This is a genomic window from Halorubrum rarum (assembly GCF_048380895.1).
GTDB lineage: Archaea > Halobacteriota > Halobacteria > Halobacteriales > Haloferacaceae > Halorubrum.
The window spans coordinates 1-104,083 of sequence record NZ_JBLWMN010000011.1; the positions used below are offsets into that span (position 1 = coordinate 1).

Consider the following 104,083-nt stretch of genomic DNA (forward strand, 5'->3'; position numbering starts at 1 on the left):
TAAATAGTAACGACTGGGTCGTGGAATATCCAGCAGTGCCATCGAACGTGGGTAGTGGCAGAGTTGTCGGCTGTATCCCCGCCCTGAAGGGCGGGGTTTTAGCCTTGAAACTTCCATAAACTGTGCGACTCGGGTTGGTTTCATTCCGGATTTCTCGACGATCAGGTCCTGATAGTTCTCGATCTCGTCATGGACGAAGGCAGGTGTCAGCAGGTCGGGTTCGAGCGTGACGATGAGCTCCCGCGTTTTTGAATCAGCGATCAGTGCAGAGATGACGACGTTGGCGTCGATGACCAGCTTCATTCGTCGTGTCTACGCTGATTCCTCGTCAACGCGCTTGCGTCCGCCCTTGTTGATTTTGTCAGCGATGTCCTGCACATCGCTCTCGGTGAGTTCGCTTTCGCTGGTGAGTTCGTCCATCACTTCCAGTGTCTCAATCTTCTCTTGGATAGCCTGCCGGGTGACCTCACTCCAGTTGATTTCTGGGTGGTTTTCCATTCGCTCTTTGAGGTCGTCATCCACATTGACGGTGATACTAGGCATACAGGAGTCTATGTATACACAGGTTACTGTGTCTTTCGGTGTATCTCAGATCCCCCGAATTCGGACGCCTCACGCCTCAAAGGTCGATTCGTTCGACAGTCGAACCGGAGCCTGCAGCGCCCATATTTTCGCGGGGTGTAATCTCCTGGTAGCGGCGGGTCGATTGCTGAATCGAATACAGCGCTATTGCTTTCGTTCGATGGTCGAATGAGGGTGTGGTTTTCACAGGGATTCGCGTACATCCGAACTATTCGCAACGGGGAAAATCAATCACCGATTGAAGCGCTGGTAACTTACTCGTCTTCGAGGGCGTCGTAGACGTCCCGGTTCGCCTCCCGGTCCTGTGCCGCGACCCGCCGAACGAGTTCCCGACGAATGTCTTCCATCACTTCGTCGAGCTGATGGGTTGTTCCCGTCCCTTCCTCGGTAGCCATATTCGAATGCACGCTTCCAATGCGGTTAATCGTTCGGGTCCGCCGAATCGCCGGTCAACTGGTCTATTCCGTACTGAACGAGCTCGTTTCGCCACTCCTCAATCTCGCCTGCCAGATCCAGATCTTCGGTGTGGGATCGAAGATACTCGACGGCTTCTTCCTCATCGACGGCCGCTTCGTCTGTACCGAACTGTTTCAGGATTATCCTGATCTCGTCGTCGTATTCGAATCGATAGCCGTTGAGGAAGTAGAAGACAACCGACGTATTGAGTGCGGTACGTTTGTTCGCATCGACGAAGGAATGATTGGCGACGAGGAGCCGGAGGAGGTGATACGCCTTCTCATGGATGGTTTCCGGTGCCGTATCGAAGCTTCCCTCTTCGATGTAGTTCAGCGCGAACTCGACGTCACCGCGGTTCTGGACACCTGCGGGCGTATCGGGGTATTCCGAAACGATGTCGTCGTGGATGGCGATAACATCCTCGACGGACGGGCACCAAAACGAGTCAGCCATTCAGTCCAACCTCAATGCCGGACGAGTGTAGCTTTTACTATGGACCAGACGGGGGAACAAAGTCAGAATGGTCCGTTTTCAGACCCTCGAATTCAGCCGTCTCATGCCTGAAAGGTCGATTCGTTCGATACTCGAATAGGAGCCTGCAGCGCCCATAGATTTCTGGGGAGATAATCGATCAACAGCGCCGGGGTCGATGGTCGAACAGCTCCCCTTCATTGCTTTCGTTCAATGATCAAACGAGAGTCTGCACGCGCATTCGTCTAGAACTGAAAGAAGATACTCGATACAAGAACTCTCATCTCCTTCAGTCTCGATTTAACAGTGCTGTCACTCCTCAAATTCTATCCCAAACTGTTCCAGTATTGTAATCGCGATTCCACCAATAAAAAGGGCTATAACCGTTGCCAGCGCCATTTCTCCAACTGTTGTCCAGGGTTCACCGAACAGGAGGGCGACAAGGAACCACCCAACTGTTCCAACTGCACCAGCCATCACTCCGAAGAGAGCCATTATCAGCACAAGTCCTGTAAACGGAACGATGAGAATCCACAGGAGCACGTAGAGAAGGGGTAAGATATACGTCTTCTTTCCGGCGGACCAGAGGTACGATCCCAAGGTGGCGGTTGACAGCGGCGGCGGCATGACTGAAACTGAAACCGATTGGTTATTATTCTCGTCGGAAAACGAGACGTTCTTGTCAGTCACTTCCCCGTCGCCTCCTGTGACCGTTACGGTTGCATCGTTTACGTCCTCGGAGAAAATGAACTCCCTGTCGGCCGATCCATTTCGGTTCACCTCTTCGGTGACCGCACTGTAGGGATTCGTATGCTCGGACGGCCGTTCCGGCTTGACAGTAATCTCGGGTTCGAACGGTGAGAGCCAGCCGAGTATACCCTTGATGGAAGTTTCGATCGCCAGTCGTCGATTGTTGTATAACCCGTTTTCCGGGACGCGACCGCGCAACAGGAGTAACCTATTCAACTCCTCTATTGCTTGCTTCTCTTTCTCTACCGGGTGGAGGTCTTGGTCCGTGCTAAACTGCCGAGCGATCGATGGATCTGTTTCGTAGACCACCGGTGACTGGGCGGCGTAGTAGTTCTCTGTTACCTCTGTCTCCTCAGCAAGTTTCTTGAAGTCAACATCCACCCCGATCTCTTCTTCGAACGTCTCCTCGAAGGTTCCGTTTCGGTCGCGTCTAATGACCGCGATCTCGCTGACTGCATTCTCGGCGGGATATTTTGGTGCCGTCTTCCAGTTGCCGTTGAGATCGGTAACTGCTGGATGCAAAAGTGCATGACAGTCAACACAGAGGCCGACGAGATTGTTCAGGCTATTGCTGCCACCTTTTAAAAGTGGCTTGATATGATGAACGTGACCCCTCTTTTCCTGTCGGCGGCCACAGCGTCCGCATTCGTTATCCTGCAACCACCAGATCGCCTCTCGCCGCTGTGCCCAGTCCGGTGGGTATTTGCCGTCACCGAAGAACGAGGCCTGCTTTGGATAGCTATCCGGCGGATTGAATCGCTCGTCTGCGCCAAACTTCTCCAGAAGAGCAGATTCCTTCGTTATCTCCTTTTTTATCTGTTCCATATGTCGATCTGATCGCTTCAACTCAAAATCAGACGGTGTCAAAATAACCGTATGTAATTTATACTCTGCTCATTCGTTTATAGAATCAAATCCCTCCCTACTGCACAAACATTTACTATATTGTAATTTGTTACAGTCAGACATGACAGAGTTTGGCGGTTGGGAGTTTTTGATTCAGGCTAAAGTAAATAACGGCCAGATGATACGGCTTCCGGAGCAGGTTCAGCAAACGGTGGCAACGAACCATCTCACGAAGGGACCGTCGATATTCTGGAGTATCGAGAACGAGAACCGGTATATCGTGTTATCAGAATCACCACTTGAGAAGGATTCCTACACGAATATTGGCGTGTATAAGATATACGATATCGATGAGCTTGACGCCGAGGCTGGCCGCATCCGGCCACCGAAAGAAATCTCTTCCGTCTGGGCTGCAGATCCGCGACCCGGAGAGCGCGTCTTCTATCTCACACACAAACAGATGTTACGCGGGAAAAAATCCAGTGCGTATCTGCTTTCCGAATCACAGGTCCTCGATTTGCTACCGAGTAGAAACACCAAAAGCCGGACGGAGGGGATGACTGATTCGTTATTCGGCGTCCCTGGCTTCGACAGCTCCGAATAGCTCTTCTTGATTACGGAAGTGCGAGGAGAACGCCCCGTGCTTTAGCGCGGGGATGAACCCGACAACGCCCTACACCAACGACGCCAACGCTCTGCCCGGATGTTTTACATGAGTGGTCGTTGTACTAGCAATTAACCGAGGCGGCCTGCCCGCCCACGTAATCGGACAATATCGGGATTGCCCGATTCCACGCAGAAAGCATCCCTTTCTGTTGTGGAACTCGGGGTGCAGTCAGCAGAAGTATCTCCGAATCCCATGCCGGGATAGGAGTAACGGCTGGTTGGCGCAGCCAGTAGCCGCCTTTCGAGGCCGCTACAAACCGTAACCATCCCAACCCAGCGGTGCCGTGGGAATCCTCGCGCTTCAGCGCGGGGAGGATGTCAAAGCCAACGTAGTTTTATGAGCAATGCATCCGAAGCTACGACGCACGTTCCGAGCGCTCCGAGCGCTCCGAGCGCATCTACGGCACGTTCAGCTCTGTCTTTCGAACGGCGGCGTTTATGGCCGCGCCCACAAGTACGACGATACTAGCGAAGTACAACCACGTGACGAACAGCAGGGCAGCACCGATCACGCCGTACGCTGCATATTGGCCCGCGTTGGTCGCGTATATCCTGAACCCGATCTGAAGAAACACCCACCCGATGGCGGCGAACGCTGCGCCAGGCAACGCTTCTCGAAGCGTCACTTCGAGCGGCGGGAGTACGTAGTAGATCGGCAAGAACGCGGCCACCAAAACGATGAGCAATACGATGGTTCCAAAGAGGTTGACGAACGGCAACTCCACCGGTAGTACCGAGAGCACGATGCCACTAGCGACGACGAGTGCGATGGCGAGCGCGATTCCGATCACTACGATGAGGGCGTTCCGGATCTGTTCGAGCAGGGACGTTTCTACCGTGTCCATATACACCTCGTCGAACGCCTGATCGATGCCGCGAAAGAGTCGTAGGGAGCTCCACGTGAGGGTGAGAAATCCGACTACGGATGCAGCACCTCGTCCGGCAGTGTTGGCCAATGCCTCTCGTATGAGATCTTGTCCCGACGGCGAAAGCTGCTGGCTGAGCATGTTGACCACTCGATCGGCCATCGCTTCCCCGCCGACGAACGACGCGATCGCGACTGCGAGCAACATGAGCGGAATTATCGAGACGAACGCGTAGTACGCAATTCCCGCCGCCAGATACGTTAGATTTCGATCCTGTATGAGATCAACGACGGGGCGAACGATCGCTGCCGCCGATTGAAGTCGGTCGCGCATCGGTTAGGTGCGTTTGAGCGTTTCGCTCATACTCGATGTCGGTCGCATCAAGGATACGCCCACGGGAGGAAACTGCGGCGGGTTCGCACACGATATTGTGGAGCGTCCATCATAACCGGTCAGGCGACTCACGTACATCCGTTCTCTCATGTACGTACCCAGCCGCTCCCGGTGGTTAGTTATGTGATACGTATCAGTAGTTGAACGGCGAGTAGGCCATCGGTGGGATCCGGGTACAGCCAAATCGGCCGGCACGAGGGAGATCGATCACACGGTGAGTCAGCGTGTGTCGAACACGTCGATCGAACGGCGTACTCGCTCGCTTGGAGATCACTCTCCCTCGTAGGCGTCGAACCAGCCGGTGACGGTCCCCTGGAGCGCCCCAGTCGTGCTCCCGAGATTCAGCATCTGGTAGCCATTCGCCGCTTTCTCGTTGACATCGTCCATCCCGAATCCGAGACCGCCGACGGGAACACCTGCATCGACGGCGCTCGAACGAATGGTCTCGACGGCCGCCTGCACATCCGGATGGTCGATTTCGCCGGGACGGCCGAGCGATACGGAGAGATCGAGCGGGCCGATGAAGACGAATCCCAGTTCCGGAACGTCCAGGATCGCGTCGAGGTTCTCAACGGACGCCTCGGTTTCAATGGTCACGCCGACGATCGTCTCCCGGTCCTCGGTGGCGATGTAGTCGTCGGCGAGCCCCCAGCGTCGGGCCCGGGGCGACGCGAGCCCCCGGTCGCCCGGACTCCCGTCGTAGCTGAATCGAGCGGATTTGACTGCTTTACGGACCTCTGTCGCCGTTTCCACGCGTGGCAGAAAGACGTTCCTGGTCCCGAGATCGAGAGCTTTCCGGACCAGCGTCGGGTCCGTATCGGGGAGTCGGACGAGCAGTTCGAGGTCCGTCCGTTCGGCTGCGCGTAGGAGGTCCTCCATCAGATTTGCGTCCCACGGATCCGGCCCACCGTGTTCGAGATCGATCCAGACGAAATCCACGTCGAGTTCTCCGTAGAGCTCCACGAGTGTGGGACTGTACGTGTTGTCGAGCAGGCCGAGCGCAACGCCTCCGTTCTCCAACGTGGCTGCGAGGTCGTTCGTCGGTGGGTGATGGTCCATGGATGTGTCTTCGGGCGCAGACGGGAAACATCTACCGCGGAGGTAATTGGGACGACAGTTACGGAGAATCAAGGAGAAAGCCCGGTGCTTTAGCGCGGGGATGAATCCGATAATCTCCTTCAATAACCACGACCACCGCTCCGGTCGGATGTTTTAAGTAATCGATTGCGGTACTAATAGTTAGCCGAGGCGGCCTGCCCGCCCACCTAATCGGACAATATCGGGATTCCCCGATTCCACGCAGAAAGCACCCCTTTCTGTTGTGGAACTCGGGGTGCAGTCAGCAAAAGTATCTCCGAATCCCATGCCGGGATAGGAGTAACGGCTGGTTGGCACAGCCAGTAGCCGCCTTCCAAGGCCGCTACAAACCGTAACCATCCCAACCCAGCGGTACAGTGCCGTGGGAATCCTCGCGCTTCAGCGCGGGGAGGATGTCAAGGTTGGTAAGTCAACCACCCCACTGATCGTGTGAGCCAGCAACGAGTATCCGTCCGGATGTAGCGCTCCGTCCGATTACCCGCCGAGCCACCAGCCATAGAGCTGTTCCTGCTCGTCAGTGCTCGAACGCTTCATCGACTGGCCGTAGGTCTTCCCTTTGAGGAGCTGGCGCTCGACCGCGTTTGCGGCGAGTCGAATGGCGTGAGAGGCACCGTATCCCTCCCCATCGGCCGTGAAGTAGCCGCGGTCGGTGGTCAGTCGAATCCGTGCGAGCACCAGCGGCACACCACGACTCCGTTCTTTGTGCTCCTGTAGTTCGATGCTGGCCTTGATCACGCTCATCTCACCGTACTTCGAGGTCATGCTCTCGATCAGCGCGGAGACGGCGTCGTAGTCCATCCCCTCCAGCAGGTCGATCCCGAACACCTGCACGGCGTTCCGGTCGTCACGCTCCCAGGTGAGCGCCTCGATGACGTCCGTTTTCGTGATAATGCCGATCGGATCGGCCGTGTCGTCGGCCGTGACGACGAGCGAGGAGATCTCCTGCTCGAACATCGTCTCGACGACCTCGTCGAGCGGTGCGCTCCGTTCGATCGTCACGACTGCATCGGACAGCAGGTCCCGCACTGGCACGTCGAGCATTCGGTCGGAATCGCCCTCGCGCGCGCCGAACCCACCACGGTTCTGCCCACCACCGCCGCGGCTCCCGAAGTCACTCGATGAACCGCCCTGGCTCTTCGTGCCCCCCCGCGTCGTGAAATCGATGACGTCGTACAGGCTCAACATTCCCACGAGGTCGTCCCCGTCGACGATCGGGAGATGGGCGATCCTGGCTTCTCGAAGCAGATTGAGTGCTTTGCCGACCGTGGTTTCCGATGTCGCACTGATCAACTCCTCCGTGTAGACGTCCTCGACGGTCACCGCGTCGAGGAAGGGACGGACTGCTTCGAGGACGGCATCGCCGGTTACCACACCGACGACACGGTCGTCGTTGAGTACGGGGAGCGTTTTGGCGTCGCTGCCGATCATGAGTCGTGCGACCTCGCGGACGTCCTCGGTGCGCTCGACGGTCGGGACGTGCTGTACTTGTGAGCCGACCTTCGCGGACGGCTGGTTGGACGAGGACGCCAACTGCCGTCGACTCACGACTCCGCGATACTCGTCGCCGTCCGTCACGATGACGGCATCGAGTTCTTGGTTCTCGAACGCCCCGGCAACCTTCGAGAGCGGTGTGCCGATGTCGAACTCGGTGAACTTTGCGGAGAGGATCTCAGTGATGTCCATGCTATCATTCTACATGGTGGGGTGCTGGACGGTTATACTTGTTCCGCCCCTGATCGGTAGCGTCCGGATACGCTGCTTCCATACGAAAACGAACGGTCTCAGCCGCTCGTTTGCCGTTTCTGCGTCGGCGTTCAAAATGAAGCTGAACACTGAACTCCCTCGGATCAGTCTCTGCTGTAACATTTATCTGATTCCGACGAGTATCTAAATGCAGTTCCATGGTACCGACGGACACGAAAAACGGAGGACAGCAACGATGGCATTTGTAACCGAAACAATCGATCGAGAGCACGACTTCGTTCAGCTGCTCACAAAAGAGGCGGTGAAAGCGGGATTGGAATCACCATTACGTGACTCGATTCTCGAAGCCGTCGAAGAAGAGGCGAGCAGTGCCGTCGAGACGGCCAGCGAAGATGACACCTCGGAGACGAAGGAGAAAAGCCGCCTCATCAAAGTGATACAAGGAGGGACCGTCTTCATCGTGATGTTCGTCGTCCTATACGTTATGCTCCGGCGATTGACCAGTGATTAAGCGGACTACTGGATCGAGATCTTCGAGGGGTCCTCAGGTGAGAACCGTGGCAGGTGAGCAGGCGGTGTTCAGATGCGCGAGGGCGTGTTATAGAAGCGTTCGTCTCGTGCCCGTTGGTTTGAGCATGCCGGAAGTCAAGATTCACCCCCCACGCTCACGCACGGGGATTTCTCCGTGGGTCTCCGTGGGTCTCCGTGAGTCTCCGTAAACGAGAAGGGTCCCTCGACGACCGTCTTGGTTCCGCTTCCCGGACCTCGACGGGCAGGAGCTACCGTGCGAGCGGCATGTTGTAGCTCGTCTCCTCCGCCATGACGACGTCCCACGTCCGCTCACACTCGCAGGAGACCTGCTCGAACACGCTCGGGTCCTGTCGGAGGTCGAAATCTTTGATCGCGGTCTGAACCCGGTCGTCACACTCCCCACAGTTGTGCGCACCGCGATCGGAGCCGTGGCCGACCGGGTCGGAGACGACGATGGCGTCGACGTCGGCGGTCTCCGCCAGGACGTGCGCGACCGACCAGAGCCACGGTGGGCGGTAGCCGCCCCGGAAGAACAGCTCATCGACCATCGTGTACCGCTGGACGTTCGTGGGGTTCATCGAGACCGTGTGACAGCCGTCGACGTCAGCACAGCGCCGGATCGAGTCGATCATGTCCCGAACCGCTTCGGGCTCCGAGAGGAACGGCGGCTTCATCAGGAGATACGCCTTTACGCCGACGTCCGCGTCGAACGTCTCGTCCGCGGCGGCGGCCTCGGCGCAGGCGTCCTCGAAGTCCGTGAACTCGAAGTACTTGTTCACGCAGTCGTGTCGGACGCGATCGGTCGCGGTTTCGAGTCCGACCGCCACGTCCGTCGCGATGTCGTGCTCCGCGAACTCCCCGATCTTCTCGCGGTCGACGAAGTCCGGCAGCGATTCGACGACGATCCGGTCGCGGTCCGCGAACGTCTCGGCGATGGCCCGCCGGGTCTCCGCCGGCACCTCGCGCTCGTCGAGGAAGGAGCCCGACGTGTATATCTTGATCAGCTCCGCGGGACCGTCCGCGTTCTCGCGCTCGTGATCGAGACAGACGTCGATCTGGGCCATCAGGGCCTCGTGGCTCACGCTCCCGCCCTCGACGGACTCCGCGACGTAGCCGCACATCGTGCACCCGCCCGCGCGTGCCCAGCGGCAGCCGCCGGTGTTGAGGATGATGGTGAGGGAGTTCACGACGCCGTCGGGCGTGTTGTCCTCGTCGATCCAGACGCGGGTGGGCTCGGTTGGGTCGTACGTCTCGGTCCGCTCCGCGCGGATGTCGCGCATGACCGCGTTGTGGGCGTCCATCCCGCGCCCCTGCTCGTACGCGTCGGGGCTCGGCTCGCTCATTGTCGAGAGGAGTCGACCCGCGCGTAAAGCCGTGTCGTCATCCGAGCGGTCATCCCCGCTTATTCGTCGAGGTCGTCGACCAGCTCGTCCGCGACGCCCGTGTACGCCGCCGGCGTCAACGCCTTCAGCTCCGCGCGAACGTCCTCGTCGACGTCGAGGTCGTCGAACAGCGCGCGGAAGTTGTCGAGCGTCACCCGTTTGCCGCGGGAGAGGTCCTTGACGCGCTCGTAGGCGTCGGTGTCGCCCTCGCGCCGGAGGATCGTCTGGACGGCCTCGCCGATCACCACGGGAGTGTCCGCCAGCTCCTCGCGCATGACGGCCTCGTTGGGAACCACTTTCTCGAGCCCGTCGGTCGCCTTCGAGTAGCCGATCAGGCAGTGCGCCAGCGCCGCGCCGACGTTCCGTTTGACCGTCGAGTCCGACAGGTCGCGCTGGAGCCGAGAGGTCGTGACGTAGTCGCCGAGGAAGACGAGATCCGAGTTCGCCTTCGAGAGGTTTCCCTCGCTGTTCTCGAAGTCGATCGGGTTCACCTTGTGAGGCATCGTCGACGACCCCGTCTCGCCCGCGACCGTACGCTGTCCGAGGTAGCGGTCGGAGACGTAGAGCCACGCGTCGAGGTCCAGATCGAGCAGCACGTTGTTGACGCCGCGCAGCGCGTCGAACAGCGCCGCGAGGTCGTCACACGGGTTCACCTGTGTCGCGATCGGGGTGTGATCGAATCCGAGCCCGCGGACGAACGACGCCGAGAACGCCCGCCAGTCGACGTCGGGATAGGCGGCGACGTGGGCCGCGTAGCTCCCGGACGCGCCCGCGAGCTTCCCGGAGATCCCGGAGACGGCGTCGTCAACGCGACCGAGCGATCGACCGAGTCGGGCGGCGTAGACGGCCATCTCCTTGCCGAACGTCGTCGGCGTGGCGGGCTGTCCGTGCGTCCGTGCGAGCATGGGCGTGTCGCGGTGCTCTCGTGCGAGATCGGTGAGCGCGTTCCGAACCTCTCGGATCGCGGGGACGATGACTTCCGTGACCGCGGGCTTGACGAGCAGGCGGTGCGCGAGGTTGTTGACGTCCTCGCTGGTGAGCCCGAAGTGGATCCACGGGTACAGCGTCTCGGCGTCGTCGATGACGTCCGCCGAGGCGAGATCGTCCAGCCGGACGCGGAGGAAGTACTCGACCGCCTTCACGTCGTGGTTCGTGGCCGCATAGCCCTCCGCCCCCTCTCTCTCGAGCGCCTTTATCAGGCGTGCGTCGTCCGCCGCGAACGACTCGTACACGTCGCGAAGCGCGGCGACCGCGTCGTCGTCGATGGTGATCGGGGTCGCGTCGAGCTCGGCGAGCGCGATCAGATACGCCACTTCGACACGCGTTCGGGCGCGCATGAGCCCGGCCTCGCTCGCGTACGGGGCGAGCGGCGCGGTGCGGCCGGCGTACCGTCCGTCCAGCGGCGAGACGGCCGCGAGCGGATCCGACCGCGGCAGGTCCGGAAACGGGTCGTTCGTCATACCCGCGACTGCCGCCGGAACCCGCAAAAGCGTGTCGATGCTGTAACCACGGAAGTGTACATTCGAGGCGCACCGAGGCGACTTGACCACCCATTATATCCGTGAACGTGGATCCGTTCCCGCTGACGACCGCAATCGATTTAGGCGGTCGCTCGGACGATTCGTGTATGAAGATCGCCGGGCTAGCCAGCAATCGGGGGCGGAACCTGCTACACATCGACGACGTCGCGCCGAGCGGCGCGGAGCTGTCGGTCGTCCTGACGAACCGGGAGGGCGCACCCGTACTCGAGTCCGCGACGGAGCGCCGTATCCCCACCGAGGTCGTCGCTCGCAGGGACGGCGAGTCCCGCGAGCGCCACGAACGCCGGATCCTCGATCGTCTCGCCGACTACGACTTCGATCTCGTCTGTCTGGACGGGTACATGCGCGTGCTGACCGACGAGTTCCTCGAGGGGACGCCGACGACGCTCAACGTCCACCCGTCCCTGCTCCCCTCGTTTCCGGGAGCGGACGCACACGATCAGGTGCTCGATGCGGGCGTTCGGACGACCGGCTGTACCGTCCACGTGGTCACGGAGACGGTCGACGGCGGCCCGATCGTCACCCAGGAGCCCGTGCCCGTCTACGAGGACGACGATGCGTCGACGCTGAAAGCACGCGTGCTCCACGAGGCGGAGTTCACGGCGTATCCGCGGGCGGTTCGCTGGTTCGCCGAGGAACGTGTGTCCGTCGACCGCGATGCGGGGACGGTCGACGTCGAGGGCGACACCGGCGGCGCGTTCCCCCAGCGGCGGCTCGTCTCGGAGGACCGCGCCGCCGAGCTCCGCTACGGCGAGAATCCCCATCAGGACGCCGCGCTGTACGCCGACGACGCCTGCGAGGAGGCGAACGTCGTCGCCGCCGACCGGCTCAATCCCGGCGCGAAGGGGATGGGCTACAACAACTACAACGACGCCGACGCCGCCCTCGACCTCGTCAAGGAGTTCGACGACCCCGCCGTCGCCGTGATCAAACACGCGAACCCGGCCGGCTGTGCGACCGCCGACTCGCTCGCGGACGCGTACGACCGTGCGCTTCGGACGGACGCCAAGTCCGCGTTCGGCGGGATCGTCGCGCTGAATCGGACCTGTGACGCCGACACCGCCGACGCGATCACGGAGTCGTTCAAGGAGGTCGTCGTCGCGCCGGGCTACACCGACAGCGCGCTCGACGTGCTTCGAGAGAAGGAGAACCTTCGCCTGCTCGACGTCGGGCCGCTCGGCGAGGGAGACGCACGACACACGGAACCGCTCACCGAGAAGCCGATCGTGGGCGGTCGTCTCGTCCAGGAGCGGGACCTGCAGTCGCCGAGCGTCGAGGACCTGGAAGTCGTCACCGAGCGCGAGCCGACCGACGCACAGCTCGAGACGATGGTGTTCGCCTGGAAGACGCTCAAACACGTCAAGTCCAACGGCATCGTGTTCGCGACCGGCACGGAGACGGTCGGCGTCGGCATGGGACAGGTGTCCCGCGTCGACGCCGTCACGCTCGCGGCGATGAAAGCCGAGAAGGACGCCGAGGGGAAGTCCGCGGCGGGCGCGGTGATGGCCTCCGACGCGTTCTTCCCGTTCCCGGACGCGGTCGAGGAGGCCGCGACGGCCGGCATCGAGGCGGTGGTCCAGCCCGGCGGCTCCGTCAACGACGAGGACGTGATCGCCGCGGCCGACGAACACGACATGGCGATGGCGTTCACCGGGTCTCGGTGCTTCCGGCACGACTGAGTCCGTTCGTTGGTATATAAACTCGGAGCCGGCAGCAGACGTACTCCACTCACCCACCCCACTCACCCCGATCCGCCGCCCTTTTGGCCGCGCACCGGGTAACGAGGGTAACCGATGGCGACGTACCACATCGAGACGTACGGCTGTACCTCCAACCGGGGTGAGAGCCGGGAGATAGAACGAGCGCTGCGCGACGGCGGTCACCACCCGGCCGACGGGCCCGGTGACGCCGACGTCGCCATCCTCAACACCTGCACGGTCGTCGAGAAGACCGAGCGGAACATGCTCCGTCGGGCGGCGGAACTGGAGGCGGAGACCGCCGATCTCGTCGTCACCGGCTGTATGGCGCTCGCGCAGGGTGAGGAGTTTCGCGAGGCCGGACTCGACGCGGAGGTGCTCCACTGGGACGAGGTGCCGAGCCACGTGCTCAACGGCGAGTGCCCGACCGTCACGCCGGACACGGAGCCGGTTCTCGACGGCGTTGTCGGCATCCTCCCCATCGCGCGCGGCTGCATGAGCAACTGCTCGTACTGCATCACGAAGTTCGCGACCGGTCGCGTCGACTCCCCCTCGATCGAGGAGAACGTCGAGAAGGCGCGGGCGCTCGTTCACGCCGGCGCAAAGGAGGTCCGCGTCACCGGACAGGACACCGGCGTGTACGGCTGGGACACGGGCGATCGAAAGCTCCCCGAGCTGCTCGACCGGATCTGCGACATCGACGGCGAGTTCCGCGTCCGACTCGGCATGGCGAATCCCGGCGGGATCCACGGCATCCACGAGGAGCTGGCCGACGTGTTCGCCCGCAACGAGAAGCTCTACGACTTCATCCACGCGCCGGTCCAATCGGGCAGCGACGACGTCCTCGAGGACATGCGCCGCCAACACCGCGTCGGAAAGTTCCGCGAGGTCGTCGCGGCGTTCGACGACCGGCTGGACCACTGGACGCTGTCGACGGACTTCATCGTCGGGTTTCCGACCGAGACGGATGCGGACCACGAACGGTCCATGGACCTCCTCCGCGAGGTCCGACCGGAGAAGATCAACGTCACCCGCTTCTCGAAGCGACCGGGTACCGACGCCGCCGACATGAAGGGGCTCGGCGGGACGGTGAAAAAGGAGCGCTCGAAGGCGATGTCCGAACTGAAGATGGACGTCGTCGGCGAGGCGTACGAGTCGATGGTCGGCGAGGAGCGCGAGGTGCTCGTCGTCGAGGAGGGGACCGGCGAGTCGGTGAAATGTCGCGATCCGGCGTACCGTCAGGTGATAGTGCAGGAAGCCGACGACCACGGGGTCGAAGTCGGCGACTTCCTGACCGTCGAGGTGACCGGGCACAACACCGTGTACGCGTTCGGCGAACCGGTGTGAGCACGAGTCGACGTCGACACGGACGGAGACCGACCGAAAGGGCCATCATCCGGGTCGCCGTGTGTATCGTCGTTCGGTGATAGCTCTCAATGACTATCGTCTTCTGGGCCCTCGTGGCGTTCGCGACCGTGAGTGCGCTGTTCATGGCGTGGTCGTTGGGGGCGAACAGCAACTCGCCGCCGTTCGCGCCGGCGATCGGTGCCAACGCCGTCTCGACCATGCGTGCGGCGTTTCTCATCGGGATCCTGGCGGCTGCGGGCGCGCTCACGCAAGGTGGTGCCATCTCGGAGACGGTCGGCGCGGCCCTGATCGACGGCGTCACGATCACGCCGCTGGCGGCGACGAGCGGCCTGCTCGTGGCGGCGGCGTTCATGACGTTCGGCGTGTACAGCGGCTACCCGGTCCCCGCGGCGTTCGCGACGACAGGGGCGATGGTCGGCGTCGGGCTCTCGCTCGGCGGTGACCCCGCGTTCGATACGTACCGTCGGATCGGGACGTTCTGGCTGCTCGTCCCGCCGGTCTCCGGCGGTCTCGCGTACGTCACGGCGACGCTGCTTCGCCGTGACGACGTCCCCGACACGGTGGGCGTCCCGCTGCTCGCGGGCGTCGTCGCCGGCATCCTCGCACACGTTCGGCTCGGCGTGATCCCGCACCCGGTGCGCGATCAGGGCTCGGTCGCCGACGCGGTCGCCGTCGCCGTCGGTGGTCCCGCCGTCGGCGGCGTTTCCGTGGTTTCGGCGGTCGTGACGGTCCTGTTCGCCGCGATCGGCTTCTGGCTCATTCGCCGGCGCACGCAGGCATCCGTCGAAAACGGGATCCGGACGTTCCTGCTCGTCTTGGGGAGCGTCGTCGCCTTCTCCAGCGGCGGGAGTCAGGTCGGGCTCGCGACCGGTCCCCTCGAGAACCTCTACGGCGTCGAACTCGGGCTCCCGGGGATCGCTCTGCTGGGCGTCGGCGCGACCGGGATCCTCGCTGGCGCGTGGATGGGCGCGCCGCGACTCCTGCAGGCGACCTCCCGCGAGTACGCACAACTCGGGCTCCGCCGGTCGATCGCGGCGCTGGTTCCGGGGTTCATCATCGCGCAGGCCGCGATCACGCTCGGCATCCCGATCTCGTTCAACAACATCATCATCTCGGGCGTGATCGGCGGCGGACTCGCGGCGGGGTCCGCCGGCGTGTCGCGTCGCAAGATCGGCGTGACGCTCGGGTTCTGGCTGATCACGCTGGTGACGTCGATCGCGATCGGGTTCGGACTGTATCGGGCGATCTCGACCGTGCTCGGCATCGCGTGAGTCTCCGGACGGTCGCTCTCGACTGGTCCATCGTCACCGGATGACGGTGACGCTGACGGGTGCCTCCCCCACGACCTCGGTCGCGACGGTCCCGAGGAGCCGCCGCGCGATCCCGCTCCGTTCGCCGCCGTGACCGCCCATCACGACGTGGTCGACGTCTTGTGCCTCGACGTACGCGAGGATCGCGTCCGCCGGATCGCCGGTCTCGACCGCCGTCTCGATCGTGCGATCCTCGGTCGCCGCGCGCGATCTCGACCGCTCGACCAGCCGTTCCGCACGTTCACGCGCCTCGGTGAGACGTTCGTCGTCCGGCTCGAGGACACCCCCTTCGCTCATCCCTGTATCGATCGGTGCGACGACGTTCAGCACGGTCACTCGGCTCTCGAACACGGCGAGCGTGTGTGCCAACGCATCGTCGGCCAGCGGCGAGCCGTCGAGGGGAACGAGCACGTGCGAGGGTTCCATATCCGATCGCTCGGAGTGGAAACTGATAAACCCCGTCCGCCGAGGCGAGTCGAGACCTCGCCTCGTCCGCCGAGACGGCGCGGAGCGCCGGACGACCCCGATCGACGCGTCGACCTGGCGGCGGACGCCGACGCGCGATCGGCTCTCGCGCAAGCGAACGGTTTTTGACCGGACCGACGGACGGATACGTATGAGCGAGGACACCCACGAGGCTCGGACCCCGCCCGGTGGCGACCCGGTCACCGACGGCGGGGCGGAGCGTGCGGACGAACCGGCCGAGGACGTCGCGCTCGACCCGTGGGGTTCGGCGACGGTCGGGGACTACGCGGACCTGTTCGCGGAGTTCGGCATCGAGTCGTTCGACGACGTCGCCGACGGGGTTCCGGACCCGCACTACCTGATGCGTCGCGGCGTCATCTTCGGGCACCGAGAGTACGACGCGGTCGCGGAGGCGATGGCGAACGACGAGCCGTTCGCCGCGCTGTCGGGCTTTATGCCAACCGGCGACCCGCACATCGGCCACAAGCTCGTGTTCGACGAGCTGATCTGGCACCAGGAGCGTGGCGGGGACGTCTTCGGCCTGATCGCCGACCTCGAAGCGCACTCGGCGCGGGGGATGTCGTGGTCGGAGATCGACGAGCACGCCCGCGATTACCTCCTCTCGCTGCTCGCGCTGGGGTTCGATCCCGAGGAGGGCGAGCTGTACCGGCAGTCGGACAACCGCGAGGTACAGGACCTCGGGTTCGAGCTCGGATCGAAGGCGAACTTCTCCGAGTTCGAGGCGATCTACGGCTTCGACGGCGAGACGAACATCTCGCACATGCAGAGCGTCGTCACCCAGACCGCCGACATCCTCTACCCCCAACTCGTCGACGAGCCGAAGCCCACGGTGATCCCGGTCGGTCCCGACCAGGACCCACACGTCCGCCTGACACGCGATCTGGCCGTCCGGATGCGGTACTTCAAGGTGACCGAGGCGTTCGCGAGCTTCGAGCTCGACGACGACGAGCGGGCGCTCGTCCGTGCCGCCTACGACGCGCTCGCGGGCGGGAGCGACGACGGGCACGAAATCAACGACGCCGAGACCGACGTCCGATGTACGGACGCCGCCGAGTGGCTCGCCGACTACGAGCCCCCGGAAGCGGTGGCGGCGGCGAAGCCGGACGCCGTGGACACGCTCCGTGCCGGTGGGAAGGAACCCCTTCGTCCCCGCGTGCGGTTCTTCGACCGCAACGCGACCGACGAGGCGTTCGAGGCACTCATCGAGGCGGTCGACGGCGAGAAGCGCGTGTTCGGGGGCCACGTCGACGCGTTCGACCTCTCCCGCGAGGAGGCGGAGTCGATCGCTCGCGAGGTCGAGATCGACCACGACGGCTTCGGCTTCCGGCAGCCCTCCTCGATCTATCACCGGTTCATGTCCGGTCTCACCGGCGGGAAGATGTCCTCGTCGATCCCGGCGAGCCACATCTCGCTGCTCGACGACCCCGAGGACGGCTACGACAAGGTTCGCGCGGCGACGACCGGCGGGCGCGACACGGCCGACGAACAGCGCGAGCTCGGCGGCGAGGCGGACGAGTGCCCCGTCTACGAGCTGTATGCGTACCTGCTCGCCGGGGACGACGACGAGCTCACCAAGACCGTCTACTCCGAGTGCGTGAACGGGGAGCGCCTCTGTGGCGGCTGCAAGGAGCAGGCGGCGGAGCTCATGCGGGAGTTCCTCGCCGACCACCAGGAGAAGCGTGCGGACGTCGAGGACCTGCTCGACGATCTCGATATCGATCTCGACTCGGACCGCCGCGGGACGGGCGGTGAACACTGACTCTCGCCCGGCCTATCCCAACAGTCCGTCGTCGTCTTCGTCGTCTCCGCCGTCCTCGGAGTCCTCGTCGTCTCCGCCCTCCTCACCGCTCGTGTCGTCGGTATCGTCCTCGTCGTCGTCTCCGGAATCGCCGTCGCCCTCGCTGCCGTCGCCGTCGTCGGTACTCGCCTCGCCGCTTTCGGCCTCGGCCGCGTCGACGGCATCGACGTCGACGCCCTCCATCATCGCGATGGTGTGTTCTTCCTCCATCGATCGGAGCTGTCGCGGGTAGACGCCGACCGTGACCACGAGGTCCTCGTCGGTCGCGGCCGCCTCCGTGACGTGCAGGTCCACGTCGACGCTGGATCCGTCGAACGTCGCTTCGGCCTCGAACCGGGTGCGCGAGACGGTCTCGCCGAGCACCTCGACCTCGTCGTCCTCGTCGCGTTCGATCTCCGAGAGCCCCTCGTACCCGTCCTGAACGAGTTCGACGAGCTCCTCGGCGTCCATGTCGGCGACGGGATTGAACTCGCGGCCGAACACCGACACCTGCGGGGTCGAGAACGTCACGAAGACGCCGCCGCGCTGCTCTCCGAGCGGCCCCATGTCGAGCGTCTTCTCGTACTCGACGACGTGGTTGGTCGCGACGACCGTCTCCTCGAGGGGACCGATCCCGACCGGCTCCTCGATGACGACCCGATCGACGGAGCTCAGCTCGTAGCCCGCGTCCGACGCGGTCGATTCACTGACGCCGTACGCCCTCGACTCGTGTTCGGTGACGTCGTCGAGACAGCCGGTGATCCCGACGAGTCCGAGGGCTCCCGCCCCCGACAGCAGGTGACGTCTCGTCACGCCGGGACCGTCGGCGGCGGTTCCGTCCGCATCGGGCCGAGCAGGTCCGCGTCCGTCCGTCTCCATCCGATCGATCGCCCGTCGATCCGTCGTGTGCCCGGTCATTGACGCCACGTTGTGAGCCAGCACGGAAGAGAACACCGGTCATCACTGCCGGTTCTACCCGAATCTCGTCGGATATCGTCGAATATCGTCCGATCTCGTGGTGGGAGCGTCCGGACCGCTACACGACCCGGTTGACCATGTTCTCGCGGTCGCCGTCGCGGAACGGCTCGTAGTTCGTCTCGATGAGGGAACACCACCGCTCGGGTTTGTGTGGCGTCGATCCGGCCATATGCGGCGTGAGCACCGCGCTCGGCAGGTTCCACAGCGGTGAGTCGGCCGGGAGCGGCTCGGTCGCGAACGTGTCGAGGCCCGCACCGCGGATCCGGTCGTTCTGGAGCGCCCGAGTCAGCGCCGTCTCGTCACACAGCTCCCCGCGCCCGACGTTCACGAGGACGGTCTCCCCGCCCATGAGCCGGAGTTCGTCGTCACCGATCAGCCCCTCCGTCTCCCCGGTAAGCGGGCACGCGAGCACGACGTAGTCGCTCCGGCGGAGGAGCTCGTGGTACTCCTCGGCGGGGATCGCCTCGTCGACGACCGCGGGCATCGAGGTGAGGTCCCGTTTCGTTCCGAGCACCGTCGTTCCGAGCGCCGAACAGAGCTCCGCGATTCGGGTTCCGATGGCACCGACGCCAACGACGCCGACGGTCTTCCCCCGAAGTTCGCCGCCCTCGACGCGTCGCCATCGGTCGTGTTCGGCGTTCGCGATCGCCTGGTCGAGCCGCCGCTCGAACGTGAGCAGGTACCAGAGAACCTGCTCGGCGATCGGTTCTGCATGGATACCCGAGGAGTTGGTGACGACGACGCCCGCCTCGGCGAGGCGATCGAGATCGAGGTGGTCGACGCCGGCCGAGATGGCGTGTATCCACTCCAGTGCGGTCGCCCGCTCGAACAGCCGATCCGGGAACTCCCTCGTAACCACGATCCGGGCGTCACCGATCTCGGCGTCCGTCTCCGCCGGCGACCGCGCGACGCGGACCTCGCCCGCGATCGCGTTTTCGAGAAGGGGTGCAAGCGCCGCCGCTCGGTCGGTGCCGATGAGGTGCGTTAACAGGACGTCGGGCGCATCCATGCACTCACGTCCGCGGGAGATCGGTTAAAAACCCCTTGTCGCGTCGTCCCGACGGCGGGCGTCGACGTACTCGGTTCCGGTGGGATGGCGCTGTTGAAACCCTCAGCAAGTGGCACAGAGTGACCTGCGTACGGTCAGTACGGACACAGCGGCGATCGATGACGGGAGTGAGTATTGCAGTCCGCCGGTCGTGCTGCGGTATTTAAATGACCGTGATCGATGTCGATGGATACTATAAAGAACGCATGCGGCGGCGCGCGCCTCCGAGCGCCCAACGGGCGCGAGGAGCGCGTGCGAGGGAGTCAGGGGCGGTCGCCGAGCGGTTCCGGCGACCGCCCCTGACGAGGCTGGGGAGGCGTGAGGTGCGGTCGCGGTGCTGTGCGGGGTGGGACTCAAAGGGGCAGCCGCGAGGGCGAAGCCCGCCGCAGCAAGCACCGCAGCGAGGAAGCGACAGCGACTGAGCGAGGCGCGCAGCAAGGCGCGCGAGTCGTCGCGGCTGGGGCTTTGCAGGTGTTCACCGTCGATCCGAGTAAGACCGCTTATAAACATCCGCCAGCAACACCTCAGTTCCACGTATAAACACCCGCGCCACCGATCTGAGTCACGTACTCCCGAGATCGCTCGAATCTCCATCCGTTCGCGACGGGGTCGGGCGGGGCGACAAGCTCGGGTTCGACTGACGGGCGACGATCCATGTCGGCAGCGTCCGGGCTGTGGTTCCGAACCCCTCCGTTTTCGTCACGTATCGAGCGCAAACGTCCTGAGTAACGACGTGTTTTTGTGCGTTCAGCGTGCCTTACGACCGAAGAGTATGCCACGCGAACAGTACCAGACGAAACTGGAGAACCTTCGAGACGACGTCCTCTACATGAGCGAGCTCGTCGCCGAGCGACTGCGGATGGGCCTCGATGCCCTGAAACGGCACGACGGGGAGCTCGGCGAGGAGGTCATCACGGGCGACGCGGAGATAAACGAGCTGTATCTGGAGCTCGAGCGGGAGTGCACTGACCTCATCGCGCTCCAACAGCCCGTCGCAGGGGATCTCCGATTCATCGCGGCGTCGTTCAAGATCATCACCGATCTGGAGCGGATCGCCGACCTCGCGACTAATCTCGGAGCGTACGCCGGCGAGGCCGAGCGGGAGGTGTTCCCCGACGTCGACGCACAGCGTATCGGCGAGGAGACGCTGGCGATGCTCGACGTCGCGATGGCGGCCTACGAGCAGTCGGATCCGGACCGCTGCTACGAGGTCGCGGAGATGGACGACGAGGTCGACGCGCTGTGTGAGCGAGCGAGCGACCTCGTCGTCCGCGACCTCATCAAACGCGACGAGTTGGACGACGACGAGGCCGTCGAGGCGATGATGCGGAACGTCTCGCGTCTCCTCTTGACGATCCGTGACCTCGAACGGGTCGGCGATCACACCGTCAACATCGCCGCCCGGTCGCTATACATGATCGAGAACAACGACGAACTGTTGTACTGACGGCGCTATCTGTCGGATACGTCGTGTTCGTCCGTCGGCGTCGTGACGAGGAACGTTCTCCCGCCGCGCCGTTCGAGGTGGACCTCGCTGCCGGCGACGCGGTTGGCGCGAACGCGCCGGGAGACGTTACGGGCGGGACACTCGGTGACGTCGACGCGCGTCGGGGTGGCGTACCGCGGTGGTTCCGTGCTCGTGGAGCTCATACGTGAGCGATCGGCGGTAACGAACGTATAAGCGAGCCAAGTGCGGAGTGAAACTGAAAGTGGAATCGATGGGCAACGTCCGCGCGGTCACCTACCGGCGAAGGTCCGCTCCCTCGTCGCCCGCCACGAATCGAACGGTGAAGTAGTCGTACCCGCCGTAGGCGGCGTCGAGCGCACCCATCCACCAGTTCCATCGCTCGACGATCGTCGATCCGTCGGGCGCGTCCGAGAGGTGACGGACGACGTCGTCGACGGTCAACGCGTGTCCGCGGTCGCGAGCCGGTTTCTCCGCGTCGACCAGATCGCGTGCTGCCCGCACGACTGCTCGGCGATCGGCTCGCGTACCGCCGAACTCCTCGGACAGCGCGTCGTCGAGGCGCTTCGGATCCATGCTCAAACTACGTCCGGACGGTATTTGAGTCACACGGCCGGTGTTCACGCTCAACATGCCTCGTCGCCGCCGTGTCGTGAGAATCGCCGCGTTCCTCCGTCACACCGAGAGCACGGGCTGGCTCGCGTACAGGAGGACGTACTCGGCCGCCTTTTCGAGGACCTCGCCCGGATCGCCGGTGACGGGCTCTCTCGGAACGACGATGAAGTCCGATTCGAGCTCCTCGGCGGTGTCGAGAACGACGCTACCGGGGTGAACGGTCTTCACCCTCGTCGAGAAGCCGTACGCGATGGAGTTGCTGTGCGGGACGCCGGCCGCCTCCGCTCGTTGGATGACCGAGTCGGTGAACGATTCGGTGTCGTCGGCGACGTCTCCCTGATCGATCGCGCCCGTCTCGATCGCTCGGACCACGTCCTCGCCGAGCACGTAGAGCGCGTGAACGCTCGCGTCGTACTCGCTCGCAACGGCGATCGCGTAGTCGACTGCCTCGTGGGACTCCTCGCTGCCGTCGACCGGCACGAGCACGAGGTCGATGTCGAGGTCGCTCATACTCGTCCGCTCGGTCGGGAAGTTCAAAAACCCCGCTGTATACGGATCGTTCATGATCGGGATCGGCACCCGTATTTAAGCCGGCGAGCGGCGTAGGGCCGAGTCATGTCGCTACAGAGGGGATCCGGACGCATCGGCTTTTTCGACCGACTTCGGACCGGCTGGACGCTCACGAAAGACAGTATCGGTGTGGTCCGAGATCACCCGACGCTCCTGTTGTTCCCGCTGCTTGCGGGCGTCGCCAGCGCGGCGTTTTTCGTCGTGTTCTTCGTTCCGCTGCTCGTTGCGAACCTGATCGGGAGCGGACTGGAGTACGTCGCGTTGTTCGTCCTCTACTTTCTCACGACGTTTCTCAGTACGTACTTCGCTGCAGCACTCGTATACGCGGCCAACGAGACGTTTCACGGCCGGGAACCGGACGTCATCGACTGTCTGAAGGCGGTCAGCGATCGGGTCGGCCCGATCCTCGTCTGGTCGTTCGTCTCCGCGACGGTCAGCGTCGTTCTCAAGGCGATAGAGGACTCCGACAACCCGATCGCGGGAATCCTCTCGTCGCTGTTCGCCGTCGGCTGGTCGGTACTCACCTTCTTCATCGTTCCCGTGATCGTCTTCGAGGACGTGACCCCCACGTCGATGTTCTCTCGAAGCGGGAGCGCGTTCCGCGAGACGTGGGGCGAGTCGATCGGCGCGGGATTCGGGATCACGCTGATCGTCGGCCTCGTCGGCGTGGGACTTGCGCTCGGTGCGTTCGCGATCTCCGTCCCCATCGCCGCGTTCTTCCCCGGTCCCGGGATCCTTCTCACGGTCCTGCTTTTGGGTGGCGTGCTCGTCTTCACCTACCTGTTGAGCCAGACGATCTGGGGGATCGCCAAGGCCGCCCTGTACGTGTACGCGGTCGAGGGACGGCGACCTGCGGAGTTCGATACCTTCGATTTCGACACGCTGGGAGGCCGGTCCGATCGGTTCGGGTCTCCGGGCGCGGTCGGAACGCGGGACACGCTCGAACGCTGACGGCGGTCCACTCGTGACGTCTCCCAACGACGCGTCGACGGTGCCTCGCCCGCTCGTTCGGGAGCCCTCCGACCCGCTCAGATGTGGAGTCGCTCGACCGTCGTTCCGGCGACGGCGAGGTCGTCGTCGTCCGCCGCGGCGACGACGACGACCCCCGCGTCGGTCGCGGCGTCGAGGCTGACTGCGTACTCGTCGTCGTCCGGCTCGACCAGCCACGATCCGGCCGCGGTGTGGACGGCGACCTGCGCCCCGGTGGTCGTCCCGGAGACGACGAGGCTCTCGCCGGAGTAGTCGATCACGGCGCTGAGCTCGGGGCCCGCCGGCCGATCGGTCTCGACGTAGCGGTCGCGAACGACCGTCGGCGTCTCGACCGGCTCGCCGGCGTCGATCCCGTGCGCCAGCCGGATGAAACCGGCCATCGACCACGCGAGCGGTGTCGCCCCGCCGGTTCCCTCGCCGAACTCCCAGCCGTACTCGGTCGGGTGTTCACGGTCCCACACCTGCTCGGGAAGCATCCGGCCGGAGTTGCCGAAGCCGGCCATCGTCTCCAGCAGTTCGTCCGGCGACATGGTCGGCTCGTCCGTCCCGCCGAACGCGTCGTCGCCGCCGGCACGGGCGCGGAGCTCGTACTCGCCGCGCTCGCCCGTGAAGATCGGCCAGAGACGCCCCTTTCCGTTGCCGGTACCGGACCACGGTCCGCCGGGGTCGCCACGCTGGAGCTCGCCGTAGGCGTCGCCGACGTATCTGTACCACGCGGGACCGTACGGCGTCTCGACGCGGATCGACTCGTCGACGACCGAGACGGAGTTCCGAACGACCGGATCGTCGGCGGGCTTGATCCCGAGTCGAACGAGCTCGAGGAACCCGCCGTCGACGATCTCGCGCTCGTCGTACGTCGGCCCGTCGTTCGCGATGGTCCGCGGGCGACCGGACTCCGGGTCCCCGTTCGCGGTGATCCGGAGGTAGTACGGCGTCTCGGTGTGCCGTTCGCTCCCCGTCTCCGTCGCACACCACTCCTCGACGCGCTCGGTCCACTCGTCCGCGAGCGCGAGCCACGCGAGCGCGTCGGCCCGGAGGGATTCGGGGTCCGCATCGATGGCCTCGGCGTCCGCACCCCCGACGGTACCGGCGGAGACGGAGCCCGCACCGTCATCGATCCGGTCCGCCTCGGCGAGCGCGAGTGCGGCCGCGCACGTCAGCCCCGCGATCTCCGCGGCGATGCTCGACGGCGAGTAGCCGGCCTCCTCCTCCCACCGCTCCTGTGCGGTCTCCGGCCCGTGGGCGGCGACGTAGCCGATCGACCGTCGAACCTGGTCGTAGGAGTACTCCGCGTCCGAGACGGGGACGCCGAGCTCGTGGAGCTGCCACGCCATCACGGCGGGGTACGCGATGTTGTCCATCTGCTCGCCGCCCCATCGCGTGCGGCCGTCGATATACGTGTTCTGCGGGAGGAACCCGTTCTCGTCCTGCTGAGTGTTGTACAGGTACGCGAGCGCGTCGGCACCCCGATCGACCTCGTCGATCTCGACGAGCGCCGTGAACACCTGATACAGGTCGCGCGACCAGACGAAGTTGTAGCCGTAGCCGCGGTCCTCCGCGGCGTGTTCCGTCTCGCCCCACGGGACCGACGGACTCGCGATGCCGGCCCCGTCGTGATGTTTGTCCTCCACGGCCGCGAGCGTCATCAGCGCGAACCGGTACTGGGCCTCCACGTCGTCGTCACCGGTCACGGAGTCGGGGAGCTCCTTGTCGGCGAGCCAGTCGCGCCACGTCTCCGTGTACGACTCGGCCGCGGCGTCGAAGCCGCGTGAGAGCGCACCTTCCGCCTCGCCCAGCGCGGCGGCCGTGTCCGCGTTCTCGGCGAAGCCGAGCGCGAGCGTGTCCGACACGGACGGGCCGCTTCCGACGAGGCCCGTTAACACCACGTTTCCGGTGGATCTCTCGGAGCCGGAGCCGTGCTCGCCGGTCGCGAACAGGTCGTCGAGCTCGTCGCTCCCGGCGTCGGAGGCGCTCGCCCACGAGAATCGTCCGTCGCTCGCGAGCGCGAGCGCGACCTCGAACGGCTCCCCGTCGTCGTCGACGAGCTTTCCGGGATGGCGGTCCGTGTTCGCGTTCCGAGCGAGCAGGTGGTAGCCGTCGTCGCCGACGCGGATCCCGTGATCGTCGGTTCCGACGTTGGTGATCGTCGTGTCGACGACGGCGTACACGTCGTACTCCCGGCCGCCCTCGAACTCGACGTCCGCGAGGATCGCGTCGCCGTCCGTGTCGACCACGTAGTCGACGGTCAGCGTCCACTCGTGCCCGTGCCCGTCGCCCGTCTCACGGATCGTCTGCGTGTACGCGAGCGCGTCGTCGACGGTCGGCTCGGTCGTTCGCCGTATCGTCTCGGTCGTCGTTACGTGACTCGTCTCGTCGAACGTCCGGATCGTGTACTCGGTGTCCGGGTCCGCGACGAGGAAGTCGAACGTTCGGACGTTCATCACGTCGATGCGCGGGAATCGCGCCTCCGTTAGCGCGCCCTCGGTCAGGGTGAACCAGACCGGAACCGGCTCATCGCGGTCGTGATCGGCCGGCGTCCCAACGCCGAACTTCCGTCCGGTCGTCCACTGCGGCGCTTCCTCCGGTCCGCTCGGTCGCTCGTGCGGTATCGGTAGCGCGCCGTATCGCGCGAGCGTGACCGTCGTGGTGAGTCGGAGCGCGTGCGACCACCCGAGCGGCGTCGCGCTGTCCAGGTCTCCGTCGTCGAACGCCTGCTCGGCGAGGAGACCGACGTGGTTCGACAGCGCGCCGTCCGGACCACAGAGCGCGTACAGCTCCCGGGCATCCGAGAACAGGGACTCGCCGTCCTCGCCGCGGTTCTCGAGGAACCCGCCCAACTCCGCGGCGGCCTCGGCACCGAGAAGCGTCGCGACGGACCACACCTTCGCCGCCCCCTGTTCGGCGGTCCGCCAGTCGTCGCCAACGAAGCGAACGAGTCCCTCGATGCTGGCCGTCTCGCGTCTGAGTACGCGGATCGTGGTGCGGACGTGCGCCTCTATCTCCTCGACGAACACGTCGAGATCGACCGGATCCTCCGCGGACGGTGCCGTTCCTGAACCCTCTCGTTCCTCGACGAGGGCCGCGTACTCGATGACCGCGTTCACGAGCGCGAACGTGCTGGCGTCGCCTCGTTTGTCGACGTCGTCGCCGTCGGCACGCTGCGGGAACCGCTCGGCGTCGGGTATCCAACGGTTATGGATCCCGTCCGCCGCGTCTGCTGCGGCCGTCGCGGCGCGGTCACGGAGCTCCTCGTCGACCGGCGCGCGGGCGACCGCGGAGAACGCACGGAGGTACGTCGCCGCCGTGTGGGTGAACCGACCGATCGCGTTCTCCCAGCAGTTCTGACACCGCCGGGGGAGTCCGTCCGAGTCGGTCGTTTCGAGCAGGAACTCCACCGCGTCCGCGAGCGTTTCGTCGATCCGGTCGCGGCGATTGGCCGGCAGATCGGTCGTTCGGCGGAGGCGAGAGAGAAAGGTGACGACCGCCGCGGGCTGATCGAGCTGGTCGTCGGGGCCCGCCTCGGTGCGTGCGCCCTCGATCCGGGCGTTCGCCCAGCCGGGAGCGATCTCCCCGGAATCGGCCCACACGCGATGCGGCCAGCTGCCGTCCGTGTCCTGTGTGTGACAGAAGAACGCTGCCGCCGCGAGCAGTTCCTCGTCCGCCTGCAAGTCAAGCTCCTCGCTCGCGGAGAGGAGCGCGTTCGACACCTCGGCGTCGTCGCGGAACCACGTGTAGCCGTAGCCGCCGGACGTCGAGTAGAAGGGATCGAACTCCGGGCCGGCGATCCTCGCGCCCGATTCGGCGGTAAGCAGTTCGAGCGCCCGGAGATCGCTCGCGATCAGGTTTCGACGCGGCGCGTCCGCGGGAACCGCCGGTGCACGCTCGGCGGCCGCCTCGCGGAGGTCCTTCGCCTCGGCGTACGCGGTCGCGGTCCGGGATATCCGGGCGAGTCGCTCCGCTCGCTCACCCGCTTCCGATTCGGCGACGTCCGGAGCGTTCTCGCCGGGATCCCATGGCCCGCCTCCCTCGCCGGTTCGACCGTCTTCGTCCAGTACGGCCCGGTTCGCGAGCGTCACCCGCTCGATCCGTCCGTCGCGCTCGAACGGCGCTCGAACGACGACGTCCGCGGTGAGGTGTGAGTCCTCCCGGTCGTCGATCTCACCGCGGCGCGGGAACGCGTCGCCGTTCTCGCCGAGGATCTCCGCGATCGTGTCCTGTCGTCGACCGTGGGCGGCGGAGAGTCCGGTCGACGCGGTGAGATAGTCGTGTTCCCGCCGGTGAAACGCCTCGATCACGTCGCCGTCGTTCGGCCCGGCGGCCTCGTGGACGATGTTACCCACGCGCCCCTCGACCATGTCGGGTGCGAACCCGCAGACAGCAACGAGCTCCGCGTCCGCCGGCGGCGCACCGCGGAGTTCGACGTGGGTGAGGTGGGTGTCGCCGACGGTGAGATCGAACTGGTGGACGGTGTACCGTCCGGCGTCGTACTCAGTCTCGACGAGCGGCGTGTTCCCGTCGTAGTGCTGGCGAGTTCGGTTCAGTTCGTCGAACCACCGAACGCTGCCGCTTCCGGCGAGGCCGAGCCGAAGGCGATCGACCGCACCGACGCCCGAGAGCGGGTACGAGCAGTCGTGGACGGTTCCGTCCGTGCCGACGTACACGAGTCGGCCGTCGTCGCCGGCAAACGCCCCGCCGGTCGTCGGACGCTCCGCGGGGTATCGTTCCCCGCGTCTGCGTTCGTGTTCCGTGAGGGCGGTTCGCAGTCGCATGCTCGTTCTGCCGTTCCCTGTGATAAAAGCCTTGGCGGACTCGGCGAACTCCATCGATCGACCGTGATCCGTTCCGGACGCGGACCGGCCGTAATCCGTTCCGGACGCGGACCGGCCGTAATCCGTTCCGCACTCGCGCTCGACGGGCGTCGAAACGCCGACATCGAGAGCAACACCGAAGACCCCCGACGTTCATCGAGTAGTATGCATCACCCTGGACCTCCCCGGTTTCTGGCGACGGGGGAGACGGCACAGTTCGCCCCGCGGGATCCGGATCCCGAGGCGATCTACGAGTGGCGCGTCGTCGACGCGCCGCCCGGAAGCGAGGCGACGGTCGGCGACGACCCGGTCACGGAGTTCACGCCGGACGTTCCCGGCCGGTTCACGATCGGACTCTCCGCGCCCGACGGCGACCACCTCCTCACGCTCCGAGCGTTCTCCTCGTCGTATGAGGGCGTCGACGTCGAGGGCGGAAGCGGCACCGCGTTTCGCGACCGCGACGCCGACCACGCGGCGATCGACTACGCGGCGACGCGGTCACGGGACGGCGTCGGTCCGCCGCGGATCCGCCTGGACGCCTCGGTGGACGCCGACACGGAGGACGTGGTCGTCGCCGCGACGCCGACGCCGAACCCGGAATCGACGCTCGACCGCGAGGCGCTCGACGTGGCGTTCATCGTCGACGACCGCGACGTCGCCGCCGCCGTCGCTGAGGGGCGGACGAACCCGCGGGACGCGCTCGGCGTCTCCGAGACCGAATCCGGTGTCGAGCTTCGCGTTCCGACCGACGTCGTCGCCGATCGACTGCGCGTCCACGCCGTCTCCGTCGCGCACGAACCGGGCCAACAGCTCCGCTTCAGCGTCGCCGACGCCGTCTCCGTCGATCGCGTCGACGGAGGAGACGGGTCGCGGTCGACGACCGCTGCGACCGCCCCGACGGCCTCGACCCCACCGGTCGGTGACCGATTCGAAACGATCCGGTTGAATCAGCCGCCGAAGTGGACCGAGGAAGCGCGCGTGTACGAGGTGTACGTCCGGACGTTCGCCGACACCGACGCACCCGGCGAGACGTTCGACGCGATCGCCGAGCGGATCCCCGATCTCGCCGATCTCGGCGTCGACACGCTCTGGCTTACCCCCGTCTTACAGCACGACGGGAAGCCGCACGGCTACAACATCACCGACTTCTTCGACGTCGCGGACGACCTGGGGGACCGCGCCGACTACGAGGCGTTCGTCGACCTCGCGCACGACCACGGGATGCGGGTGTTGTTCGACTTCGTCGCCAACCACACCGCCCGCGACCACGAGTGGTTCGAGGACGCCTACCGGAATCCGGACTCCCCGTATCGGGACCGCTACGAATGGCAGGAGTCCGGCGAGCCGGGGACGTACTTCGACTGGGAGCTGATCGCGAACCTGAACCACGCGAACCTTCACGTGCGGCGGTTCCTGCTCGACGTGATAGACGAGTGGGCACCGATCGTCGACGGGTTCCGCTGCGACATGGCGTGGGCGGTCCCGGACTCCTTCTGGCGGGAACTCAGGGACCGGGTGAAAGCGATCGACCGTTCGTTCCTGCTGATGGACGAGACGATCCCGTACATCGCGGGGTTCCACGAGGGGATGTTCGACGTTCACTTCGATGCGACGTTGTACTTCCAACTCCGACAGGTCGGCCGCGGCGCGGAGCCCGCAGCGTCGGTGCTGGACGCGATCGACCAGCGTGCGACGGTCGGCTTCCCCGACGACGCCGGGTTCCTCCAGTACATCGAGAACCACGACGAGACGCGGTACCGCGTCGAGTGCGGTGACGCCGCCGCGGCCGCGGCCGGGGCGGCGACGGTCACCCTTCCGGGCGTTCCGATGGTGTACGCCGGCCAGGAGATCGGACAGCAGGGTCGACGGGACACGATCGCGTGGGACCACGCCCGCGAGGAGGTGAGGGAGCGCTACGATCGACTCCTCGCCACCCACGCGGAACACTCGGCGCTCGGTCCGTCCGGCGACCTCCGGCGCGTCGGCTATCACGTCGCCAGCGGTGACCTGACCGAGCGACCGATCGAGGCGGACGGTGAGACGGTCCACCCGGACGACGTGGTCGCGTTCGTCCGCGAGGACGACGCGGAGACGCTCGTCGTCGTCCTCAACTTCGCGCCCGCCGAGGCCGCGGTCGCGGTCGACACCGATCACGCCGATCGGAACGTCGTGACCGGCGCGGACTGCGTGGTGACGGACGGAGACGGGACAGACCGGATCCGCGTCGACGACGTCGCCGTCGTCCCCGTGGCGGAGCAGGGGTGACGTCCGCCGCTGCTCCGCCGACCCGACTGACGGGAGTTTCGCTAGGGCCGACCGTGGCTCCGGTCTGGCGTCGCCCCCGATACGGGCGAGGCGCTCGGGCACCGCGCCGGTGACGCTCGCGGACGCAAACGCGATCGTGTGACGTCGATCGGTGTCGCACGTACCCGACGAGGCCGTCTGGAACGGAATGCCGTTGACGATTACGCACAATACAACTATATACTCGTATGGCGTCGTTCCCCGTGAAATATTATGACAACGGAAAAAGATGAATTCGGACGTTCGACCGATCGAGACGAGCCGATCGACCGAGACGAGCCGATCGACCGAGACGAGTCGACTAGCCGAGACGAGCCGATCGCCGGCGAGTACGATGGACTTCTCGGAGAGATAGAACGGGCGATCAGGTATCCTGCCGAAAGCGACGACTTCGTGAAAACGATCGCCATCGGCGGGCTGCTCTCGTTGTTCTCCTTTCTGATCGTGCCGCTGTTCGTTCTCGCGGGATACGTCGTCCACGTGCTCGACCGCACCGCGGACGGCGACGACGTCCCACCGACGTTCGACGACTGGGGAGAGATGGCGGTCACCGGGATACAGGCGGTCGTTATCGGCTTCGCCTACACGCTCGTTCCGGCGATCGTGGGCGGGCTGATCGTCCTCGTCGGGATCGTCGGTATCGGTGTCGGGGGGGACGGGCCACTGGCCGGAGTCGGCGTCCTCGGCGTCATACTCGGCGGGCTCGTGTGGTTCGTCCTCGCGCTGCTGGTCGCCTACCTGCTCCCGGGAGCGGTAGCGAACTTCGCTCGGGAGCGGTCGATCGGGTCCGGGTTCGACGTCGGGAGACTGAAGCCGATCTGGCTCTCCCGGTCGTACGCCATCGCGTGGGGAACGATGGTCCTCGTGTTGGTGATCGGGGGATTCGTCGCTGCGCTCCTCAACGTCGTCCCGATTCTCGGAACGATCGTCGGAGCGTTCGTCGGCTTCCACTTCGGGGTCGCCGGCTACTCCGTCATCGGTCGCGCGTGGGACGAGTTCCCCGCTGACGGGCGGGCCGAGCACGAGACGACAGTCTCGACCGTGGCGGGCCGATAGGCCGGTCGCGGCTGCCGACGCCGAAAACCCGGAGGACCGGCCCGTCGGCGAACCGTACCGCTTCGTACCGGACGGGTCGACGAGACGTCCTACGACGGGTCGACGAGACGTCCTACGGCAGGTCGACGTCGACGTCGTGCTGCAGGCCCGCGGCCTTCACCGTGTTGTACAGGAGCATCGCACGAGTCATCGGGCCGACGCCGCCGGGGACGGGCGTGATCGCGCCCGCGACCTCACTGGCGGAGTCGTAGTCGACGTCGCCGACGAGTTCGTACCCCTTCTCGGTGTCGGCGTCAACCTTGTTGATCCCGACGTCGATCACCGTCGCGCCCTCCTTCAGCATCGAGCCGTCGACGAACCCCGGAATACCCGCGGCAGCGACGACGATATCTGCGCTGCCGACCTTCTCCTCGAGGTTCCGCGTCCGGGAGTGACAGACGGTCGTGGTCGCGTTGCCGCCGGGGGCCTTCTGGATCAGCAGATTCGCCATCGGTTTTCCGACGATGTCCGAGCGGCCGACGACGACCGCGTCCGCACCCTCCGTCTCGATGTCGTAGGCGTCGAGAAGTTTCTGGACGCCGTGTGGCGTACACGGTTTGAATCGGGCGTCACCGGCGACCAACCGACCGACGTTCTCCGGGTGGAACCCGTCGACGTCCTTTTCGGGGGCTACCCGTCGAAGCACGGTCCGTTTGTCGACGTGGTCCGGAACGGGTAGCTGGACCAGGATCCCGCTGACGTCCTCGCGGTCGTTGAGGTCGTCGATCGTGTCGTATAGCTCGGATGCGGGCGCGTCCGGATCGATCTCGACGTGGAACCCCTCGATGCCGACCTCCTCGCAGTCGCGCTGTTTCATCGAGACGTACGTCTCGCTCGCGGGATCGTCGCTCATCAACACGGTCGCCAGTCCCGGTCGTACGCCCGACGCCGTGAGCGTCTCGACGCAGTCGGAGACGCCCGACCGGATCGCCGCCGCGACCGCTTCGCCGTCGATGACTTCGGTCATGTCCGATCCTCCGGATCGTCCGGCTAAAAGGATTCGGGTCAGTCGGTGTCGATCACGGTCCGTCCCGCCTCCGCCAGCGGCTCCCCGTCGACGGGCACCTTCGGGTTGGCCTCGCGCGCCTGTGCGGAGAGCCCGAGCTGTGTGTCGACGCCGGCGTTCTCGTGGAGGTGGACGGTGCCACGGTGGACGGCGATCGCGTCCGCGAGGTGGAGCCGCACCGCCTCCAACAGCACCTCGGCCTCCAGCGGCTGCCCCCGTCGCTTGATATCCGAGACGCTTGCACCGGCGGGCACGTCGAACGCACGCTGGGTGATCACCGGCCCCTGATCGAGATCGGTCGTGACGTAGTGTGCGGTGACGCCCGCGATCCTGACGCCCGAGTCCTTCGCCTGTCGGTACGCCTCCGCGCCGGGGAACGCGGGAAGCAACGACGGGTGAACGTTGATGATCCGACCCTCGTAACGGAAGACGACGGACGGAGAGAGGATCCGCATGTAGCGGGCCAACGCGATCACGTCGATGTCATACTCCGCCAACAGGTCGAGCAGGCGGTCCTCGTCGGTGGTACCGTTGCCGTCACCGACGTCGTAGAAGGGTTTGCCGTACCGCTCCGCGAGCGACCGAAGGTCGCCACGATTACCGATCACGACCGGGATCTCGGCGTCGCCGTCGGCCGCGAGCTCGCCGGTCGCCTCCGCTTCGAGCATCGCCTCCGGCGCGTGCGTCTCCCGTGTGACCAGCAGCGCGATCCGGCGCGCCTCCCGATCGCTCGGGAACCGCACCTGGATGTCGACGTCGAGCTCCCGGCCGAGGTCCGCGAGCGCGCCGCGAAGTTCGTCACGAGCGGTGTCCATCTCCGAGGTGTCGACCCGGGCCGTCATCCGGAACACGCCCTTTCGGACCGCCTGGTCGAGATCCTCGATGTTGATCGACCGCTCGAACAGCAGCGAGGTGATCCGCGCGATAAGTCCCGTCTCGTCTCCTCCGACCACCGTGATCTCGGTCAGTTCGCGGGTCATGCGACGATCACCTCCTGGCGTTCGAACGGAAGCATACGCTCTTCGGTACGAGTGAACGGACATGGTCTTTTCGGTCCGTCGTACGTCTCCACCGAAAAGATATCCACACATATGTATATTACTGCAGTTCCAAAACGTCTTTTACCCATGACCCCGCACTCTCAAACGATGACGGCATTCACTGCGACCGTGACGGTCCGACTGAAGCGGGGCGTTCTCGATCCCGAGGCCGAGACGACCCAGCAGGCGCTCGAACGGCTCGGGTTCGAGCTTGAGGACCTCCGCTCGGCCGACCGCTTCGAGGTCGATCTGGAGGCGGCGGACGCCGACGAGGCGGCCGAGCGTGCCGACGAGATGGCCGAGCGCCTCCTCGCGAACCCGACGATCCACGACTACGAGGTCGCGGTCGCGGAGCGATGACGGTTTCCGTCGTTCAGTTCGGCGGATCGAACTGCGACCGCGACGCCGTCCGGGCACTCGAGTACCTCGGCGTCGACGCCGAACGCTGCTGGCACGAGGACGGCCTCCCCGATGACGCAGACGGGATCGTTCTTCCCGGCGGGTTCTCCTACGGCGACTACCTCCGTGCCGGCGCGATGGCCGCCCGTGCGCCCGTGATGGACGAGGTCCGAGCGGCGGCCGAACGGGGTGTTCCCGTCCTCGGCGTCTGCAACGGCGCACAGATCGGCTCGGAGTCCGGCCTCACCGCGGGCGCGTTCACGACGAACGCCTCCGCGCGGTTCCAGTGTGAACCCGTCCACCTCCGCATCGAACGCGCGGACACGCCGTGGACGGCCGCCTACGACGAGGGAGACGTCATCGAGGTGCCGATCGCCCACGGCGAGGGGCGTTTCGAGATCGGCGACGACGCCCTCGACGACCTGACCGACGACGACCGCGTACTGTTCCGGTACTGCGACGAGGAGGGCCGCGCCACGGCGGCCGCCAACCCGAACGGCTCCACCGACAACGTCGCCGGCATCCTCGGCGAGCGTGAGACGGTCGCCGTGTTGATGCCGCATCCCGAGCGCGCGGCACTGCCCGACGTCGCCGAGAGCACGGACGGCGTCGGGATCCTCGAGGCGTTCGCGTAGGGATCCTCGAGGCGTCGCGTCGGGACCCTCGAGGCGTCGCGTCGGAGCCGAACGTCTTCGTGTTTCTGCGACGACGGAGCAACCCTTGTCCGCTTGCGGCGATTTAAGAACCCTGGGTGACACTGGAACGTATGAGCAAACAGGAGCCACGATCCGACGACGGGAGCGATCCCGGCCGACGCCAGGGCGACGCCGACCGGTTCGCGGGCGAGAAGGACGCCGACCTCCCGAGCAGGGACGTCACGGAGGGTGCCGCGCGCGCGCCCCACCGGTCGATGTTCCGCGCGATGGGGTTCGATGACGAGGACCTCTCCTCGCCTATCGTCGGCGTCCCGAACCCCGCCGCCGACATCACGCCGTGTAACGTCCACCTCGACGACGTCGCCGACGCCGCGATCGGCGGGATCGATGACGCGGGCGGAATGCCGATCGAGTTCGGCACCGTCACCATCTCCGACGCCATCTCGATGGGGACCGAGGGGATGAAGGCCTCGCTCATCTCTCGTGAGGTGATCGCCGACTCCGTCGAACTCGTCTCCTTCGGCGAGCGCATGGACGCGTTGGTCACCGTCGCGGGCTGTGACAAGAATCTGCCCGGAATGATGATGGCCGCGATCCGGACGGACCTCCCGAGCGTGTTCCTCTACGGCGGCTCTATCATGCCCGGTCAACACGAGGGTCGCGACGTCACCATCGTACAGGTGTTCGAGGGCGTCGGCGCGTACGCCGAAGGCGACATGAGCGGCGAGGAGCTCGACGACCTCGAACGTCACGCCTGCCCCGGTGCGGGATCGTGTGGCGGAATGTTCACCGCGAACACGATGGCGTCGATCGCCGAGGCGCTCGGGCTGGCCCCGCTCGGCTCCGCGTCGGCACCCGCCGAGGACGAGGAGCGCTACGAGATCGCCGAGGAGGCCGGCGAGCTCGTCTTGGACTGTATCGAGAACGATCGCCGCCCCTCCGATATCCTCTCACGGAAGTCCTTCGAGAACGCGATCGCGCTCCAGACCGCGATGGGCGGGTCGACGAACGCGGTGCTCCACCTGATCGCGCTCGCCGCGGAGGCGGACGTCGACCTCACCATCGACGACTTCGACGAGATCTCCCGGCGGACGCCGAAGATCGCGAACCTCCAGCCGGGCGGGAGCCGCGTGATGAACGACCTCCACGAGGTCGGCGGCGTTCCGGTCGTGATCCGTCGACTGCTGGCGGCGGACCTGTTCCACGGCGATGCGATGACCGTGACCGGCCGGACGATCGCAGCGGAGATCGCCGAGCTGGAGGCGAGCGGTGATCTCCCGGACGACGACGGGATCGAGTCGGACTTCCTCTACTCCGTCGACGACCCCAAAGAGGCTGAGGGCGCGATCAAGATCCTCCACGGGAACCTCGCGCCCGACGGCGCGGTGCTCAAGGTGACCGGCGACGACGCCTTCTACCACGAGGGACCCGCACGCGTGTTCGAGAACGAGGAGGACGCGATGGAGTACGTCCAGTCGGGTGCGATCGAGTCGGGCGACGTCATCGTCATCCGTAACGAGGGCCCGCGAGGCGGTCCCGGAATGCGCGAGATGCTCGGCGTCACGGCGGCCGTGGTCGGCGCTGGCCACGAGGAGGACGTCGCGCTGCTCACCGACGGACGCTTCTCCGGCGGCACTCGCGGACCGATGATCGGCCACGTCGCCCCCGAGGCGGCCGCCGGCGGTCCGATCGGCCTCATCGAGGACGGCGACCACGTGACCGTCGACATCCCCGATCGGGACCTGTCGGTCGACCTCTCGGACGACGAGTTCGCGTCCCGACGAGCCGAGTGGGACGAGCCAGAACCCCCGTACGAGGGCGGCGTCCTCGCGAAATACGGCCGCGACTTCGCCTCCGCCGCCGAGGGTGCGGTGACGAATCCGCGACTTACGCGGGAGTAGTCGAACGAGACGGACGAGAGGGGCGAGACGGACGAAAGGGGCGAGACGAACGAACCGGACGAGACGGACGAGGGCATGGACCCCTGCTCGACCGTCTCCGGGGGATCACGCGACCGCCGCTCTGACGACGTGGACGTCGCGGGCGATCCGTTCCGGGAGTGAGACGGGGTCGTCGCTCTCGGAGCTGCGTGCGGTGATCATGCCGAACGGGGCCACCTCGACGATGGTGAGCTTCGACCCCGGTTCGATACCTCGGTCGGCGAGGTACTCGAGGACCTCCGGATCGCGGTCGCTGACCCGTTCGACGACGACGACGTCGCCCTCGTCGCACTCCGAGACCGCGGTCGCGTCCCCCGTCACCGGGGCCTCCAGATCGACGTTCGGGATCGGGTCGCCGTGCGGATCGATCTCCGGATGGTTGAGGATGGCAGCGATGCGGTCGACGAAGTTCTCGCTGATGTGGTGTTCGAGCCGGTCCGCCTCCTCGTGGACTTCCGACCAGTTGTAATCGAGGTGCTCGGTGAGAAACGTCTCCAGGAGTCGGTGGTGACGGATCACTTCGAGCGCGACCGTCTCCCCTTTGTCGGTGAGCCGGACCCCGTGATACTTCTCGCGGTCGATGAGCCCCCGTTCCTCGAGTTTGTCGAGCATGCTCGTCACCGTCGGCGACGTCACGTCGAGTTCGCTCGCGATATCGACGGTCCGAACGCGCTCGTCCGACCCGTACTGGAGGTGATAGATGGCTTTGAGATAGTCCTCCATCGAGTCGCTCAGTCTCATTGTCGATATTTAGTGTACGTCTAAACTTGAATCTTGTCGCCTCGAACGAATCGATCCGACCGCGGTGCGGATCGGCCCGGTTCCAAAGAGAAGACGCTTGCGGCGCTCGACGATGCGCGACGAACACGAGACGTCGAGGCGAACACGAGACGTCGAGGCGAACACGAGACGTCGAGGCGAACGCGAGACGTCGAGGCGAACGCGAGACGTCGGATGTCAAGCGGGTAGCGGAGTCGTACGAGCCGGTCCGGACCTCCGGACACGAATGAGCGGAGAATGGTTCAGGTCGGTGGGTCCCTACAAATCGGGGCGTGCGGAGGAGTGGCTCGCAGTGGATGGGCAAGGTTTTCCGGCGGGACGTCGTGGGTGCGGGCATGGGACGTGACGTTTCCAACCCCGACAACCCGCAGGTGACGCTGCACACGAACCACGGCGACATCACTCTCGAGCTGTTCGCGGATCGTGCCCCGCGAACGGTCGAGAACTTCCTCGGGCTCGCACGCCACGAGCCGGCCGCGAGCGACGATCCTGCGCCCGACACCGACACGTGGGAGGACCCCGAAACCGGCGAAGTTCGGGGCGACTCGCTGTACGAGGGGATCGTCTTCCACCGCGTCATCGACGAGTTCATGATCCAGGGCGGCGACCCGATGGAGTCGGGTCGCGGCGGTCCCGGCTACCAGTTCGACGACGAGTTCCACGACGACCTCACCCACGACGGTCCGGGGATCCTCTCGATGGCCAACTCCGGCCCGAACACCAACGGCTCGCAGTTCTTCATCACGCTTGCCCCCACGCCACACCTCGACGGCAAACACGCCGTCTTCGGCCAGGTGATAGACGGGATGGACGTCGTCGAGGAGATCGGGTCGGTTCCGACCGACCGTCGCGACGAGCCGCGAGACGACGTCGAGATCGAGCGCGTCGCCGTCGACGAGTAGTTCGCCGCGGTTCGCGTGGGATCTCCGTCGTCTCGATCGGTTTCGATCTGCCGATCTCCGATATTTCACACGGAGAATTATATAGTTGGCCAACATGTTCACGGGCATGTCGAATCGCGAAGGGAATTCATCCGGAACGACGGAACTACCCGATCTGGGTCTCCACCCGGTGCTGTTGCGGCCGGAGCTGGACCGGATACTGGACTGTCTCCGATCCCGTCGACGTCGGTTGATCCTCCTGTTACTGAAGGACGGAACCATCGAGCGGAAGTCCGACGTGATGTTTCGGTGTGGTCCCGACGGGAACGCCAGCGAGATCGAACTGGTTCACAGGCACCTCCCGAAGCTCGCTGAGGCGGGATACGTCGAGTGGGATCCGGACACCGAACGGATCGCGAAAGGACCTCGGTTCGGCGAGGTCGAGCCGGTGCTCGAGCTGATGGAGCGTCACGTGGACGAGATGCCCTCGAACTGTTTTTGACGTCCGCCCGGGCCCGGCAACTCGCCACTCGCATCGAACTCCACAACGCACTTAGCCGCGACGTAAGGATATACCCGATATGTACACAGTCGTCGGTGGCGGGATCGCCGGCCTCGCGGCCGCCTACCGTCTCCAGTCGTTCGGTCACGACGTCCGCGTGTTCGAGGCGTCCGACGACGTCGGCGGGCTCGCGAGGCTGTACGACACCGGCGGCGATCCGATCGAACGGTTCTATCATCACCTCTCGAAATCCGAGGAGACGATCGTCGACCTCGCGGCCGAGCTCGGCGTCGGCGATCGCATCGAGTGGCGGATCGGCGAGAACGCCTACTACCTCGACGGTGTCGTCCATCCCCTCGACAAGCCGTGGGAGATACTCGCGTATCCGGGGATGAGCCTCTATGACACGTTCCGACTGGCGTGTCTCACGCAGGAGGTCGACGTCCGCGGCGGCCGTCCCCGGTTCGACACGTACGACGATCTGGCCGCCTTCGAGGACGTGCCCGTCGAGGAGTTCATCGTCGAGCACACCACCCGAGGCGTGTACGAGGGGTTCTTCGAACCGCTCCTGCGAGCGAAGTTCGGCGACCGCGTCGACGACGTCTCCGCGGCGTGGCTGCTCGGTCGGATCAAGTTCCGCGGCGAGCGCGACCTCCTGCGCGGCGAGGTGTTGGGATACTTCGACGGCTCCGTCGGGGTCCTGCTGGACGCCCTCGTCGACGCGGTCGGCGAGGGAGCGATCGCCACGAACGCACGCGTCGTCGACGTGGGCCACGGGGAGGCGGGAGCGAGCGGAACTGCCCCAGTCGAGACGGTGACGGTCGAGACCGCGGACGGGACCGAAACCGTCCACACCGACGGCGTCGTCGTCGCCGCGATGCCGAACGTGTTGGAGGCGCTGACGGGACACCGCTGTGACGTCGACTTCCAGGGCGCGGTGTGTGCGGTCGTCACCCTCGAGGAGTCGTTGACGGACACGTACTGGCTCAACGTCGCCGACGACGCGCCGTTCGGCGCGCTCATCGAACACACGAACTTCGTCCCGCCGGAGCGGTACGGTGGTGACCACCTGCTGTACGTGGCCAGCTACGTCCAGTCGCCCGAGGAGGCGAACTGGCAGGCCGACGACGAGACGCTCCGCGACCGGTGGCTGTCGGGGATCGAGGACCTGTTTCCGGCGTTCTCTCGGGAGTCGGTCGTCGATTTCCGTGTGTCACGGAACCCCCGTGCTGCCCCCGTCTACGAGCGAGGGTACCTCGATCGCGTGATCCCGACGGACCTCGCGGCGGCGGGGTATCCGGGCGTGTACTACGCGGGCATGGCGAGCCGCGCACAGTACCCGGAGCGGTCGTTGAACGGCGGCGTCGTCGCCGGGTTCGAGGCCGCCGACGCGGCGATCGAGTGAGCGTCCGGGACCGGTCAGCGCTCCGATTAACCCGCTATATCCGGGTGATCCACACTCGATAGTCGTCCGTGAGCCCGTACACCTCTCGGAACGCGCGCTCGATGAATCCGGCGACGCGGTTCGCGTCGGAACGCGCGGTGATCACGACGTTGGTCCCCTCCGCCTCCTCCGGACTCACCAGCTCGTCGATCCGGAACTCGGGGAACTCCGCGACGAGCGCCTTGAGTCGGTCGAGCTCCGCGTCGGTACAGTCCAACACGACCTCCGTTCCGGCGAGCTGGATCCACGGCGGGATCTCGCCGCCGTCGGTGACGTCGCTGTCGGGGTCGACGTCGGCGGTCATCACGTCGCTCGACCGGTTCCGGTGGGCCGTCGCGGCGTCCGCGAACAGCTTCAGGCGCTCCGTCTCGGTCGCGGCGTCGAACCGGGTCATGCCACCGGATCCGTCGTGCTGTTCCTTATCAGGACCGATCGACCCCCGGTCCGGGACCGAAGTCGTCATCCGTTCCGGCACACACGTGCCGGTATGGTGAACACCCCACAGGACGCCGACGAGTACACGGAGCTCGTCGACCGGAACGGACTCGTGAAGCTGTTCGCGAACCGTGTCCGCGCTCGGATCCTCGCGACGCTGTTGTACGCCGACGAGCCGCTGACCGTCGATCGGATCGCCGCGGGCGCGGGCGTCACTCGAAGCGTCGTTCACGAGGCGCTCGACCCGCTCGCACGGTTCGGCGTCTTGGATGAGCGTCCGACGGAAGCCGACGACGTGACCGCGTTCGCGCTCGATGACGACGACGAACTCGTCGCGTCGATACGGCGGATCGCGGAGCTGTCGACCGAGCGGTTCTACGACGAGTAGCCGACACGGTCTCGCCGTCGGTACGGCGATCCGAACGGACCGCCTCGCCGGTCACTCCAACCGGACCGTCGTTTGGTCGTAGACGCCGCGGTCGGCCGCGGCGTCGACGGCGAGTCCCGCACCGATCGTGTACTCGCCCGGCGTCGCACGTTCCCACTCGCTCGCCGACACCTGAAAGCTGCCGTGCCAGCTCCGGTCGAACAGCTTCCGCTCGCCGCGGTCGAACGTGAACGATCCCGTTCCGTCCGGAAGCCCTCCGGGGACGCGTGAGGCCTCCCGGTGTCCGTCGACATCCCACGTCCAGAGGATCGGCGACCTCGTCGTGACGGTGACGGGGATCGGCAGCGCGTTTCGCAACTCGACGCGGAACGGTATCGCGGAGCCGACCTCGTACACGCGGTCCGGACTCGACACGTCGACCGAGAGGGCCCGACGAACGGCCCACTGCGGAACGAGCGCCGTGCTCAGCGCCGCAGCGGGAACGGTCCGTGCCGCCCGCGGCGTCGCCCGCGCGTCGCTCTCGTTGGGCTGGTACGGGTTCTCGTCGTCGCGGTCGAGCGCCGTCGAGTCGTAGATGCGCCGCATCGTCGGCAGTTGTGCGAGGGTGGTATTAACGGTGTCTCCGGAGTCGGCGTGGTCGAACGTCCACCTCCTATGGAACCGACCGACTCCCCGGAATCAGTCGTCGTCCGCAGTCTCGTTCGTCATCCCTCCGCCCGTCGTGCGGTTCCCGGGATCGGTGTCGACATCGACGGTTCCGTCCGCGTACCGTTGGTCGAACAGGTGGCAGGCGGCCCGGCCGCTCCCGGTCTCGCGGAGTTCCGGTTCGTGAACGCCACACGGCGTGGCGAACTCCGCTGCGAGCAGGTCGGCCGCCGATTCGAACTCCTCGTCGACGACCTCCGATACCGCGTCCGAGAGCACTCGCTCGGCGTCGGGATCGGACAGCGGGTCGGGAACGTCGTACTCCGCCCGGATCTCCTGGGCGATCCGATCCGGTCCGGGGGCCGTGTCGGATCCCTCCTCGACGCGCGATTCGATCGTGTCGATCGGGACCTCCGCCGACTCGATCCGGTTCCGAAGCGACAGCACCGCCCGCCACTCCCCGTTCTCGAACGAGTAGTCCGCCGGCGGGATCACGCGTGGACACCGCGTGTGGAACTTACAGCCCGACGGCGGGTCGATCGGGGAGGGAACGGTCCCCTCCAACAGCACACGGTCCGCCTCCCAGAGCGGGTCAGGCTCGGGGATCGCCGAGAGCAACGCCTCCGTGTACGGGTGTTGCGGCGGCGAGAACAGCTCCTCGGGCGTGCCGACCTCGGCGATCTCTCCGAGGTACATCACCGCGATCTCGTCGGCGATGTGCTCGACGACGGACAGGTCGTGTGCGATGAACAGGTACGAGAGCCCGAGGTCGTCCTGGAGGTCCTCGAGCAGGTTGAGGATCTGTGCCTGCACGGAGACGTCGAGCGCCGAGACGGGCTCGTCACAGACGATGAACTCGGGATCGACGGCGAGCGCGCGAGCGATGCCGATACGCTGGAGCTGTCCGCCGGAGAACTCGTGTGGGTACCGATTGGCGTGGCTGGCGTTCAGCCCCACTCGATCCAACAGCTCCTTGATGCGCTCGTCACGGCTCTCGCCCGCCTCGAGCCCGTGGATGTCCAGTGCCTCGCCGATGATGTCGTTGACCGTGAGTCGGGGGTTGAGACTGGACTGCGGGTTCTGGAAGACGATCTGCATCTCCCGCCGACGGTCCCGCATCTCGCTCCCGGAGAGGGTCGTGATGTCCTCGCCTTTGAAGTACACGGATCCCCCCGTCGGCTCCTCCAACTGGAGGATCGTCCGGCCGATGGTGCTTTTCCCGCAGCCGCTCTCCCCGACCAGCCCGAGCGTCTGCCCCTCCTCGATCTCGAGTGAGACGCCGTCGACGGCCTTGACGTGTTTCGTCCGGCCGAACAGCCGGTCGATGAAGTCCGTCTCCGACTCGTAGTACTTCCGGAGGTTCTCGACGCGGATCAGCGGGTCGTCACTCACGGTCGTCACCTCCGCTATCGCTACTCGTCCCGTCGACGGTTCCGTCGAACTGGCGGGTCACGCCGACCTCGGTGCGCTCCGCGGCGTCGACGTCGGGCGCATCGACGGCGTCGACGTCGGTACCGACCGGCTCGCCGTTGACGAGCACCTCGTAGTCGAGCTCCCCGAGCAGTTCGCCCGTGTGCGCCAGACACGCCGCGGACTGCTCGGCGTGTTCGGCCGCGTTCGCCACCTCGCCCGTCTCGACGTTCACGAGCGCCGGCTCGGCACGCGTACACGCCTCCTCGGCGTACGGACACCGCGGGTGGAAGTTACAGCCCGGCGGCATCTCGATGAGGTCGGGCATCCGTCCAGGGATCGTCTGAAGGCGCTCCCGACCGTCGCCGATCCGGGGGATCGAACTCATCAGCCCGACGGTGTACGGGTGTTGTGGATTGTAGTAGAGCTCCTCGACCGGAGCCATCTCGACGGGATGGCCTGCGTACATCACCATGACGCGGTCACAGAACTCGGCGACGACGCCGAGGTCGTGAGTGATGAGCTGGATCGCGGTGTCGTACTCCTCGGCGACCTCTTCTAACAGATCGAGGATCTGCGCCTCGATCGTGACGTCGAGCGCGGTCGTCGGCTCGTCGGCGATGATGAGGTCTGGATCACACGACAGCGCCATCGCGATGACGACGCGCTGTTGCATCCCGCCCGAGAACTCGTGCGGGTAGTCGGTGTATCGCGCCGCGGCGTCCGGGATCCCGACCGACTCGAGCGTCTCGATCGCGCGCTCGCGGGCGGCCGCCTCGTCCATGTCGAGGTGGAGTCGGATCGCCTCGGCGATCTGCTCGCCGACGGTGTACGACGGGTTCAGCGCCGTCTCCGCGTCCTGGAAGATCATCGCGATCTCGTTGCCCCGAAGCGATCGGACCTCCTCTTGGCTCATCTCGAGGACGTTCTCTCCTTTGAACCGGATCTCGCCGCTCTCGATGACGCCCGGATGGTCGATCAGCCGCATGACTGCGAGGCTACTGACGCTTTTCCCGGCACCGCTCTCGCCGACGACGCCGAAGCGTTCGCCCGCCTCGATCTGATACGAGAGGTCGTTCGTCGCCTTCACGATACCGTCCTCCGTGTAGAACCTGACGTTCAGGTCCTCGACTTCGAGCATCGCCATTAGCGGAACCCTCCACCGGTGTCGCCGTCTCCCTGTGGGTCGAACGCGTCACGAACGCCGTCGCCGACGAGGTTGATCGCCATCACGAACATGAAGATCGCGAGACCGGGGAACAGTCCCGCCCACCAGCGACCTCGCGCCATGGCGTCCTTCTCGACGTTGAGCATGATCCCCCATTCGGCGCTCGCCGGCGAGAGACCGAGTCCCAGGAACCCGAGGGCTGCGGCGGCAAGCACCACCGTTCCGATGCTCAGCGTCGCCTGCACTATCACCGGTGCCATCGCGTTGGGCAGGATGTGGCGCGCGATGACGTCGCGATCACGCGCGCCCAGCGCTTTCGCCGCGGTGACGTACTCGTTCTCCTTCACGCTCAGTATCTCGCCGCGAATGATGCGTGCGTACGGGAGCCAGCCGACGGCGACCAACGCGAACACGAGCTCCCAGTACCCGCGGCCGAGGATGGCGATGACCGCGATCGCGAGGACGATGAACGGGAACGCGTACAGCATGTCGACGAACCGCATGATGACCTCGTCGACGTAGCCGCCGTAATACCCCGCGATCGATCCGAGCGGAACCCCGATCACCAACGCGACGGCGACCGCGATGAATCCGATGGAGAGGCTCCAGCGGCCGCCGTACATCACTCGCGAGAGGATGTCGCGACCCGCCCAGTCGGTCCCGAACAGGTGAAGCCCCGTCTGCTGGAGGCTGAACAGGTGCTCGATCGTCGGCGGCTGATGCCCGGTCAACAGGTCCTGTGCCGCCGGGTCCGCCGGTGCGAGCGCGAACGGCTGTACCAGTTGATCCGCGAGGATCGGAGCGCCCGCAGGTATCCGGATCGGACGGGCGAACACCGCCAGCAGCATCATGAAGAGAATGACCGCCGCACCGAACAGCGCCAAGCGGTTGCTCGTGAAGCGATTCCACGCGTAGTAGAGGCGGCCTTTCCCCGCCTCCGTCCGGAGATCGGGCTCCCACGACGAGAGGGGGTCCCGCGATTCGACGGCGTCGACGTCGAACCCCGTAACCCGTATTCGGCCGCGCTCCGGTCCAGTCTGTGTGTCTTCAGTTGACATATATTAGTATCGGATCCGCGGATCGAGATACGCGTAGAGCACGTCGGCGATGAGGTTCGCGAGGATCACCGCGACGCCGATGATCAACACGATCCCCTGGATCACCGGGAAGTCGCGGTTGCCGACGCGGTTCACGAGTAGCCGTCCGATACCCGGATACGAGAACACGATCTCGACGACGACGGAGCCGCTGATGATGAACGCGATCTGGATCGCTGCGACCGTCACCACCGAGATAAGGGAGTTCCGCAGCACGTGCTTGCCGACGATCGTCCGTTCCGGAAGCCCCTTCGCTCGGGCCGTCCGGACGTAGTCTTTGTCGAGTTCCTCGACCATCGACGACCGCATCAGCCGCATCATCAGCGCCGTCGCTCCCGTCCCGATCGCGATCGCCGGGAGGAGGGTGTAGATGATCATGTCGGCGCTCAGTAATCCACGACCGGTCGGCGGTAGCACGGGGAACAGGCCGAGCCAGCTCGCGAACACGAGGATCAACAGCAGTCCGAGCCAGAAGTTCGGAAGCGCGATGCCGACGAGCGCGAACACTCGGCTGAACTGGTCGATGATCGTGTTTCGGTAGTAGGCGGCGGCGATACCGGCCGGGATGGCCGTGCTCACCGTCACGGCGAACGCCATCGATCCCATCAACAGCGTGTACGGTAGCCGGTTCAGGATCTCCGCGGTGACCGGGCGGCGGGTGATTATCGAGTTTCCGAAATCGAGCATCGCCGCGCTGATGACCCAGTCGATGTACTGGACGTACACCGGTTTATCAAGCCCGTACTGTGCTCGTATCTCCGCTTCCGTCTGCGGGTCCAACTCGATGAAGAGCGTGATGAAATCGATCGGATCGCCGGGGATGGCGTGAACCATCCCGAAGGTGAGGAGGGAGATCCCCAACAGGAGCGGGATGGTGATCAGAGTCCGCTTGAGGACGAATCGTTGAAGGCTCATCGAACGTGTGTGGTGTGGGTTAAAACGGCCGGTCGCGCCTCGTTACTGCGGCGGGTTCGCGACCTGATCGAGGTGCGGCTTGTACAGCGCGCAGTAGCGGAAACTCGAGTTCGGATGCGGTGCCCACTGGTCGAGGCTTTCGAGCGAGTCGGGGCCGACGATGTCGATCTGGTCGCCGGTCCACATGCTCGCGAACGGCACGTCCTCCGCGAGCACTTCCTGAAGCTCGTGGTAGATGTCTCGTCGTTCGTCGACGTCGATCGTGGTTCGACCGTCGGCCATGAGCTCGTCGACCTCGTCGTTCTCGTAGAGGTTCCAGTTGAACCCGTCCGGAACGTGCGCCTCCGAGGAGAGGAGCTCCTGGACGTGGCTGTTCGGATCGAACCCGCCGGTCCAGCCTATCCCGACGATGTCCGTACTCTCCGCGGCTCCCTGCGGGTCGAGCAGGAACGGGACGAGGTCGTCGAACGCACGGACGTCGAGGTCGGCGTCGAACAGCTCCGTGTCGTCGAACGTCTGCTGGATGACCTCCATCCACCGCTCACGGGTGCGGTTGACGTTCGTGATGAACTCCAGCTCGAACGGCGGCTCGATGTCCTCCTCCTCGAACGCCTCCTCGATGAGCTGTAACCCCTCTTCCGAGTCCTCCCCGACGTATTCGTCCATCAGCCGCTGCTCGTGCTCCTCGTCCCAGTACGCGCCCAGACCGGGGCTGATCGGACCGCCGAGCTCCGTCGCGTTGCCCGCGAACACGGCCTCGACGACGTCTCCTTTCGGCAGGAGGCGGGTCATCCCTCGACGGAGCTTCTGGTTGGTGTACGGCGGCTCCTTCACCGGGAACGTGACGAAGTCGAACCCGACGGCGGCACCGGAGACCACCTCGCCGTTCTGGTCCGCCCACTGGTCGAGTTCGAACGGGGCCGGGTTGTCGATCATGTCGAGCTCGCCCGCGGCCATCGCCTCCTCCTGTGAGACCTGTTCCGGGATCACCCGGAACGTCACGCTGTCCCACGGGGCGGTCGACGGGTAGTCGTCCCCGTCGTACCAGTAGTCCTCGAACGGGGAGAGCTCGACGCGGTCCTCGGGCTGGAACTCGTCGAGAACGAACGGCCCCGTCCCGATCGTCTCCTCGTCGAACGGGTGGTCGTCGTCCTGCGGGTTCTCGCTGATCCCGTCCGCGTTCCGGGGGAGGATCGGAACCTCGGTCAGGTCGCTCGGGTACGACGCGCGCGGCACGTCGGACCGCAGTTCGACCTCGTAGTCGCCGAGCACCTCGACGTCCGAGATCCACGACACCGAGGCGTCGTTGGTCGTTCCTCGAGTGCGCTCGATCGAGAACGCGACGTCGTCCGCGACCATCTCGTCGCCGTTGTGGAACTGCACGCCTTCACGGAGCTGGAAGCGAATGGTCGTCTCGTCGACTTCCTCCCAGTCCTCGGCGAGCTCGCCGCGGAACTCCGAGAGATCGAACGTCGGGGCGACCAGATACTCGTACGCGAGCGTTCCGACGACGGACGCCGACGTCGCGTCAGCGATGAGCGTCGGATCGAACGTTCCCGGGTTCGCTCCGGCCGAGGCGATGAATTCGGTGGTTTCGGTGTCGGATCCAGTCCCGTTCTCGTCGTCACCGTCCTCGTCGGGGTCGTCGACGCATCCGGCGATACCAATTGCTCCAGCGCTGCCCATCGCCGCAAGGACGCGCCGTCTCGTGCTTTCCCGCGAGTTATTGGATGGCATTACCGTGATGTAGTTGCGGTTTGTTAAAAAACATCGGTTCAGCGCCACCGTCGATACTACTCGTCGCGGATCGGGATCGCGAACACGGGGCGGTCACTGGAGAGGATCACTTCCTGCGTGACGCTCCCGAAGACGGCCTTACCGGTGGGCGTTCGCTTTCGTCCCGACAGACAGATCGCGTCGGCGTCGACCGCCTCGGCGGCCGCGATGAGCTCGGAAGCCGGCTCCCCGCTCGCCTCGTAGTGCGTACAGGTGATGCCCGCATCCTCGAGTCGTGCACGGGCTCGGCGCACGGCCGACAGTTGGTTCACCGACGCGCCTTCCGGGTTGTCCCGGAACACGTGACAGAGGTGAGCGGTCACCTCCTCGTCCGCAGGAATCGCCGCGATCGCGTCCGCCTGTGCAAGCGCTCGATCCTCGTCGCGGTCGATCCCGAGAAGCACTCGGTACATGGACGGCGATTCGACCGTGGGGTACATAAATCGTGACCGTTACGCGGTCACGACCATCGACTCGGAGTCGTTGTCCGCCACGATTCGATCGCTCGCGGCGTCTCGACCGCTCACTTGGGCGTCGGCATCCGCTCGGCCGGGGGCATTCGGGCGGTCGTCGCGATCGCCTCGTCGAGCGGGAGGGTCATTCGGACGTCGCCGTCGCGGTCGACGACGGTGAACCCGAGCCGGCGGTACACGGAGAGCGCTGCGCGATTGCTCGACTCGACGTGTAGTTCGAGCGCCTCGCGGTCGGCGTCGGCCGCGGCAGCGATCGCGTGTTTACACAGCTCGGTCCCTATCCCGCGCTCCTGGAACGAGGGATGGACGAACACGGCAAGCTCCGGTCGGTCGCCGTCGGACGGCGTGTACACGACGTGGCCGACCAGCCGGTCCCGATCCGCCGCGACGACGTTCTCGCCCTCGGACAGCAGCGTGTCGACCCACGAGCGCCGACGCTGGTCGACGGTGGGCGGCACGCCCTGTGCCCGGTCCTGGATACCGAACGCCTCGTACATCTCCGCGAGTCGCTCGGCGTCGCCCTCACGTGTCGGTCGGAGCGTCCAGCGGGAACCGTGCTTGTCCACGAACCGCGGGCAGCGAGGTGGACAGTGCTCCGTACCCACACACGCGGAGCTGTTCCATCCGTCGCAGGCTGCGCGGGCCGAGTCGCTCATACCCGATCGTTGGTTCTCGGAGGATTTAGGTCACCACCCGCGATGTCAGTCGCTGGGAATCGAACGACTGCGAGTCGGAGACAAAAAGGAGGCGATAATACAGCCGAGGGTTCTCGCTCCGGTCGGACCGACGTTGCCTCGATGTCGACGAACGACGGACTCCCCGAGCCGGTACGCGACGTGTTGGACCGACGACCGGACGCGCTCCGTGCGGTGGTCGTCTCGGACGACGACGGCGTCGAGCCGCTGTACTTTCGGGATGACGTCGAACGAGACGTCGACCCGGATCGGCTCGAACGCAAGGCGGGGATCCTCTCCGAGGTCGTCGGATCGGGGAGCGACCGCACGCCGTTCGGCACGTACCGCGCCGGCGTCCGTCTATACGACGACGTCGCGATCGTCGATCTCTCGACCGAGGAGGGACGCGTCGTCGTCTCCGCCGACGTCGACGGCGTCGGTCCGGTTGTCGATCCGTTGACGTTGCTGTTCGGTGACGAGTAGTCAAATCCTCACCGGGGATCGCCTGACCCCTCACCGCGGGTCACCTGACCCCTCACCGCGGGTCACCTGCACTGACACCCGAGCCCGGCCTCGAATCGGCCGTTTCGACGTGAGTGCGCCCGTCGCTCGCTCGCACCCACCGCGTCGGCGACGTTCGCTGCCACAGCATCGAACACCGCGGCGAATCGGTCGTCTTCTCCAACGACCGCCGTCCCGTGGTCGGCGGTGAGCGCGGGATCCTCCGGCAGCGTGCCGAGCACCGGAACGTCGGACTCGTCGGCGACCCACCTGCTGGGTGTGAGATCGAACCGACGTCGAAGCGCTCCTCGGACCGAGCCGTTGACGCTCTCGATGAGTCCGAACGGCGTCACACCTCGCTCTTCGAGTCGGTCGAAACACGCACGAACCGTCGCGATCGATGCTGACCGAGTCGTCGTGACGACCGCTCCCGCAGTCGACACCCGATCGAACAGCGCCCGCCGGAGATCGCTCCGTTCGGTCGTGACGTCGACGAACAGGTAGTCCGATCCGCTCCAGTCGATGTCGGTGAGAAGCCGGTCGATAGATGCGTCCGGATCGGTCGACGGCGCGTCCGATCGGCGTCCCGCTCCCGAGGCGAGGAGGTGTCTCGAACTCGCGAGACGTACGCCGCGAACCGTCGCCGGCATCGTCGCCGGCGTCTCCGTGCCATCCCTGTCCCTGTGACCCCTACCCCTGTCGCGTGTGGCCCTGTCGCTCCCGCCCCTGTCACCGCTGGCCCCGTCACCCCTGCCGCTGCTGCGGTTCGTCCCGGGGACGTAGTCATCGAGTTCGAGGACGCCGACGCGGGCTCCGGCCCGGGACAACGCGAACGCGACGTTCGTCGCGACCGTCGACGGTTCGGTCCTCGCATGGGTGCTGACGAACGGGACGACGTTGCGAACGCCGGCGATCCGTTCGCCCGCTTCCCACGTCCGATCGCGGTTTCCAGCCACCGTGATCACCGTCCGTTCGGAGCCGCACAACGCCTCGTTAACACGTTCGACGATCCGGCGTTCGGACGGCGCGTACGGAGCGTATAGCCCCATCCGAACTACGATCAGGTCGTCGTCCACGCGGACGTCGTCGACGAGTCCGAGCGAAACGACGTCGTCGCCGAGGATCGGATCCTCGACGGTCTTCAGTCGGGCACGGATGTCATCGAGCGTGGGTGGTCCGGTCCCGTTCGTGATCGTGGGATCGTCGAGACATCGATCGGCGGCCGGGCTGGATGGGGCGTCCGACATCGTGGGTCACGTCCCGTAGTTGATCATCATTTCTCATGAGGGTCCGTCTCCAATATCCAGATTGTTAAAGGTGCACGTGACGGACCGAGGATCCGCCATCGGGAGTCCAGCGGTAGCTTTTAGCCGGTTCCGGACACAGATGTTCACATGGGAACCAAAGCGAAACTCGTCGTCGTATTGGCACTCGTCGTCCTCGCGTACCTCCTGTTTGCCGGTGATAAGGAGCCGGTCGAGATCGAGTAGCGGAGCGCGACCGACGTCGAGTAGCGGAGCGCGACCGGACCCGCGACCGCGTTCGTGACACGCTCGGTGCGATACCCGCCTTTTTACGTACCCGATCCCTAGCGAGGCGTATGTACGGGGTCGTCACGCGCAACGCCGACGAGGTGGAGATGGAGCCGTTCGACGTCGGGTTCTACGAGGTCAAAGACGTCACGGGACGCGCCGCGGCTCCGCTCCCGAACGCCGTGAACATGGTGTCGTGTTTCGGCGACAACGCCGCGGCGAGCGAGAACGAAGCGCTGGTGCCCGTCGACGAACGCGGCGAGCCGGCGACCCGCGACCGCGAGTACTTCGACTGGGCGTACGTCTGCCCGACCCACCCCGAGTACCGCGCAGGGCTCCTCGAGATCGTCGAGGACTGCGCCGCCGAGGCCGACGACGTCCGCCTCGATGACGTCGGGTTCCCGCGGGAGGGGTTCTGTCGGTGCGACCGCTGCGATCGACTGTTCGCCGAGAGCGAGCACGACGAGCGGAGCGAGTGGCGCGCCGACACGATCACGGAGTTCGTCGCCGACGCGAGCGACCGGATCCCCGGACGGACCCTTGTAACGCTGTACCCCGACCCGTACCCCGGACACTTATACGAGCGGGCGGGCCTCGACGTCGACAGCCTCGCCGCGCACGTCGACGAGTTCGTCGTCCCGGTGTACGACACCGCGTACGAGACGACGTATTGGCTGGAAGCCATCGCACGGGGATTCCGCTCGCGACTCGGCGGTGACTACGACGTCCACGGCGCGCCCCCCGACACGCCCTTCTCGTTGGAACTGTACGCCGTGAACGTCGACGTCGACGACCTGATCCACGCGACCGAGGTCGCGGAGACGTACGCCAAGGACGTCCTGTTCGGCTACGACGCCAGCAACGCCGCCGCCGCGCTGCGTCGGAAAGACGCGGACGAACGCGACGGAAGAGTTCATCGACCGGAGAAGTAGCGATCGGTTCTCCGCAGTCGTGACAGCACCCCTCAGTCGTGACAGCAGCCGCCCGCCTCGCCGCCGAAGTCGACGGTTAGCGGCTCGGAGATCGCCTCGTTGACGGCTTCGAGCGTGTCGTTCAGTTCGTCCTGTGCGTCGAGGAACTCGCGCATGAGGGGCATCGAGTGAAGCTCCTCTTGAGTGCGCTGGACCGATTGGAGATCCGATTGCGTCGCCTCGCCGGTTCGGCGGGCCTCCATGAACTTCGCTCGGAGCTGCTCGAACTCGTCGATGCGCTCTTGGACCTCGTCGTCGCGCTGGACGGCCTCGCGGGCCTCCTCGAACCGTTCGTACTCCGGGGTCCGTGCGATCCGTTCGCCGAGTTCGTGACCGAGCTCCTCGATGGACACCTGTTCCGCGCTCATACGTTCGATCAGGGATGGACACGGTTTCAACCTGCCGGAGCCGGCGGTCATCGAGAGACGTGAACGCCCGCTCGCTACGACCCTAGCCGGGACTCGACGAACGCGACGACGTCGGCGAGCTCCGCCGGTCCGATCCCATGTCCGGTCGGGTACGCCTCGTACGTCACGTCGGCTCCGACCGACTCCAGTCGCTTCGCGGCCGCCCGCGCTCTCGACTCGGGAATCACTCGATCGCCCGACCCGGCGGCGACGAAAACGGGTTTTCCAGCGATCCCCTCCGAGGACCGATCCGCGTGTGAGTCCGCGAGGTAGCCGTGAAGCGCGACGACCCACGCGTAGCGGGCGGGCGTCTCTACGAGGAGCGCGAGGCTCGATATCGCGCCCTGACTGAACCCGAGCAGCCCCAGCCGGTCGGGGTCGAGGTCGTACGCGTCGACGGCGGCGTCGATCGATTCGGTCACGAGGTCGAGGCTCCGCCGAAACCCCTCCGGCTCCGGCTCGCTCTCGTGGAGTCCGCCGCCCGAGAGATCGAGGTCGTACCAGGTGTACCCGCCGTGAAGCGGTTCGGGTGCCCGGAGACTGACGACGTGGAGTTCGTCCGGGAGCTCCGAAGCGATCGGAAGGAGGTCCTGCTCGTCGGCACCACGGCCGTGGAGCACGAACACGGCCGGGTCGTCCTCGCCGCTGTCGTCGGGAGCGACGTGGACGTGTTCGAGCGGAAGGTCTGTCATGCAGGGCCGTTGTCCCGCTCTCGAGTTGTGTCTGTCGGCCGCGGCAGCGGTGGGCGTGGCTCGGAAACGGATCGTCGGTGTTGGTAGGGATCGTTAGCGCCCGCCAGGGACCGTCGGTGCCGGTAGGTCAGCGGTGACGACGACGAGACGAGACCGTTCCACGAACGGGCCGTTTAACCGTGCTGGTGCGCAATCGGAGGTATATGAGTCGCGGGTCCACGGAGGGTGACCTCACGAAGACGGGGATGTCCTTGAAACACGACAGGGAGTGGGACTACGAGCTGGAGCGGATCGTCGATGCGATCGAGGAGCGTGACGCCTCGAAGGTCGGCCTCCAGTTTCCGGAGGGGCTGAAGCGCCGCGGTCCGAAGGTCGCCGACGACCTCCGGGACGCCGCGCCGGACGACGTCACCTTCATGATCTCGGGGCAGCCCTGCTACGGGGCCTGCGATCTGGACACGTACCTGATGCGCCGAACCGACGTGTTCGTCCACTTCGGACACACGCCGATGAAGGAGTCGGACAGCATCATCTACGTCCCGCTCTTCTCGAACGTCGACCCGTTCCCGATCATGGAGGACGCGCTCGACGAACTGGACGATCCGGACGACGACCCCGACGTCGGGCTCGTCACCACGGCCCAGCATATGAACCGGTTCGAGGAGATGACCGACTGGTTAGAGGAGCGCGGTTACGAGGTTCACACTCGCCGTGGCGACGACCGCCTCACCGAGGAGGGGCAGGTGCTCGGCTGTAACTACGCCTCCGCGGACATCCCGGCGGAGCAGGTGCTGTACGTCGGCGGCGGGAAGTTCCACCCGGTCGGCCTCGCGATGGAACACCCCGACAAGCGGGTCGTCATCGCCGACCCGGTCAACAACGCCGTCTCCATCGCCGAACACGACCAGTTCCTCAAGCAGCGGTACGCCTCCGTCCACAAGGCGATGGGTGCGGACAAATGGGGCGTGATCTTCTGTACGAAGATCGGACAGGGACGCTGGGAGCAGGCCCAAGCGATCGTCGAGAACAACGAGAACGCCTACCTGATCACGATGGACGAGGTGACGCCCGACCGTCTCCGGAACTTCGACATGGACGCGTTCGTCAACACCGGTTGCCCGCGGATAACGACCGACGACGGTCCCCGGTTCCACAAGCCGATGTTGACGCCCGGTGAGTACAGGGCCGCGATCGGCGAGAAACCGCTCGACTCGATTGAGTTCGACACGTTCCACGACACCTGGTAGGGCACGCCACTACCGGCGCGGATCAGTCACGCCAACCGCCATCGAATGGGGAACACGTTTCACGAGTCGGTCTGATCCCGGCGTATGGTCCCTCCACACGACGTAGCCCTCGTCGGACAGCTCCCCGATCTCCTCCGCCTCGCGACCGTTCAACCGCCGCGGCAGACCGCCGGAGATATCATCGTCGGCGCGACGTTCGAGCTCGTCTTCAGCGCCGTGATCTTGAGCCTCATCGGCGCGGTCGTGATGGCGATCGCTCCGGATTTCACCGCGGACGGCGTCGAGTACGTCCACGAGCATCCGGGCGAGGCGTTCGTGTACGGCGTCATCGCGTACGTGGCTCTGATCGCGGCGACGATCCTGCTCGCGATCACGATCGTGGGCCTTCTCGTGGTCATTCCCGGACTGATCGTCGTCGCGATCCTCGGATTGGGCGCGACCACGGTCGCGATCGTCTCTCTCGGCGCGTGGCTTCAGTCGGCCTTGGACGGCCGCCCGGTGCCGGCGTCCGGCACCGGGCTCGTCGTCGGCGCGGTCACGTGGGCGACGATAGACCTCGTCCCGGTGCTCGGCGGACTCGTCACGTTCGTCCTCAGCGCGATGGGGTTCGGCTACCTCTCGCTGTACCTCGTCAACGGTCGGTCCGATCGGTACTACGGTTCGCTCGACGAGGCGTCGGCCGAGACGGACGACCGCTCCGCGTACGATCGCTACGACCCACACCGCGAGCGCGACGAGAAACGTGACGACGGTTCCGACGGAGGCACGCGGGACGACGAGGAGTCCGACCGCTTCCGAAACGTCGCGGCGATCGACGCCGAGCGCGAGGACGCCGATTCGCGCCGGGACGAGGACGGCCCACGGGATCGCTGACCGCCCGTCTCGCTGACCGCCCGTCTCGCTGACCGCCCGTCTCGCTGACCGTTCGCCTCACTCGACCCGTCGTTCCACGTACTCGATCGCTTCGGCGGGCGAGTCGACCGGCTCGACGCCATCGACGTCGTGGCTGTCGAGACCGGCCACCGGTCGGCCGTGTGCGAGCGCGAGGCCGATCTCCGACAGCGTGCCATATGACCCGTCGACCGCGACCGCGGCGTCCCCGTTCATCACGACGAGCGCGTTGCGGGCGTGGCCGAGTCCGGTCGCTATCGGCGTCGTCACGTGCGAATTGGCGTCGTCACGTCGATCCGTCGGGAGGATCCCGACCGTCTCTCCACCGGCCTCGCGCGCACCGCGACAGACGGCTTCCATCACGCCGCCGAGCCCACCACAGACGACCGTGTGCCCGCGGCTCGCGAGTCGTTCGCCCAGTTCCTCCGCGACGGCTGCCGTGTCCGGCGGAACGGTACTGCCGCCGATGACGCTCACGCGCATGGGTGGTCTCGGGGTGGCTCGGATAAAAGGCGGCCGGCAACCGAGACGCGGAGCTGTCCGGGGAGACCAACGGTGGCTTCGCAACCCTTGTCACGGCAGCCCGCCGAGACGAACACGTGACACGCCGGCTCTTCGGGACCCTCTGCGGGCTCGTCTTCCTCGTCAACCTCGGTCGGGTCGGCTTCGCGCCGCTCGTGCCGACAATCGGCGCGGAGTTCGCCGTGAGCACCGCGGTCGTCGGCTCCGTGACGACGCTCGTGTGGGTCGGCTCCGCGCTGCCGCGGATCCCCGTCGGCTACCTGCTCACGAAGGTCCCTCGACACCACGTCGTGCTCGGATCCGGCGTCGCGCTCGCGGGGGCGGCCGCGTTTACCGGGTCCGCCGAGTCGATACGGGCCCTTCAAGCCGGCGCGCTGCTCATCGGACTCGCCTCGGGCGCGTACTTCGTCGCCGCGGTCCCGCTGGTCGCGGAGCTGTTTCCGGGTGCCCGCGGACGGGCGATCGGGATCCACGGTGCCGCGAGCCAGCTGGCGGCGGTCCTCGCTCCGGGGATCGTCGTCGCGGTGTTGTACGTCGCCGGATGGAGCGGCGTGTTCCACCTGCTCGCGATGGCCGCGCTGGCGGTGACGGCGGTACTCGTCGTCGTCGTTCGCCGGAATCCGCTGCCCGAATCCGCCGGAGCGGACCGGGACTTCCGGTCGGCGCTCGACTACTGGCCGCTGATCCTCGTCGGAGTCGTCGTCGTCGCCGCGCCGGGGTTCGTCTGGCAGGGCGTGTTCAACTTCTACGTGACGTATCTCGTGGGGACGAAGGGCGTCTCCGAGACGCTCGCGAACGGCCTGCTCACCGTCGTCTTCGCCGCGGGCCTCCCGGCGTTCTGGTTCGGCGGGCGACTCGCGGATCGGCTCCCGCACGTCCCCTACCTGCTCGGGATCATGGTCTCGTTCGCGGTCGCGCTCGGCGCGCTCGTCGTCGCCGAGGGAGCGATCGCACTCGTCGGCGTCACGGTCCTTCTGGGCGCGACTATCCACGCGATGTTCCCCGCCATCGACACCTTCATGCTCGAATCGCTGCCCGCGGACAACCGCGCCAGCGCCTACGCCGTGTTCAGCGGGTTCGCGATGTTCCTCGAAGCGACCGGCAGCGGCGCGGTGGGCTTCGCCGCGGAGCGCGCGAGCTTCGACGCCGCCTTTGTCGCCGGTGCGGTCGGCGTCGTCGCCGTCGCAGTCGTCCTCGGTGTTCTCCACATAGCCGGTCGACTGCCCGGCGGTGCCACTGCGGCCGGTGCGGGCGGAGCCGTCGCGCCGAGGGATGAGTGACCGGCGCTCTGAAGGTTTAAACCCGGTCGGGCACAACCCCGGCGTAGTGACCGACGCGCCGCCGTGGGCCGACGTCTTCGGCCACGAGGAGCCGTACCCCGAACAGGCCGACGGTATCGACGCCGCGATCGACGCCGCCGAGGACGGCGGGTTCCTCGCACTGGAGGGTGCCTGTGGAACCGGTAAGACGATGCTCGCGTTAACCGCCGGATTGGACCGCGTTCGCGATCCGGACTCCGGGTTCGAGCGCGTGTTCGTGCTCACCAGCGTCAAACAGCAGCTCCGCCAGTTCGAGACGGACCTCCAAGCGATCAACGAGAACCTCCCCGACGAGTACGACCCGATATCCGGACTCACCCTCGTCGGGAAGGCGGACGTCTGCCCGTACGCTCGGGAGAACCGCGCCGGGATCGACCGCGAGAACGTGTACGAACGGTGTGAGGGGCTTCGGGATCGCACTCGAAACCTCGTCGGCGACGGCGGACCGACGACGACGTCGAACCTCGTGAGCGAGGCCCGGAGCCAACAGCTCGGACTGATGGACTCGGGCACTGCGACGGGGACGCCGGACGGGCCGGGTTCCGACTCCGGATCGGCCGACTACCTCACCGTCGACGGCGAGCCGACGCCGTACCGCCCCGACACCGAGGAGTTCCGCGACACCGAGTTCTGTCCGTTCTACGCCGGATTCCTCGACGACCTGCCGGAGGACGGCGACCCGGCGGAGGCCGTCCCGTTCGATCTCACCGATCGGGGTCACGTCGACCCGACGGAGCTCGTCCGACTCGCGGCCGGCCACGGGAGCTGTCCCCATTCGATCATGGGTGCGCTCGTTCCCGAGGTCGAGGTCGTCATCGGGAACTACTACCACGCGTTCGATCCGACGACGACGGCGACGTTCACGGGCGCGCTGCTCGACGAGTCAACCTTCGTCGTCTGCGACGAGGCACACATGCTCGAACCGCGGGTTCGGGACCTCGTGAGCGACGCCGTGGCGGACGCCAGCCTGCGGGACGCGGAGGCGGAGATCACCCGCGTGGTCCAGCCGGTCGAGTTCGAGCGGGAGGGAGCCGAATCGGAGAACGCCGGCCTCGTTCGCGGCGAACTCGACGACAGCGACGTTACGATCGAGGAGTTGCAACGCGTTCGGTCGTTCGTGAGCGACCTCCGCGGCGAGTTGGACCGGCGCGTAACCGCGTATCTCGACCGGGAGCGACCGGATTGGCGGGCGTCGATGAGGGAGCTCGAGGACGAGGAGATCCCCCTTCGCGACCCCGAAGAGCCCGCCGAAGACGAGATCACGACGTGGGCGAACGGAGAGGGGTACCACGATCGAGTGTGGGCTCGTGCTCCGGAGGTCGGCGCGGTCGTCAAGCGGGTGTTGGACTCGCTGGAGGACGACGACAAGCGCCGCGCCGCGCCCGGCGTCGGCCGGACGCTCAACGCGTGGCACAGGGAGGGTCACGAGGAGTTCTTCCGGGCGATCGACCTGGAACGGACGTTCGACGAGACCGCGCCGCCGGACTCCTGGCGGCGCGCGTACAACGGGAGCCTCGCGCTGTACAACTGCCTCCCGAGCGAGCCGATCGGGAGCAGACTCGGTGAGTTCGGCGGCGGAGTGCTGATGAGCGCAACGTTGGAGCCGATGGACGTGTTCCGCGACGTGACCGGGCTGGATCACCTCGAACGGAGCGGCAGACCGGTGGTCGAGCGGACCTATGGACTCACCTTCCCCGAGGAGAACCGGGCGAGCTTCGCGGTCGACGCCCCGAAGTTCACCCACGGGAACCGCGGTGTACCGGGCGAGGACAACGACACGCGGGTCGCACACGTCGACGCGATAGTCGAGGTGGCTCGACGGGACGGGAACGTCCTCGTCGGCGCTCCGAACTACGCCGAGGCGACGTGGATCGCCGACGAGCTCCGGCGACGGCTCGACAAGCCGGTGTTGATCGACGAGTCCTCCGGCGACAGGGAGACGGAGGCGCTCAAATCGGAGTTCTTCGCCGACGACGGGAAGGTGCTCGTCACCAGTCTCCGGGGGACGCTCACGGAGGGAGTCGACTATCGTGGGGATCGCCTCGCCGCCGCGGTCGTCTGCGGGGTCCCCATCATCAACACCGCCCGGCCGAGGACCCGGGCCGTCGTGGCCGCCTACGACCGCCGGTTCGAGTCGGGGTTCGAGACCGCGCTCACGGTGCCTGCGGTCCGGAAGGCGCGGCAGGCCGTCGGTCGGGTGATCCGCGGACCGAACGAGCGCGGCGTTCGCGTGCTGCTCGACGCCCGATACGCGCGGGCGTCGTGGAACGGCGTCCGACAGTACCTTCCGGCACACGAGCGAGCGGAGTTCCAGCCGGTGAGCTCGGACATGCTCGGAATCGCGCTCGATCGGTTCGAGCCGTCCGACGAGTGATGAGCCACGAGGCGCGGGTAAGCACCCAATAACTACACGGGCGTCGGTCTCAACGGCCGACATGGACACCACCCAGCGGTCGTTCCACGTGGTCTGTCGAGAGTGTCGAACCGAACGGGTTCTCGACACCGTCGCCGATGCGGCGGAGTTCGCGGACGAACACGCCGCAGAGACGGACCACGTCGTCGTGTTCGACCGGATACAGTGACCGCCGGCGGGGTTCGATCAGGCCTAAAAGAACCGTGACGGCTCCGATCCGAAGCGTTTCCTTCTCCCGACCGCTGTCGGAAGTATGGATGAAAGCGGAGCTCTCGACGCGTTGATCGTCGCCGCCGAGGAGGGCGCGTCGGTCGCCCTCGACGGGTTTCGGACCGAACTCGACGTCGAGACGAAGTCGGGTCGATTCGACCGCGTGACTCGGATCGATAGGGCGGCCCAACGTCGTGTCGCGGAGTCGCTCGCGTCGGTCGCTCCCGACGTCCCGCTCGTGGGCGAGGAGGGCGACGCACGCAAGGACGTTCCCGCGGAGGGGTACGCGTGGGTTGTCGACCCGATCGACGGGACGAACAACTACGTCGCCGGCGGAGGCGTCTGGGCCGTCGCGGTCGCCGCCACTCGCGACGGCGAACCCGTCGCCGCCGTGACCCACCTTCCGGTCGTCGGCGATACGTACACCGCGGCCGCACTCGACGGGAGCCGCAGCGCGGTGGGAAAAGAGCGCGTCGACGATGCACCGTCCGGAACCGAGCCGGTCGCGAGACGGAACGGAGAGCCGATCCGAGTCAGCGACCGCGAGGACCCGTCATCGTTCACGATCAACCCCGTCTTCGGCTTCTCAGACCGCGCTCGACGGCACCATCGGCGAGCGATCGAAACGATCTTCGAGGAGTTCGGTGACTATCGCCGGGTCGGTTGTGCGCAGTCCGCGCTCGCGTCGGTCGCGAGCGGGGAACTGGACGCCGCGGTGTCGACGGTCCAGCTCGACCCGTGGGACACGGTCGGCGGCGTCGGCCTCGTCAGGGCCGCCGGCGGGACGGTTACCGACGTTCACGGGAATCGGTGGGTTCCCGGCGCGACCGGACTCGTCGCCTCCAACGGGAGCGCACACCGGCAGGTGGTCCAGGCGTTCTCTCCCGAGCGCGGCCGAGCGTGAGCGGGCACCCGGACACGAACGCGTCCGCTCGTGACCGTTCAGTGAGAGTGCCTCCGCCGGGAACCCGGGGGCGAGGGACGCGGCGACGGCGACCGGAATCCGGTCCTTTTACCGCGTCTCCGACCGACCGCCCGGTATGAACGTTCGCGAGCTCGCTCGCGTGGCCGGGATCGGTGCCTCCGTCGTCACGGTGCTCGTCCTCGTCGCACCGTACGTCGTCATCGCGGAGCAGCAGGACCTGATCCTCGCGTACTACGCCGCGGGCCCGATCGGTGCCGGCGGCGTCGGACTGTTCGCGCTTCTCAGCGCGGTCGTGTTCGCGTCCATCGAGCGAGGGAACGTCGACCCCGGGACGCTGGCCGGCGTCGTCGTCGTCCTCGGCGTCTCGACGGTTCTGCTCGCGGTCGTCTGGGAGCTCTCGATCGATCCGACCGTCCGGTTCGGCTTCCCGGCGACGTACCGCTGGATCGAGTGGCACTCGCTCGCGGTGATCGCGGCCGCGATACCGATACCAGTCTGTGCGGGGCTGTACGCACGGGAACTGCTCGAATAGGTCGGTCCGCGTTCACGAGCCGGCGGGACCGACGAACGAAAGGCCCTTATGTCGGACTCGTGTACTCCCGAACGGACTAGGTCGGGCGGTTAGGCCCCGCTCGTCACCCGTGAGGTAGTCTTCAGCGGGGACCGAACACCGGGCACGTCCGGACCGGCCGGCGCGGGCCTCGGAAGCCAACGTGGAAGCCTCGTCCGACGGGGACAGCGGTCCACGACGCTCGCTCGCAGGAGCGATCCGTCGTGGTTCGTCGGCGGCAACGGGTCAGGCGCGGAAGCGAGCAGCCCATCGCTGAACGCCCGTCGCTCGTCGGGTCGCGGGGTGGAGAAGGCAACCGGGATACCCCGTGCCGGTACGCCGGGCAAGCCCGCTCGTCCACCATTCATACGGGATCTCGAACCGACGAGCCCGGCGGCTACGAATACGATCCTTCCGGCAGCCATGCATCACTCGCTCCGATCAAAAAAACGCGATGCATGGCGGTCGATGCGTCTCCGCACTCACTGTGGCCGCTGCGGCGATTTACGGGGGATCTAGGAGAACGCTCTTCAGTAGGAGATTGTTGATACTGTTGAATTGTCGCTGTCGAGTCGAAGAGGACAAGGACACCGCGTTAGCGGTGCCCGACACGAATGATTCCGCGGTATGTGTTTGGGTCGGAATCGATCGCAGCTGACCTGCTCCAATAGATTCGCCGGCGTAACGCTGTGACTCAAGCGACTGCGCACGACTTTGACGGGAGATATTTCCACCACGATTTCGATTGATAAGAGTGGGTTCGTTAGTTTTCGTCCTCGGATTGGCCTGCTCGTTCTGCGGCGAGGGTGAGTTCTCCTCGTTCGGTGAGTGAGTATACTTTCCGTCGCCCGTCTTGTTCTCCGGTGATGTAGCCGGCGTCTTCTAACTGCTCTAGGTGTTCGTAAATGGTAGACCCCTGTACGCCGAGGTCTTTTGCGAGTAGGTAGCCGTGTTTGGGTTCTTCTTCGAGTAGAGAGAGAATTTTTCGCTTCGCGTCCGTCAGCGTCAACCCCATTGCCCGAGAGTTTGATAGCGTCGGTGATAAGCTATACATACTTATTTACCTATGCATAGGTGATAACCTATGTAATCATAGAAAAGATGAAGCACTCAAGTTCCCCGGTTACAGATGGAGTAGATAACCAGATGTACGTTGTTGACCTCTCCGGCTGCGTTTCGGATGCTTCTTCGTTAGACGATTTGTTAGATAAGACGAGGGGTCTTTGGCAGTCTATCTATGAGCGGATGACTGATGATGAGACTCTCTGGGTTATTGCACCGAACGAGTACCAAGACGGGCGATTGTGGCCGGTCTCAATGGCGACAGCGGATTTCGCCCGCGAAGAGTCTGATCTCACGCTAAAAAACATGATTTCTCTTCACACGTGGGAAGACCGCGGTGGTGACATGGAGAGTGCGTATGATGAGATTCTTTTCTTTGTTCGCAACAAGCGAGAGTACCAGTTCCACAAGGACAGAATCCGCGTATCTCACGTGTACCAAGGCCATGAGTGGGGCGGGGAGCGAAAAGAAGGAAATAGCTCGTATCACGATACGTCGGTTCAGCGGTACAATTCAGAAGGGAAAGATCCGGGGAACGTTTGGCTTGACGAAGATCGCACACAGTCTGACGACCAGTCCGTAGACCAGATCGGTCCCCTCCCGATGAAGGAAGCTCTTCGTCGTTGTGTTCTCGTCGGCTCTAGTGAAGGAGAGACCGTGTACCTTGTTGGTGGTGACAGCTCTTTCCATGAAACAGTCGAAGGAGATGGTCGAGTTTTAGAAGTCCTTGACATTGAGACGGTTAGACGTGAGGTGGCGTGATGTCTGGTATTGAATCGTTCGAGGGACTGGAGATTCATTGGACGTCCAGTGAGGATATGCAAGCCGTCGACGACGGTTCTATACAGTCGGTTATTACGTCGCCACCGTACTGGGATTTGAAGGATTACGGTCACGAAGAACAGATTGGGACAGCTGACGAGTCGTATGAGCTGTACCATGACCGGATGGAGAAGGTCTGGACTGAATGCTATGACAAACTCGCAGCTGATGGCACAATGTGGGTTGTCGTCGATACGGTGATGGAAAGGGGACAACTCCAGCTTCTCCCGTATCATATTGCTGAACGGGCTGAAGATCTCGGGTTCATCCTTCAGGATATGATAACGTGGTACAAGCCGACGGCTATTGCCGGGATGACTGAGAGAAACGTTGTGAACAAGAAGGAGTATGTTGTCTATCTCTCGAAGAACAAGGGGCATAAGTTCAACCCGGAGCAGGGTTCTAACGGGAAGGAAGATCCAGCAGTTGAGGAAGGACACCGATTGGGGAACTTGTGGCGTCACCCGGTGAAGCGCGGCTCTGTGGGCCAGAACGTGTTACACAAGGCACCGTATCCGATTTCGCTTATCAGCCGAATTGTCGAAGTGTCTTCAGACCCTGGGGACAAGGTTCTTGATCCCTTCTTTGGAAGTGGAACGACTGCGTACGCAGCTCTTGACCTTGGCCGCGAGTGTGTCGGTTATGAGTTGAACGAGGAATTTAGCGAGGTTATCGAAGAACGACTCTCTCCGCTTGAACAGCACTCGATAACCGAATTCTGAGCTATTTTCTAGAAGCTGGACGGGAGTGAGAGCTAAATTGGCTCTATGCGAAGTCAGTAAGATTCGTCCCGTCAGAGAGAAGATCTTCTCGTTTACGGAAGTACCCATTATCTTGTAGCTCTTCTGCGAGATGGTGACGGTGGCAATAGTGATCCAGATCCCCTTCTGGTTCGGGGTACTTTTCGATACATCTGTCTCTTTAGCCGGTCCTCGGTTCTAATATTAGGAATAGAATAGCACGCCATTCACCTATGTATCGGTATTTGCGGATTTATTGTTTATTTACCGATAGCAACCGTATTCTTATGTGGTATATAACGATCCTTGGACTGAGAGTCTCGGATTTACTGACTTAGGGACTGAAGACAGAGAAGCAACGCTCGAAGAAGTGAAACAGGTTGTCGAACACCTCCACGAGGAACACCCAGAGATATTCGACGAGGAGTCTATCTCCCCGCAGGATTATAACCGAGAGCTAAGGGATGCCGTGTTCTCTCTCGGCGGCAAATACCGACAGGGACACGGCGCGGATAACGAGGACATTGTGCGAGACGTATTCCTCGAACCAGCGCAAGAAGAAGGCTACCTCACATACGTTGACCAGCGAGGGAGTGAACGAATCGATTTCAAAGGGCGTCTTTTGGATAATGATGAGACGTTCGCAATGGACGTTAAAGGTGGAGAAGGACAATCAATCGGTCATCTGCTCGTTCCCTCCAACACGAATATTCTGATGCTCTGGTCTGAGCGAAACGCTCGGAATACCAAATCTCCCGCATCTCGCTTGAATGAGGTGATCAACCGCGCTGTTCGGTGGGGATTCAATCAGGAAGCGTACCCTAGCTATATGATCATCCGAGACCCGCCGGCAGGTGCGGTTACGGATGAAGGTAGCGTCATTCCTGATGTCGTTGTCTTCCCGAACGAGTTCCCTTCGCCAAGTAATCCTTCCCCGGATCTGCCAGAGCTTGACGATCTCTATTTCGCAGAGGTGTTATTTGACGTGTTGACCAAGTATGGGGACCTCAACGATGACGAAGTTCGAAAACATATCTGGTGGCACAACCTCCAGTATCGTGACCGGGACGGCGGGATGATCGAGAAAGAGATTTACAACGAGTACAATAATTCAATCACGCTTACCACACATTCCATTCAGTTTTCTAGAATCTCAGATGTCGTATGATGTAGGTCGCTCTTCTGATGAAGGTTGAATCGGTGTTCCGTTGCTAATCCCACTCAGTAGCTGGCCGTCAGAGCTGCTGTAACACAAGGTCTTACTCCGTTGTGCTCATCTCAAAGTCGCCAGAGGGCTCTATCAACAATGTGCTACGCAAGAACGAAGGAGAAATTCCCGTCTTTACAGTAGTTGCCGAGCCTCTCAATACAGCACATGTCGAGGCTATGTATCGTCGAACTCGGTGAGTTCTATTTATATAGTTCTTTATCAGTCATATAAACACAGATCGTTGGCTGATACGAACTGATTCGGCAACTACTGTTCAGGGCGGGGAGGATGTTAAACGTACTCGCCCGACTCCTCGTCTTTCCGCTCGTCGAGGTACTCGTGGGCCTCCTCGAAGATCTCGCGGGGGCCGTCCTGGGTGATCGTGTTGATCGCCTGGTCGTAGTCGCGCCACTGCAGGTCGCGGTGTTCCTTCGAGAGTTCGGCGCTCGCCTCGAACGAGCGAGCGATGAACAGGTGCACCGTCTTGTGGATGGTGTTTCCGTTCGCCTCGAACACGTAGTCGTACTCCTCGCGGAAGCCGTCGATCAGCCGGAAATCCTCGATTCCGGCCTCCTCTGACACCTCCCTGATAGCCGTCTGCTGGAGCTCCTCGTCCCCCTCGACCCCGCCTTTGGGGAACTCCCAGTCCCCCGGTCGGCTCTTCAGGAGTAAGTACTCCCGTTCACCGCGGGTGTCGCGGAAGAGGATGGCTCCAGCGCTGGTCGCTTCGACCGTCATTACCGTCAGGTAAGCTACCCCCGTTAAAGAGGGTGTCGGACTCGCCGGTTCCTCGCGGGTTTCCGCCGCTCTCCGTCGCTCTGTGGCCCCGTATCCGACGCGTACAACGTCGTATATATGTCGTTGTCGCCCGCCACGCGTGTCACGAGCCACGCTCGCACGGATGCTCCGAAGCGGACGGAGGCGCGTGTGGACGGAGACGCACCGAACCGGCAGGTCGTGCGTCGCTCTCCCAGCCGACGTGCCGGTAGATGCGTTTTTAGGCCTCGGGCGACCATCCACGGACGACCCCCAGTCATGACCTTCGTCACGAAACTCACGTTCCAGTCGGGCGACCACGACGTCCTCACGGAGACCGTCGGAGATCTCAAATCGACGATCGAACGGAAGGGTGCGGAGTGTAAGGGCCCACACGCCGACCCGTCCGAAACCGTCCGCGTCCCCTTATATAAACGGCTCCGAACGGGCGAGGAGTTCGCCCCGTGGAGCTACACGGTATATAAACGCTCGATGGAGATCCACGGCTCCGACGACATCGCACGGGCGGTCGTGGGTCGCGACTTCCCCGACTCGATCCACGTCGAGGTCGAAGTCGATCGGAAGAAACCGCTCGGCCATCGTCGCGACAGCTGAGACCTGTACGTCTCCGCCTCCCGTCCGTTCGCCTACGTCGCCTCCCGTCCGTTCTCTCGTCTCCAAATCCTCCCGTTCTACCACGCCGAGAACCCGCCGTCCACGAACGTCTCCGCTTGCGTTCCGATGTACTCGCGTTGGGTTCCGTGAACGGCCTCCTCGAACCCCTCACCGGCGGCGAGCCGCGATCGGACCCGGTCGCGCTTCCAACTCGCTGGCGTGGTCCGGTTCTCGACGCGCCACCGGAGCGGCGCGAGCCACGACTCCGCTTCCGACGACGAACAACCCGCGGTGCGGAGCCCGGCGGCCGCGTGATCGAGAAGATCGTCGTAGACGGCGTCCGTGTCGTGGGTTCGCCTGCCGTCGTGCCCGAGCCATTCGAGGTCGGCGTCGAGCCCGTCGGCGACCGCGCGGTAGAAGTTGTCCCGAGCGACCGTCCAGTCGAGGCCGATCACGGGGTGTTCTCGCCGCGGGAGCGCCTCCATCAGCCCGGCGAAGGCGGCCTGAAAGGCGATCGAGTCGCGAACGGTCGGCTGTGCGGCGATAGGCCGGAACTCGATCCGGGCGTTCGCGCTCGACCGGCTCGCGCCTTCGAACACCGGGCGAACCCACCGCCAATACGTGCCGTGTTTCGTTCGGAACGTGGCGAACGCGTCGTCGAAGCGGTCGCTTCCGTCGCCGTCGGGCATCGGAACGATCGTGTCGTCGCTCGCGATCCGGTCGACGGCCTCCTCGACGTCGTGTACGTCCCGCGGGAACCGGACCTTGTCGTCGGCCGTTCGCGCGTTGAGCACCGACTCGAACACGTGGACTCGGTTCGCCTGGGCACCCTCCACGAGCACGCGCTCGCCGTCCCAGTCGTCGTCGTACAGATCCGGTGGGAAGAAGGGGGAGTTGACGCCGAGCGCCAACAGCGGCCCCGCGATCCGGAGCGCGTATCGGAAGTGAACCGGGAGCGTCTCCGCCTGTGCGACCTGATAGTGCGGCTGTATCGAGGTGATGAGACTCTCCGGCATCACCGTGTCCGCCGCCAGCGACACGCCGGGTGCCTCCATGGTGACCGACGCGGACCCGTCGGTCCCCGTGTTCGCCATCGCGTGATAGCGAACGGCGTCGCTCATGTTGGCGGCGATGGTGACGCCGTCGACCTCGACGCTGTCGGTGAGGTATCCGCGTGCGGTCTCGCCGGCCGGCGGAATCGTCCAGATCCCGTCGGAGACGAGCCGCATTCCCTCGACGCCCGCGGTGTTCTCGGCGGCCTCCAGTCGCGCGCGGACCTCCGCGAGCTGGGCACGAAGTCCGTGGTCCGAAAGCGGCTGTGGACTCGTGGACATCTCGGCGTTGTGTAGGCCGAGCTCCTTCTCGAACCCCATCAGCTCCAGCAGTCGCCGTGGGACGCGCATCAGCGCGTATTCGCCGGCTCTCGACTCCTCGCTCCAGCGGCCGTCAGCGACCGCGTAGAACTCGTACTCGAAGCCGACGATCGACTGCTGATTGTCGAACGTGCCGTCTCCGAGTCCCTGTTTGACGACCTCCGCCTCCTCCTCGGCGCGTGCCGCGAACGCGTCGGCGTCGACGTCGAGGGCGTCTCGAACGCCCGAAGCGAGGTCCGGATCCGTGCTCATGACCGGGTCGACGGCTCCGGATATTAAAAAGGGCGGCGACCGATCCCGCGTTCGGTGAGTGTCACCACACGGTGACGCGGTCGTCACCGGCCACACGGTGACGCGGACATCGCTGCTCGACGACGTGGTCGTCGATTCGGATCCGACGATGGGGCCGGAGGGAGCCGCCGCACCGGGGCGTTTTTGAGCGGGGACGATGGAGTCGGCGTATGCAACTCTCCGTGCTCGCCGATCGGGTCGAGCGGCTCGAAGCGGAGCCGGCCGACCTCGAAACGACGGCGGCGGTCGCCGACCTCCTCGTGGATGCGGGCGGCGGTCCCTCCGCGGACTCGGACGACGAGCTCGCCACGGCCACCCGGTTCCTGCTCGGGCGCGTGTTCCCGGCACACGACACTCGAACGCTCGACGTCGGTCCCGCGCTGTGTCGCGAGGCGATCGCCCGCGCTGCGGGCCCGAACGTGACGAAGGAGGACGTCGAGGACCGACTCGCCGAGCGGGGCGAGATCGGTGCGGTCGCCGCGGCGTTCGAGTTGGGCGGCCAGCGCGGACTCTCGGCGTTCGCCGGCGGGACCGAGTCGCTCACGGTCTCCGAGGTCGACGACCGGCTCCGCGAGCTGGCCGCGGTCGACGGAGACGGAAGCGAATCGCGCAAGCTCGACGTCCTGTTCGGACTGTTCAACCGGACGGATCCGGCGGAGGCGAAGCTCCTCGCGCGGCTCGTGCTCGGCGAGATGCGGATCGGCGTCGGCGAGGGGACGGTTCGGGACGCGATCGCGGAGGCGTTCCTCGCCGATCCGGCCGCGAGGGGTGTTGACGGTGACGTCGACGGGAGATCGGACGGCGGCACCCATCCGGACGACGGAGCGGTCACTGAAGACGGAGCGGTCACTGAAGACGGACCCGTCACCCACGCGACGGCCGACCGGATCGCGGCGGTCGAACGCGCGTTGCAGGTGACGAACGACTACGGGCACGTCGCCGTGCTCGCCCGCGACGAGGGCGTGTCGGGGCTACACGCGGAACGACTGGTCGTCGGCCGCCCGGTACAGGCGATGCTCGCGCAGGCCGGGACCGCGGGCGACGCCGTGGCGGAGTTCGGCGAGGTCGCGGTCGAGACGAAGTTCGACGGTGCACGCGTCCAGATCCATTACGTGCCGCCCGACTCGACGGGTGCGGCGAGCGGGTTGGGACCCCGGATCTACTCGCGAAACATGGACGAGGTCACGGCCGCGTTGCCGGAGATCGTCGAGTACGTCGCCGATCGAGTCGACGTGCCGGTCATCCTCGACGGGGAAGTGGTGGCGGTCGACGACGGCGGCGATCCCCTCCCGTTCCAGGAGGTGCTCCGACGCTTTCGGCGAAAGCACGACGTCGACCGGATGCGCGAGACCGTGACCCTTCGGCTCCACGCGTTCGACTGTCTCCACGCCGACGGAAGCGATCTCCTCGAGGAGCCGTTCCGGGTCCGCCACGATCGGTTGGCAGGTGTCCTCCCCGAGGCCGCCGCGGCGGTCCGAACCGTCGACGACGTCGAGGCGATCGAGCGGATCGAGGCGAACGCGCTCGACGCCGGTCACGAGGGGATCATGCTGAAGGATCCCCGATCGACGTATACGCCGGGCGACCGCGGTCGGAGCTGGCTGAAGCGGAAGCCGGACGTGGAGACGCTCGACGCGGTCGTCGTCGGTGCGGAGTGGGGCGAGGGACGGCGAGCGGAGCTGTTCGGCACCTTCCTGCTCGCGGTCCGCGACGAGAACGGTACGCGGGAGCGAGCCCGCGCTCGTGGCGCTCTCGACGACGACCACGACGGCGGCGCTCTCGACGGCGACCACGACGGGTACGCGACGATCGGGAAGGTCGCGACCGGGGTGACCGACGAGGAGCTGGCGGCCCTGACCGAGCGACTCGAACAGCACGTCGTCGGGGAGTCCGGAACGGAGCTCTCGATCCGCCCGTCGGTCGTCGTCGAAGTCGGCTACGAGGAGATCCAGACCTCGCCGACCTACTCCTCGGGCTACGCGCTCCGATTCCCCCGATTCGTCGGTGTTCGAGACGACAAAGGGGTCGGCGACGCCGACACGCTCGACCGGGTCGAGCGTCTCGCGGGAGGCTCCGAGGGGCCGTCAGAGGCGTGATCTCGAACGTCAAAGCGTGAATTCGAACGTCGAACGTCGACCGACAATTGAAATGAACGGCGACAGTATCGGTGGGTGATGGATTCCGACCCTCCCGTCGTGCTCGTCGTGGACGACTCCGAACGTGAACACGCGCTCGTGGACGTGCTCACGTCGACGGGTGACGAGGTCATCACGGTCGAGTCGGTCTCGGAGATACCCGAGACGGATACCGCCGAATCGACCGTCGTCGTCGCCCGCGACGACGCAACCGACGTCGTGGAGTCGGTCGAGGCGGCCCTCGACCGTGTCGATCTCCCGTCGGTCGTCGTGTATGCCGACCGGCTCTCCGAGTCGACGGTCCGGGGGCTGCTCGCGTCGGACCGAGTCGAATACGTTCCCCGAAACGCGCCGGGAGATGAGGCGCTGCTCGCGTCCCGTATCCGTCGGATCGCGAACGAGCGGCGCGACGGCCGGATCGGACGAACGATCACAGGGCGGGTCCCGCCGGTGCTCGACGACGTCTCGGAGGCGGTCTTCGCGATCAACCCCGATCGGAGTCTCGTCTACTGCAACCGCGCCGCCGAGGACCTGTTCGGCGCTTCTCGGGAGTCCGTGCTCGGGAGGGGGCTGTCCGACGTTCCCGCGATCTCCGGGACCGACCTCGAACGCGAACTGATCCGGTCGATGGACCGTGGGGAGCGGACCGCGATCGAGACGACGGTCGACGGGACTCGATACGACGTTCGAGCGTACCCGTCGGCCGCCGGGCAGTTCGTGTTCGCCCGCGACGTCACCGAACGCCACGAGCGGGACCAACTGTTTCGGGCCGCCTTCGAGGGCGCGATGGACGCGATGGTGATCGCCGACGACGACGGGCGGTACGTCGACGTCAATCCCGCCGCAGTCGACCTGTTCGGGACGGAGACCGTGGAGGGACTGATCGGCCGCTCGATCGCGGAGTTCGCTCCCGAGGAGTACGACGTCGCCGCGTCGTGGGACCGGTTCCACGCCTCCGATCACGAGAGGGGGTTGTTCCCGCTGATCAGCGACGGCGGCGACCGGAGGGTCGTGGAGTTCGCGGCGACCCCGAACGTCCTCGATGGACGCCACCTCTCCGTGTTACGCGACGTGACCGGCCGAGCGGGATACCCGAGCTTCCGGTCGATCATCGACGACGCGAGACGACCACCCGTCGATGACGGCGGGTAACGCCGTCGATGGCCACGCTCAAGGCGGTGCGAGCGCACCGATCGATATGACCGTTCGATACGACGACCTCACGGTGGAGTGGCTCGGCTACGCGACCGCCCGGATAGAGACGGCGGGCGGGTTCGTCGCGTACACGGACCCGGGGCGATACGGCGTGTTGGACGACTACTGGGCCCGCGACGGCGACCTCGTCGTCGTCACCCACGATCACCACTACGATCCCGACGGGATCCGGTCGGTCGCGAACGAGGACGCGACGCTGGTGATCTACGAGGCCGTCGACGCCGCCGGCATCGATCGGGACGTGGAGCCGGTCGACGACCTCGCGGTCGACTTCGACGTGGTTCGCGTCGACGACGAGGCGTGCGTCGACGTCGGTAACCATCGTACCGACCCCTCGGCGGACGCGACGGTCTGGTCGGTCGCCGCCTACAACGATCCGGAGGGGCCGAACGCGGACGACGACGGGACGTTCACGCATCCGCCGGGGCTCGGCTGCGGGTTCCTGTTGTCGCTTGGCGGTCGAACCGTCTTCTGGCCCGGCGACTCCGACGCGCTCGACGGCTTCGCGGAGCTCGACGTCGACGTCTTCCTCGGCAACATCGGCGGCGGCGGGATCGTGTCCGACCGTCACGCGACCGCCGATCTGGCGGAGCGGATGGGCCCCGACCTCGTGGTTCCGATCCATTACGACACGTTCGCGACGCTGGAAGCGGACGGCGAGGCGTTCGCGGGCGACGTCGCTTCCCGATCGATCCCGGTCGCGCTCGACGAACGCTCGGCAAACCAGTAGCGGCATCGAGGTCGTGGGGAGTACGGCATCGAGGTCGTGGGGAGTACGGCATCGAGGTCGTGGGGCACAGTCGCGTGGGAACCGTTTTCTGGATGGGGGTCGTAGGCGCGTCCATGTACGTCCGCGACGCCAAGAACCGGGATGAGGCGTGGTTACTGGACGAGATCGAGCGCATGGGGCTCGACGACGCCGCCTTTCGCTCGCGGGACTACGTGATCGCGGTCGACGAGAAGTCGAGCGAACGCGCCGGCTTCGGCAGACTCCGGATCCACAAGACGGCGGACGGCGACGAGCTGATCGAACTCACCGGGATCGGCGTGTTGCCGTCGTGGCGCGGCCACGGCGTCGGCGCACACGTCGTCGAGCGGCTCGTCGACACCGCCGCAGCGGACGGGTTCGAGACCGTGTACGTGTTGACCGATCAGGCCGACTACCTCACGCAGTTCGGTTTCACCCCCCTCGACGACGATGACCTCCCGGACCCGCTTCGTGAGAGACTGGCCACGAAACGCGAGACGGTCGACGAGGACGTCGTCGGGCTCCGGATCGATGTCGACGAGTTCGTGATGGCGGACCGGCTGCGGGACGCGTTTAAGAACGCGCCGGCGGAGGCTGACGACGTCGAATCGGAGTCGACCGAGTCGCCTGAGGACTTCGGGATCGACCCCGAGACGGCGACGTACAAGTACGACACCGGACGGTAACGCGAAGCGTGCGGGCGGCTCCGGCGAAGCGCCACCCCGCGTGACGGCCGCGAACGGTCACTCCTCCGAATCGTCGGGATCCGAGGGCGACCGACCGAGCATGTCACGGAGCGTCGAGAGGCCTCGACGACGGCTGGCTCCCTTCGAGAGTCGGACCCCGCGAAACGTTCCCGAGAGGTGGTCCGGCTCCGGGCCGATGTGATCCATGTGGTAGGCGATCCACGTGAACGAACTCATGACGATGGAGACGAGGACGAACGCCGCGGCGGAGACGAGGAACGTCGGATCCAGCGCGGCGGCGATAACGCCCGCGACCACGTAGACGAACGCGACGAACACGAGGAGAACGGTCACCGTCACCAGGATGTCGTTGACGGCGATCATCCGGGCGTTGTAGGAGATCCACCGAGCGTAGCTCCGCAACAGGCGCTCCTCGAACGTCGGATCCGGCTGTCGACCGCCTCGTTCCGCGATATCGGCGTCGATCGCCGCCTCGACGGCGTCGGCGTCGAGACCGCCCCGAAGGTTCGACGACGTGTACGTCACGGAGGCTAGCCCCGTCGAGACGAGCAGTAACAGCCCGCCGGTCACCGTGAACGCGTTCACGAGGACTGCGACGGGGAGCTCGGTCTGGACGAGCACGGAGCCGCCGGTGACGACGATGCCGATCAGAAGAAGGTTCGCCTTGAGTATCTCGATGGCTTTGTTGTCGATCTCCCGGAGCCGCTGGACCTGATACTCGAACGTGGTCGTGAGCTCCTCGCGAGCCACCGCGAGCGTCGTGGACTCGATCGCTTCGATGACGTCACCGTCGGGGATTCGCCCACCGTCGGGTCGGTCGCCATCCCCGCGCGGAGCGGCGGCATCGTTGGATCGGTCGTCGTCGACCATCGGTCGTCCGTAGACGGAGCGGTCCGGTAAGTTTACCGACCGCGATCGTGGGCGTCACACAGTACACCGCACACTGCCAGACCGCACTACATACCGTAACACTGCCAGACCGCACTACATACCGTAACACTGCCAGACCACACTACATACCGTACACTGCCAAACCACACTACATACCGTACACTGCCACACCACACTACATACCGCACACTGCCAGACCGCGTCCCGTCCCCTCGCGGTCGGACGGACATGTGGTACGCTTATCCGAACGCCGCCGCACCGAGGGATATGGATGAACTGCTGACGGCCGCGCGAGACGTGCTCGCGGACGCCTACGTCCCGTACTCGGAGTACCGTGTCGGTGCCGCGCTCTTGACCGCCGACGGAACCGTCTACACCGGCTGTAACATCGAGAACGCCAACTACTCGAACAGCCTCCACGCCGAGGAGGTCGCGATCGCCGAGGCCGTCAAGAACGGGCACGAGGAGTTCGAACGCCTCGTCGTCGTCTCCGGCGCTCGCGACGGGGTCACGCCCTGCGGAATGTGCCGGCAGACCCTCGCGGAGTTCGCGGACGGTGACCTCGCGATCGTCTGTGACGAGGGCGACGGGGAGACGAGCGAGTACACCCTCGACGAGCTGTTGCCGAACACCATCTCGCTGGCGACGCTGGCGGCTGCAGACGAGGCGTCCGACGGGGACGCGTAACGCGAACCGCGCTCGCTACGGCTCCAAGGTCGCGTCCGTCACGAGGACGTGCCCGCGATCGCCCTCCCAGACGACCTCGTACGCGAAGTCGATCCGGCGGTCCATGTGCGGGCCGTCGACGACGTACGTCTCGAACTCGCCGCCCTCGCCGAGCGGGTGCACGCCGTACTCCTCGCGCAGTTCGAGGAGCTCCGCGAGGGCTTCCTCGTCGTACCGGCGGCCGAGCCAGGACTCGTCGAGTCCGTAGGCGGCGACCTGCACGATCCGGATCTCGAAGCCCGCGTCGAACATCGCCTCGGCGAGGTCGACCGGGTCCGCCTGCCACAGCGGCGCAAAGAGGTCGATCCCGAGCCGGTCGCACATCCCCTGGATCCGGCTCGTCTGGAACTCGCTTTCGACCGCGCCGGCCGTGACCCCGGCGAGGTCGACGTCGGCGGCGAGGTCGCGAATCGCCGCCTCCATCGGTTCGAGCTCGGCGTCACCTTGCGCGCCGGCGTCGTCGACGTCGTCGGCACCGAAATCGTCCGGCGCGACCTCGACGAGCTCGATCCCGATGCTCTCGGCTGCGAGCCCGGCGAGACGCGTCGCCGGCGTGTGGTACATGTACGAGTCGCCCTCGGGATGGACGGTGAGCAGCCGGGAGACGTCGAGTCCCTCCTCGAGCGCGCGATACAGCGCCCACGAGGAGTCCTTACCCCCCGAAAAGAGACTCACCCAGGCGTCGGTCATTGGACCCGGTACGTCAACCGCCCGTAAATCGGCAGCGGTACGGCGTCTCCAGTTCGGTGCCTACGTGTCGCGTGACAAAAGTAGGAACGCGGCACCGATGAGCAGGCTGACGCTGCCGATAAGCGGATAGGCGATGGCCAGTCCGAACTCCGTCGCGAGGAACCCGAACACGGCCGGTCCGGAGGCGCTCCCGACGGCGGAGGAGGTCTGGGTCAGTCCGAAGAGGCTCCCGCTGAACTCCCGTTCGGCTTCCGAGGAGATGATCGCGTTCTTCACCGGAACGCAGGCGTACATCGCCAGCCCGATGACGAAGAACAGCACGACGAGCGCCCCGACGAGGAGTTCCTCCGGAAGCGCTCCGCTCCCGCTCACGAGGAGATACGTCACGACCAACAGCACGGCCGTCGCGACGGAGACGCCGACCCCGAGGAGGCCGCGGTGGACTCGGTCGGCGAGACTCCCCGCCCACAGCGACGAGACGCTGCCCGAAACGAGCATGACGAAGAAGACGGCGTTGCCGAGCGTCGCCGTCCCCCCCGTCGTGTCGGCGACGTACGACGTCGTAAACGTCATGATCGCACGCGTCTGGAGCGAAACGAGAACGGTCATCACGAGGAGCAGGAGCACCGTCGCGGTCAACGGAACGCGAAGCACTCCCGTCACGCCGGCACGAAGCCGTTCGATGGTCGACCGAGATCCGGGAGCGGTACCGTCTCCGACGTCGCGGTCGTCGAGCGCCCGATCGTCGGCGTCGGCGCTGGTTGGGCCGGTGTCACTCCCAGCGACGTCTGGGGATCTCGACTCCGGTTCCGAGAACAGCACCGCGAACACGAGCGTGAACACGAGTCCGAGCGTCGCGGCGACGGCGAGCCCGAACCGCCAGTCGAGGACCCCTGCGAGCCCGCCGATCACGAGCGGTGCGCCCGCGACGCCCGCCATCCCGAAGAACCCGAACACGCCCATCGCCTTCCCCTCCGTCGAGCCGGTCTCGAAGTCGCTGATGAGCGACATCCCCGTCGGGTGGTAGGTGCTCCCGCTGATCCCGGCGATGACCTGGGACGCCACGAGCGCCTCGTAGCTGTCGGCCATCGAGGCGAGGTACAGTCCGAGGACCATCCCGATCAGCCCGCCGACGAGGAGCCGTTTCTTTCCGATTCGGTCCGCGATCACGCCGGCCGGGAGCTGGAACACGGAGTACATCACGAAGAAGACGGTCAAGAGAAGTCCTCCTTCGGTGTAGGTGATGTCGAGATCGGCGACCAGAAACGGAATGATCGGTGGGATCGCGATCGAGAAGAACTCGTTGACCCCGTGTGTCGCACTGATGAGCGTCACGTTCTTCGGTTCGGCGAGATCGCGAAAGCCGCTGAGTGGAGACCACATTCGATTGATTCATTCTCAGTGCGGACGGGTATCCGTCTGTACGATCCGGCGCTTCTTTCCCGAACCTGCGGGCGTCAGACGACGCGGATCGCATCGGCTCGGGCGTTCGGGGCGGTGGTCTCCTTCGGGCGGCTCCGTGGTCGATCGTAAGAAGTGAGCTGCTCGGTTCGAGAGAGCCGTCGTCGAGGACGTCGAGATGATTTGTTAAGCATTCTTCGGTCAAAAAAATCATGTAGTCAGGGAACAGACATACAATTCACATATTTATTTAAGACATATTGTTTATTTTATTTATATCATAGAGACATGAACTGGGAGGGTTCCTGTCTTGTGATCTTGAATCGAATTTCGCCGGAGAACTCGTCGATGGTCCTCTGTCTTGAGACGGCTAAAAGGTCCATAACCAGTTAAGAGCGGCGAGCGAGAGCCATGAGTCTGCTCAAACTGTCTTTTCTCAGTGAGATTCAGTAGAAACCCGCTCATGTCGGCCTATGATCAATAGAGATCGTTTGTTAATAGCTGAACTTGCTGAGAACGAGATAGAGTGCCGTGAGAGAAGGGAGAGTGTCATCGGCCACGAATGTTTATACTGCGAAGATACGAATGTCGTCCCATGGATATTAAGGAGATCTTCGTCGATTTCCGTATACCGTATCTCTTGCAAGTAAAGGACTCGCTCGAAGGAGAATCAGAACCATATCGAGTTGGGTTAGACGGGATTCCAGCAGCTATCTATTTCAAGAAGATTCCAAAGAAGTCAGGAGGTCCCGTTATCGCCGGTCAGATGATTGGAGATCGACTTGGGAATGTATCTGAGACGGCTGTTCGTGTCCACTTTGACGAAAGATTAATTGATGAAATCCCAGAGGAGCGAATTGAAAAATCTCCCCCCGATAGCGTCGTATATCACGGCGGAAGTAACACAGATGACTTTCGTGGTTTCATCGTAGAAGCGGCTGTCACCGCTATAAATCGCTTTCTCAGGGTCTATAAGTATGTTAAAGTGAGCTACTGGATGAGAAATCTCCTTCCCTATGAGATATTCTCATTCGGTATAAAGGAGTTCAAAGAAGATGGCGAAGAGAAGGAAGTGATGTATCACTACTCTAATTCTCCTTTTGAGGGATTCGGATCGACGATTGAGCAAGGGGAAGAAGAGGCAATTCGGGGCTTCTTGAGAACAGAGAAGGAACTACCTCTTTACCAAGAGTTAGAATCAGAAACTCTCAACAAAATATCACTGCGCGAATATAATCTTGCTGTCCTCAACGCTCAGCGCCTTTTCGAGATTTGGGTGAAACATGCTTGTCTCACTCTCTTAGAGCAAGAATATAGCGAGAAGCGTGCGGAAGAACTTATGACTGATGATGGGGAGTATGTCCCATTAGGCCAGGCCTTCAACTACTTCGATCAACATCTCAGTTGTGACTTCAGAACGATGGATGAATATGACCGGTGGAACCGCGCCTACAAACAGATCCGATGTGAAGTTGCTCATGCGGAGTATATGGCCTCGAATCAGGAGGCTAATGAGATGTATGAGGCGTGCCAAGAGTTACAGTTGAAGATCTATGAGGAGTTTGATGAGGAACTGAGGGACACCTCTTTGAAATCAAAGAAAAGAGACGTTCCTAAGAACAGATTCTCGTGACCGTCGGAACCGCTTTGAGATTCCATTGATGTAGTCGCGTCTCTGCTTGACCTTCAGCGACTCATCCTTCCTGACATAGTGCTTATCGAGTACGCCCTGACCAACGTTTATCCTATCCGAGAGGGCCCTGCTAATTCCTGAGAAAGCAGTGAGAGCGATTCTCTGCCATTTTGAGGATCACGCAGACAAAACTTATTGACCGACTCAAACACGGGACGCGCACCTACTCGGAGAAGTGTGATCGACTCAGAGCATGGCGACGCAGGGATTTAATCTCGCGGAGTCTTAGGCCGGATTTTCACAGAGATTATCTGTAACTTCAATCGCTGATGAACTTGTTGTCCCGCCAGTTGACGCCGCCGTCGCCGTCGCCCGCGCCCTGCGGACTCTCGACGACCTCGACGCTCGCGGGTCGCGCTTCACCCTCCACGATCCGCGTCGCCTCGAGTTCGTCGTTCTCCTCGGTGATCGCGGTCAGGGTCCCCTTTTCAGCGCGCGTCGCCAGTTCGCGCAACACCAAGAACATCGGATACTGCAGCGCGGTGTTCTGGAGCACGGTCTCTCGGTCGCCCTTGAAACAGGCGAACTCGACGAGCTCGGAGGGGATCTCCTCCTCCTCGTCGTCCATCCACTGCGGGCCGCCGGCTCGTGGGGGTTCCTCCTCGTACACGCGAGTCTCTGTAACCGACGCTTTCAGCTGTGCGGTCGGTGTGTACTTGCTGATCGTCTCATCGTCGGAGATCGCTTTGATGATGAGGGTGTTGTTTCGACGCGTGATGTCGATGTCGTCGATCTCCGGGGGAAGATCGGGGTCTTCTTCGAAGTACGCCTCTACGTCTTCGAGTGGCAGTTCGAGCGTCGAGTGAAGTCGGAACACACGGCCTGACATTGTTGATAGGGTGGGTTGGTGGGGTCGAACCGGTCGTCGCGACGCGGGCGGAAGCGACTGCACCTACCTTACATAGGGGGTGTGGGCTTATATGGCCTGCCCTTCCGATCTCCACGGGACGATCCGCTCGCGGTCGACGGGTTCGGTCCACGTCACTGCGGGTCGATGCCGGCGAGGGGAGGTCGGTCGTGCCGCGTCCAGGGTACGATATGATGAAGTGGCTTCGGTCGAACGGCTCGGACATGAGTCTCATCGGGTCGCTCGTCGCCTTTCTCGTGAGCCTGTTGGTCGGAGGGCTCGCGATCTTCATCGCTGCCAGCGTCGTCACCGGCACCAAGGAGTACGGTCACGCCGTGTTCACTGCGCTCGTCGGCGCGATCGTCTGGGGTGTCTCAGAGCTGTTGCTGTCGTGGGTGCCAGTCGTCGGAGAGTTCATCCCACTCATCGCGTGGATCTGGGTGATTCGACGCCGCTACGGGACGTCGTGGCTGAACGCCGGGATCATCGGATTCATCGCGTGGGGATCGGCGATCCTCGTGCTTACGGTCCTGCCGTTCGCGGGCGTGACCGACGCGGTCGGCGTCCCGTTCGTGTGAGTCGGGCCGTCGTATGAGCCGGGCCGTCGTATGAGCCACCGCCCCGGATCCCGAGAGCGCGCGTCGCCTCCGCGAGATCACTTATAACCCGAACGGATTCGCCAGCAGCCCCGCGGTGACGATCAGCACCACGGAGAGTGCGGCCGCGCCGTAGAAGAACGGTTTCGCCGCTCGGGCGGGACCCCGGACGTTGCCCGTGTCGAGACCGCGAGTCAGCTTGCCGCCTGCCGCCTCGACGAGTCCCGTGATCAGCAGCCAGAGGACGATCATCGTCAACACGAGGTGACCGGATCCAGTGCCGGTGAGCGTCTCGACGGTGTACACGTTCCCGGCCATGTGGCCGCCGGAGACCACGAACGCGACCGCGGCGATCCGGGTGATCCAGCGCAGGCGGCCGACGACGTGGCCGATGGCGTCCGCGCCGATCTCCCCGCGGGTCGCCGGGGGAAGCACCGCAACGGTCACGAACAGCACGCTGCCGGTCCACAGTATCGCGAATCCGACGTGGAGCGACCACATCACCGCATGGATCAGACTCATACAGCGTTGTCCACCCCGGCGCTCCTTATAAGCAACCGATGTCGGAACGGTCGGGGATCGGCCGGCGATCGAGTCGGCGTCTCGGCCCCGTTCAATCACTCTTAAGGCCGGCGGTCGCCGAGAGCGGGGTATGCAGCCACGGGATCTCTCCACGCACTCGGCGTACGTGCCGGGTCGGGGCATCGAGGAGGTCGCTCGCGACCTCGGACTCGACCCCGACGACCTGATCAAGCTCTCCTCGAACGAGAACCCGCACGGCGCGAGCCCGGACGCCGTCGCCGCGATCCGCGAGCACGCCGACGGGATCAGCGTCTATCCGAAAGCCTCCCACGCCGATCTGACGGCCCGGATCGCCGCGGAGTGGGGCGTCGACCACGAGCAGGTGTGGCTCTCGCCCGGCGCGGACGGCTCGATCGACTACCTCTCCCGCGCCATGCTGGAGCCGGACGATCGGATCCTCGTTCCCGAGCCCGGGTTCGCCTACTACGGGATGTCCTCGCGGTATCACCACGGCGGGGTGAACGCGTACGAGCTCTCCGCGGACGACGACTTCGAGCAGACCGCCGAAACCGTCCTCTCGGCGTACGCGGGCGAGCGGATCGTCTACGTCACGTCACCGCACAACCCGTCCGGATCCGTCATGTCCCTCGACGAGGTACGCGCGCTCGCGGACGCCACGGCCGCCGAGACGCTCGTCGTCGTCGACGAGGCGTACGGGGAGTTCGCGGCGACCGACAGCGCCGTGAGCCTGCTCGAGGACCGCGACGACGTCGCCGTCCTGCGGACGTTCTCGAAGGCGTACGGGCTCGCCGGGCTCCGGGTCGGCTACGCGGTCGTCCCGAACGAGTGGAGCGACGCGTACGCTCGCGTCAACACGCCGTTCGCCGCGAGCGAGCTCGCCTGCCGTGCCGCGCTGGCGGCGCTCGACGACGACGACCACGTCCAAACGTCCGTCGACAGCGCGCGCTGGGCGCGCGAGCACATCGCGAGCGAGCTCGACGCCGACACCTACGACTCCGCCGGTAACTTCGTGCTCGCGGAGGTCGGCGACGCCGAGGCGGTCGCCGAGGCCGCCCAGCGGAACGGGGTCATCGTCCGCGACTGCTCCTCGTTCGGGCTGCCGACCTGCGTGCGGATCTCGACCGGGACCCGCGAGGGGACCCGCGAGGCGGTCGACCGGCTCAACGAGACGCTCGCGGACCTGGACCTCGGTGTTCACGCGTGAGACGGGACGAGGGCGATGCTCGAGACGCGGACCACGCTCGAGACGACGGTGGCGGACGAGGCACCGACGGCGCGCGGACCGTCGCCGACCGCGTCGCGGTCACCGGCACCCCCGGAACCGGCAAGTCGACCGCGACGGCGCTGTTGGTCGACGAGTACGACGTCGTCCACCTCAACGACCTGATCAAGGGGAACGACGAGCTGTGGACGGAGCGCGACGAGGAGCGGGACACCCTCGTCGCGGACCTGGAGGCGATCGCCGAACGCCTCGGCGACTGGTCGGGTGTGCTCGACTCACATCTCGCTCACCGGTTCGAGGCAGACCGCGTGGTCGTGTTACGCTGTCATCCTGACCGGCTAGCACACCGGCTCGTCGAGCGCGGCGAGCCCGAGACGAAGGTGCGGGAGAACGCGGAGTCGGAGGCGCTCGACGTGATCCTCTCGGAGGCGGTCGCCGAACACGGCATGGAGAACGTCTACGAGATCGACACGACCGACGCCGACCCGGACGCCGTCGCCGAGGCGATCCGAGCCGTTATCGAGGGGACCCGCGAGCCGAGCGCGGGGACCGTCGATTTTACCGACTACTTATAAACGGATCCCGGTCACTCGACGACGACCGTTGCGCTCGTGCGGTCCGAGGTGTCCGCCGCGACGAGTTCGTCGACGGTCCGAAACTCCCCGCTCGGCGGGTCCGACCACGTCGCCTCGTACGTCGTCGATGCCCGTAGATCCAGCGTCTCCGTCCCGAGAGCCTGCGTAAACGGCCGTTTATCGCCGTAGCACCAGACGATAGCGCGGTGGTCACCGTCGGGGTCCGCGTCCTGCGTATACGCGGTGAACTCCGCACGTTGGCCGGTCGGAAACGTGAGCGTGGCCGGTCCGTCCTCGGTCCGTCCTCGGTCCGTCCTCGGTCCGTCCTCGATCCATCCGCCGTCCGCGCGGATCCGCACGTCTCCCACCCTTCGGCCGTTAGCGACCACGATCGGGATCCCGACCGTCGATCGAACGGCACCCCTAAGTCGACGGTTCGCGTACCTCGTTCCGTGCAGGTAGTCGGGTACGACACGGGGGTTCCCGGGGATCAAAACGGCATCAGTGGAGACGCCATCGCGGGCGGGTTCTACGTCGCGTCCGACGGAGACGTTGAGTACGTCGACGCGGGTCCGGGAACCGAGCTCGCGTTCGGACTCGGCGACCGCCACTGTGCGGGGACGATCCACGACGGCGAGCACCTCGCCTGCGGGAACGGGGACGCACCGTACTGCGACGCTCACACGGACGTCTGGGTGTGTGCCCGCTGTACCGGGACGTGTCTGAAAGACGAGATGGACTGTCACGACACACATGCGATGTACCTCGCCGCGTTCGCGCCGGACGTGTTCAAGGTCGGCGTGACCCGCGAGTGGCGGCTCGACACCCGGCTCCGCGAGCAGGGCGCGGACCGGGCGGCACACCTCCGAACGTTCCCGGACGGACGGGTCGCCCGCGAGGTCGAGGCGGAGTTGGCGAGCGCGGACGACCTCGTCGGCCGCGTGCGCGTCCCGACGAAGATCGCCGGACTGGGCCGGTCGGTCGACGACGACGCGTGGCGGGCGGTGCTCGACCGGTTCGACCCGATCGAGACGTACGCGTTCGATCACGGGCTCGCGCTCGCGGACCGACCGGTCGCGGAGACGATGGCCGCGGGCGAGGTCCGCGGGTGGACGGGCCGGGTGCTGGTCCTCGACCGCGGCGGCTCGTCGTACGCGGTCGACGCCAGGGACCTCGTCGGTTACGAGCTGACTGACGAGCCGCGCGATCGGGAGCTCCAGTCGAGCCTCGGCGCGTTCGGGTGAGCCACACCTAAGTAGCGACCCGAACAACGGAGCGGTATGTCACCGAGCGTTCTCATGTTAGGATGGGGGTATCCGCCGAACATCACCGGCGGGCTCGACGTCCACGTCGGCGAGCTGTTCTCCGGACTGCGCGACGACCTCGGCGTCGACGCGAAGCTCGTGTTGCCCGCCGAACTCGCCCCGGCGGACGAGCCGGGCGTCGAAGGGGTCGAGACGGGCAAGGGGGACATCGCGACCCGGGTCGGTCGCCTCTCGGACCGGTTCGTCGAACTGGCTCCGGAGTACGACGTCGTCCACACCCACGACTGGTTCGGCTACGGACCGGGTCGGAGCGCCGCGCAGGCGTCGGACGCGACGTGGGTGTCGTCGTTCCACTCCCTGGCGAGCGACCGCAACATCGACCCGCCACAGCGGGAGGTGGAGGCGGAGCGGCGGCTGGCGAACGCCGCCGACTGCAACATCGCGGTCAGCGAGATCGTCCGCGAGGACATTCGCGAACTGTACGACGCCGATTCGCGGGTCGTGTACAACGGGTTCTCGACGCCGGAGTTCTCCGGCACGGACGTGCGTGCGGACCTCGGGATCGACGGCGAGATGCTCTTTTTCGTCGGCCGACACACCGACCAGAAGGGGATCTCGCACCTGCTGTACGCGATGAAGAAGCTCCGGCGGGACGACCCCACGCTCGTCGTCGGCGGGTCCGGTCACCAGACCGAACAGCTGAAGCGGTTCGTCGAGCTGGTCGGCATCGATGACCGCGTCGAGTTCGTCGGCTACGTCCCCGAGGCGGAGCTCGGCGACTACTACGCCGCCGCCGACGCGTTCGTCTCGCCGTCGCTCGCCGAGCCGTTCGGCATCACGATCACGGAGGCGTTGGAGGCCGGGACGCAGGTCGTCTCGACGCGCTGCGGGGCCGCCGAGATCCTGCCGGAGGGCTGTCTCGTCGAGGTGGTTCCGGACTCCGAGTCGATCGTCGACGGGCTCGACGAGGCGCTCGACCGCGAGTCGCTGCCGGAGTACGAGCGCCGGGACTGGTCCGCGGTCGCAGAGGACACCCTCGAGGTGTACGAGGACGTCGCGTAGTCGGCTCGCCGTGTCGTTTCCAGGGGGTCGGTCCGGCTCAGATCTCCCGATACACGTCGATCTCCGTGACGGGCTCGTCGTAGAGGACGCGGAACCCCTCCGCCGTCTCGATGACGCCGCGCGTGCTCTCCGGTGCCTCGCGGTACGGGCTCTCGGTGTCGTCGCTCCGGCTGTAAGCGCTCTGGTACGGGGATCGGTACGTCGACGGCTCGAGGTCCTCGTCGAACCCCTCCGGGGGAAGGAACACTCGCTCCCCGGCCGCCGACCGGGCGACGATGGCGACGTCGCGCGTCCCGTTCACGTCGATCACCGTGCGGTCGTCCGTGACGTGGGTGTCGATGTCGACTGCTGACATGCGGATCGCTCTGTGCGGGAGCCGCTTAGGTGTGCCGACGCGCGGGATAATCGTGGGCAACCTTTTGTGTGGTCGCGTCGAACCTCGGTCCGATGGACGTCAACGACCATGCCGAGGAGCTCGCCTCCGACCTCGGCGTAGACAAAGAGGAGGTCGAGGCCGACCTACGGAACCTACTGGAGTACAGCGTCCCGATCGACGAGGCAAAACAGAGCGTTCGCCGGAAACACGGCGGCGGAGGCGGCGGTTCGTCGCCGACGCCGGACACCGTCGACGTCGGTGAGATAACCACCGACCACGGGAGCGTGACGGTCACCGTCCGGGTGCTCTCCGCGGGGACCCGAACGATCCGCTATCAGGGCGACGACATCACGATCCGGGAGGGTGAGATCGCCGACGACACCGGCGTGATCTCGTACACCGCATGGCAGGATTTCGGCTTCGAGCCGGGCGACTCGCTGACGATCGGCAACGCCGGCGTCCGCGAGTGGGACGGCAGGCCGGAGCTCAACGTAAACGAGTCGACGACCGTCGCGGTCGCCGACGAGACGGTCGCGGTCGACCAAACGATCGGCGGCGACCGGAGCCTCGTCGACATCAGGGCCGGCGACCGCGGCCGAAACGTCGAGGTTCGGATCCTCGAAGCCGAGGAGAAGACGATCTCCGGGCGCGACGGGGAGACCGTGATCCGCGAGGGCGTCCTCGGCGACGAGACCGCGAAGCTCCCCTTCACGGACTGGAACCCCCGCCCCGAGGTCGAGCCCGGGGCCGACCTCCGGATCGAGGACGTGTACGTCCGGGAGTTCCGCGGCGTTCCCTCGATCAACCTCACCGAGTTCACCGAGACCACGCCGCTTCCGGACCCGGTCGAGGTCGCCGAGGACGCGCCCCGACTCTCCGTCGCCGACGCGGTCGGGTCGGGCGGGATGTTCGACGTCGAGGTCGTCGGGAACGTCCTCGAGATCCGGGACGGCTCGGGGCTCATCGAGCGCTGTCCGGAGTGCGGACGGGTCGCACAGGGCGGTCAGTGTCGGAGCCACGGCGAGGTCGACACCGAGGACGACCTCCGGGTGAAAGCGATCCTCGACGACGGCACCGACACGGTCACCGTCGTACTCGACGACGAGCTCACCGCCGAGGTGTACGGCGGCGGCCTGTCGGACGCGCTCGCGGCCGCGAAGGACGCGATGGACAAGGAGGTCGTCGCCGACTCGATCGCGGAGACGCTCGTCGGACGCGCCTACCGCGTTCGGGGGAACCTCTCCGTCGACGACTACGGCGCGAACCTCGACGCCGCGGAGTTCGAGCTCGCCGACGACGATCCGGCCGATGCCGCCCGCGAGGCGCTCGCGGAGGTGGCCGAATGAGCGACGACGGCCCGGGTGCACGGGAGGTCGCCTACCGCCCGTTCGCCGCCGAGTTCGACGACGCGTCACTGTCGTACTCCGAGAGCGACGAGGAGCGAGCCCCGAACTACGTGGTCACGCCGACCGGCGCGCGCGTCAACCGCCTGTTCGTCGCGGGCGTGCTCACCGAGGTCGAGCGGATCAACGACGACACGCGTCGCGGCCGGATCGTCGACCCCTCCGGCGCGTTCGTCACCTACGCCGGTCAGTACCAGCCGGACGCGCAGACGTTCCTCGAGCGCGCGGACCCGCCGACGTTCGTCGCGTTGACGGGGAAGGCCCGGACGTTCGAGCCCGACGACTCCGATCGGGTGTTCACCTCCGTCCGGCCCGAGAGCATCAACGAGGTCGACGCCGACACGCGGGACCGGTGGGTCGTCTCCGCCGCGGCGTCGACGCTCGACCGCCTCGCGGTGTTCCGGCTGGCTCAGGAGTCGGCCCTGCGCGGCGAGGACCTTCGCTATGCCCTGGAGGCCGGTGGTGCACCGGCGTCGATCGCGGCGGGAATCCCTCGTGCACTCGAGCACTACGACACCACGCCTGCGTACGTCGAGGCGATCCGGCGGCTCGCCGTCGACGCCCTCGAACTGATCGCGGGCGACCGCGAGGAGGTCCGACGACCCGACCTCGCGCCGAACGAGGGCGGCGAGGTCACCGTCGGTCCGCTCCCCGAGACGGACGTGACCGTGGAGGCGACGGCGGTCGACGGGGCAGGTGAGACGGACGGTGCGGCGGGCGAGACGCTCGACGACGACGAACCGGATCCCGAGCCCGAGCCGGAGCCGGACTCGGAGACGGAGCCGGAGCCTGAGCCCGAACCCAAATCGGAGCCGGAGCCTGAGCCGGAACCGGAGCCGGAGCCGGAGCCTGAGCCCGAGCCCGACTCAGAGCCCGAGCAGGGAGACGAAGCCACGTCCGACGCCGGCTCCTCCGTCCCCGAGCAGGAGCCGACGGGGTCACCGGAAGCCGGCGACGACGTCGGTCTCGGTGACTTCGACGACACGGGGGAGACGGGGGATGCGAACGATGCGGACGACGCGGAGGCGACCCTCTCGGGCGAGATGTACGAGATGGACGACGACGAGCGCGAGGAGATCGAATCGGAGTTCGGGACGGAGTTCTCGACGGGGTCCGAGGTCGACGACCCCGGCGAAGCCGACATCGACGCGCCCGGTCCCGAGTCGGTGCCCGAGGACGACGCCGGCACCGACGCGGACGAACCGGTCGAGGGCGACGACCCCGCTGCGTCCGGGTCCGCGGGCGACGAAACGGACGCCGGCGACGAAGCGAGCGAGCCCGCCGACGACATCGATCTCGAAACGGTCGTCGTCGAGACGATGGAGTCGCTGGACGACGGCGACGGGGCGGCTCACGACGCGGTCGTCGACGCGGTCGTCGCCGAGTACGGTGCGGACGCGAGCGACGTGGCGGGGGCCATCGAGGACGCGCTGATGGGCGGGAAGTGTTACGAGCCGAGCGACGGCGTGTTGAAAGCGATCTGATGGCGCGCGTCGAGCCGGTCGTCGGCGAACCGGCCGCGGTCGCGGATCTCGGCGACGAACGCGCGCTGCTCGTCGCCGACGTCCACGCCGGCATCGAGATCGGGCTCCGATACGAGCGCGGCGTCGATCTCGACCCGCGGGACGGCGAGCGACGCGACCGGATCCACCGGCTGCTCGGGGAGACGGACGCCGACCGACTCGTCGTGCTCGGCGACCTCGCCCATCGGATCGCGGCCCCCGAGGGCGACGAGCGCGCCGAGTTGACGGCGCTCATCGAGAGCGTGACCGAACGCGTCCCGATGACGCTCGTCGAGGGGAACCACGACGCGGGCGTCGCGGAGGCGTTCGCGGACGACCTCGACGTCGTCGGTCCGGCCGGCGGGATTCTCGGCGGGGCGTCCGCCGACGGTGACGGCGACGAGTCCGGGGGCGTCGGGATCGTTCACGGCCATACGTGGCCGGCCCCGGAGGTCGTGGCCGCGGACGTGGTCTGTCTGGGTCACGAACACCCGCAGGTCCGACTGTCCGACGCGGTCGGCGGCTCCCGCGTCGAGCGCGCGTGGCTGCGTGGACCGGCGGACGCGTCGGTGTTCGCCGACCACGCGAGCGCCGAGGGGGACGAACACCCCGCCGTCGGTGCGCGCGAAGCCGCCGCCCGCGATCCGCCCGAACTCGTCGTGTTCCCGGCGTTCAACGAGCGCTCCGGCGGGACGTGGATCAACGTCGACGGGCAGTCGTTCCTCTCGCCGTTCCTCCCCGAAGGGCTCGCGTCCGGTGACGCGTACCTGCTGGACGGGACGCGGCTCGGCGCGTTCCGGCGCGTGTGAGCGCGTCCGCCGTCGACCCGTCGTTCTCGTCGGTGATAGCCGCGGCCGTGGGTTTAACTCGGCGGGAGGCGGACGCCGTCGTATGATCGAGGTACGGGAGCTGGAGAAGACGTACGGCGACTTCTCGGCCGTCGTCGACAGCAGCTTCTCCGTCGACGACGGAGAGGTGTTCGGCATCGTCGGCCCGAACGGGGCCGGCAAGACGACGACGCTGAAGACGCTCGCCGGCCTCATCGAGCCCACGTCCGGTGAGGCCCGCGTCGCCGGCTACGACTCCTCGGACCCGGAGATGCGCCGACAACTCGGCTTTCTCCCGGAGGAGTCGCCGCTGTACGAGGAGATGACGCCCCTGTCGTACCTCGGATTCTTCGCGGACCTGTACGACGTCCCGAACGACGTCGCCGCCGAACGGATCGAGACGGCGCTCGACCGGCTCGAACTCGGCCACCGCGAGCGCCGCCTCGGCGACATGTCGAAGGGGATGAAACGCAAGGTCGCGATCGCGCGGTCGCTCGTCAACGACCCCGACGTGCTCGTCTACGACGAGCCGGCCTCCGGACTGGATCCGCTGACGACCAACGCCGTGCTGGCGTTCACTCGCGAACTCAGCGCGGCGGGAAAGACGGTCGTGTTCTCCGCGCACAACCTGTATCACGTCGAGTCGGTGTGCGACCGCGTCGTCATCATGAACGAGGGGCGGATCGTCGCCCGCGGCACCGTCGACGGAATCCGCGAGCGCCACGGCGAGACGACGTATCACGTGTTCACCGACGTCCCGGTGTCGCTCGCCGCGGACGACGCGGTCGACCCCGGTGCTGAGCCGCGAGCCGCCGTCGCCTCCGAGGAGGTCGGCGACCGACACCGAACGGTCGTGCCCGCGATGGACGCCGTCGAGCGCGTCCGCGAGACCGCCGCCGCCGCGGGCGGTGAGGTCGTCGACATTCGGACGCGAGAGCCGAGTCTGGAGGACGTGTTTCTCGACGTCGTCGGCCGACCCATGCCCGGACGTCGGACGGGTGACGCGGACGCTCCACCCGGCGTCGAGGAGGAAGGCGAGTGAGAGACCGGCTCCGGAACGTCCTGCGCGTCGCTCGCTGGGAGGCGTCGGGGGTCACGGGTGGGCTCGACCGGCGGACCGCGGTCGCCGCCCTCGCGATCCTCGCGGTCGCGGGAGCGATCGTCGGCGTCGGGCTCGCGGCCGGCGTCGCCGGGCTCGACGTCGACCGCGACATCTACCGGGTCGGCGTCGACGACGACTCCCCGTACGCCGAGGCGGTGGCCGACGAGCCCGCGCTCACGCCGGTGCCGGCGGCGGGAGCCGAACTCGGCGACGACGTCGATCTCCTCGTCGTGCACGGCGACCGAGACGCCGTCCACGTTCGGGCGACGGACACGCAGAAAGGGGAGGCCGCGGCCGCGGAGTTCCGCGAGGCCGTCGAGGCTCACAACGAGCGACTGCTCGCCGCCGAGACGAACGGGACGGCCGCGTTCCCGGTCACGGTCACGCTCCGGTACGTCGATCGGACCGGCGGCGTCACCGGGGAGGCGACGCTCGGTGGCGACGAAGACACGACCGCCTCGGACGACCGCTCCGACGGTGACGCGATCGATCGAGACGACGGGAACGACGAGACATCCGACGGGGACGGTGAGACATCCGACGGGGACGGTGAGACATCCGACGGGGACGGAGCCGATCTCGACGGTGGCTCTGACGGGACCGGTGGGGGAGACGCCGAGGGCGATGACGGCGGCTTCGCGGTCCCGTCGATCGGCGGCGGCGCGTTCGGGGCCGAGTCGGTCGGTTCGCCGGGTGGGATCACCCCGCCCTTCCCGTTCGTCTCGCTCGTGTTGGCGTTCGCGTTCCTCGTTCCGATGAACGTCCTCATCCAGGCGTACGGCTCGTCGGTGCTCAACGAGCGCATCAACCGGCGCGGCGAGCTCCTCTTGGTGTCGCCGCTCGCACCGGTCGACATCGTCGTCGGGAAGACGCTGCCGTACGTCGCGGCCGCGGTCGCGGTGACGACGCTGATCGCGCTCCTGGTCGGCGGTGGGATCGTCTCCGTGCTGGCGATCCTTCCGATCGCCGTCGCGTTCCTCGCGGCGACGTTCGTCGGCGCGATGTTCGCGCGGTCGTTCAAGGAGCTCACGTTCGTCACCGTCGCGGTGAGCGTGTTCCTCACGACGTACGCGTTCGTCCCCGCGGTGTTCACGAACGTGACGCCCGTCGCGCTGGTCTCGCCGCTGACGCTCGTCGTGTTCGACCTGCAGGGAGAGATGGTTTCGGTCGGGCAGTTCCTCTTCTCGACCGGACCGCCCCTCGTGAGTGCGGGGCTGCTGTTCGTGCTCGGACTCGGCGTCTACCGCGAGGAGGACATGTTCACCCAGAAGCCGGTCCCGCGGAAGTTCCTCGACTCGCTTGCGGTGCGGCTCTCCGCGATCCCGGTCGCGAACGACACTGCTCGCCGTCCCCGGATCCGCGCGCTCGGCGCGGTCGCAGCGCTCACGGCGTGTACGATCCCGTTCGTGTTCGTCGCCGAGCTGTTGGCGGTCGCCGTCCTCTTCGCGCTGCCGGTGACCGTCTCGATCCCGGTGTTGCTCGTGACGATCGCGTTCATCGAGGAGCTCGCGAAGAGCGTCCACCTGTACGCCGGTTTCGAGCGCGACGTGTTCGCACGGACCGATCGCGTCGCCGTCGCGGTCGGGCTCGCGTCCGGGCTCGGCTTCTTCCTCGCGGAGAAGGCGACCGCGGTCGTGCAGGCAGTGGGGCTCACGGAGCTGTACGTTGGCCGGGCGGCGTTCGGCTCGGTCGCCGGGCTCGGCGATCTCTCGCCGCTCGTCGCCGTCGGACTCCTCCTCGCGCCGCTCGCGCTCCACGGGTTCGCCACCGTCGTCGCCGCGGTCGGCGCGAGCCGGAGCCGAGCGTACTACGCCGTCACGCTCGCGTTGGCGACGCTGATCCACGCGGCGTACAACGTGGGGGTGGTGAGTCTCCATGGATAGCCGACTGACGATCGCGAAACGAGAGCTCGCCGGGCTCCGCACCGAGAAGACGATCCTGCTTGCGATCGGGATCCAGCTGTTCATCGCCGCGTTCTCCTCGTTTCTCGTCGTCGGGCTCGTCTCGATGTACGACCCGGCCGGGGTCGCGGGCGCGGAGATCGAGGTCGCGGGCGCGGGCGACGCGGTCGCCGATCTCGAACGCGCGGCCGACGAAGTGCCCGGGACGTCGGTAACGCGGTACGAGGAGCCACGGGCGGCTCGTGAGGCGTTCGATCGCAGCGCCGCCGACGCGGTTGTGGTGGCACAGCACGACGACGGCGGCGGGATATCGGTGACGGCGACCGTTCCGGACTCGAACGTGGAGACGACGGTGATCGTCGTTCAGCTCCGGGAGCTACTCACGACGTACGAGCGCGCCGAGCGGGCCGACCGCGCCGCGTTCGTGAGCGAGCAGCCGCTTCCGCTTCCCGACCGGACCGGGTCGAGCCCCTACTTCGCGTTCACGTACACCGTTCTGATCCCCCTCCTCGTCTTCCTGCCCGTGTTCATCTCCGGCTCGATCGCGGTCGACTCGATCACCGAGGAGATCGACCGAGGGACCTTGGAGCTGCTCCGGGTCACACCCGTGACGCTGCCGGAGATCGTCGACGGGAAGGCGCTCGCCGCGGTCGCGATCGCGCCCGGACAGGCGCTGCTGTGGCTGCTCCTGCTGGAGGCGAACGGGACCCCGGTCGCGAACGTCGGCTCGATCCTCCTCCTGATGACGGCGTTCACGGCGATCGTCGTCGGTGTCGCGACCGCGATCGCGCTGGTCGCGCCGGACCGACGGGCCGCACAGCTGCTGTACTCGATCGCCGTTCTCGCGCTGTTCGGCGGTGCGACCGCTATGGCCGGCGGCCCGACGAACGCGGTCGCCCGGCTCGCTATCGACAGCGCCGACGCCGCGATCTCGCTCACCGTCGCCGTCTACGTCGCCATCGCGGTCGCGACGTACCTCGGCGTCCGTCGGTTCGTCGCCGAGACGGACGTCGACGAGATCGGGTGAGTTCGACGCACGGGTGGTTTTTGTTCCACGGCCCGAACGACACCGCATGAGTGCGCTTCGAGCCGCACGCCACTACACTCGGTACGCCGACTCCTACGACCGGATCGCCACCGACACGCCGCTCGTGGCCGGGCTCCGCGAGCGGATCGTCGACGCTCTCGATCCCGGCCGCGGCGACGTCGTCGTCGAGATGGGGTGTGGCACCGGATCGAACCTCCCCTACCTCCGGGATCGCGTCGGTCCCGAGGGAACCGTGATCGGCCTCGACGTCTCGTCCGGGGTCGTCGCTCGGGCACGCGACCGTATCGCGGCCGCGGGCTGGGGGAACGTCCACGTCGCTCTCGCGGACGCGGCCGCTCCACCGGTCGCGTTCGCCGATCTCCCGCGGACGATCGCTCCCGCGGGCGAGGTCGACGCGGTTCTCGCGACGTTCGTCACCGGCATGTTCGACGACCCTGCCGCGGTCGTCGACGACTGGTGTCGGATCGTGGCTGGGAGAGACGAGACGAACGCGGACGACGGCCGCGTCTGCGTGGCGGGGTTCGCTCGCAGCACACACACGATCGGTCGATGCCTCAATCCCGCTTTCGCGGGTCTCGTCCGGCTCGGAACGCCTCCGGGCCGCGGTCGCGGGCGTCCGGAGTCGCCGGTCGAACTACTCGACGAACGTGCACTGGCTGCCCACGAGCGCGTCCACGAGCGGTGTCGTGACGCGCGGACGGAGCGTGCGCTCGTCGGGTTCGCACGGATCACCGCCGGAACGGTGGATGGACGGTGAGACGCGTCGAACCCGTGCCGCTCCGTGGCGGCGTGCCCGGTTCCTTATTACCGTGCCCCGCCACGCTTAGGTAACGAATGCGTCGTCGTCGTCTCCTCTCGACCGCCGGGACCATCGCGTCGACCGCGCTCGCCGGCTGTTCGGCCCCAGTCCTCGGTCCCGACGACGAGGACGATACCCGGGACGATGACGGGCCGCCCGCGCGGGTCGTCGAGAGCGAACTCGTCCGCGAGCACGTCGGAACCGACGAGGAGACGGTCGCCGTCGAGGGAATCGTCGAGCGGACGCGCGACGAGGCGATCACGTACCTCGAGGTTCGCGTCGAGTTCTACGGCGACGACGAGGAGGTACTGGACACCACCGTCGAACACCTCGACGACGTGACCGAGGGCGACCGCTGGCCGTTCACCGTCGTGTTCTCCGGCGTCGGCGAGGCGGCTGCACGGGTCACCGACTACGACGTGGAGGTCGTCAGGAACCCGTAAATGTCCCCGAGCGACGAGACGGAGCCGTCCGATGAGTCAGCGTCGTCGGAGCCGGATCGGCCGGAGTCAGATCGGCCGGAGTCAGATCGGCCGGAGTCAGATCGGCCGGAGCCGGATCGGCCGGAACCGGACCGGCCGGAGCCGGACGATCGGTCCGACGAGACGATGGCAGAACAGGGCGGGATCACCTTCGGCGGGGAGATAATCAAGAAGGCGTTCGGCTTCCTCGTCGTCGCGCTCATTACGCGGCTGGTGAGCCCCGGCGTGTACGGACTGTTCGTGCTGGCGACCTCGGTGTTACACCTCCTTCAAGTGTTCGCGAGCGCCGGGCTCCACCGCGCCATCGACTACTTCGTCCCGCAGTACCTCGCCCGCGACGAACCCGGAAAGGCCCGCGGCGTCACGCTGCAGGTGTTCGGGCTCCTCCTCGTTACCTCGTTGGCCACGGGAACGGCGATGTACGTCGGCGCGGACTTCCTCGCGGCGCTGTTCGGCGAGCCCGCGCTCGCGACCGCGCTCCGGATGCTCGCGATCGCGCTCCCGCTTCTGGCCGTGTTCAACGGGCTGCTCGCTGCCTACGCCGGGATCAAGCGCCTCAAGTATCGGGTGTACGTCCGCGACGTCACCCGACCGACGGTCCGGCTGCTCGCCACCGCGACCCTGCTTATCGCCGGCTACGGGCTCCTCGGCGTCGTCGGCGGGTACGTGATCGGGCTGGGCGTCTCGATCACGCTCGGGGTCGTGCTCCTCGTCCGCCACGACGCACTGAAAGGGGCTCGGACGGCGTGGACCTCGTTCCGCGAGGTGCTCTGGTACGGCGTGCCGCTCGCGCTCGCGGGCGTCATCTACGTCGTGATGGGACAGGTCGACTACTTCGTCGTCGGCTACTTCCTCTCGTCGGCGGACGTCGGGATCTATCGCGTCGGCTACATGCTCGCGGCGAACCTGCTCGTGTTCTTCTCCTCGCTGGCCCCGATCTTCAAGCCGCTGATCGCGGAGGAGCGCCGGGACGGGAACGCGGTCGAACAGCGCTATCGGACGGCGACCCGATGGGTGCTCGGACTCTCCCTCCCGTTCGCCGCGATCCTCGTGCTCGGCGCGGAGGTGTACCTCTCGATCGTGTTCACGCCCCAGTACGCCGTCGCCAGCGGCGTCGTCCTCGCGTTGGTCGTCGGGTACCTCATCAGCATCGCCGCGGGCGGCCCGGACGGCGCACTCCTCCAGGGGCTCGGCTACTCCCGGCTCGTGTTTATCAACTCAGGGATCCTGCTCGTCGCCAACGTCGTCTTCAGCGTCCTGCTCGTCCCGCGATACGGCATCCTCGGTGCGGGGCTCGGCACGATGCTCGCGCTGTCGCTGTCGGGGGTCGCGGCGCTGGCGGAGGTGTACTACTACCGCCGGATCCATCCGTTCTCGCCCGCGCTGGGCCGCGTGATCGCCGCGTGGCTCCCCGCGCTCGCCGCGGGATGGGTCGTCGTCCGGCTGGTCCCCGATCGGTTCGTGGTCGCTGTCGTGCTCCCGATCGTCGTCCTCTCAGCGTACGTCGTCGCGGGCCGGGCGGTCGGTGCGGTCACGCCCGAGGACGTCCGGGTCGCGGAGTCGGTCGCCCCCGAACCGATCGTGGCGCGGCTCCGACGGACGGCCGATATCGACGATTGAGGCGGTCGATATGGACGGTTGAGGCGGTCGATGTCGGCGATCGAGGCGGCCGATGTCGGCGACCGAGGCGGCCGATGTCGGCGACCGAGGCGGCCGATGTCGGCGATCGACCCGCCGATCCACGCTGCTGGCGGACCGAAACCGCAGGTGGTATGTCGCTCAAACCGCTTCGTAGTGACGAGATGACACGGGTGAGCGTTATCGGCTGTGGAAACATGGGTGGGGCCCTCGTGAAGGGCCTCGGACGGACCGGTCGGCATCACGTGACGGCGATCGACCTCGATCCAGAGGCGCTCGCGGCGCTCGCGGACGACGCCTCGGAGACGACCGACGACGTCGCGGCCGCGAAACGGGACGACGTCGTCGTACTCGCGGTCAAGCCGACCGTCGCGGAGGCGGTGCTGTCCGATCTCGACCTCTCGTCGGACCAGACTCTCGTCACGCTGGCGGCCGGCGTCCCGCGTTCGTTCGCGGCCGCGCGGACGGACGCGACGGTCGTCAGGATCATGCCGAACCTCGCGGCCGAGACCGGAGACATGGCCGCGGCGGCGACGACCGAGGGACTCACCGACGAGGTCCGGGACCTGCTCGACGACGTCGGCGAGTTCGTCGAGGTCGACGAGGAGCTGATGGACGTCTCGACCGCGGTCAACGGGAGCGGTCCCGCGTTCGCGTTCTACCTCATCGACGCCATGAAGGAGGCCGGCGTTGAGGGCGGACTCGACCCCGAACAGGCGGAGACGCTGGCCGCACAGACGTTTAAAGGTGCGGCCGAGACGGTGCTTCGCGACGACCGGAGCGTCGACGAGCTGATCGACGCCGTCTGCTCGCCGAACGGGACGACCATCGAAGGGATGGACGTCCTGTGGGACAGCGACGCCGACGAGGCGGTCGTCGACGCCGTCGCCGCGGCGAAGCGCCGCTCTGCGGAACTGGCGGAGGCCTTCGAGGATGAGTGAGTCGGGAGCCGCCGACGCGAGCGACGCCGTCGCAGCGGTCGACTCGGGGACCGAACGCCGGGCGAGAGAGCGTGCCGCAAGCGCACAGCGAGTGCTCGTCAAGGCCGGGACGAACTCCCTCACCGACGACGACTCGCGGCTCGACCGCGTCAAGCTCGACAAGCTCGTCGCGGACATCATGGACCTCCGGGACCGCGACAAGGACGTCGTGTTGGTGTCCTCGGGTGCGGTCGGGGCCGGAATCGGCCGGATCAACCAGAGCGACGAACCGCCCGTGGCGGGCGAGACTCGAGAGACGATAGAGGAGACGCAGGCGCTGTCGACAGTCGGTCAGAGTCATCTGATGCGCCACTACACGCAGAGCTTCGACCGCTACGACCAGACGGTCGCACAGATCCTCCTGACCGGACAGGACCTCGACACTCCCGAGCGGTTCCGGAACTTCCGGAACACGATCGAGACGCTCCTCGAGTGGGACGTCGTCCCGATCATCAACGAGAACGACGCGGTCGGGATCGACGAGCTCCAGATCGGCGACAACGACATGCTGTCGGCGTCGATCGCGACCGGGCTCGATGTCGACCTCCTCACCACGCTGACGGACGTCGACGGCGTGTACACGGGGAACCCGAAACGCGACGCCGACGCCGAGCTGATCGGCGTGGTGAACACGAACGACGACACGATCGAGCGGATAGTCTCGGAGAGCACGACCGCGGCGTTCGGCGGCATCCGAACCAAAGTCGAAGGCGCTCGCGACGTGAGCGCACACGGGATCCCGGCGATCATCGCCGGGTCGGCCGAGACGAACGTATTGAAGCGGATCGCGAGCGGGGAGCCCGTAGGGACGCTGTTCGTCCCGGCGAGCGAGGACTCCGCGGGATCGGACGCCACGAAACGCACGGAAGACACGGAGACCACCCATGACTGACACCGATCACGACACCGACACGGAGGTCGAAGCGAACGACACCGTCGCGGACGACACCGACGCACAGGTCAGGGCGGCCCGACGCGCCGCGTTGCGCCTCGCGAACGTCGACGAGGAGACGCGGAACGCGGCGCTGAACGCGATCGCCGACGCGATCCGCGACCACGAGGCTGAGATCCTCGCCGCCAACGCCGAGGACGTCGCGGAGGCGGAGGAGATGCTCGCTCGCGGCGAGTACACGGAGGCGCTCGTCGATCGCCTGAAGCTCGACGCGACGAAGGTGGAGAGCATCGCGGGGATGGTCGAATCCGTCGCCGAACAGGAGGACCCGCTCGGCGAGACGCTGGCGGCACGCGAGCTCGACGAGGGCCTCGAACTGTACCGGGTCGCCGTACCCATCGGCGTCGTGGCGACCGTCTTCGAGTCGCGACCGGACGCGCTGGTCCAGATCGCGGCGCTCGCGTTGAAGTCGGGGAACGCGGTCATCCTCAAGGGCGGTAGCGAGGCGAGCGCGTCCAATCGGGTCCTCTACGAGACCGTTCGAGAGGCGGTCGCCGACGTCGCATCGGACGTCGACGGGGACGGACCAAGCGACGTCGCATCGGGCGGCGACGGGGGCGGGCCAAGCGACGGCGTTCCCGGCGGTTGGGCGCAGTTGATCGAGGCCCACGAGGCGGTCGACCGCCTGTTGGAACTGGACGATCTGGTCGATCTGGTGATGCCGAGAGGCTCCTCGGAGTTCGTCTCGTACATCCAGGACAACACGCAGATCCCCGTGTTGGGCCACACGGAGGGAATCTGTCACGTGTACGTCGACCGTGACGCCGACCTCCCGACCGCCGAGGACGTCGCCCTCGACGCGAAGGTCCAGTACCCGGCCGTCTGTAACGCGGTCGAGACGCTCCTCGTCGACGAGGCGGTCGCCGAGGCGTTCCTCCCCGGCGTCGTGGAGCGGTACGAGTCGGAGGGCGTCGAACTCCGTGGCGACGAGCGTACCCGCGACATCGTCGACGTCGGTGCGGCGACGGCCGACGATTGGACGACCGAGTACGGCGACCTCGAACTGTCGATCAAGGTCGTCGACGGCGTGTACGAGGCGGTCGAGCACGTCAACGAGAACGGCTCGAAACACACCGAGTCGATCCTCACCGAGGACGCGGAGACGGCCGAGACGTTCATGACCGGCGTCGACGCCGCCAGCGTGTTCCACAACGCCTCAACGCGGTTCGCGGACGGCTACCGCTACGGCCTCGGGGCCGAGGTCGGCATCTCGACCGGGAAGATCCACGCTCGCGGTCCGGTCGGGCTCGCGGGGCTGACGACGTATAAATACTACCTGGAGGGCGACGGTCACCTCGTCGCCACGTACGCGGGCGACGACGCGAAGCCGTTCACGCACCGCGAGTTCGACGGCGCGTGGACGCCCGGACGCCGATCGGAGCGCTAGCGAACCGGGCAGAGTCGAACCCGCTCCGGCGACCGACACGGACGCCCGGATGGACTCGGAGAACGCGGGGTCGATCCATGTCCGCGGTCGTTCACAGATGTTTCGACGTGATCGAGTGGCGCGTCCGACGAACGGTTATCGGACGTTCACGGCCGCTGACGGACGTTCATGGATCCTCGAGAGGTGTGCCGCCGGGAACCGAACCGTTAACTACTCGCACGACACATGTTCAGATCAAGCGGTTCTGTCGCGGGCGTCGACAGCAACTTTTAAAAGGCGCGGTGACAAGTTAACATATGCCATGATAGATCGACTTGAGAAGGAAGTAGACATGCTGGAACGGCACTTACAGGTGCTGAGAATGGTCATCGAGAACGAACCGATCGGTATCGTGAAGATGTCGAACGAGACCGGCTACCCGCATCACAAGGTTCGATACTCGCTCCGCGTCCTCGAGGAGGAGAACCTCATCGAGCCGTCGAGCCAGGGAGCGATCACGACGGAGCGCACCCACGAGTTCGTCGACGAACTCGACGATAAGCTCGATGAAACGATCGACAAGCTCGGGACGATGCGGATCGACGACGCCGCCGAAGTGGAGAACTGAGCCTTTTCGCTTGCGTTTCGCTGCTGTGTCCTGCCGTTCGTGTTCTCGTTTCGACTCCGAGACGATGATGGTCCGGAATCGACTTACGATGGCTTGCTCGACGGTTCACCGAGATCGTCGATGAGTAACGCGACGCGTACACCCATCCCTCTCTCGGAGACTCCGCGCTACCGTTTCAGTTGAAAAGGGGACCGGGACGGCTTGAAAAGATCGCAGTGGGTGAGTTTCACACCCCGTTCGGGTGGTGTGCCAGTACCCGGTTACCCGAGGAGGTACTGGAGTTTGGGGTAGCGTTCGACGAGGGGTTGGCCGCCGACGTCGAGGCGTTCGATGTAGGCGTCGACGCCGAGGATGCGGCCCGCGCCGAAGGCGGCGACCGTGAGGAACACGATCGCGTAGATGAGCGTCGAGTCGAACAGCGCGAGCAGTTCGCCCTCCCAGCCGCCGAGGTAGAACATGAGCATCTGGAGCGCGCCGCCGAGCGCGGCGAGTCGGACGAACGCGCCCGCGATGAGCGCGACGCCGATGAGCACCTGCGTGATGGGGATGACGACGTTGATGATCTCCATGAGCAGCGGGCTGCCGGCCATGGCGGCGAACAGGCCGCTCACCGGACTGGCCGAATCCACGCCGTGGACCAAGTACCCGCTCGCATCGAACGGCCATCCCTGCACCTTCCCGATGCCCGCAAAGAGGATCATCCCGCCGATCAGCGCCCGCAACGCGACGATGAACAGCGCCGACAGCGAGTGGGCCTCTCCCCGCAGCGATACGCCACCGAACTCCCCGCCGAACTCGTTTCGTGCTTTCGTTGACATTGTGTCTCCCTCTACCTGAACGAACGACCCCAGTGAAGGTATAAACCCCACCAGATTCCAGAGATCGGAGAAACACTCGCCCGACAGCCTTGATAGTTCAGCTGTTTATAAGTGCCCTTCGCGGAGACGCCCGGAGAACCGACGCCTAACGTCGGCTCTCTTCTCAGTCGGTTCGTTCGGTCTCGGTCTCGGGGTCGTCGACTCCCGTCGTCTCCGCCTCGGTCCTCTCGCCCTCCGTCGACGTCTCGGCGTCGTCGCCTCGCTCGCTCGCCTCCTTTCTGGCCCGGTCCGCGGCGAGCTCGCGGTCGATGTCGTCCTCGACGTAGCCCATCGACTCGACCGTGACGACGTTGCCGCCGCCGGGGTCCACGACCATCACCTCCTCGCCCTCCTCGATCGTTCCCTCGAGCGACCGCGCGGAGTAGTACGGATTGAACCCCCCGCCCTGTAGCTTCACCTCGCCACCGCTCACGGTCACGGTTTCGGTGACCGTCCCCAGCTTCCCTTTTAACGAGTCGCGGTCGCTCGTCTGTTGTTGTCCCTTGCCGCCGTACAGGTCGAACTCGTGGTAGCCGTAGAACGCAGCCGCACCGAACACGAGCGTGAACACGCCCATCAGGAGGATGAGAAGCGTTCCGGCGACGCCGAGCGCCGCCAGTGCGAGTCCCGTGAGCCCGGCCCCGATCAGCGCGATCCCGACCACGATGAAGTTCGCTCCGGGCGCGATCGCCTCGGCCATCGACAACAGTAGTCCCGCCGTTAAAAGGAGCAAGGGGAGGGTCTCGGGACCGAACAGGTCCGCCTGCAGGAACACGTCCATACCGCCCCCTACGGCTTCGGCCGGAATAAGTTGTGGTACGATCCGAGTGTTCAACGCCGACCACGGCTGTGGCGGTCCCTCTTAAAAGCGGTCCCTTTTAAAATCCGAACAGGAGCACACCGACGGTGAGCGCGACCCCGAGCACGACGAAGACGGCGTGTTCGGGTACGATCGTTCCGGGCTCGATCGGCTCCGTCTCGGGGGTCGCGGTGTCCTCCGTCACCCCGTCGGGGCCGACGTCGTCGACGCCGAAGCGCCACTCGCGCTCGTCGTCCGCGTCGTCGGCATCCCGAACCTCGTTCGCCCGACTGCGGGTGTCGTCGCTGCTCATGCACGTCGGTAGGGGAGTCGGCGATAAATGGCTGGCGGGTAGGGCGGCTATCCCGGCACTCGGTGCACGTGATGGTTCCGGTGCGCGCGGCGGCATCAGGTTCGCGTGGCGGCGCTCGCGGCTCTATCGGCGGTTCGCGTGCGTGATGTCACCCTCGTAGACGACGCCGCGCTCGCCGTCGACGGTGAGGACGGTCCCGTCGGCGACAGCGTCCGGAAGCGCCGCCCCCGAGACCATCGGTACGCCGAGCTCGCGGGCGACGACGGCCGGATAGCCGGTCATTCCGGGCCGGGCGTCCATCACGCCCGCGATCCGACCGAGGTCCCCGTCGAACTCCCCGTCGAACTCGGCATCGAGCGCGACGATCGACCCGTCCGGAACCGCCGAGAGGTCGCCATCGGTCGTTCGGTGAACCGGTGCGGCGACACGACCGGCCACCGCACCCTTCCCCGTGACGATCGTCTCGGCGGCGACATGGACCTTGAGGGTGTTCGTCGTGTTCGTCCCCTCAAGCTCCGTCATCATCCCGGAGAGGACGACGAGAGTGTCGCCGGATTCCGCGCCGCCGGCGTCGAAGGCGGCGTCGACCGCGTTGTCGAGGACGGCCTCCATGTCGCGTGCGTACTCGGTCGTGACCGGCTGGACGCCCCACGACAGCGCGAGCTGGCGGTACACGCGCTCGTTCGGTGTGGTGGCGACGACCGGGACGCCCGGCCGGAACATCGCCGTCTTCCGGGCGGTGTAGCCGGACTCGGAAACGGCAACGACCGCGGACGCGCCGATGTCACGCGCGAGGTACCGCGCCGACCGCGCGAGCGCCTCCGTCCGCGACTCGTCGTTCGCGGGCGGGACGCGCTGTTCGCGTGTCTCGGCGTACTCCTCGCTGGATTCGATCTCGCGGACGATCCGGTCCATCGTCTCGACGACGTTCGTGGGGTCGTCGCCGATGGCGGTCTCTCCGGAGAGCATCACCGCGTCGGTCCCGTCGAGGACCGCGTTGGCGACGTCCGACGCCTCCGCACGGGTCGGCCGCCGCGAGTGGACCATCGAGTCGAGCATCTCCGTCGCCGTGATCACCGGGACGCCCGCGTTGACGCACTTGCGGATGATCCGCTTTTGGATCATGGGGACGTCCTCCAAGGGACACTCCACGCCCAGATCACCGCGAGCGACCATCACGCCGTCGGCGGCGGCGATGATTCCGTCGAGGTTGTCGACCGCGCCGGCCCGCTCGATCTTCGCGATGACCGGGATGTCGTCGCCGCCGTACTCCTCTAACCGATCCGCGATCCGGTAGACGTCGGCGGCGTCCCGGACGAACGAGGCGGCGACGAAGTCCGCCTCGGCACGGGCCGCGAGCCGGAGCTCGTCCTCATCACCCGACGTGATCAGATCGACGTCGATGTCGACGCCCGGGAGGTTGACGCCCTTTCGGGACCCGAGCGTCCCGCCGGACAGCACGGTGGCGACGACGCCCTCCTCGGAGACACGCTCGACGCGGCACTCGATCCGGCCGTCGTCGAGGAGGACGACGTCCCCCGGTTCGGTCGCCTCGATCGAATGGGTGAGTCCCACGCGGTCAGGCGTCGCGGTGTCGTCCGCCACGAACAGGACCTCGCTGTCGGCGTCGAGGTGGATCGACTCGTCTATCTCGGCGGTTCGGATCTCAGGACCTTTTAAATCGACCATCACCGCGAGCGGCTCGTCGATCGCGTCGTCGACCGCCCGGACGCGTTCGATGACCGTCTCACGGTGGTCGGTCGTCCCGTGGCTGGCGTTGAGTCGGACGACGGACATCCCCGCGTCGGCGAGGGATCGGATCGATTCTCGGTCGTCGGACGCTGGACCCAGCGTACAGACGATCTTGGCGTTGCGCATACCGTCGACTTCGACGGAGAGACGCAAAAAGTGATACGGTTGAGTCGAACCCGAGTGAACGTTTCAACGGGCCCACGAACGGAGCCCGAACGATGCGAGCGAGCCGATACGGTCCAACCGATCGATGCGGTCCGAGCGAGTCCACGACGACATGCACTTCGGGCTCTGTTGGACTGCTCAACACCTCATACATCTGGTTCCGACCGCGATCAGTACGGACACAGCAGCGATCGATATCGGGAGTTGGTGTTGCAGTTCGCCGGTCGTGATATAGTATTTAAACGGCCGTGAGCGACGTCGATGGTTATTTATAAAGAACGCATGCGGTGGCGTCGCCGGCGCGACGCGCCGGCTGCAAGCGAGAGCCTCGCTCTCGCCCTGTGCGCCCGTGAGCGGCCGTCAGGCCGCGAACGGCCTCGCGCGAGGGAGTCAGGGGCGGTC

Annotated in this window: 102 protein-coding genes and 1 other RNA gene; 56 read left to right on the top strand and 47 right to left on the bottom strand. The window is 65.8% G+C overall.

What is annotated here, in order from left to right; translation table 11 throughout:
• The 5 genes from ACNSN7_RS09865 to ACNSN7_RS09885 all read right to left on the bottom strand — a co-directional run.
• A partial coding sequence (locus tag ACNSN7_RS09865; protein WP_418282107.1) for a PIN domain-containing protein occupies window positions 1–303 on the bottom strand: 303 nt, incomplete at its 3' end.
• Between the two features lie 9 nt (window positions 304–312).
• Window positions 313–543 (bottom strand): AF_0619 family ribbon-helix-helix protein, encoded by a 231-nt coding sequence (locus tag ACNSN7_RS09870; protein WP_418282108.1) that lies wholly within the window; start codon window positions 541–543, stop codon window positions 313–315.
• Window positions 544–836: 293 nt separating this feature from the next.
• On the bottom strand, window positions 837–977 hold the full coding sequence (locus ACNSN7_RS09875; protein ID WP_418282109.1) for a hypothetical protein: 141 nt from the start codon (window positions 975–977) through the stop codon (window positions 837–839).
• A gap of 25 nt (window positions 978–1,002) precedes the next feature.
• A complete protein-coding gene (locus ACNSN7_RS09880) occupies window positions 1,003–1,491 on the bottom strand; it encodes a type II toxin-antitoxin system death-on-curing family toxin (RefSeq protein WP_418282110.1) in 489 nt (162 codons plus the stop codon).
• Window positions 1,492–1,821: 330 nt separating this feature from the next.
• Entirely contained in the window at window positions 1,822–3,084 is a 1,263-nt protein-coding gene (locus ACNSN7_RS09885) for an HNH endonuclease (protein ID WP_418282111.1), read from the bottom strand.
• A 142-nt stretch (window positions 3,085–3,226) separates the two neighbouring features.
• Between ACNSN7_RS09885 and ACNSN7_RS09890 the strand changes: the two genes are divergently transcribed.
• Complete coding sequence (locus tag ACNSN7_RS09890; RefSeq protein ID WP_418282112.1) at window positions 3,227–3,709, top strand: hypothetical protein; 483 nt, start codon at window positions 3,227–3,229, stop codon at window positions 3,707–3,709.
• Between the two features lie 460 nt (window positions 3,710–4,169).
• On the opposite strand, the gene ACNSN7_RS09895 is transcribed toward ACNSN7_RS09890, so the two are convergent.
• The 3 genes from ACNSN7_RS09895 to ACNSN7_RS09905 form a co-directional block, all read right to left on the bottom strand.
• The gene (locus tag ACNSN7_RS09895) at window positions 4,170–4,970 is read right to left on the bottom strand and encodes a YihY/virulence factor BrkB family protein (RefSeq protein ID WP_418282113.1); all 801 of its coding nucleotides are present in this window, start codon (window positions 4,968–4,970) and stop codon (window positions 4,170–4,172) included.
• 330 nt (window positions 4,971–5,300) lie between these two features.
• Window positions 5,301–6,089 carry an HpcH/HpaI aldolase family protein gene (locus ACNSN7_RS09900; RefSeq protein WP_418282207.1) on the bottom strand — a complete coding sequence of 263 codons (789 nt, stop codon included), beginning with the start codon at window positions 6,087–6,089 and terminating at the stop codon, window positions 5,301–5,303.
• Window positions 6,090–6,602: 513 nt separating this feature from the next.
• On the bottom strand, window positions 6,603–7,811 hold the full coding sequence (locus ACNSN7_RS09905) for a CBS domain-containing protein (protein ID WP_418282114.1): 1,209 nt from the start codon (window positions 7,809–7,811) through the stop codon (window positions 6,603–6,605).
• A 256-nt stretch (window positions 7,812–8,067) separates the two neighbouring features.
• On the opposite strand from ACNSN7_RS09905, the gene ACNSN7_RS09910 reads away from it, so the two are divergent.
• Window positions 8,068–8,343, top strand: a complete 276-nt coding sequence (locus tag ACNSN7_RS09910; RefSeq protein ID WP_418282115.1) for a hypothetical protein — start codon at window positions 8,068–8,070, stop codon at window positions 8,341–8,343.
• Between the two features lie 268 nt (window positions 8,344–8,611).
• Here the strand turns inward: ACNSN7_RS09910 and ACNSN7_RS09915 are convergent, their stop codons facing one another.
• Complete coding sequence (locus tag ACNSN7_RS09915; protein ID WP_418282116.1) at window positions 8,612–9,706, bottom strand: archaeosine biosynthesis radical SAM protein RaSEA; 1,095 nt, start codon at window positions 9,704–9,706, stop codon at window positions 8,612–8,614.
• A gap of 59 nt (window positions 9,707–9,765) precedes the next feature.
• Window positions 9,766–11,205 carry an adenylosuccinate lyase gene (purB, locus tag ACNSN7_RS09920; protein ID WP_418282117.1) on the bottom strand — a complete coding sequence of 480 codons (1,440 nt, stop codon included), beginning with the start codon at window positions 11,203–11,205 and terminating at the stop codon, window positions 9,766–9,768.
• Between the two features lie 167 nt (window positions 11,206–11,372).
• On the opposite strand from purB, the gene purN reads away from it, so the two are divergent.
• From purN to ACNSN7_RS09935, 3 genes are all read left to right on the top strand, one after another.
• Window positions 11,373–12,965, top strand: a complete 1,593-nt coding sequence (gene purN, locus ACNSN7_RS09925) for a phosphoribosylglycinamide formyltransferase (protein WP_418282118.1) — start codon at window positions 11,373–11,375, stop codon at window positions 12,963–12,965.
• Between the two features lie 114 nt (window positions 12,966–13,079).
• Window positions 13,080–14,330, top strand: a complete 1,251-nt coding sequence (locus tag ACNSN7_RS09930) for a tRNA (N(6)-L-threonylcarbamoyladenosine(37)-C(2))-methylthiotransferase (RefSeq protein ID WP_418282119.1) — start codon at window positions 13,080–13,082, stop codon at window positions 14,328–14,330.
• Between the two features lie 89 nt (window positions 14,331–14,419).
• A complete protein-coding gene (locus ACNSN7_RS09935; protein WP_418282120.1) occupies window positions 14,420–15,622 on the top strand; it encodes an inorganic phosphate transporter in 1,203 nt (400 codons plus the stop codon).
• 33 nt (window positions 15,623–15,655) lie between these two features.
• Here the strand turns inward: ACNSN7_RS09935 and ACNSN7_RS09940 are convergent, their stop codons facing one another.
• Window positions 15,656–16,087, bottom strand: coding sequence for a universal stress protein (locus ACNSN7_RS09940; protein WP_418282121.1), 432 nt, complete (start codon window positions 16,085–16,087; stop codon window positions 15,656–15,658).
• 190 nt (window positions 16,088–16,277) lie between these two features.
• Between ACNSN7_RS09940 and ACNSN7_RS09945 the strand changes: the two genes are divergently transcribed.
• Window positions 16,278–17,906 (top strand): tryptophan--tRNA ligase, encoded by a 1,629-nt coding sequence (locus ACNSN7_RS09945; RefSeq protein ID WP_418282122.1) that lies wholly within the window; start codon window positions 16,278–16,280, stop codon window positions 17,904–17,906.
• Between the two features lie 12 nt (window positions 17,907–17,918).
• Here ACNSN7_RS09945 and ACNSN7_RS09950 read toward each other — a convergent pair whose 3' ends face one another.
• Both ACNSN7_RS09950 and ACNSN7_RS09955 read right to left on the bottom strand, forming a co-directional pair.
• The gene (locus ACNSN7_RS09950) at window positions 17,919–18,842 is read right to left on the bottom strand and encodes a DUF6517 family protein (RefSeq protein WP_418282123.1); all 924 of its coding nucleotides are present in this window, start codon (window positions 18,840–18,842) and stop codon (window positions 17,919–17,921) included.
• A 118-nt stretch (window positions 18,843–18,960) separates the two neighbouring features.
• The gene (locus ACNSN7_RS09955) at window positions 18,961–19,911 is read right to left on the bottom strand and encodes a D-2-hydroxyacid dehydrogenase (RefSeq protein WP_418282124.1); all 951 of its coding nucleotides are present in this window, start codon (window positions 19,909–19,911) and stop codon (window positions 18,961–18,963) included.
• An 811-nt stretch (window positions 19,912–20,722) separates the two neighbouring features.
• Here ACNSN7_RS09955 and phoU point away from each other — a divergent pair.
• Window positions 20,723–21,397, top strand: coding sequence for a phosphate signaling complex protein PhoU (phoU, locus tag ACNSN7_RS09960; protein ID WP_418282125.1), 675 nt, complete (start codon window positions 20,723–20,725; stop codon window positions 21,395–21,397).
• A 5-nt stretch (window positions 21,398–21,402) separates the two neighbouring features.
• Here the strand turns inward: phoU and ACNSN7_RS09965 are convergent, their stop codons facing one another.
• From ACNSN7_RS09965 to ACNSN7_RS09975, 3 genes are all read right to left on the bottom strand, one after another.
• Window positions 21,403–21,600 (bottom strand): hypothetical protein, encoded by a 198-nt coding sequence (locus tag ACNSN7_RS09965; RefSeq protein WP_418282126.1) that lies wholly within the window; start codon window positions 21,598–21,600, stop codon window positions 21,403–21,405.
• Window positions 21,601–21,691: 91 nt separating this feature from the next.
• The gene (locus tag ACNSN7_RS09970; protein ID WP_418282127.1) at window positions 21,692–21,991 is read right to left on the bottom strand and encodes a WNWW family protein; all 300 of its coding nucleotides are present in this window, start codon (window positions 21,989–21,991) and stop codon (window positions 21,692–21,694) included.
• Window positions 21,992–22,090: 99 nt separating this feature from the next.
• Complete coding sequence (locus ACNSN7_RS09975; RefSeq protein ID WP_418282128.1) at window positions 22,091–22,540, bottom strand: universal stress protein; 450 nt, start codon at window positions 22,538–22,540, stop codon at window positions 22,091–22,093.
• A 105-nt stretch (window positions 22,541–22,645) separates the two neighbouring features.
• Here ACNSN7_RS09975 and ACNSN7_RS09980 point away from each other — a divergent pair, with 105 nt between their 5' ends.
• A complete protein-coding gene (locus tag ACNSN7_RS09980) occupies window positions 22,646–23,551 on the top strand; it encodes a DUF6159 family protein (protein ID WP_418282129.1) in 906 nt (301 codons plus the stop codon).
• 77 nt (window positions 23,552–23,628) lie between these two features.
• Here the strand turns inward: ACNSN7_RS09980 and ACNSN7_RS09985 are convergent, their stop codons facing one another.
• Window positions 23,629–28,359 (bottom strand): DUF7997 domain-containing protein, encoded by a 4,731-nt coding sequence (locus ACNSN7_RS09985; RefSeq protein ID WP_418282130.1) that lies wholly within the window; start codon window positions 28,357–28,359, stop codon window positions 23,629–23,631.
• Window positions 28,360–28,563: 204 nt separating this feature from the next.
• On the opposite strand from ACNSN7_RS09985, the gene malA reads away from it, so the two are divergent.
• Together malA and ACNSN7_RS09995 are read left to right on the top strand one after the other, a co-directional pair.
• Window positions 28,564–30,663 (top strand): alpha-amylase MalA, encoded by a 2,100-nt coding sequence (malA, locus tag ACNSN7_RS09990; protein WP_418282131.1) that lies wholly within the window; start codon window positions 28,564–28,566, stop codon window positions 30,661–30,663.
• Window positions 30,664–30,915: 252 nt separating this feature from the next.
• Window positions 30,916–31,758, top strand: a complete 843-nt coding sequence (locus ACNSN7_RS09995) for a DUF4013 domain-containing protein (RefSeq protein WP_418282132.1) — start codon at window positions 30,916–30,918, stop codon at window positions 31,756–31,758.
• A gap of 112 nt (window positions 31,759–31,870) precedes the next feature.
• On the opposite strand, the gene ACNSN7_RS10000 is transcribed toward ACNSN7_RS09995, so the two are convergent.
• A complete protein-coding gene (locus ACNSN7_RS10000) occupies window positions 31,871–32,764 on the bottom strand; it encodes a bifunctional methylenetetrahydrofolate dehydrogenase/methenyltetrahydrofolate cyclohydrolase (RefSeq protein WP_418282133.1) in 894 nt (297 codons plus the stop codon).
• A gap of 38 nt (window positions 32,765–32,802) precedes the next feature.
• Entirely contained in the window at window positions 32,803–33,783 is a 981-nt protein-coding gene (locus tag ACNSN7_RS10005) for a formyltetrahydrofolate deformylase (protein ID WP_418282134.1), read from the bottom strand.
• Between the two features lie 168 nt (window positions 33,784–33,951).
• Between ACNSN7_RS10005 and purS the strand changes: the two genes are divergently transcribed.
• From purS to ilvD, 3 genes are all read left to right on the top strand, one after another.
• Entirely contained in the window at window positions 33,952–34,203 is a 252-nt protein-coding gene (purS, locus tag ACNSN7_RS10010; protein WP_418282135.1) for a phosphoribosylformylglycinamidine synthase subunit PurS, read from the top strand.
• Window positions 34,200–34,877, top strand: a complete 678-nt coding sequence (purQ, locus tag ACNSN7_RS10015; protein ID WP_418282136.1) for a phosphoribosylformylglycinamidine synthase I — start codon at window positions 34,200–34,202, stop codon at window positions 34,875–34,877. Before purS ends, purQ begins: the two co-directional genes overlap by 4 nt.
• Before the next feature lie 131 nt (window positions 34,878–35,008).
• Window positions 35,009–36,799, top strand: a complete 1,791-nt coding sequence (gene ilvD / locus ACNSN7_RS10020; RefSeq protein WP_418282137.1) for a dihydroxy-acid dehydratase — start codon at window positions 35,009–35,011, stop codon at window positions 36,797–36,799.
• Window positions 36,800–36,904: 105 nt separating this feature from the next.
• On the opposite strand, the gene ACNSN7_RS10025 is transcribed toward ilvD, so the two are convergent.
• Window positions 36,905–37,579 carry a metal-dependent transcriptional regulator gene (locus tag ACNSN7_RS10025; protein WP_418282138.1) on the bottom strand — a complete coding sequence of 225 codons (675 nt, stop codon included), beginning with the start codon at window positions 37,577–37,579 and terminating at the stop codon, window positions 36,905–36,907.
• 374 nt (window positions 37,580–37,953) lie between these two features.
• On the opposite strand from ACNSN7_RS10025, the gene ACNSN7_RS10030 reads away from it, so the two are divergent.
• From ACNSN7_RS10030 to ACNSN7_RS10040, 3 genes are all read left to right on the top strand, one after another.
• A complete protein-coding gene (locus ACNSN7_RS10030; RefSeq protein ID WP_418282139.1) occupies window positions 37,954–38,520 on the top strand; it encodes a peptidylprolyl isomerase in 567 nt (188 codons plus the stop codon).
• A 106-nt stretch (window positions 38,521–38,626) separates the two neighbouring features.
• On the top strand, window positions 38,627–39,001 hold the full coding sequence (locus ACNSN7_RS10035) for a hypothetical protein (protein WP_418282140.1): 375 nt from the start codon (window positions 38,627–38,629) through the stop codon (window positions 38,999–39,001).
• 79 nt (window positions 39,002–39,080) lie between these two features.
• Window positions 39,081–40,406, top strand: coding sequence for an NAD(P)/FAD-dependent oxidoreductase (locus tag ACNSN7_RS10040; RefSeq protein WP_418282141.1), 1,326 nt, complete (start codon window positions 39,081–39,083; stop codon window positions 40,404–40,406).
• 34 nt (window positions 40,407–40,440) lie between these two features.
• Here the strand turns inward: ACNSN7_RS10040 and ACNSN7_RS10045 are convergent, their stop codons facing one another.
• Complete coding sequence (locus ACNSN7_RS10045) at window positions 40,441–40,839, bottom strand: DUF7975 family protein (RefSeq protein WP_418282142.1); 399 nt, start codon at window positions 40,837–40,839, stop codon at window positions 40,441–40,443.
• A gap of 93 nt (window positions 40,840–40,932) precedes the next feature.
• Between ACNSN7_RS10045 and ACNSN7_RS10050 the strand changes: the two genes are divergently transcribed.
• Window positions 40,933–41,268, top strand: coding sequence for a helix-turn-helix domain-containing protein (locus ACNSN7_RS10050; protein ID WP_418282143.1), 336 nt, complete (start codon window positions 40,933–40,935; stop codon window positions 41,266–41,268).
• A 51-nt stretch (window positions 41,269–41,319) separates the two neighbouring features.
• Here the strand turns inward: ACNSN7_RS10050 and ACNSN7_RS10055 are convergent, their stop codons facing one another.
• The 8 genes from ACNSN7_RS10055 to ACNSN7_RS10090 all read right to left on the bottom strand — a co-directional run bounded on the left by ACNSN7_RS10055 (window position 41,320) and on the right by ACNSN7_RS10090 (window position 49,408).
• On the bottom strand, window positions 41,320–41,853 hold the full coding sequence (locus ACNSN7_RS10055) for a DUF7974 family protein (protein WP_418282144.1): 534 nt from the start codon (window positions 41,851–41,853) through the stop codon (window positions 41,320–41,322).
• 93 nt (window positions 41,854–41,946) lie between these two features.
• Entirely contained in the window at window positions 41,947–43,314 is a 1,368-nt protein-coding gene (locus ACNSN7_RS10060; RefSeq protein ID WP_418282145.1) for an ABC transporter ATP-binding protein, read from the bottom strand.
• Entirely contained in the window at window positions 43,298–44,470 is a 1,173-nt protein-coding gene (locus ACNSN7_RS10065) for an ABC transporter ATP-binding protein (protein ID WP_418282146.1), read from the bottom strand. Before ACNSN7_RS10065 ends, ACNSN7_RS10060 begins: the two co-directional genes overlap by 17 nt.
• On the bottom strand, window positions 44,470–45,549 hold the full coding sequence (locus ACNSN7_RS10070; RefSeq protein WP_418282147.1) for an ABC transporter permease: 1,080 nt from the start codon (window positions 45,547–45,549) through the stop codon (window positions 44,470–44,472). Before ACNSN7_RS10070 ends, ACNSN7_RS10065 begins: the two co-directional genes overlap by 1 nt.
• A gap of 3 nt (window positions 45,550–45,552) precedes the next feature.
• Window positions 45,553–46,503, bottom strand: coding sequence for an ABC transporter permease (locus tag ACNSN7_RS10075; RefSeq protein WP_418282148.1), 951 nt, complete (start codon window positions 46,501–46,503; stop codon window positions 45,553–45,555).
• 42 nt (window positions 46,504–46,545) lie between these two features.
• Complete coding sequence (locus ACNSN7_RS10080; RefSeq protein ID WP_418282149.1) at window positions 46,546–48,240, bottom strand: ABC transporter substrate-binding protein; 1,695 nt, start codon at window positions 48,238–48,240, stop codon at window positions 46,546–46,548.
• A 56-nt stretch (window positions 48,241–48,296) separates the two neighbouring features.
• Window positions 48,297–48,692, bottom strand: a complete 396-nt coding sequence (locus tag ACNSN7_RS10085; protein ID WP_418282150.1) for a universal stress protein — start codon at window positions 48,690–48,692, stop codon at window positions 48,297–48,299.
• A 110-nt stretch (window positions 48,693–48,802) separates the two neighbouring features.
• Window positions 48,803–49,408, bottom strand: a complete 606-nt coding sequence (locus ACNSN7_RS10090; RefSeq protein ID WP_418282151.1) for a GNAT family N-acetyltransferase — start codon at window positions 49,406–49,408, stop codon at window positions 48,803–48,805.
• A gap of 141 nt (window positions 49,409–49,549) precedes the next feature.
• Between ACNSN7_RS10090 and ACNSN7_RS10095 the strand changes: the two genes are divergently transcribed.
• Window positions 49,550–49,909 (top strand): DUF7522 family protein, encoded by a 360-nt coding sequence (locus ACNSN7_RS10095; protein ID WP_418282152.1) that lies wholly within the window; start codon window positions 49,550–49,552, stop codon window positions 49,907–49,909.
• A 62-nt stretch (window positions 49,910–49,971) separates the two neighbouring features.
• Here the strand turns inward: ACNSN7_RS10095 and ACNSN7_RS10100 are convergent, their stop codons facing one another.
• Window positions 49,972–51,174, bottom strand: coding sequence for a P-loop NTPase (locus ACNSN7_RS10100; RefSeq protein ID WP_418282153.1), 1,203 nt, complete (start codon window positions 51,172–51,174; stop codon window positions 49,972–49,974).
• Between the two features lie 353 nt (window positions 51,175–51,527).
• Between ACNSN7_RS10100 and ACNSN7_RS10105 the strand changes: the two genes are divergently transcribed.
• A complete protein-coding gene (locus ACNSN7_RS10105) occupies window positions 51,528–52,391 on the top strand; it encodes a hypothetical protein (RefSeq protein ID WP_418282154.1) in 864 nt (287 codons plus the stop codon).
• 32 nt (window positions 52,392–52,423) lie between these two features.
• Here the strand turns inward: ACNSN7_RS10105 and ACNSN7_RS10110 are convergent, their stop codons facing one another.
• Together ACNSN7_RS10110 and ACNSN7_RS10115 are read right to left on the bottom strand one after the other, a co-directional pair.
• A complete protein-coding gene (locus ACNSN7_RS10110) occupies window positions 52,424–52,798 on the bottom strand; it encodes a YlbF/YmcA family competence regulator (protein WP_418282155.1) in 375 nt (124 codons plus the stop codon).
• A gap of 74 nt (window positions 52,799–52,872) precedes the next feature.
• Complete coding sequence (locus ACNSN7_RS10115) at window positions 52,873–53,529, bottom strand: alpha/beta hydrolase (protein WP_418282156.1); 657 nt, start codon at window positions 53,527–53,529, stop codon at window positions 52,873–52,875.
• A gap of 203 nt (window positions 53,530–53,732) precedes the next feature.
• On the opposite strand from ACNSN7_RS10115, the gene dph2 reads away from it, so the two are divergent.
• The gene (gene dph2 / locus ACNSN7_RS10120) at window positions 53,733–54,776 is read left to right on the top strand and encodes a diphthamide biosynthesis enzyme Dph2 (RefSeq protein WP_418282157.1); all 1,044 of its coding nucleotides are present in this window, start codon (window positions 53,733–53,735) and stop codon (window positions 54,774–54,776) included.
• Between the two features lie 84 nt (window positions 54,777–54,860).
• Entirely contained in the window at window positions 54,861–55,649 is a 789-nt protein-coding gene (locus ACNSN7_RS10125) for a DUF8173 domain-containing protein (protein ID WP_418282158.1), read from the top strand.
• 57 nt (window positions 55,650–55,706) lie between these two features.
• Here the strand turns inward: ACNSN7_RS10125 and ACNSN7_RS10130 are convergent, their stop codons facing one another.
• Window positions 55,707–56,150 (bottom strand): TIGR00725 family protein, encoded by a 444-nt coding sequence (locus ACNSN7_RS10130; protein WP_418282159.1) that lies wholly within the window; start codon window positions 56,148–56,150, stop codon window positions 55,707–55,709.
• A 116-nt stretch (window positions 56,151–56,266) separates the two neighbouring features.
• On the opposite strand from ACNSN7_RS10130, the gene ACNSN7_RS10135 reads away from it, so the two are divergent.
• The 6 genes from ACNSN7_RS10135 (at window position 56,267) to ffs (ending at window position 61,969) form a co-directional block, all read left to right on the top strand.
• Window positions 56,267–57,469, top strand: coding sequence for an MFS transporter (locus tag ACNSN7_RS10135; RefSeq protein WP_418282160.1), 1,203 nt, complete (start codon window positions 56,267–56,269; stop codon window positions 57,467–57,469).
• Window positions 57,470–57,515: 46 nt separating this feature from the next.
• Window positions 57,516–59,882 (top strand): ATP-dependent DNA helicase, encoded by a 2,367-nt coding sequence (locus tag ACNSN7_RS10140; protein WP_418282161.1) that lies wholly within the window; start codon window positions 57,516–57,518, stop codon window positions 59,880–59,882.
• A 61-nt stretch (window positions 59,883–59,943) separates the two neighbouring features.
• Window positions 59,944–60,090, top strand: coding sequence for a hypothetical protein (locus tag ACNSN7_RS10145; protein ID WP_418282162.1), 147 nt, complete (start codon window positions 59,944–59,946; stop codon window positions 60,088–60,090).
• A gap of 84 nt (window positions 60,091–60,174) precedes the next feature.
• On the top strand, window positions 60,175–61,035 hold the full coding sequence (locus ACNSN7_RS10150; protein ID WP_418282163.1) for an inositol monophosphatase family protein: 861 nt from the start codon (window positions 60,175–60,177) through the stop codon (window positions 61,033–61,035).
• Between the two features lie 136 nt (window positions 61,036–61,171).
• Window positions 61,172–61,588, top strand: coding sequence for a DUF7548 family protein (locus ACNSN7_RS10155; protein WP_418282164.1), 417 nt, complete (start codon window positions 61,172–61,174; stop codon window positions 61,586–61,588).
• A gap of 69 nt (window positions 61,589–61,657) precedes the next feature.
• An RNA gene (gene ffs / locus ACNSN7_RS10160) (signal recognition particle sRNA) lies at window positions 61,658–61,969 on the top strand.
• 400 nt (window positions 61,970–62,369) lie between these two features.
• On the opposite strand, the gene ACNSN7_RS10165 is transcribed toward ffs, so the two are convergent.
• Window positions 62,370–62,621 carry a winged helix-turn-helix domain-containing protein gene (locus tag ACNSN7_RS10165; protein WP_418282165.1) on the bottom strand — a complete coding sequence of 84 codons (252 nt, stop codon included), beginning with the start codon at window positions 62,619–62,621 and terminating at the stop codon, window positions 62,370–62,372.
• Between the two features lie 59 nt (window positions 62,622–62,680).
• Between ACNSN7_RS10165 and ACNSN7_RS10170 the strand changes: the two genes are divergently transcribed.
• From ACNSN7_RS10170 to ACNSN7_RS10180, 3 genes are all read left to right on the top strand, one after another.
• On the top strand, window positions 62,681–63,430 hold the full coding sequence (locus ACNSN7_RS10170; protein WP_418282166.1) for a DNA methyltransferase: 750 nt from the start codon (window positions 62,681–62,683) through the stop codon (window positions 63,428–63,430).
• 56 nt (window positions 63,431–63,486) lie between these two features.
• Complete coding sequence (locus ACNSN7_RS10175; protein ID WP_418282167.1) at window positions 63,487–64,212, top strand: DNA-methyltransferase; 726 nt, start codon at window positions 63,487–63,489, stop codon at window positions 64,210–64,212.
• Between the two features lie 307 nt (window positions 64,213–64,519).
• Window positions 64,520–65,398, top strand: a complete 879-nt coding sequence (locus ACNSN7_RS10180; protein ID WP_418282168.1) for a hypothetical protein — start codon at window positions 64,520–64,522, stop codon at window positions 65,396–65,398.
• A gap of 333 nt (window positions 65,399–65,731) precedes the next feature.
• Here ACNSN7_RS10180 and ACNSN7_RS10185 read toward each other — a convergent pair whose 3' ends face one another.
• Window positions 65,732–66,178, bottom strand: coding sequence for a bis(5'-nucleosyl)-tetraphosphatase (locus tag ACNSN7_RS10185; protein WP_418282169.1), 447 nt, complete (start codon window positions 66,176–66,178; stop codon window positions 65,732–65,734).
• A 297-nt stretch (window positions 66,179–66,475) separates the two neighbouring features.
• Between ACNSN7_RS10185 and ACNSN7_RS10190 the strand changes: the two genes are divergently transcribed.
• Window positions 66,476–66,811: a 30S ribosomal protein S10 gene (locus tag ACNSN7_RS10190; protein WP_418282170.1), complete on the top strand. Its 336-nt coding sequence runs from the start codon at window positions 66,476–66,478 to the stop codon at window positions 66,809–66,811.
• 77 nt (window positions 66,812–66,888) lie between these two features.
• Here the strand turns inward: ACNSN7_RS10190 and ACNSN7_RS10195 are convergent, their stop codons facing one another.
• Complete coding sequence (locus ACNSN7_RS10195) at window positions 66,889–68,436, bottom strand: glutamate-cysteine ligase family protein (RefSeq protein WP_418282171.1); 1,548 nt, start codon at window positions 68,434–68,436, stop codon at window positions 66,889–66,891.
• 58 nt (window positions 68,437–68,494) lie between these two features.
• Between ACNSN7_RS10195 and ACNSN7_RS10200 the strand changes: the two genes are divergently transcribed.
• The 5 genes from ACNSN7_RS10200 to ACNSN7_RS10220 all read left to right on the top strand — a co-directional run bounded on the left by ACNSN7_RS10200 (window position 68,495) and on the right by ACNSN7_RS10220 (window position 73,259).
• Window positions 68,495–68,623: a hypothetical protein gene (locus ACNSN7_RS10200; RefSeq protein ID WP_418282172.1), complete on the top strand. Its 129-nt coding sequence runs from the start codon at window positions 68,495–68,497 to the stop codon at window positions 68,621–68,623.
• 22 nt (window positions 68,624–68,645) lie between these two features.
• Complete coding sequence (locus ACNSN7_RS10205; RefSeq protein WP_418282173.1) at window positions 68,646–70,571, top strand: ATP-dependent DNA ligase; 1,926 nt, start codon at window positions 68,646–68,648, stop codon at window positions 70,569–70,571.
• 78 nt (window positions 70,572–70,649) lie between these two features.
• Window positions 70,650–71,762 carry a PAS domain-containing protein gene (locus ACNSN7_RS10210; protein WP_418282174.1) on the top strand — a complete coding sequence of 371 codons (1,113 nt, stop codon included), beginning with the start codon at window positions 70,650–70,652 and terminating at the stop codon, window positions 71,760–71,762.
• Between the two features lie 46 nt (window positions 71,763–71,808).
• Complete coding sequence (locus tag ACNSN7_RS10215) at window positions 71,809–72,555, top strand: MBL fold metallo-hydrolase (RefSeq protein ID WP_418282175.1); 747 nt, start codon at window positions 71,809–71,811, stop codon at window positions 72,553–72,555.
• 113 nt (window positions 72,556–72,668) lie between these two features.
• Window positions 72,669–73,259 carry a GNAT family N-acetyltransferase gene (locus ACNSN7_RS10220; protein ID WP_418282176.1) on the top strand — a complete coding sequence of 197 codons (591 nt, stop codon included), beginning with the start codon at window positions 72,669–72,671 and terminating at the stop codon, window positions 73,257–73,259.
• A gap of 57 nt (window positions 73,260–73,316) precedes the next feature.
• On the opposite strand, the gene ACNSN7_RS10225 is transcribed toward ACNSN7_RS10220, so the two are convergent.
• Window positions 73,317–74,150 (bottom strand): hypothetical protein, encoded by an 834-nt coding sequence (locus tag ACNSN7_RS10225; protein WP_418282177.1) that lies wholly within the window; start codon window positions 74,148–74,150, stop codon window positions 73,317–73,319.
• Between the two features lie 288 nt (window positions 74,151–74,438).
• On the opposite strand from ACNSN7_RS10225, the gene cdd reads away from it, so the two are divergent.
• The gene (gene cdd / locus ACNSN7_RS10230) at window positions 74,439–74,858 is read left to right on the top strand and encodes a cytidine deaminase (protein WP_418282178.1); all 420 of its coding nucleotides are present in this window, start codon (window positions 74,439–74,441) and stop codon (window positions 74,856–74,858) included.
• Window positions 74,859–74,873: 15 nt separating this feature from the next.
• Here cdd and ACNSN7_RS10235 read toward each other — a convergent pair whose 3' ends face one another.
• Window positions 74,874–75,587 carry a diphthine--ammonia ligase gene (locus tag ACNSN7_RS10235; protein ID WP_418282179.1) on the bottom strand — a complete coding sequence of 238 codons (714 nt, stop codon included), beginning with the start codon at window positions 75,585–75,587 and terminating at the stop codon, window positions 74,874–74,876.
• A 60-nt stretch (window positions 75,588–75,647) separates the two neighbouring features.
• Window positions 75,648–76,922 carry an MFS transporter gene (locus ACNSN7_RS10240; protein ID WP_418282180.1) on the bottom strand — a complete coding sequence of 425 codons (1,275 nt, stop codon included), beginning with the start codon at window positions 76,920–76,922 and terminating at the stop codon, window positions 75,648–75,650.
• A gap of 661 nt (window positions 76,923–77,583) precedes the next feature.
• Here ACNSN7_RS10240 and ACNSN7_RS10245 point away from each other — a divergent pair.
• Complete coding sequence (locus ACNSN7_RS10245) at window positions 77,584–78,621, top strand: hypothetical protein (protein ID WP_418282181.1); 1,038 nt, start codon at window positions 77,584–77,586, stop codon at window positions 78,619–78,621.
• Between the two features lie 319 nt (window positions 78,622–78,940).
• Here ACNSN7_RS10245 and ACNSN7_RS10250 read toward each other — a convergent pair whose 3' ends face one another.
• Window positions 78,941–79,510: a DUF7110 family protein gene (locus tag ACNSN7_RS10250; protein ID WP_418282182.1), complete on the bottom strand. Its 570-nt coding sequence runs from the start codon at window positions 79,508–79,510 to the stop codon at window positions 78,941–78,943.
• 242 nt (window positions 79,511–79,752) lie between these two features.
• Between ACNSN7_RS10250 and ACNSN7_RS10255 the strand changes: the two genes are divergently transcribed.
• Entirely contained in the window at window positions 79,753–80,106 is a 354-nt protein-coding gene (locus ACNSN7_RS10255; protein WP_418282183.1) for a hypothetical protein, read from the top strand.
• 81 nt (window positions 80,107–80,187) lie between these two features.
• Here ACNSN7_RS10255 and ACNSN7_RS10260 read toward each other — a convergent pair whose 3' ends face one another.
• Window positions 80,188–80,646 carry a transporter gene (locus tag ACNSN7_RS10260; RefSeq protein ID WP_418282184.1) on the bottom strand — a complete coding sequence of 153 codons (459 nt, stop codon included), beginning with the start codon at window positions 80,644–80,646 and terminating at the stop codon, window positions 80,188–80,190.
• 130 nt (window positions 80,647–80,776) lie between these two features.
• Between ACNSN7_RS10260 and hisC the strand changes: the two genes are divergently transcribed.
• Entirely contained in the window at window positions 80,777–81,871 is a 1,095-nt protein-coding gene (hisC, locus tag ACNSN7_RS10265; protein WP_418282185.1) for a histidinol-phosphate transaminase, read from the top strand.
• Window positions 81,868–82,464, top strand: a complete 597-nt coding sequence (locus tag ACNSN7_RS10270) for an adenylate kinase family protein (RefSeq protein WP_418282186.1) — start codon at window positions 81,868–81,870, stop codon at window positions 82,462–82,464. The genes hisC and ACNSN7_RS10270 overlap by 4 nt, the downstream gene beginning before the upstream one ends.
• Window positions 82,465–82,475: 11 nt before the next feature.
• On the opposite strand, the gene ACNSN7_RS10275 is transcribed toward ACNSN7_RS10270, so the two are convergent.
• A complete protein-coding gene (locus tag ACNSN7_RS10275) occupies window positions 82,476–82,832 on the bottom strand; it encodes a BsuPI-related putative proteinase inhibitor (protein WP_418282187.1) in 357 nt (118 codons plus the stop codon).
• An 84-nt stretch (window positions 82,833–82,916) separates the two neighbouring features.
• Here ACNSN7_RS10275 and ACNSN7_RS10280 point away from each other — a divergent pair, with 84 nt between their 5' ends.
• Both ACNSN7_RS10280 and ACNSN7_RS10285 read left to right on the top strand, forming a co-directional pair.
• A complete protein-coding gene (locus ACNSN7_RS10280; protein ID WP_418282188.1) occupies window positions 82,917–83,708 on the top strand; it encodes a DUF2797 domain-containing protein in 792 nt (263 codons plus the stop codon).
• A gap of 54 nt (window positions 83,709–83,762) precedes the next feature.
• Entirely contained in the window at window positions 83,763–84,791 is a 1,029-nt protein-coding gene (locus ACNSN7_RS10285) for a glycosyltransferase family 4 protein (protein ID WP_418282208.1), read from the top strand.
• A 37-nt stretch (window positions 84,792–84,828) separates the two neighbouring features.
• Here ACNSN7_RS10285 and ACNSN7_RS10290 read toward each other — a convergent pair whose 3' ends face one another.
• Entirely contained in the window at window positions 84,829–85,146 is a 318-nt protein-coding gene (locus tag ACNSN7_RS10290; RefSeq protein ID WP_418282189.1) for a DUF7510 family protein, read from the bottom strand.
• A 92-nt stretch (window positions 85,147–85,238) separates the two neighbouring features.
• Between ACNSN7_RS10290 and ACNSN7_RS10295 the strand changes: the two genes are divergently transcribed.
• The 13 genes from ACNSN7_RS10295 to ACNSN7_RS10355 all read left to right on the top strand — a co-directional run bounded on the left by ACNSN7_RS10295 (window position 85,239) and on the right by ACNSN7_RS10355 (window position 99,795).
• Complete coding sequence (locus ACNSN7_RS10295; RefSeq protein WP_418282190.1) at window positions 85,239–86,513, top strand: Single-stranded DNA binding protein; 1,275 nt, start codon at window positions 85,239–85,241, stop codon at window positions 86,511–86,513.
• Window positions 86,510–88,054: a hypothetical protein gene (locus ACNSN7_RS10300; RefSeq protein ID WP_418282191.1), complete on the top strand. Its 1,545-nt coding sequence runs from the start codon at window positions 86,510–86,512 to the stop codon at window positions 88,052–88,054. The genes ACNSN7_RS10295 and ACNSN7_RS10300 overlap by 4 nt, the downstream gene beginning before the upstream one ends.
• Window positions 88,054–88,881, top strand: a complete 828-nt coding sequence (locus ACNSN7_RS10305; protein ID WP_418282192.1) for a metallophosphoesterase — start codon at window positions 88,054–88,056, stop codon at window positions 88,879–88,881. The genes ACNSN7_RS10300 and ACNSN7_RS10305 overlap by 1 nt, the downstream gene beginning before the upstream one ends.
• An 82-nt stretch (window positions 88,882–88,963) precedes the next feature.
• Complete coding sequence (locus ACNSN7_RS10310; RefSeq protein WP_418282193.1) at window positions 88,964–89,941, top strand: ABC transporter ATP-binding protein; 978 nt, start codon at window positions 88,964–88,966, stop codon at window positions 89,939–89,941.
• Window positions 89,938–91,884: an ABC transporter permease gene (locus ACNSN7_RS10315; RefSeq protein WP_418282194.1), complete on the top strand. Its 1,947-nt coding sequence runs from the start codon at window positions 89,938–89,940 to the stop codon at window positions 91,882–91,884. Before ACNSN7_RS10310 ends, ACNSN7_RS10315 begins: the two co-directional genes overlap by 4 nt.
• A complete protein-coding gene (locus ACNSN7_RS10320; RefSeq protein WP_418282195.1) occupies window positions 91,877–92,929 on the top strand; it encodes an ABC transporter permease in 1,053 nt (350 codons plus the stop codon). The genes ACNSN7_RS10315 and ACNSN7_RS10320 overlap by 8 nt, the downstream gene beginning before the upstream one ends.
• A gap of 46 nt (window positions 92,930–92,975) precedes the next feature.
• Window positions 92,976–93,707, top strand: a complete 732-nt coding sequence (locus ACNSN7_RS10325; RefSeq protein WP_418282196.1) for a class I SAM-dependent methyltransferase — start codon at window positions 92,976–92,978, stop codon at window positions 93,705–93,707.
• A gap of 77 nt (window positions 93,708–93,784) precedes the next feature.
• Window positions 93,785–94,192 (top strand): FxLYD domain-containing protein, encoded by a 408-nt coding sequence (locus ACNSN7_RS10330; RefSeq protein WP_418282197.1) that lies wholly within the window; start codon window positions 93,785–93,787, stop codon window positions 94,190–94,192.
• A complete protein-coding gene (locus ACNSN7_RS10335; protein WP_418282198.1) occupies window positions 94,193–95,851 on the top strand; it encodes a flippase in 1,659 nt (552 codons plus the stop codon).
• Window positions 95,852–96,033: 182 nt separating this feature from the next.
• Window positions 96,034–96,810: a pyrroline-5-carboxylate reductase gene (gene proC / locus ACNSN7_RS10340; RefSeq protein WP_418282209.1), complete on the top strand. Its 777-nt coding sequence runs from the start codon at window positions 96,034–96,036 to the stop codon at window positions 96,808–96,810.
• The gene (proB, locus tag ACNSN7_RS10345; RefSeq protein ID WP_418282200.1) at window positions 96,803–97,741 is read left to right on the top strand and encodes a glutamate 5-kinase; all 939 of its coding nucleotides are present in this window, start codon (window positions 96,803–96,805) and stop codon (window positions 97,739–97,741) included. The genes proC and proB overlap by 8 nt, the downstream gene beginning before the upstream one ends.
• Window positions 97,734–99,188 carry a glutamate-5-semialdehyde dehydrogenase gene (locus ACNSN7_RS10350; RefSeq protein ID WP_418282201.1) on the top strand — a complete coding sequence of 485 codons (1,455 nt, stop codon included), beginning with the start codon at window positions 97,734–97,736 and terminating at the stop codon, window positions 99,186–99,188. The genes proB and ACNSN7_RS10350 overlap by 8 nt, the downstream gene beginning before the upstream one ends.
• Window positions 99,189–99,489: 301 nt before the next feature.
• A complete protein-coding gene (locus tag ACNSN7_RS10355; RefSeq protein WP_418282202.1) occupies window positions 99,490–99,795 on the top strand; it encodes a hypothetical protein in 306 nt (101 codons plus the stop codon).
• Between the two features lie 260 nt (window positions 99,796–100,055).
• On the opposite strand, the gene ACNSN7_RS10360 is transcribed toward ACNSN7_RS10355, so the two are convergent.
• The 4 genes from ACNSN7_RS10360 to pyk all read right to left on the bottom strand — a co-directional run bounded on the left by ACNSN7_RS10360 (window position 100,056) and on the right by pyk (window position 103,642).
• Complete coding sequence (locus tag ACNSN7_RS10360; protein WP_418282203.1) at window positions 100,056–100,613, bottom strand: DoxX family protein; 558 nt, start codon at window positions 100,611–100,613, stop codon at window positions 100,056–100,058.
• 163 nt (window positions 100,614–100,776) lie between these two features.
• Window positions 100,777–101,433 (bottom strand): NfeD family protein, encoded by a 657-nt coding sequence (locus tag ACNSN7_RS10365; RefSeq protein ID WP_418282204.1) that lies wholly within the window; start codon window positions 101,431–101,433, stop codon window positions 100,777–100,779.
• Between the two features lie 97 nt (window positions 101,434–101,530).
• Window positions 101,531–101,764, bottom strand: coding sequence for a DUF7312 domain-containing protein (locus ACNSN7_RS10370; protein WP_418282205.1), 234 nt, complete (start codon window positions 101,762–101,764; stop codon window positions 101,531–101,533).
• Between the two features lie 123 nt (window positions 101,765–101,887).
• Entirely contained in the window at window positions 101,888–103,642 is a 1,755-nt protein-coding gene (pyk, locus tag ACNSN7_RS10375) for a pyruvate kinase (RefSeq protein ID WP_418282206.1), read from the bottom strand.
• Between the last annotated feature and the right edge of the window lie 441 nt (window positions 103,643–104,083).

Bases quoted from the DNA above. Each gene is read 5' to 3' on its own strand.
- ACNSN7_RS09870 (WP_418282108.1), bottom strand. From the start codon at position 543: ATGCCTAGTATCACCGTCAATGTGGATGACGACCTCAAAGAGCGAATG.
- ACNSN7_RS09875 (WP_418282109.1), bottom strand. From the start codon at position 977: ATGGCTACCGAGGAAGGGACGGGAACAACCCATCAGCTCGACGAAGTG.
- ACNSN7_RS09880 (WP_418282110.1), bottom strand. From the start codon at position 1,491: ATGGCTGACTCGTTTTGGTGCCCGTCCGTCGAGGATGTTATCGCCATC.
- ACNSN7_RS09885 (WP_418282111.1), bottom strand. From the start codon at position 3,084: ATGGAACAGATAAAAAAGGAGATAACGAAGGAATCTGCTCTTCTGGAG.
- ACNSN7_RS09890 (WP_418282112.1), top strand. From the start codon at position 3,227: ATGACAGAGTTTGGCGGTTGGGAGTTTTTGATTCAGGCTAAAGTAAAT.
- ACNSN7_RS09895 (WP_418282113.1), bottom strand. From the start codon at position 4,970: ATGCGCGACCGACTTCAATCGGCGGCAGCGATCGTTCGCCCCGTCGTT.
- ACNSN7_RS09900 (WP_418282207.1), bottom strand. From the start codon at position 6,089: ATGGACCATCACCCACCGACGAACGACCTCGCAGCCACGTTGGAGAAC.
- ACNSN7_RS09905 (WP_418282114.1), bottom strand. From the start codon at position 7,811: ATGGACATCACTGAGATCCTCTCCGCAAAGTTCACCGAGTTCGACATC.
- ACNSN7_RS09910 (WP_418282115.1), top strand. From the start codon at position 8,068: ATGGCATTTGTAACCGAAACAATCGATCGAGAGCACGACTTCGTTCAG.
- ACNSN7_RS09915 (WP_418282116.1), bottom strand. From the start codon at position 9,706: ATGAGCGAGCCGAGCCCCGACGCGTACGAGCAGGGGCGCGGGATGGAC.
- purB (WP_418282117.1), bottom strand. From the start codon at position 11,205: ATGACGAACGACCCGTTTCCGGACCTGCCGCGGTCGGATCCGCTCGCG.
- purN (WP_418282118.1), top strand. From the start codon at position 11,373: ATGAAGATCGCCGGGCTAGCCAGCAATCGGGGGCGGAACCTGCTACAC.
- ACNSN7_RS09930 (WP_418282119.1), top strand. From the start codon at position 13,080: ATGGCGACGTACCACATCGAGACGTACGGCTGTACCTCCAACCGGGGT.
- ACNSN7_RS09935 (WP_418282120.1), top strand. From the start codon at position 14,420: ATGACTATCGTCTTCTGGGCCCTCGTGGCGTTCGCGACCGTGAGTGCG.
- ACNSN7_RS09940 (WP_418282121.1), bottom strand. From the start codon at position 16,087: ATGGAACCCTCGCACGTGCTCGTTCCCCTCGACGGCTCGCCGCTGGCC.
- ACNSN7_RS09945 (WP_418282122.1), top strand. From the start codon at position 16,278: ATGAGCGAGGACACCCACGAGGCTCGGACCCCGCCCGGTGGCGACCCG.
- ACNSN7_RS09950 (WP_418282123.1), bottom strand. From the start codon at position 18,842: ATGACCGGGCACACGACGGATCGACGGGCGATCGATCGGATGGAGACG.
- ACNSN7_RS09955 (WP_418282124.1), bottom strand. From the start codon at position 19,911: ATGGATGCGCCCGACGTCCTGTTAACGCACCTCATCGGCACCGACCGA.
- phoU (WP_418282125.1), top strand. From the start codon at position 20,723: ATGCCACGCGAACAGTACCAGACGAAACTGGAGAACCTTCGAGACGAC.
- ACNSN7_RS09965 (WP_418282126.1), bottom strand. From the start codon at position 21,600: ATGAGCTCCACGAGCACGGAACCACCGCGGTACGCCACCCCGACGCGC.
- ACNSN7_RS09970 (WP_418282127.1), bottom strand. From the start codon at position 21,991: ATGGATCCGAAGCGCCTCGACGACGCGCTGTCCGAGGAGTTCGGCGGT.
- ACNSN7_RS09975 (WP_418282128.1), bottom strand. From the start codon at position 22,540: ATGAGCGACCTCGACATCGACCTCGTGCTCGTGCCGGTCGACGGCAGC.
- ACNSN7_RS09980 (WP_418282129.1), top strand. From the start codon at position 22,646: ATGTCGCTACAGAGGGGATCCGGACGCATCGGCTTTTTCGACCGACTT.
- ACNSN7_RS09985 (WP_418282130.1), bottom strand. From the start codon at position 28,359: ATGCGACTGCGAACCGCCCTCACGGAACACGAACGCAGACGCGGGGAA.
- malA (WP_418282131.1), top strand. From the start codon at position 28,564: ATGCATCACCCTGGACCTCCCCGGTTTCTGGCGACGGGGGAGACGGCA.
- ACNSN7_RS09995 (WP_418282132.1), top strand. From the start codon at position 30,916: ATGACAACGGAAAAAGATGAATTCGGACGTTCGACCGATCGAGACGAG.
- ACNSN7_RS10000 (WP_418282133.1), bottom strand. From the start codon at position 32,764: ATGACCGAAGTCATCGACGGCGAAGCGGTCGCGGCGGCGATCCGGTCG.
- ACNSN7_RS10005 (WP_418282134.1), bottom strand. From the start codon at position 33,783: ATGACCCGCGAACTGACCGAGATCACGGTGGTCGGAGGAGACGAGACG.
- purS (WP_418282135.1), top strand. From the start codon at position 33,952: ATGACGGCATTCACTGCGACCGTGACGGTCCGACTGAAGCGGGGCGTT.
- purQ (WP_418282136.1), top strand. From the start codon at position 34,200: ATGACGGTTTCCGTCGTTCAGTTCGGCGGATCGAACTGCGACCGCGAC.
- ilvD (WP_418282137.1), top strand. From the start codon at position 35,009: ATGAGCAAACAGGAGCCACGATCCGACGACGGGAGCGATCCCGGCCGA.
- ACNSN7_RS10025 (WP_418282138.1), bottom strand. From the start codon at position 37,579: ATGAGACTGAGCGACTCGATGGAGGACTATCTCAAAGCCATCTATCAC.
- ACNSN7_RS10030 (WP_418282139.1), top strand. From the start codon at position 37,954: ATGGGACGTGACGTTTCCAACCCCGACAACCCGCAGGTGACGCTGCAC.
- ACNSN7_RS10035 (WP_418282140.1), top strand. From the start codon at position 38,627: ATGTCGAATCGCGAAGGGAATTCATCCGGAACGACGGAACTACCCGAT.
- ACNSN7_RS10040 (WP_418282141.1), top strand. From the start codon at position 39,081: ATGTACACAGTCGTCGGTGGCGGGATCGCCGGCCTCGCGGCCGCCTAC.
- ACNSN7_RS10045 (WP_418282142.1), bottom strand. From the start codon at position 40,839: ATGACCCGGTTCGACGCCGCGACCGAGACGGAGCGCCTGAAGCTGTTC.
- ACNSN7_RS10050 (WP_418282143.1), top strand. From the start codon at position 40,933: ATGGTGAACACCCCACAGGACGCCGACGAGTACACGGAGCTCGTCGAC.
- ACNSN7_RS10055 (WP_418282144.1), bottom strand. From the start codon at position 41,853: ATGCGGCGCATCTACGACTCGACGGCGCTCGACCGCGACGACGAGAAC.
- ACNSN7_RS10065 (WP_418282146.1), bottom strand. From the start codon at position 44,470: ATGGCGATGCTCGAAGTCGAGGACCTGAACGTCAGGTTCTACACGGAG.
- ACNSN7_RS10070 (WP_418282147.1), bottom strand. From the start codon at position 45,549: ATGTCAACTGAAGACACACAGACTGGACCGGAGCGCGGCCGAATACGG.
- ACNSN7_RS10075 (WP_418282148.1), bottom strand. From the start codon at position 46,503: ATGAGCCTTCAACGATTCGTCCTCAAGCGGACTCTGATCACCATCCCG.
- ACNSN7_RS10080 (WP_418282149.1), bottom strand. From the start codon at position 48,240: ATGCCATCCAATAACTCGCGGGAAAGCACGAGACGGCGCGTCCTTGCG.
- ACNSN7_RS10085 (WP_418282150.1), bottom strand. From the start codon at position 48,692: ATGTACCGAGTGCTTCTCGGGATCGACCGCGACGAGGATCGAGCGCTT.
- ACNSN7_RS10090 (WP_418282151.1), bottom strand. From the start codon at position 49,408: ATGAGCGACTCGGCCCGCGCAGCCTGCGACGGATGGAACAGCTCCGCG.
- ACNSN7_RS10095 (WP_418282152.1), top strand. From the start codon at position 49,550: ATGTCGACGAACGACGGACTCCCCGAGCCGGTACGCGACGTGTTGGAC.
- ACNSN7_RS10100 (WP_418282153.1), bottom strand. From the start codon at position 51,174: ATGTCGGACGCCCCATCCAGCCCGGCCGCCGATCGATGTCTCGACGAT.
- ACNSN7_RS10105 (WP_418282154.1), top strand. From the start codon at position 51,528: ATGTACGGGGTCGTCACGCGCAACGCCGACGAGGTGGAGATGGAGCCG.
- ACNSN7_RS10110 (WP_418282155.1), bottom strand. From the start codon at position 52,798: ATGAGCGCGGAACAGGTGTCCATCGAGGAGCTCGGTCACGAACTCGGC.
- ACNSN7_RS10115 (WP_418282156.1), bottom strand. From the start codon at position 53,529: ATGACAGACCTTCCGCTCGAACACGTCCACGTCGCTCCCGACGACAGC.
- dph2 (WP_418282157.1), top strand. From the start codon at position 53,733: ATGAGTCGCGGGTCCACGGAGGGTGACCTCACGAAGACGGGGATGTCC.
- ACNSN7_RS10125 (WP_418282158.1), top strand. From the start codon at position 54,861: ATGGTCCCTCCACACGACGTAGCCCTCGTCGGACAGCTCCCCGATCTC.
- ACNSN7_RS10130 (WP_418282159.1), bottom strand. From the start codon at position 56,150: ATGCGCGTGAGCGTCATCGGCGGCAGTACCGTTCCGCCGGACACGGCA.
- ACNSN7_RS10145 (WP_418282162.1), top strand. From the start codon at position 59,944: ATGGACACCACCCAGCGGTCGTTCCACGTGGTCTGTCGAGAGTGTCGA.
- ACNSN7_RS10150 (WP_418282163.1), top strand. From the start codon at position 60,175: ATGGATGAAAGCGGAGCTCTCGACGCGTTGATCGTCGCCGCCGAGGAG.
- ACNSN7_RS10155 (WP_418282164.1), top strand. From the start codon at position 61,172: ATGAACGTTCGCGAGCTCGCTCGCGTGGCCGGGATCGGTGCCTCCGTC.
- ACNSN7_RS10165 (WP_418282165.1), bottom strand. From the start codon at position 62,621: ATGGGGTTGACGCTGACGGACGCGAAGCGAAAAATTCTCTCTCTACTC.
- ACNSN7_RS10175 (WP_418282167.1), top strand. From the start codon at position 63,487: ATGCAAGCCGTCGACGACGGTTCTATACAGTCGGTTATTACGTCGCCA.
- ACNSN7_RS10185 (WP_418282169.1), bottom strand. From the start codon at position 66,178: ATGACGGTCGAAGCGACCAGCGCTGGAGCCATCCTCTTCCGCGACACC.
- ACNSN7_RS10190 (WP_418282170.1), top strand. From the start codon at position 66,476: ATGACCTTCGTCACGAAACTCACGTTCCAGTCGGGCGACCACGACGTC.
- ACNSN7_RS10195 (WP_418282171.1), bottom strand. From the start codon at position 68,436: ATGAGCACGGATCCGGACCTCGCTTCGGGCGTTCGAGACGCCCTCGAC.
- ACNSN7_RS10205 (WP_418282173.1), top strand. From the start codon at position 68,646: ATGCAACTCTCCGTGCTCGCCGATCGGGTCGAGCGGCTCGAAGCGGAG.
- ACNSN7_RS10210 (WP_418282174.1), top strand. From the start codon at position 70,650: ATGGATTCCGACCCTCCCGTCGTGCTCGTCGTGGACGACTCCGAACGT.
- ACNSN7_RS10215 (WP_418282175.1), top strand. From the start codon at position 71,809: ATGACCGTTCGATACGACGACCTCACGGTGGAGTGGCTCGGCTACGCG.
- ACNSN7_RS10220 (WP_418282176.1), top strand. From the start codon at position 72,669: ATGTACGTCCGCGACGCCAAGAACCGGGATGAGGCGTGGTTACTGGAC.
- ACNSN7_RS10225 (WP_418282177.1), bottom strand. From the start codon at position 74,150: ATGGTCGACGACGACCGATCCAACGATGCCGCCGCTCCGCGCGGGGAT.
- cdd (WP_418282178.1), top strand. From the start codon at position 74,439: ATGGATGAACTGCTGACGGCCGCGCGAGACGTGCTCGCGGACGCCTAC.
- ACNSN7_RS10235 (WP_418282179.1), bottom strand. From the start codon at position 75,587: ATGACCGACGCCTGGGTGAGTCTCTTTTCGGGGGGTAAGGACTCCTCG.
- ACNSN7_RS10245 (WP_418282181.1), top strand. From the start codon at position 77,584: ATGGATATTAAGGAGATCTTCGTCGATTTCCGTATACCGTATCTCTTG.
- ACNSN7_RS10250 (WP_418282182.1), bottom strand. From the start codon at position 79,510: ATGTCAGGCCGTGTGTTCCGACTTCACTCGACGCTCGAACTGCCACTC.
- ACNSN7_RS10255 (WP_418282183.1), top strand. From the start codon at position 79,753: ATGAGTCTCATCGGGTCGCTCGTCGCCTTTCTCGTGAGCCTGTTGGTC.
- ACNSN7_RS10260 (WP_418282184.1), bottom strand. From the start codon at position 80,646: ATGAGTCTGATCCATGCGGTGATGTGGTCGCTCCACGTCGGATTCGCG.
- hisC (WP_418282185.1), top strand. From the start codon at position 80,777: ATGCAGCCACGGGATCTCTCCACGCACTCGGCGTACGTGCCGGGTCGG.
- ACNSN7_RS10285 (WP_418282208.1), top strand. From the start codon at position 83,763: ATGTTAGGATGGGGGTATCCGCCGAACATCACCGGCGGGCTCGACGTC.
- ACNSN7_RS10290 (WP_418282189.1), bottom strand. From the start codon at position 85,146: ATGTCAGCAGTCGACATCGACACCCACGTCACGGACGACCGCACGGTG.
- ACNSN7_RS10295 (WP_418282190.1), top strand. From the start codon at position 85,239: ATGGACGTCAACGACCATGCCGAGGAGCTCGCCTCCGACCTCGGCGTA.
- ACNSN7_RS10300 (WP_418282191.1), top strand. From the start codon at position 86,510: ATGAGCGACGACGGCCCGGGTGCACGGGAGGTCGCCTACCGCCCGTTC.
- ACNSN7_RS10305 (WP_418282192.1), top strand. From the start codon at position 88,054: ATGGCGCGCGTCGAGCCGGTCGTCGGCGAACCGGCCGCGGTCGCGGAT.
- ACNSN7_RS10310 (WP_418282193.1), top strand. From the start codon at position 88,964: ATGATCGAGGTACGGGAGCTGGAGAAGACGTACGGCGACTTCTCGGCC.
- ACNSN7_RS10320 (WP_418282195.1), top strand. From the start codon at position 91,877: ATGGATAGCCGACTGACGATCGCGAAACGAGAGCTCGCCGGGCTCCGC.
- ACNSN7_RS10325 (WP_418282196.1), top strand. From the start codon at position 92,976: ATGAGTGCGCTTCGAGCCGCACGCCACTACACTCGGTACGCCGACTCC.
- ACNSN7_RS10330 (WP_418282197.1), top strand. From the start codon at position 93,785: ATGCGTCGTCGTCGTCTCCTCTCGACCGCCGGGACCATCGCGTCGACC.
- ACNSN7_RS10335 (WP_418282198.1), top strand. From the start codon at position 94,193: ATGTCCCCGAGCGACGAGACGGAGCCGTCCGATGAGTCAGCGTCGTCG.
- proC (WP_418282209.1), top strand. From the start codon at position 96,034: ATGACACGGGTGAGCGTTATCGGCTGTGGAAACATGGGTGGGGCCCTC.
- proB (WP_418282200.1), top strand. From the start codon at position 96,803: ATGAGTGAGTCGGGAGCCGCCGACGCGAGCGACGCCGTCGCAGCGGTC.
- ACNSN7_RS10350 (WP_418282201.1), top strand. From the start codon at position 97,734: ATGACTGACACCGATCACGACACCGACACGGAGGTCGAAGCGAACGAC.
- ACNSN7_RS10355 (WP_418282202.1), top strand. From the start codon at position 99,490: ATGATAGATCGACTTGAGAAGGAAGTAGACATGCTGGAACGGCACTTA.
- ACNSN7_RS10360 (WP_418282203.1), bottom strand. From the start codon at position 100,613: ATGTCAACGAAAGCACGAAACGAGTTCGGCGGGGAGTTCGGTGGCGTA.
- ACNSN7_RS10365 (WP_418282204.1), bottom strand. From the start codon at position 101,433: ATGGACGTGTTCCTGCAGGCGGACCTGTTCGGTCCCGAGACCCTCCCC.
- ACNSN7_RS10370 (WP_418282205.1), bottom strand. From the start codon at position 101,764: ATGAGCAGCGACGACACCCGCAGTCGGGCGAACGAGGTTCGGGATGCC.
- pyk (WP_418282206.1), bottom strand. From the start codon at position 103,642: ATGCGCAACGCCAAGATCGTCTGTACGCTGGGTCCAGCGTCCGACGAC.